This is a genomic window from Agromyces indicus, from assembly GCF_031432295.1.
Taxonomy (GTDB): Bacteria; Actinomycetota; Actinomycetes; order Actinomycetales; family Microbacteriaceae; genus Agromyces; species Agromyces indicus.
Map to the genome: position 1 here is coordinate 1 of NZ_JAVKGS010000006.1, position 88,396 is coordinate 88,396.

General features: G+C 70.9%; 80 protein-coding genes, 3 tRNA genes, 1 other RNA gene and 1 pseudogene. 41 read left to right on the top strand and 44 right to left on the bottom strand.

Annotated features, from left to right (window positions below):
• On the top strand, nt 1–902 hold a 902-nt coding region (locus RH861_RS15770), incomplete at its 5' end, for an FGGY family carbohydrate kinase (protein WP_310521797.1).
• A 62-nt stretch (nt 903–964) separates the two neighbouring features.
• Here the strand turns inward: RH861_RS15770 and trpD are convergent.
• The gene (trpD, locus tag RH861_RS15775) at nt 965–2,017 is read right to left on the bottom strand and encodes an anthranilate phosphoribosyltransferase (RefSeq protein ID WP_067946946.1); all 1,053 of its coding nucleotides are present in this window, start codon (nt 2,015–2,017) and stop codon (nt 965–967) included.
• A gap of 138 nt (nt 2,018–2,155) precedes the next feature.
• Here trpD and ctaE point away from each other — a divergent pair, with 138 nt between their 5' ends.
• From ctaE to RH861_RS15805, 7 genes and pseudogenes are all read left to right on the top strand, one after another.
• Complete coding sequence (gene ctaE / locus RH861_RS15780; RefSeq protein WP_067946948.1) at nt 2,156–2,785, top strand: aa3-type cytochrome oxidase subunit III; 630 nt, start codon at nt 2,156–2,158, stop codon at nt 2,783–2,785.
• 51 nt (nt 2,786–2,836) lie between these two features.
• Entirely contained in the window at nt 2,837–3,628 is a 792-nt protein-coding gene (gene qcrC / locus RH861_RS15785) for a cytochrome bc1 complex diheme cytochrome c subunit (protein WP_067946950.1), read from the top strand.
• Between the two features lie 30 nt (nt 3,629–3,658).
• The gene (qcrA, locus tag RH861_RS15790; protein WP_067946952.1) at nt 3,659–4,735 is read left to right on the top strand and encodes a cytochrome bc1 complex Rieske iron-sulfur subunit; all 1,077 of its coding nucleotides are present in this window, start codon (nt 3,659–3,661) and stop codon (nt 4,733–4,735) included.
• Nucleotides 4,732–6,339, top strand: a complete 1,608-nt coding sequence (gene qcrB / locus RH861_RS15795; RefSeq protein ID WP_310521798.1) for a cytochrome bc1 complex cytochrome b subunit — start codon at nt 4,732–4,734, stop codon at nt 6,337–6,339. Before qcrA ends, qcrB begins: the two co-directional genes overlap by 4 nt.
• Before the next feature lie 32 nt (nt 6,340–6,371).
• Nucleotides 6,372–6,494 (top strand): annotated as a pseudogene (locus RH861_RS16365) (putative RNA methyltransferase); the annotation flags it as partial.
• Between the two features lie 84 nt (nt 6,495–6,578).
• Nucleotides 6,579–7,232 carry a methyltransferase domain-containing protein gene (locus RH861_RS15800; protein WP_310521799.1) on the top strand — a complete coding sequence of 218 codons (654 nt, stop codon included), beginning with the start codon at nt 6,579–6,581 and terminating at the stop codon, nt 7,230–7,232.
• Between the two features lie 20 nt (nt 7,233–7,252).
• Entirely contained in the window at nt 7,253–7,912 is a 660-nt protein-coding gene (locus RH861_RS15805) for a methyltransferase domain-containing protein (protein WP_310521800.1), read from the top strand.
• Between the two features lie 60 nt (nt 7,913–7,972).
• Here the strand turns inward: RH861_RS15805 and RH861_RS15810 are convergent, their stop codons facing one another.
• From RH861_RS15810 to RH861_RS15830, 5 genes are all read right to left on the bottom strand, one after another.
• A complete protein-coding gene (locus tag RH861_RS15810; protein ID WP_067946961.1) occupies nt 7,973–8,416 on the bottom strand; it encodes a cytochrome c oxidase subunit 4 in 444 nt (147 codons plus the stop codon).
• Nucleotides 8,417–10,153: an aa3-type cytochrome oxidase subunit I gene (gene ctaD, locus RH861_RS15815; RefSeq protein WP_067946963.1), complete on the bottom strand. Its 1,737-nt coding sequence runs from the start codon at nt 10,151–10,153 to the stop codon at nt 8,417–8,419.
• A gap of 6 nt (nt 10,154–10,159) precedes the next feature.
• Nucleotides 10,160–11,053, bottom strand: a complete 894-nt coding sequence (ctaC, locus tag RH861_RS15820) for an aa3-type cytochrome oxidase subunit II (protein WP_067946965.1) — start codon at nt 11,051–11,053, stop codon at nt 10,160–10,162.
• Nucleotides 11,054–11,251: 198 nt separating this feature from the next.
• Nucleotides 11,252–11,602, bottom strand: a complete 351-nt coding sequence (gene erpA, locus RH861_RS15825) for an iron-sulfur cluster insertion protein ErpA (RefSeq protein ID WP_067946967.1) — start codon at nt 11,600–11,602, stop codon at nt 11,252–11,254.
• Nucleotides 11,603–11,710: 108 nt separating this feature from the next.
• Nucleotides 11,711–13,147 (bottom strand): dipeptidase, encoded by a 1,437-nt coding sequence (locus tag RH861_RS15830; RefSeq protein ID WP_310521801.1) that lies wholly within the window; start codon nt 13,145–13,147, stop codon nt 11,711–11,713.
• 40 nt (nt 13,148–13,187) lie between these two features.
• Here RH861_RS15830 and RH861_RS15835 point away from each other — a divergent pair, with 40 nt between their 5' ends.
• Complete coding sequence (locus RH861_RS15835) at nt 13,188–13,769, top strand: DUF3043 domain-containing protein (protein WP_067946970.1); 582 nt, start codon at nt 13,188–13,190, stop codon at nt 13,767–13,769.
• A 25-nt stretch (nt 13,770–13,794) separates the two neighbouring features.
• On the opposite strand, the gene RH861_RS15840 is transcribed toward RH861_RS15835, so the two are convergent.
• Nucleotides 13,795–14,940, bottom strand: a complete 1,146-nt coding sequence (locus RH861_RS15840; RefSeq protein WP_310521802.1) for an alkaline phosphatase family protein — start codon at nt 14,938–14,940, stop codon at nt 13,795–13,797.
• Nucleotides 14,941–15,016: 76 nt separating this feature from the next.
• Between RH861_RS15840 and RH861_RS15845 the strand changes: the two genes are divergently transcribed.
• A complete protein-coding gene (locus RH861_RS15845) occupies nt 15,017–17,485 on the top strand; it encodes a DNA gyrase/topoisomerase IV subunit A (RefSeq protein WP_310521803.1) in 2,469 nt (822 codons plus the stop codon).
• A gap of 93 nt (nt 17,486–17,578) precedes the next feature.
• On the opposite strand, the gene RH861_RS15850 is transcribed toward RH861_RS15845, so the two are convergent.
• Nucleotides 17,579–19,657: a DNA gyrase/topoisomerase IV subunit B gene (locus tag RH861_RS15850; protein WP_310521804.1), complete on the bottom strand. Its 2,079-nt coding sequence runs from the start codon at nt 19,655–19,657 to the stop codon at nt 17,579–17,581.
• A 148-nt stretch (nt 19,658–19,805) separates the two neighbouring features.
• Between RH861_RS15850 and RH861_RS15855 the strand changes: the two genes are divergently transcribed.
• The gene (locus RH861_RS15855) at nt 19,806–20,042 is read left to right on the top strand and encodes a DUF7455 domain-containing protein (protein WP_067946979.1); all 237 of its coding nucleotides are present in this window, start codon (nt 19,806–19,808) and stop codon (nt 20,040–20,042) included.
• A gap of 88 nt (nt 20,043–20,130) precedes the next feature.
• On the opposite strand, the gene RH861_RS15860 is transcribed toward RH861_RS15855, so the two are convergent.
• The 4 genes from RH861_RS15860 to RH861_RS15875 all read right to left on the bottom strand — a co-directional run bounded on the left by RH861_RS15860 (nt 20,131) and on the right by RH861_RS15875 (nt 24,677).
• Nucleotides 20,131–20,865, bottom strand: a complete 735-nt coding sequence (locus RH861_RS15860) for a type 1 glutamine amidotransferase (protein ID WP_248598838.1) — start codon at nt 20,863–20,865, stop codon at nt 20,131–20,133.
• Nucleotides 20,862–22,118 (bottom strand): Mur ligase family protein, encoded by a 1,257-nt coding sequence (locus RH861_RS15865; RefSeq protein ID WP_310521805.1) that lies wholly within the window; start codon nt 22,116–22,118, stop codon nt 20,862–20,864. The genes RH861_RS15860 and RH861_RS15865 overlap by 4 nt, the downstream gene beginning before the upstream one ends.
• 7 nt (nt 22,119–22,125) lie before the next feature.
• Nucleotides 22,126–23,487 carry an RNA polymerase sigma factor gene (locus tag RH861_RS15870; RefSeq protein WP_310521806.1) on the bottom strand — a complete coding sequence of 454 codons (1,362 nt, stop codon included), beginning with the start codon at nt 23,485–23,487 and terminating at the stop codon, nt 22,126–22,128.
• Nucleotides 23,488–23,759: 272 nt separating this feature from the next.
• Nucleotides 23,760–24,677, bottom strand: coding sequence for a proteasome assembly chaperone family protein (locus RH861_RS15875; protein WP_067946987.1), 918 nt, complete (start codon nt 24,675–24,677; stop codon nt 23,760–23,762).
• Between the two features lie 88 nt (nt 24,678–24,765).
• Here RH861_RS15875 and RH861_RS15880 point away from each other — a divergent pair, with 88 nt between their 5' ends.
• The 3 genes from RH861_RS15880 (at nt 24,766) to sucB (ending at nt 29,366) form a co-directional block, all read left to right on the top strand.
• Complete coding sequence (locus tag RH861_RS15880) at nt 24,766–26,241, top strand: leucyl aminopeptidase (RefSeq protein WP_310521807.1); 1,476 nt, start codon at nt 24,766–24,768, stop codon at nt 26,239–26,241.
• Nucleotides 26,242–26,335: 94 nt separating this feature from the next.
• A complete protein-coding gene (gene lpdA, locus RH861_RS15885; RefSeq protein ID WP_067946991.1) occupies nt 26,336–27,709 on the top strand; it encodes a dihydrolipoyl dehydrogenase in 1,374 nt (457 codons plus the stop codon).
• Nucleotides 27,710–27,776: 67 nt separating this feature from the next.
• Nucleotides 27,777–29,366, top strand: a complete 1,590-nt coding sequence (sucB, locus tag RH861_RS15890; RefSeq protein ID WP_310521808.1) for a 2-oxoglutarate dehydrogenase, E2 component, dihydrolipoamide succinyltransferase — start codon at nt 27,777–27,779, stop codon at nt 29,364–29,366.
• On the opposite strand, the gene RH861_RS15895 is transcribed toward sucB, so the two are convergent.
• Nucleotides 29,363–30,985: a hypothetical protein gene (locus RH861_RS15895; RefSeq protein ID WP_310521809.1), complete on the bottom strand. Its 1,623-nt coding sequence runs from the start codon at nt 30,983–30,985 to the stop codon at nt 29,363–29,365. The two genes, sucB and RH861_RS15895, sit on opposite strands and share 4 nt — an antisense overlap.
• 114 nt (nt 30,986–31,099) lie before the next feature.
• Between RH861_RS15895 and lipB the strand changes: the two genes are divergently transcribed.
• The 3 genes from lipB (at nt 31,100) to RH861_RS15910 (ending at nt 33,517) form a co-directional block, all read left to right on the top strand.
• Nucleotides 31,100–31,747: a lipoyl(octanoyl) transferase LipB gene (gene lipB, locus RH861_RS15900; protein ID WP_310521810.1), complete on the top strand. Its 648-nt coding sequence runs from the start codon at nt 31,100–31,102 to the stop codon at nt 31,745–31,747.
• Nucleotides 31,744–32,733, top strand: coding sequence for a lipoyl synthase (gene lipA, locus RH861_RS15905; RefSeq protein ID WP_067950189.1), 990 nt, complete (start codon nt 31,744–31,746; stop codon nt 32,731–32,733). The genes lipB and lipA overlap by 4 nt, the downstream gene beginning before the upstream one ends.
• 61 nt (nt 32,734–32,794) lie before the next feature.
• Entirely contained in the window at nt 32,795–33,517 is a 723-nt protein-coding gene (locus tag RH861_RS15910; RefSeq protein ID WP_067950191.1) for a DUF4191 domain-containing protein, read from the top strand.
• Nucleotides 33,518–33,570: 53 nt separating this feature from the next.
• On the opposite strand, the gene RH861_RS15915 is transcribed toward RH861_RS15910, so the two are convergent.
• The gene (locus RH861_RS15915; RefSeq protein WP_310521811.1) at nt 33,571–34,005 is read right to left on the bottom strand and encodes an RDD family protein; all 435 of its coding nucleotides are present in this window, start codon (nt 34,003–34,005) and stop codon (nt 33,571–33,573) included.
• 138 nt (nt 34,006–34,143) lie between these two features.
• Between RH861_RS15915 and glnA the strand changes: the two genes are divergently transcribed.
• Nucleotides 34,144–35,568: a type I glutamate--ammonia ligase gene (gene glnA / locus RH861_RS15920; RefSeq protein ID WP_067950194.1), complete on the top strand. Its 1,425-nt coding sequence runs from the start codon at nt 34,144–34,146 to the stop codon at nt 35,566–35,568.
• A gap of 105 nt (nt 35,569–35,673) precedes the next feature.
• Here glnA and RH861_RS15925 read toward each other — a convergent pair whose 3' ends face one another.
• Entirely contained in the window at nt 35,674–38,688 is a 3,015-nt protein-coding gene (locus tag RH861_RS15925; RefSeq protein ID WP_310521812.1) for a bifunctional [glutamine synthetase] adenylyltransferase/[glutamine synthetase]-adenylyl-L-tyrosine phosphorylase, read from the bottom strand.
• Nucleotides 38,689–38,701: 13 nt separating this feature from the next.
• Nucleotides 38,702–40,039: a glutamine synthetase family protein gene (locus RH861_RS15930; protein ID WP_067950198.1), complete on the bottom strand. Its 1,338-nt coding sequence runs from the start codon at nt 40,037–40,039 to the stop codon at nt 38,702–38,704.
• Between the two features lie 86 nt (nt 40,040–40,125).
• Between RH861_RS15930 and panB the strand changes: the two genes are divergently transcribed.
• A complete protein-coding gene (gene panB, locus RH861_RS15935; protein ID WP_067950200.1) occupies nt 40,126–41,013 on the top strand; it encodes a 3-methyl-2-oxobutanoate hydroxymethyltransferase in 888 nt (295 codons plus the stop codon).
• A 34-nt stretch (nt 41,014–41,047) separates the two neighbouring features.
• On the opposite strand, the gene RH861_RS15940 is transcribed toward panB, so the two are convergent.
• Nucleotides 41,048–41,233 carry an SPOR domain-containing protein gene (locus RH861_RS15940; protein WP_067950202.1) on the bottom strand — a complete coding sequence of 62 codons (186 nt, stop codon included), beginning with the start codon at nt 41,231–41,233 and terminating at the stop codon, nt 41,048–41,050.
• Between the two features lie 11 nt (nt 41,234–41,244).
• Here RH861_RS15940 and map point away from each other — a divergent pair, with 11 nt between their 5' ends.
• Together map and ppgK are read left to right on the top strand one after the other, a co-directional pair.
• Complete coding sequence (gene map, locus RH861_RS15945) at nt 41,245–42,108, top strand: type I methionyl aminopeptidase (protein ID WP_310521813.1); 864 nt, start codon at nt 41,245–41,247, stop codon at nt 42,106–42,108.
• A 34-nt stretch (nt 42,109–42,142) separates the two neighbouring features.
• Nucleotides 42,143–42,898 (top strand): polyphosphate--glucose phosphotransferase, encoded by a 756-nt coding sequence (ppgK, locus tag RH861_RS15950; protein ID WP_310521814.1) that lies wholly within the window; start codon nt 42,143–42,145, stop codon nt 42,896–42,898.
• Nucleotides 42,899–42,923: 25 nt separating this feature from the next.
• Here ppgK and rnpB read toward each other — a convergent pair.
• The 5 genes from rnpB to RH861_RS15975 form a co-directional block, all read right to left on the bottom strand.
• Nucleotides 42,924–43,299: RNase P RNA component class A (rnpB, locus tag RH861_RS15955), an RNA gene on the bottom strand.
• Nucleotides 43,300–43,353: 54 nt separating this feature from the next.
• Nucleotides 43,354–44,091 (bottom strand): zinc ribbon domain-containing protein, encoded by a 738-nt coding sequence (locus tag RH861_RS15960; RefSeq protein ID WP_067950209.1) that lies wholly within the window; start codon nt 44,089–44,091, stop codon nt 43,354–43,356.
• Between the two features lie 37 nt (nt 44,092–44,128).
• Complete coding sequence (locus RH861_RS15965) at nt 44,129–44,950, bottom strand: Nif3-like dinuclear metal center hexameric protein (RefSeq protein WP_310521815.1); 822 nt, start codon at nt 44,948–44,950, stop codon at nt 44,129–44,131.
• 39 nt (nt 44,951–44,989) lie between these two features.
• Nucleotides 44,990–45,062: transfer RNA gene (locus RH861_RS15970), tRNA-Val, on the bottom strand.
• A gap of 50 nt (nt 45,063–45,112) precedes the next feature.
• Nucleotides 45,113–45,580 (bottom strand): redoxin domain-containing protein, encoded by a 468-nt coding sequence (locus RH861_RS15975; RefSeq protein WP_310521816.1) that lies wholly within the window; start codon nt 45,578–45,580, stop codon nt 45,113–45,115.
• A 161-nt stretch (nt 45,581–45,741) separates the two neighbouring features.
• On the opposite strand from RH861_RS15975, the gene aceE reads away from it, so the two are divergent.
• The 6 genes from aceE to RH861_RS16005 all read left to right on the top strand — a co-directional run bounded on the left by aceE (nt 45,742) and on the right by RH861_RS16005 (nt 53,344).
• Nucleotides 45,742–48,468, top strand: coding sequence for a pyruvate dehydrogenase (acetyl-transferring), homodimeric type (gene aceE / locus RH861_RS15980; protein WP_310521817.1), 2,727 nt, complete (start codon nt 45,742–45,744; stop codon nt 48,466–48,468).
• A 13-nt stretch (nt 48,469–48,481) separates the two neighbouring features.
• Nucleotides 48,482–49,696 (top strand): PucR family transcriptional regulator, encoded by a 1,215-nt coding sequence (locus RH861_RS15985; protein ID WP_067950217.1) that lies wholly within the window; start codon nt 48,482–48,484, stop codon nt 49,694–49,696.
• 91 nt (nt 49,697–49,787) lie between these two features.
• On the top strand, nt 49,788–50,708 hold the full coding sequence (locus RH861_RS15990) for an ACP S-malonyltransferase (RefSeq protein WP_310521818.1): 921 nt from the start codon (nt 49,788–49,790) through the stop codon (nt 50,706–50,708).
• A 23-nt stretch (nt 50,709–50,731) separates the two neighbouring features.
• Nucleotides 50,732–51,736, top strand: a complete 1,005-nt coding sequence (locus RH861_RS15995) for a beta-ketoacyl-ACP synthase III (RefSeq protein WP_310521819.1) — start codon at nt 50,732–50,734, stop codon at nt 51,734–51,736.
• Nucleotides 51,737–51,801: 65 nt separating this feature from the next.
• Nucleotides 51,802–52,050: an acyl carrier protein gene (locus tag RH861_RS16000; RefSeq protein WP_067950223.1), complete on the top strand. Its 249-nt coding sequence runs from the start codon at nt 51,802–51,804 to the stop codon at nt 52,048–52,050.
• 58 nt (nt 52,051–52,108) lie between these two features.
• A complete protein-coding gene (locus RH861_RS16005; protein WP_310521820.1) occupies nt 52,109–53,344 on the top strand; it encodes a beta-ketoacyl-[acyl-carrier-protein] synthase family protein in 1,236 nt (411 codons plus the stop codon).
• 151 nt (nt 53,345–53,495) lie between these two features.
• On the opposite strand, the gene RH861_RS16010 is transcribed toward RH861_RS16005, so the two are convergent.
• Nucleotides 53,496–54,017 carry a DUF3145 domain-containing protein gene (locus RH861_RS16010; protein WP_067950225.1) on the bottom strand — a complete coding sequence of 174 codons (522 nt, stop codon included), beginning with the start codon at nt 54,015–54,017 and terminating at the stop codon, nt 53,496–53,498.
• Between the two features lie 193 nt (nt 54,018–54,210).
• Here RH861_RS16010 and RH861_RS16015 point away from each other — a divergent pair, with 193 nt between their 5' ends.
• Nucleotides 54,211–54,837, top strand: coding sequence for a PadR family transcriptional regulator (locus tag RH861_RS16015; protein WP_310521821.1), 627 nt, complete (start codon nt 54,211–54,213; stop codon nt 54,835–54,837).
• Between the two features lie 6 nt (nt 54,838–54,843).
• Here RH861_RS16015 and RH861_RS16020 read toward each other — a convergent pair whose 3' ends face one another.
• Nucleotides 54,844–56,595, bottom strand: coding sequence for a bifunctional 3'-5' exonuclease/DNA polymerase (locus tag RH861_RS16020; protein ID WP_310521822.1), 1,752 nt, complete (start codon nt 56,593–56,595; stop codon nt 54,844–54,846).
• Nucleotides 56,596–56,785: 190 nt separating this feature from the next.
• On the opposite strand from RH861_RS16020, the gene RH861_RS16025 reads away from it, so the two are divergent.
• The 3 genes from RH861_RS16025 to RH861_RS16035 all read left to right on the top strand — a co-directional run bounded on the left by RH861_RS16025 (nt 56,786) and on the right by RH861_RS16035 (nt 59,637).
• Nucleotides 56,786–57,460 carry a putative endonuclease domain-containing protein gene (locus RH861_RS16025; RefSeq protein ID WP_248598856.1) on the top strand — a complete coding sequence of 225 codons (675 nt, stop codon included), beginning with the start codon at nt 56,786–56,788 and terminating at the stop codon, nt 57,458–57,460.
• A 134-nt stretch (nt 57,461–57,594) separates the two neighbouring features.
• Nucleotides 57,595–58,071 (top strand): NfeD family protein, encoded by a 477-nt coding sequence (locus RH861_RS16030; protein ID WP_310521823.1) that lies wholly within the window; start codon nt 57,595–57,597, stop codon nt 58,069–58,071.
• Between the two features lie 102 nt (nt 58,072–58,173).
• Nucleotides 58,174–59,637 (top strand): flotillin family protein, encoded by a 1,464-nt coding sequence (locus RH861_RS16035; protein ID WP_310521847.1) that lies wholly within the window; start codon nt 58,174–58,176, stop codon nt 59,635–59,637.
• Between the two features lie 51 nt (nt 59,638–59,688).
• On the opposite strand, the gene RH861_RS16040 is transcribed toward RH861_RS16035, so the two are convergent.
• From RH861_RS16040 to RH861_RS16065, 6 genes are all read right to left on the bottom strand, one after another.
• The gene (locus RH861_RS16040) at nt 59,689–60,663 is read right to left on the bottom strand and encodes an NAD-dependent epimerase/dehydratase family protein (RefSeq protein WP_310521824.1); all 975 of its coding nucleotides are present in this window, start codon (nt 60,661–60,663) and stop codon (nt 59,689–59,691) included.
• A complete protein-coding gene (locus RH861_RS16045) occupies nt 60,660–63,296 on the bottom strand; it encodes an alpha/beta fold hydrolase (RefSeq protein ID WP_310521825.1) in 2,637 nt (878 codons plus the stop codon). Before RH861_RS16045 ends, RH861_RS16040 begins: the two co-directional genes overlap by 4 nt.
• 4 nt (nt 63,297–63,300) lie before the next feature.
• On the bottom strand, nt 63,301–64,335 hold the full coding sequence (locus RH861_RS16050) for a 3-oxoacyl-ACP synthase III (RefSeq protein ID WP_310521826.1): 1,035 nt from the start codon (nt 64,333–64,335) through the stop codon (nt 63,301–63,303).
• A 135-nt stretch (nt 64,336–64,470) separates the two neighbouring features.
• Nucleotides 64,471–64,544, bottom strand: a tRNA-Ile gene (locus tag RH861_RS16055).
• A gap of 10 nt (nt 64,545–64,554) precedes the next feature.
• Nucleotides 64,555–65,796: a glycosyltransferase gene (locus RH861_RS16060; protein ID WP_310521827.1), complete on the bottom strand. Its 1,242-nt coding sequence runs from the start codon at nt 65,794–65,796 to the stop codon at nt 64,555–64,557.
• Between the two features lie 157 nt (nt 65,797–65,953).
• Entirely contained in the window at nt 65,954–66,871 is a 918-nt protein-coding gene (locus tag RH861_RS16065; protein WP_310521828.1) for a DMT family transporter, read from the bottom strand.
• A 40-nt stretch (nt 66,872–66,911) separates the two neighbouring features.
• On the opposite strand from RH861_RS16065, the gene def reads away from it, so the two are divergent.
• Nucleotides 66,912–67,478 carry a peptide deformylase gene (gene def, locus RH861_RS16070; protein WP_310521829.1) on the top strand — a complete coding sequence of 189 codons (567 nt, stop codon included), beginning with the start codon at nt 66,912–66,914 and terminating at the stop codon, nt 67,476–67,478.
• Nucleotides 67,479–67,519: 41 nt separating this feature from the next.
• Here the strand turns inward: def and RH861_RS16075 are convergent, their stop codons facing one another.
• The 12 genes from RH861_RS16075 to dusB form a co-directional block, all read right to left on the bottom strand.
• Entirely contained in the window at nt 67,520–67,825 is a 306-nt protein-coding gene (locus RH861_RS16075) for an AzlD domain-containing protein (protein ID WP_310521830.1), read from the bottom strand.
• Nucleotides 67,822–68,550, bottom strand: a complete 729-nt coding sequence (locus RH861_RS16080; protein WP_374760995.1) for an AzlC family ABC transporter permease — start codon at nt 68,548–68,550, stop codon at nt 67,822–67,824. The genes RH861_RS16075 and RH861_RS16080 overlap by 4 nt, the downstream gene beginning before the upstream one ends.
• Before the next feature lie 54 nt (nt 68,551–68,604).
• Nucleotides 68,605–68,677: transfer RNA gene (locus RH861_RS16085), tRNA-Asn, on the bottom strand.
• Between the two features lie 71 nt (nt 68,678–68,748).
• On the bottom strand, nt 68,749–69,690 hold the full coding sequence (locus RH861_RS16090) for a D-isomer specific 2-hydroxyacid dehydrogenase family protein (protein ID WP_310521831.1): 942 nt from the start codon (nt 69,688–69,690) through the stop codon (nt 68,749–68,751).
• On the bottom strand, nt 69,687–70,553 hold the full coding sequence (locus RH861_RS16095; protein ID WP_310521832.1) for an ATP-binding cassette domain-containing protein: 867 nt from the start codon (nt 70,551–70,553) through the stop codon (nt 69,687–69,689). The genes RH861_RS16090 and RH861_RS16095 overlap by 4 nt, the downstream gene beginning before the upstream one ends.
• On the bottom strand, nt 70,550–72,241 hold the full coding sequence (locus RH861_RS16100; protein WP_310521833.1) for an ABC transporter ATP-binding protein: 1,692 nt from the start codon (nt 72,239–72,241) through the stop codon (nt 70,550–70,552). The genes RH861_RS16095 and RH861_RS16100 overlap by 4 nt, the downstream gene beginning before the upstream one ends.
• Complete coding sequence (locus tag RH861_RS16105; RefSeq protein WP_310521834.1) at nt 72,238–73,317, bottom strand: ABC transporter permease; 1,080 nt, start codon at nt 73,315–73,317, stop codon at nt 72,238–72,240. Before RH861_RS16105 ends, RH861_RS16100 begins: the two co-directional genes overlap by 4 nt.
• 1 nt (nt 73,318) lies before the next feature.
• Nucleotides 73,319–74,416, bottom strand: coding sequence for an ABC transporter permease (locus RH861_RS16110; RefSeq protein WP_067950262.1), 1,098 nt, complete (start codon nt 74,414–74,416; stop codon nt 73,319–73,321).
• 86 nt (nt 74,417–74,502) lie between these two features.
• Nucleotides 74,503–76,137 carry an ABC transporter substrate-binding protein gene (locus tag RH861_RS16115; RefSeq protein WP_310521835.1) on the bottom strand — a complete coding sequence of 545 codons (1,635 nt, stop codon included), beginning with the start codon at nt 76,135–76,137 and terminating at the stop codon, nt 74,503–74,505.
• 232 nt (nt 76,138–76,369) lie between these two features.
• A complete protein-coding gene (dnaG, locus tag RH861_RS16120; protein WP_310521836.1) occupies nt 76,370–78,346 on the bottom strand; it encodes a DNA primase in 1,977 nt (658 codons plus the stop codon).
• Between the two features lie 49 nt (nt 78,347–78,395).
• Complete coding sequence (locus RH861_RS16125; RefSeq protein WP_310521837.1) at nt 78,396–79,655, bottom strand: deoxyguanosinetriphosphate triphosphohydrolase; 1,260 nt, start codon at nt 79,653–79,655, stop codon at nt 78,396–78,398.
• Nucleotides 79,656–79,659: 4 nt separating this feature from the next.
• Nucleotides 79,660–80,814, bottom strand: a complete 1,155-nt coding sequence (dusB, locus tag RH861_RS16130; RefSeq protein ID WP_374760996.1) for a tRNA dihydrouridine synthase DusB — start codon at nt 80,812–80,814, stop codon at nt 79,660–79,662.
• Nucleotides 80,815–80,907: 93 nt separating this feature from the next.
• Between dusB and RH861_RS16135 the strand changes: the two genes are divergently transcribed.
• Entirely contained in the window at nt 80,908–81,393 is a 486-nt protein-coding gene (locus RH861_RS16135; protein ID WP_067950270.1) for an aminoacyl-tRNA deacylase, read from the top strand.
• A gap of 226 nt (nt 81,394–81,619) precedes the next feature.
• On the opposite strand, the gene RH861_RS16140 is transcribed toward RH861_RS16135, so the two are convergent.
• Nucleotides 81,620–82,285, bottom strand: coding sequence for a DsbA family oxidoreductase (locus RH861_RS16140; RefSeq protein WP_310521839.1), 666 nt, complete (start codon nt 82,283–82,285; stop codon nt 81,620–81,622).
• Between the two features lie 135 nt (nt 82,286–82,420).
• Nucleotides 82,421–82,642 (bottom strand): amphi-Trp domain-containing protein, encoded by a 222-nt coding sequence (locus RH861_RS16145; RefSeq protein WP_310521840.1) that lies wholly within the window; start codon nt 82,640–82,642, stop codon nt 82,421–82,423.
• A 108-nt stretch (nt 82,643–82,750) separates the two neighbouring features.
• Between RH861_RS16145 and RH861_RS16150 the strand changes: the two genes are divergently transcribed.
• From RH861_RS16150 to RH861_RS16185, 8 genes are all read left to right on the top strand, one after another.
• Nucleotides 82,751–83,032, top strand: a complete 282-nt coding sequence (locus tag RH861_RS16150) for a hypothetical protein (protein WP_310521841.1) — start codon at nt 82,751–82,753, stop codon at nt 83,030–83,032.
• A 73-nt stretch (nt 83,033–83,105) separates the two neighbouring features.
• On the top strand, nt 83,106–83,576 hold the full coding sequence (locus RH861_RS16155; protein WP_310521842.1) for a DUF4304 domain-containing protein: 471 nt from the start codon (nt 83,106–83,108) through the stop codon (nt 83,574–83,576).
• A gap of 238 nt (nt 83,577–83,814) precedes the next feature.
• Nucleotides 83,815–84,054 (top strand): hypothetical protein, encoded by a 240-nt coding sequence (locus RH861_RS16160; protein ID WP_157356860.1) that lies wholly within the window; start codon nt 83,815–83,817, stop codon nt 84,052–84,054.
• Nucleotides 84,055–84,187: 133 nt separating this feature from the next.
• Nucleotides 84,188–84,757, top strand: a complete 570-nt coding sequence (locus RH861_RS16165; protein ID WP_310521843.1) for a GNAT family N-acetyltransferase — start codon at nt 84,188–84,190, stop codon at nt 84,755–84,757.
• Nucleotides 84,758–84,937: 180 nt separating this feature from the next.
• On the top strand, nt 84,938–85,384 hold the full coding sequence (locus tag RH861_RS16170) for a hypothetical protein (protein ID WP_067945462.1): 447 nt from the start codon (nt 84,938–84,940) through the stop codon (nt 85,382–85,384).
• A gap of 73 nt (nt 85,385–85,457) precedes the next feature.
• Complete coding sequence (locus RH861_RS16175; protein WP_310521844.1) at nt 85,458–86,162, top strand: leucine-rich repeat domain-containing protein; 705 nt, start codon at nt 85,458–85,460, stop codon at nt 86,160–86,162.
• An 84-nt stretch (nt 86,163–86,246) separates the two neighbouring features.
• Nucleotides 86,247–87,467: a hypothetical protein gene (locus RH861_RS16180; protein WP_310521845.1), complete on the top strand. Its 1,221-nt coding sequence runs from the start codon at nt 86,247–86,249 to the stop codon at nt 87,465–87,467.
• A 156-nt stretch (nt 87,468–87,623) separates the two neighbouring features.
• On the top strand, nt 87,624–88,274 hold the full coding sequence (locus tag RH861_RS16185) for a hypothetical protein (protein WP_310521846.1): 651 nt from the start codon (nt 87,624–87,626) through the stop codon (nt 88,272–88,274).
• Nucleotides 88,275–88,396 lie beyond the last annotated feature (122 nt).

Consider the following 88,396-nt stretch of genomic DNA (forward strand, 5'->3'; position numbering starts at 1 on the left):
TCCTCGGCATCTTCGGCGTGCCGCGCTCGATGATGCCGGAGATCCGCTCCTCCTCCGAGGTGTACGGGACCGTCGAGTCGTCGAGCCTGCTCCGGGAGGTTCCGGTGGCCGGCATCCTCGGCGACCAGCAGGCGGCGACGTTCGGCCAGGCCGCGTTCGACAAGGGCGAGTCGAAGAACACCTACGGCACGGGCAACTTCCTGATCTTCAACACCGACACCGAGATCGTCCACTCGAAGAACGGGCTCCTCACCACGCTCGGGTACAAGCTGGGCGACCAGCCGGCGCACTACGCGCTGGAAGGCGCGATCGCCGTGACGGGTTCGCTCGTGCAGTGGCTGCGCGACAACCTCGGCATCATCTCGAGCGCTCCGGAGGTCGAGGAGCTCGCGAAGTCCGTGGAGGACAACGGCGGGGCGTATTTCGTGCCCGCGTTCTCGGGTCTGTTCGCACCGTACTGGCGTCCGGACGCGCGCGGCGCACTCGTGGGCCTCACCCGATACGTCAACAAGGGCCACATCGCCCGGGCGGCACTCGAGGCGACGGCGTTCCAGACCCGCGAGGTCATCGACGCGATCAACGCCGACTCGGGGGTCGACCTCACGGATCTCAAGGTCGACGGCGGCATGATCGCCAACGACACGTTGATGCAGTTCCAGGCGGACATCCTGGGCGTGCCGGTCGTGCGACCGGTCGTCGCGGAGACCACGGCGCTGGGTGCCGCCTACGCGGCAGGGCTCGCGGTCGGGTTCTGGTCGGACCTCGACGAGCTCCGCGCCAACTGGCAGGAGGACCGGCGCTGGGAGCCGAAGATGGACTCCGAGGAACGCGAACGCCAGCTCCGGCTGTGGAAGAAGGCCGTCACGAAGACCTTCGACTGGGTCGACGACGACGTGAACTGATCGTCCGGGGTCGACGACGGGGTCCCGCTTCGGCGGGTCCCCGTCGCACGTCTTCGCGCGACTCAGGCCCGGGTCGCGGCGATCCAGTCCTCGAGCTTCCGCGCGGCCGCACCGCTGTCGATGGCGCCCTCGGCGACGGCCATCTTCTCGTGGAAGCGCTCCAGGATGGTCCGCTGCACCTGCGTGGGATCGTTCGCCAGCTCGTACGAGACGAGGCCGGCGGCCGCGTTGAGCACCACGATGTCGCGCACCGGCCCGCGCGCTCCGCCGAACACCTCGTGGACCACCGCCGCGTTGTGCTGCGCGTCGCCGCCCTTCAGCTGCTCGATCTCGGTCCGGGGGATGCCGAGGTCGCGCGGATCGAGGTCGTGCTCCTTGACCGTTCCGCGGGAGACCTCCCAGATGTGGCTGTGCCCGGTCGTGGTCAGTTCGTCCAGCCCGTCGTCGCCGCGGAACACCAGCGCGGTCGCCCCGCGCGTCTGGAACACGCCGACGATGAGCGGAACCCGGTCGAGCTGGGCCACGCCCACGGCAGATGCCTCGGGCCGGGCGGGGTTGCAGAGCGGGCCGAGGAAGTTGAAGACCGTCGGGATGCCGAGCTGCGATCGGACGGGGCCGGCGTGACGGAAGCCCGGGTGGAAGGCCGCGGCGAACGCGAACGTGATGCCGGCCCGATCGAGCACCTCGGCGACGCGCTGTGCGGACAGCGACAGGTCGATGCCGAGGGCGCCGAGGACGTCGGAGGATCCCGACGCGGAGCTCGCGGCCTTGTTGCCGTGCTTGATGACCGGCACGCCGGCGGCGGCGCACACGATCGAGGCCATGGTCGAGACGTTGACGGTGCCGAACCGGTCGCCGCCCGTGCCGACGATGTCGAGGGCCATGGAGTCGGCCGGCAGCTGGACCGCGTGCTCGAGGATCGCGTCGCGGAAGCCGACGATCTCGTCGACCGTCTCGCCCTTGAGGCGGAGCGCGACGAGGAACGCGGCCAGCTGCGCCTCGGTCGCGGCGCCGGTCATGACCTGCTCCATGCACCACGCCGCATCCGACACGCTGAGGTCTTCGCCCTGGAGGAGGGCGTTCAGGACGGCCGGCCAATTCTGCATCGCGGACATGGACCGATCCTATCGACGGGGATTCAAGGCGGATTCACGGGCCCGAGTCGGGCTCGTCACAGGCCCGGTGGCGCTCCCCCAACCTGAGATTCGACGCCACGTCGAAAATTGCCCCGCCGAATCAGCCATAATGGGAGGGTGACGAGCACCTCATTGACGTATCAGGCGAGCGCGCCCGTGATCAAGCGTCCGAACACCGTTGCGGTCGGCACGATCGTGTGGCTCGGAAGCGAGGTGATGTTCTTCGCGGGGCTGTTCGCGATCTACTTCACCCTTCGTTCGACCTCCCCGGAGCTGTGGGAGTTCGAGGCCGGTCGCCTGAACTTCCCGTTCGCCCTGACGAACACGATCATCCTCGTGGCGTCGTCGTTCACCTGCCAGTTCGGCGTGTTCGCGGCGGAGCGCAGCCAGCCCTATCGCACGGGCTGGAAGCCGACGCAGTGGGGCATGGTCGAGTGGTTCTTCCTCACGTATGCCATGGGCGCGATCTTCGTCGCCGGCCAGGTGTGGGAGTACGCGCAGCTCGTCTCCGAGGGCATCGCCCTCGATTCCAACGCCTACGGCTCGGCGTTCTACCTGACGACCGGCTTCCACGGCCTCCACGTCACGGGTGGCCTGATCGCCTTCCTCTTCGTGATCGGCCGCACCTTCGCCGTGAAGAACTTCGGCCACCGCGAGGCCACCAGCGCGATCGTCGTGTCGTACTACTGGCACTTCGTCGACGTGGTCTGGATCGGCCTGTTCCTCGTCATCTACGTCCTCAGATAGCGCCAGACCCGGAAGCGCCACCCCGCAATGCCCGCGAACAGGAAGAGATCAATGACCCGCTCGAAGCGACGCACAGGTCGCCGGCATCCGCTCGCCACGGCCGCGCTGCTCGCGCTCGGCCTCGTGTTCACCGGTGGCGCCTACGCCGCCTTCAGCACGACGACGGCGCAGGCCGAGCCCTCCCCCACGTCGCAGGAGACGATCGAGGAGGGCAAGAAGCTCTTCCAGGCCAACTGCGCCACCTGCCACGGCCTCGACGCCCAGGGCACCTCCGAGGGTCCGAGCCTCATCGGCGTCGGCGCGGCCTCGGTCGACTTCCAGGTCGGCACCGGCCGCATGCCCATGCAGATGCAGGGCCCCCAGGCGCAGGTGAAGCCGCCGCAGTTCACCGATGAGCAGGTCAAGCAGCTGGCGTACTACGTCGGCTCGCTCGGACCCGGCCCCGACATCCCCGCCGACAGCCTCGTCAACGGCGGCGGCGACGCCGCCAACGGCGCCGAGCTCTTCCGCATCAACTGCGCGATGTGCCACAACGTCGCGGGTGCCGGCGGTGCGCTGACCGAGGGCAAGTACGCTCCCCCGCTCACGGACGTCTCGGGCGTCCACATCTACGAGGCCATGGTCACGGGCCCGCAGAACATGCCGGTCTTCAACGACCTCAACATCACGCCCGAAGACAAGCGCGACATCATCACCTACCTGCAGTACGTGCAGGACAACCGTTCGCCCGGCGGGTTCGAGCTCGGCTCGCTCGGTCCGGTCGCGGAGGGCCTGTTCATCTGGATCTTCGGTCTCGGCGCCATCGTCGCGATCACCGTGTGGATCACGGCGAAGTCCAACTAGGGCCGACCGAAGAAGCGAAGAAGGAGAACCATGGCACAGGACGACCACAGCGGTTCTGAGATCGCCGCTGCCGACTCGTCGCACGCCGCGAACGTCCCCGCCGTGAAGACGGGCACCGCACTCATCCCCACGGACGCGTTCGAGAACCCCGGCTTCCCGCCGCACCGCCCGCGCGTTACCGACGAGGACCCGGCGAAGGAGAAGCGCGCGCAGCGCACCGTCTACACGCTCTTCTACCTGTCGATCCTCGGCAGCGTCTGGGCGATCGCCGCGTACATGCTCTTCCCGATGGAGGGCAACAACGTCGGCGACGTCCGCCTGAACAACATGTTCGTCGGCCTCGGCGCGACCCTCGCGCTCCTCGGCATCGGCTTCGGCGCCGTCCACTGGGCCAAGTCGCTCATGGCCGACGTCGAGCTCGCCGACGAGCGCCACCCGATCGGCGGCAACCCCGTCGCACGGGAGGGCGCCATCCAGGTGTTCCAGGATGCCGACCGCGAGTCCGGCTTCTCGCGCCGCTCCGTCATCCGCAACAGCCTCATCGGCGCGCTGCTCGTCTTCCCGCTGCCGGCCGTCGTCCTCTTCCGCGGACTCGCGCCGCAGGATGAGAACCCGGTCGAGCTGCTCAGCCACACCATGTGGAAGCAGGGCACCCGCCTCACGCTCGACCCGTCCGGTGTGCCGATCAAGGCGTCCGACGTCACCATCGGCAGCGCGTTCCACGTCATCCCCGAGGGTCTCGCCGAGATGCACCACGGTCGTCTCGAGGAGAAGGCCAAGGCGGCCGTCCTCCTCATGCGCCTGAACCCCGAGGAGCTCAACGAGACCGAGGAGCGCGCCTCGTGGTCCTATGACGGGATCGTCGCGTACTCCAAGATCTGCACCCACGTCGGCTGCCCTGTCGCACTGTACGAGCAGCACACGCACCACCTGCTCTGCCCGTGCCACCAGTCGCAGTTCGACGTGGCGAACCACTGCGAGGTCATCTTCGGACCGGCGGCGCGGCCCCTGCCGCAGCTGCCGATCGCGGTCGACGACGAGGGCTACCTCGTGGCGCAGAGCGACTTCACCGAACCCGTCGGCCCGAGTTTCTGGGAGCGCAATTGAGCACCGCAACCACCCAAGCGCCGCAGCGCCGCTCCGTCACCGGCGCCGCGTCGAACTACATCGACCAGCGCACCAGCCTCTCGACGTTCGTCCACGCGCTCGGCCGCAAGGCGTTCCCCGACCACTGGTCCTTCCTGCTCGGTGAGATCGCACTCTTCAGCTTCGTGGTCATCCTGATCACGGGCACGTTCCTGACGTTCTTCTTCCAGGCCTCCATGGCCGAGGTCGAGTACGAGGGCTCGTACGTGCCGCTGAAGGGCGTCGAGATGTCGGTCGCCATGGCCTCGACGCTCGACATCTCGTTCGACATCCGCGGCGGTCTCTTCGTCCGCCAGATGCACCACTGGGCGGCGCTCCTGTTCGTCGCCGCGATCGGCCTGCACATGTTGCGCGTGTTCTTCACGGGGGCGTTCCGCAAGCCGCGCGAGCTCAACTGGGTGATCGGCTTCGTGATGTTCATCCTCGCCATGGGCGAGGGCTTCACGGGGTACTCGCTTCCGGACGACCTCCTCTCGGGCAACGGCCTCCGGATCATCGACGGCATGATCAAGGGCTTCCCGCTGATCGGCACCTGGACCTCGTTCCTCCTCTTCGGCGGCGAGTTCCCGGGCACGGCGATCGTCGGCCGCCTGTACACGCTCCACATCCTGATCCTGCCGGTGATCCTGCTCGCGCTCATCGCGATCCACCTGCTGTTCGTGGTCGTGCACAAGCACACGCACTACGCCGCGCCGGGTCGCACCCAGCAGAACGCCGTGGGCCCGCCCATCCTCCCCGTGTACGCCGCGAAGGCCGGTGGCTTCTTCTTCATCGTCTTCGGCGTCCTCGCGCTGATCGCATCGCTGTTCACGATCAACCCGATCTGGAACTACGGTCCGTACGACCCGTCGCCGGTCTCCGCCGGCACGCAGCCCGACTGGTACATCGGATTCGCCGACGGCGCGCTCCGCCTCGTGCCGCCCGGGTGGGAGTTCGTGCTGTTCGAGCGCACCTGGTCGCTCAACATCCTCGTGCCGGTGGTCGTGCTCGGGCTGTTCATCGTCACCGTGCTGATCTACCCGTTCATCGAGGCGTGGGTGACCGGCGACAAGCGCGAGCACCACATCGCGGACCGCCCCCGCAACGCGCCCACTCGCACCGCCATCGGCGCGGCCGGCGTGACGTTCTACGCGGTCCTGTGGGCGGCGGCCTCGTCCGACCTCATCGCGACGCATTTCATGCTGACGATGGAGGGCGTGATCCACACGCTGCAGGCCCTGCTCATCCTCGGCCCGATCGTCGCCTACTTCGTCACCAAGCGCGTCTGCATCGCGCTGCAGAAGAAGGACCGCGAGATCGTCCTGCACGGGTACGAGTCCGGCCGCATCGTGAAGCTGCCCGGCGGCGAGTTCATCGAGGTGCACCAGCCGCTCGACGAGTACGAGCGTTGGAGGCTCGTGAGCTACGAGTCGTACCAGCCGCTCATGCTGCGTCCGAACGACCGCGGCAAGATCACCGTCGGTCAGCGCCTTCGCGCGGGCATGTCGCGGTGGTTCTTCGAGGACCGCATCACGCCGGTCACGAAGGGCGAGCTCGAGGCGTCGCACCACACCTCGCACCACTGATCCGCTCCCCCATCGCAATCGGGCACCGGGCCATGTCGATCGATTCGACCTGGCTTCGGTGCCCGAACTGCTTCCAGCCACTGGAGTCCGTTGACGAACGCGTCCTCGGATGCGACACGGGTCACCGATTCGACCTGACGAAGCACGGGACGGTCACGCTGCTCCCGCCCCGCGCGCCGAACCTCACCGGGGATTCGCGCGAGATGCTGGAGGCTCGTGCGGCGCTTCTCGAATCCGGCGTGTACGAACCGATCGCCCGCGCGATCGAGGACGACGCAGCGGCGAACCTGCACCTCGAGGGCTCGGCGCCGCGGATCGTGGATCTCGCCTGCGGCACCGGCTACTACTCGGGACGGCTGTCGGCGCGCTTCGACGGGGCGAACCTGCTGCTCGTCGACCGCTCCCCCGCTGCGGTTCGGATGGCGCGACGCGGGAACCCGCACGCGACCGGTGTGGTCCTCGACCTCTGGCGCCCACTTCCCATCCGGGACGCCGTCGCCGATCTGTCGATCAACGTCTTCGCTCCTCGAAACCCCGACGAGTTCGCGCGGATCACGCGTGAGGGCGGGTTGCTCGCGGTGGTGGTTCCGACCGACCGGCACCTGGCGGAGCTCCGCTCCGCCGGCGCCATGCTGGACATCCCGAGCGGCAAGGCCGAGCAGGTGACAATCCAGTTGTCGAGCGCAGGATTCGACCCGGTGACCAGCACGACGCTCGACTACGTCGCGGAGCTGGATGAAGCCCAGTGCGCCGCGCTCGTCGGAATGGGACCGGCGGCACACCACGTCCGACCGAGCGATCAGACGGCCGCGCCCAGCCCGGGAGTCGGTTCCGGCGCGGGGATCACCGCAGTCACGGTGTCGGTGGACGTGCTCCTCTTCCGTCGCCGCTGAGCCTGGCCCATACTGTCCGCATGGACGGGTGCTGCGGACCCTCGCATCCGGACGGCTACGACGAGGTGTTCGACGGCCGATTCGCCCAGCGCGTCGCGCGGCGCTACGGCGCGAGGGGGCTGTCGCGCATCGAACGCCGTCTCGTCGAATTCCTCGAGGAAGCCGGCGTCCGCGGGGCCACCGTGCTCGAGATCGGCGGCGGCGTCGGCGAGATGCAACTCGAGTTGCTGGCGCGTGGCGCGACGCGGGCGGTGAACGTCGAGCTCTCGAACGGCTACGAGCGCGACGCCGAACGGTTGCTCAGGGAGGCGGGCGTCGCCGATCGGGTGACCCGTCTGGTGGGCCTGGATGTCGCCGTCGACCCCGAGGCGATCGAGCCGGCCGATCTCGTGGTGCTCAACCGGGTCGTGTGCTGCTATCCGGAAGCGGAACGGCTCCTCACGGCGGCCGCGAGCCGGGCGAGACGCGCGCTCGTGTTCAGTCACCCCAGGCGGAACTGGGTGATCCGCTCGCGCGTCGCGATCGAGAACCGGATGCATCGCCGCGCCCAGGTGGACTTCCGATCGTACGTCCACCGGCCGCAGGCCATGCGCGACGCGGTGCGTCGTGCGGGCTTCGAGATCCGGGACGAGCGGTCCGGGTTGGCATGGTGCACGGTCGGGGCCGTGAGATCCCTCTGAACGCCGGCTGCAACGCACGACGCCCCGGCCGTATGGGACCGGGGCGTCGTGACAGTGCGATCAGCGGGCGAAGTTGCCTCGGTAGTACTCGAAGACCCAACCCACCAGGCCGATCAGCGCCAGGGGCACCGCGATGAAGGTGATCCAGAAGCCGACCGCGAGGCCGAGGAACGCGAGCGCCGCGCCACCGGCGAGGACGATGGGCCACCAGCTCCACGGGCTGAAGAAGCCCAGCTCGGCGTCGCCGTCGTCGATGTTCGCGTCGAGCCGGTCCTCGGGGAGCTCACCGCCCTGCTCCTTGTGCACGCGCCCCAGGTAGAACGCGATGAAGGCGCTCAGGATGGACGTGAGGGCGAGGGCGATGGTGCCGGCCCACTCCGGACCCGCGCTGAACGAGTTCGCGATCCGGGAGGCGCCGTCGATCGAGCTCCAGAACGCGTAGACCGCGGTCGCGAGGGCGAAGAAGCCGGTGAGGACCCAGAAGAGGATGACGTTGGTGCGCATCTACTTGACTTCCTTGGTGTCGGCGTCGTACACGGGTGCCTCGGGCGCGTCCTTGGCCGGACCGATGCCCACGGGGATGCCCGCCTCCGGGTGGTTGAGGTCGAACGCGGGGCGCTCGGAGCGGATCCGCGGGATCGACGTGAAGTTGTGCCGGGGCGGGGGGCAGCTCGTCGCCCACTCCAGCGATCCGCCGTAGCCCCACGGGTCGTTGACCGTCACCTTGGGCGCGCGACGGGCCGTCACGTAGACGTTCAGGAAGAACGGGATCATCGAGACCGCGAGGATGAACGCACCGATCGTGGAGAGCTGGTTCATCCAAGTGATGTTGTCCTCGGGCAGGTACGAGTAGTACCGGCGCGGCATGGCGACGACGCCCAGCCAGTGCTGGATGAGGAACGTCGTGTGGAAGCCGATGAACAGCAGCCAGAAGTGCCACTTGCCGAGCGTCTCGTTCAGCATCTTGCCGGTCCACTTGGGCCACCAGAAGTAGAACCCGGCGAACATGGCGAACACGACCGTGCCGAAGACCACGTAGTGGAAGTGCGCCACCACGAAGTAGGTGTCCGACACGTGGAAGTCGAGCGGCGGCGAGGCGAGGATGACGCCGGTGAGACCACCGAAGACGAACGTGATCAGGAAGCCGAGCGACCAGATCAGCGGCGTCTCGAAGGTGATCGACCCGCGCCACATGGTTCCGATCCAGTTGAAGATCTTCACACCCGTCGGAACGGCGATGAGCATCGTCATGAGGGCGAAGAACGGCAGCAGGACGGAGCCGGTCACGTACATGTGGTGGGCCCAGACGGACACCGACAGCGCTGCGATGGCGATCGTCGCGTAGATCAGCGTCTTGTATCCGAAGATCGGCTTCCGGCTGAACACCGGGAAGATCTCCGAGACGATGCCGAAGAACGGCAGCGCGATGATGTACACCTCGGGGTGTCCGAAGAACCAGAACAGGTGCTGCCACAGGATGACGCCGCCGTTCGCGGGGTCGTAGATGTGCGCACCGAAGATGCGGTCGGCCGACGCGGCCAGGATCGCCGCGGCGAGCACCGGGAACGCCATCAGGACCAGGATCGACGTGACGAGCGTGTTCCAGGTGAAGATCGGCATGCGGAACATCGTCATGCCGGGCGCGCGCATCGTGATGATCGTCGTGATGAAGTTCACGGCACCGAGGATCGTGCCGAAACCGGACATGCCGAGGCCGAGCATCCAGAGGTTGCCGCCGATACCTGGTGAGAAGGTCGTCGATGCGAGCGGTTGATAGGCGAACCAGCCGAAGGATGCCGCGCCCTGCGGCGTGAAGAAGCCCGCGACGGCGATCAGCGAACCGAAGTTGAACAGCCAGTACGCGAAGGCGTTCAGGCGCGGGAACGCGACGTCCGGGGCTCCGATCTGGAGCGGCATCAGCACGTTGGCGAACCCGGCGAACAGCGGCGTCGCGAACATGAGCAGCATGATCGTGCCGTGCATCGTGAACAGCTGGTTGTACTGCTCACGCGTCTGGACGATCTCGAGGCCGGGCTCGAACAGCTGAGCGCGGATGATCAGCGCCATCACGCCGCCGATGAGGAAGTAGATGAACGAGGTGATCAGGTAGAGGTACCCGATGACCTTGTGGTCGGTGGAGGTGATCCACTTGACCATGATGTTGCCCTTGCGCTCGACCTTCGAGGCGCCGAACGGCTGCGACGTCGCCGTGGGGCGAGCCGGTGCTGTGGTGGTGCTCATCGCGGCTTACTCTTCCTCTTTCAGTTCGGGCGCGCCCGTGCCGGGCAGGTTCTGGTTGCGGTCGTACTCGCTCGACAGCTGGCCCTCCTGGCCGGCGTCGCGCAGCGACTCGATGTAGTCCTCGTACTCGGCCTCGGAGACGACCTCGACGTTGAAGAGCATGAGCGAGTGGTACTCACCGCAGAGTTCCGCGCACTTGCCGGCGTACGTGCCCTCGCGCTCCGGGACGAACGACATGTAGTTGGTCTTGCCCGGGAACATGTCCTTCTTGTAGAGGAAGTCCACGACCCAGAACGAGTGGATGACGTCGCGGGCCTCGAGGGCGATCTCGACGTTCGCGCCGACCGGCAGCACCAGCGTCGGCAGCTCCTCCTGCTTGACGGAGCCGGCGGGGCCCTCCTCGTCGAGCTGCGCCTGGATGCCGGCCGAGTAGACGTCCTCGTTCACGTAGTTGAAGTCCCACGCCCACTGCTTCGCGATCGCCTCGATCTTGACGTCGACGTCGTCCTCGGCGAACCGCTCCTCGATCGCCGCCTGGTCACGCGCGGTGAATGCGAAGAAGCCGAGCACCAGGATGAGCGGCACGACGGTGTAGAACACCTCGATCGGCATGTTGTAGCGCAGCTGCACCGGCAGGCCCGTCTGGCCCTTGCGACGCCGATAGGCGATCACCGCCCAGATCGTCAGGCCCCAGGTGACGACGCCCACGATGAGCAGCACGATCCACGAGGTGACCCACAGGCCCGAGATGCGCTCGGCGTGGTTGGTCGTGGGCGGCTCGCCCTCGACGAACCCGGGGAGGAATCCGTTCAGCTGTGCCTGCGTGCATCCGGCGAGGACGAGGCTGAGCGTCGCTGCGATCGGAACAGCAGCCCATCGGAGACGGCGATTGTGGCGCACCGGTGACCTTTCGGGAGACTCGAAGGCGCTTCTCAGCGAAGCGCATTGATCGGTCCTAGCCTACTCCGTACCGGCACCCCGGTCGTGCACGCTCGGCGCCCATTCGGCGAGATGTGCGGCGAAAAGGCGGACCACCTGCGGAAAATGCGGAAGGGAGACCCGCCGTGGCGGATCTCCCTTGCGGAAGCGACGTGGGTCTCAGTGGAACGAGTCGCCGCACGCGCAGCTGCCCTGCGCGTTCGGGTTGTCGATCGTGAAGCCCTGCTTCTGGATCGAGTCCTCGAAGTCGATGGTCGAACCGTCGAGGTACGGCACGCTCATCTTGTCGACCACGACCTCGACGCCGGAGAAGTCGACGACGGCATCGCCGTCGAGCATCCGCTCGTCGAAGTAGAGCTGGTAGATGAGGCCGGAGCAGCCGCCGGGCTGGACGGCGACGCGGAGACGGAGGTCGTCGCGCCCCTCCTGCTCGAGGAGGCTGCGCACCTTGGCGGCGGCGGGCTCGCTCAGCTTCACGCCGTGGGCGGCGTCGGTGATCGTGTCGCTCATGTCACTCCTCGGAAGTCTTCGGTGCCTCGATTGTACCTGCGCAGGCTGGGCAGCTCCCCCGCCGGCGCCGCTCGGGTGCGGCATCCGTCGTCGTGCGGGCGACGTGCCTCAGGCGGAGGACCGCGCCTGGAGCCGGGCGAGCAGCGCCGCCTCGGTCAGCACCGCCCGCCGGAACACCCCGAGGTGGAGGGACTCGTTCGGGCTGTGCGCGCGCGAGTCGGGATCCTCGACGCCCGTCACGAGGATCTGCGCGGCGGGGAACTCCTCGACGAGCTCGGAGATGAACGGGATGGAACCGCCCACGCCGATGTCCACGGGCTCCCTCCCCCATGCCTCGGCCATGGCCGCGCGCGCCTCGGCGACCGCCCAGCCGCTCGTGTCGACGAGGAACGGCTGGCCCGTGTCGACGTCGTCGATCGCCAGGTGGGCGCCGAAGGGGGCGCGCTCGCGCAGGTGCGCCTGCAACGCCGCCAGCGCCTCGCCGGCGTCCTGGCCGGGCGCGATGCGCGCGCTCAGCCGGACGGACACGCTCGGGAGGAGGGTGTTCGACGCGTTCGCGACGGAGGGGGCGTCGATCCCCGTCACCGTGATCGAGGGCTGTGCCCAGATGCGCGAGAGGATGCTGCCGCGGCCGACGGGCTCCACGCCGTCGAGCAGCCCCGTCTCGGCCCGCAGCTGCGCCTCCGGGTAGTCCGGCGTCGCGAGGTCCGCGGACCGCAGCCCTTCGACGGCGACGGCTCCGTCGGCGTCCCACAGGGAGTCCAGCAGGCGCACCGCCGCGAGCATCGCATCCGGTACCGCGCCGCCGAACATGCCCGAGTGCGAGGCGTGGTCGAGCGTCGAGACCGTGAGGCGGAAGGTCACGTTCCCGCGGAGCGCCACGGTGAGCGCCGGGGTGTCGACGTCCCAGTTGTTGGAGTCGGCCACCACGATCGCGTCGGCCTCGAGCAGGTCGCGGTTCTCCCGCAGGAAGGCCGCGAACGAGCGGGAACCGAACTCCTCCTCGCCCTCGATGAAGAGCGCGATGCCGAGGTCGAGGTCCTCGCCGACGACGTCGATGAGCGCACGGATGGCGGCCACGTGCGCCATGACGCCGGCCTTGTCGTCGGCCGCGCCCCGGCCGTACAGCCGGTCGCCGCGGAGCGTCGGCTCGAACGGGGCGGAGTCCCAGTCCTCGTCTCGCCCGGGCGGCTGCACGTCGTGGTGCGCGTACAGCAGGACGGTCGGCCGTCCGTTGCGGGCGGCCCGCCGTGCGACCACGGCAGGCTGGCCGAGTGCGGCCCCGTCGCCCTCGCCGATCGGCGCGCGACGGACGTCGACCAGGTCGAAGACGCCGAGGTCGCGCACGAGCTCGGCGACCGCGTCCGCGCTCGCGGCGACGTGCGCAGGATCGAAGGCGGCCCACGAGACCGACGGGATGCGGACGAGCCGAGTGAGATCGGCGACGGTGCGCGGGAAGCCGGCCTCGACCGCCTCACGCAGCCGTTCGACGGTCGGATCGGCGGAGTCGCGGGCAGGCTGGACGTCGGGTCGCAGGTCGGTCATGCGGGTAATCTTAAGGCGAACCGAATCGACGAGGACTCCCGTGGCAAAGCACCCCAGTACCGACCTCCCCGCTCCGCAGACCGGCGACGGCGACCACGCCGCACCCAAGGTCGGCAAGGGCGCCCCCACTCCGACCCGCGCCGAGCGCGAGGCCGCTCGGAAGCGTCCGCTCGTGCCGAACGACCGCAAGGAAGCGGCGCGCCAGGCCCGCGCGAAGGCCGCTGAGGCCCGGGAGCGGGCCCGGCTCGGCCTCGCGGCCGGCGACGAGAAGTACCTTCCGGCTCGCGATCGGGGTCCGCAGAAGAAGTACGTGCGCGACTACGTCGACGCGCGATTCAGCATCGGCGAGATCCTCATCCCCGTCATGTTCGTCGTGATCGTGCTCACGTTCGTGCCGAGCTACGAGGTGCAGACGATCGGCATCTTCGCCCTCTGGGCGTTCTTCCTCGTCTCGGTGGTCGACGTCATCATCCTCGGCTTCGTGCTGCAGCGGAAGCTCGCGGCCCGGTTCGGCGCCGACAAGGTCGAGCGGGTCCGCTGGTACGCCGCGATGCGCGCGCTGCAGCTCCGGCCGCTGCGCCTGCCCAAGCCCCAGGTCAAGCGGGGCCAGTACCCGGCCTGAGGCTGCCCGGTGCTCCGACGGAGCCTCAGGAGCGCGTGAAGACGCCCGCACGGATCAATGGGATCCGCGTCTCGTCGTCGGTCATCGAGCCGTGCTGGCCGACCATCGACTCGCCCCGTCGATCCGCTTCCCGCCGGTCGTAGTACGCGACGCCCGCGCGGGCCGAGATGAGGATGTCGGCGATGCGGTCCCGGTTGGCGGGGTCGACGTCGCCGTAGAGCCCGGCGGCCACCGCCTCGTCGCCGGACAGCACCCACGCCCGTGCGCCCTCGGCCTCGCGCCATCCGTCGAGGAGTGCGGCCCGGTCGGTCGCCGGGAGGTCGGGCTCGAAGACGAGCCCGAGGCATCGCGGCTCCCCCGCCACGTGCCGGATCCCTTCGAGCAGGTCGGGCCTCGCATCGACGAACACGTGGCGGTGCGCCGGCACGTCGACCATGCCGTGGTCGGCCGTGACGAGCAGCCCGACGCCACGCGGCATCCGCCGTTCGAATGCGGCGACCTCGGCATCGAGCGATTCGAGCGCGGAGATCCACCGGTCGGACTCCCAGCCGTGCGCATGCGCGATCTGGTCGAGCTCCGAGACGTAGACGTACACGAGCGCCGGCCCCTCCTGCACGACGCGCGCGGCCTCGGCGAAGCGGTCGGCGATCGTCGCGCCGGCTCGGTACTCGGCGCCCCGCAGGACCGCGCGGGTGAACCCCGAGGTCGCGTAGCGCGTGCCGCCGACGGCGACGGCGCGGATGCCGCGCTCGAGCGCCTGGTCGAACACGGTCTCATGCCGCTGCCACTCCTCCGGCACCATGCGGTCGTCCCAGCCGCTCAGCTGGTTCACGACGCGGTCGTGGCGACGGTCAGGCACGCGGTAGCCCATCAGGCCGTGGACGCCGGGCATGAGCCCGGTGGCGAAGCTCGCGATCGCCGCCGCCGTCGTCGACGGGAACACCGTGCGGATCACGTCCCGCTTGGACATCCGGCCGGCCAGCGCGCGGGCGTGGCCGGAACGGGCCGCGAGATTGGCCGCGCCGAGGCCGTCGACGAGCACCACGACGGCCGAGGTCGCGGACGGCAGGCCGAGCGGGTTCGGGCCAGCGGCCACGGATGCGAGGGCGGCGCCCAGGACTGCGGTGAGCCGCGGGGCTCCGTCGGCGGGCACCGGTAGCATGGCAGGCATCGCGCCCAGTCTGGCACAGGCCGGGCGCGGTCCCCGTTCCCCCGCGCGCGCATCGCGCCCTGCCCAGAGACGACGAATGACCCCAGGCAAGAACGAGTCCCCCGCATCCCAGATCACCGAGCGGATCGACGATGTCGACGTCGCCGAGGAGATGCAGGGCTCGTTCCTCGAGTACGCCTACTCGGTCATCTACTCGCGCGCGCTGCCCGATGCGCGCGACGGCCTGAAGCCGGTTCAGCGCCGCATCCTCTACATGATGAGCGACATGGGCCTCCGACCCGACCGCGGCCACGTGAAGTCGGCCCGCGTCGTGGGCGAGGTCATGGGAAAGCTGCACCCGCACGGCGACTCGGCGATCTACGACGCGCTCGTCCGGCTCGCGCAGCCCTTCACGCTCCGCGTGCCGCTCGTCGACGGTCACGGCAACTTCGGCTCGCTCGACGACGGCCCGGCCGCCGCTCGGTACACCGAGGCGCGGATGGCGCCGCCCGCCATGTCGATGACGGAGGACCTCGACGAGGACGTCGTCGACTTCGTCCCCAACTACGACAACTCGCACCAGCAGCCGGAGGTGCTGCCGGCCGCCATCCCGAACCTGCTCGTGAACGGGGCGAGCGGCATCGCGGTGGGCATGGCCACGAACATGGCGCCGCACAACCTCATCGAGGTCGTCGCGGCCGCGCGCCACCTGCTCGAACACCCGCAGTCGACGCTCGACGAGCTCATGGAGTACGTGCCGGGCCCGGACTTCCCCTCCGGTGGCACGATCGTCGGCCTCGCCGGCATCCGCGACGCCTACGCGACCGGGCGCGGCTCGTTCAAGACCCGCGCGAAGGTGAGCATCGAGCAGCTCACCGCCCGCAAGACCGGCCTCGTCGTCACCGAGCTGCCCTACCTCGTCGGCCCCGAGAAGGTCATCGAGAAGATCAAGGACGGCGTCAACGCCAAGAAGATCACGGGCATCGCGGATGTCACCGACCTGACCGACCGCAACCGCGGCCTGCGCCTCGTGATCGGCGTCAAGACCGGCTTCAACCCGCAGGCGGTGCTCGAGCAGCTCTACCGGCTCACACCGCTCGAGGACGGCTTCAACATCAACAACGTCGCCCTCGTCGACGGCCAGCCGCAGACGCTCGGCCTTCGCGAACTGCTCGAGGTGTACCTGGCGCACCGCATCCGGGTCGTGACCCGGCGCTCGGAGTTCCGCCTCGCGCGGCGACGCGAGCGCCTGCACCTCGTCGAGGGCCTGCTCATCGCGATCCTCGACATCGACGAGGTCATCCAAGTCATCCGCACGAGCGACGACGCGGATGCCGCGCGCTCGCGCCTCATCGACGTGTTCGACCTCAGCCGGCTGCAGGCCGAGTACATCCTCGAGCTCCGCCTCCGCAGGCTCACGAAGTTCTCCCGCATCGAGCTCGAGGCCGAGCGGGACCAGCTCCTCGCGGAGATCGCCGACCTCGAGGAACTCCTCGGCAGCGACGCGCGCATCCGCGCCCAGGTCGGGGAGGAACTCAGTCGAGCGGCCGATCTCTACGGCACCCCACGGCGGACCATGCTGACCGAGGCGAAGGTCCAGCCGAAGACGCGCAAGGCGGTCGACCCGGCCGACCTGCAGCACGCCGATGTGCCCTGCCGGGTCATCCTGAGCGCCACCGGGCGGATCGCCCGCATCGACGCGGCCGAGGGCACCGACGCCGTGCAGCTCGCACCCCCGGCGCGACGGGCGAAGCACGACGCCGTCCGCTCCGAGCTCGACACCACGAGCCGCACCGAGATCGGGGCGGTGACCTCCAAGGGCCGCCTCATCCGGTTCTCGCCGCTCGAACTGCCCGTCCTTCCGGCCAACTCGGTGCACCTGGCGGCCGGCGTCAAGGCCGGCGAGTACCTGGCACTCTCCGACCGCGACGAGCGCGTCGTCGCCGTGGTCTCGCTCGAGTCGCCGAAGCCCATCGTGCTCGGCACCGAGCAGGGTGTCGTCAAGCGCATCGCGCCCGGCACCTACCCGGCTCGGCCGGACTTCGAGATCATCGCCCTGAAGCCGGGCGATCGCGTGGTCGGGGCGTCCCAGGGCGGCGACGACGACGAGCTCGTCTTCGTCACGAGCGACGCCCAGCTGCTGCACTTCCCCGCCTCCGCGGTGCGCCCCCAGGGCTGCCCGGCGGGCGGCATGGCCGGCATCAAGCTCGCCTCCGGCGCGCGGGTCATCGACTTCGAGGCGCTCGCTCGCGACGACATCGATGGGGCGGTCGTCGTCACCGTCGCGGCAGCCAGCGACACGCTGCTCGGCGCCGATCCCGGCGCGGCGAAGGTCTCCGACTTCGCCGAGTACCCGGGCAAGGGCCGGGCGACCGGCGGAGTCCGCGCGCACCGGTTCCTCAAGGGCCAGGACGCCCTGTCGGTCGCCTGGGTCGGTCCCGGCCCGGCGCACGCCCTCGCCGCGGACGGCACGGTGCGTGCCCTGCCCGAGGGCGGCGCCAAGCGCGACGGCTCGGGCCAGCCGCTCGAGGCGGTCGTGCAGGTCGTCGGGCGCGCCATCCGCTGACCTGGCCGGGCCGACGGCGTGATCGGCTCCGAAGCGCGCACGGCCTCGACGCGGCCGAACGCCACGCGGCCGTCTGCGGCCCGCAACGCCGCGTCAGGCGTCGATGCGGTCCCGCGTCAGCGCGGCGGCGCTGTCGACGATGAACTCCTTGCGCGGCGCCACCTCGTTGCCCATGAGCAGCTCGAAGACTCGACCCGCGTTCTCGGCGTCGGCCACGCCGACCCGGCGGAGCGTGCGGTGCTGCCGGTCCATGGTCGTGGTCGCGAGCTGGTCGGCATCCATCTCGCCGAGCCCCTTGTAGCGCTGGATCGGGTCCTGGTACTTCCGGCCCTGCTTGCGCAGCGTGGCGAGCACGCCGTTCAGCTCCGCTTCGGAGTACGTGTAGATCACGTCGTTCGGCTTCGAGCCGGGATTCATCACGACGACCCGGTGCAGCGGCGGCACCGCCGCGAACACGCGACCGTCCTCGATCATCGGCCGCATGTAGCGGAAGAAGAGCGTGAGGAGCAGGGTGCGGATGTGCGCGCCGTCGACGTCGGCGTCGCTCATGATGATGACCTTGCCGTACCGCGCCGCCGACAGGTCGAACGTGCGACCGGAGCCGGCGCCGATGACCTGGATGATCGAGGCGCACTCGGCGTTGCTCAGCATGTCGGCGATGCTGGCCTTCTGCACGTTGAGGATCTTGCCGCGGATCGGCAGGAGCGCCTGGTGCTCGCTGTCGCGGGCGAGCTTGGCGGTGCCGAGGGCCGAGTCGCCCTCGACGATGAACAGCTCGCTCTGCGCGACATCCGACGAACGGCAGTCGACCAGCTTCGCGGGCAGCGAGGAGGTCTCGAGGGCGTTCTTCCGGCGCTGGGTCTCCTTGTGGGTGCGTGCCGAGATGCGCGCCTTCATCTCGGAGACGATCTTCTCGAGCACCATCGCCGTCTGCGCCTTGTCGTCGCGCTTGGTCGAGGCGAACCGCTCCCCCAGCGCCTTCTGCACGACGGATGCCACGATCGAGCGGACGGCGGGCGTGCCGAGCACCTCCTTGGTCTGCCCCTCGAACTGCGGCTCGGGCAGTCGTACGGTGAGCACCATGGTGAGGCCGGCGAGCACGTCGTCCTTCTCGATCTTGTCGTTGCCGACCTTGAGGCGGCGCGCGTTCTGCTCGACCTGCTGCCGGAGGAACTTCAGGAGCCCCTGCTCGAACCCCGCCTGGTGCGTTCCGCCCTTCGGCGTGGCGATGATGTTGACGAAGCTGCGGGTCACCGTGTCGTAGCCGGTGCCCCAGCGGAGCGCGACGTCGACGTGGCAGTGCCGTTCGACGTCGGTGGGGATCATCGCGCCGTGCTCGTTCAGCACCGGCACGGTCTCGGTGAAGCGGCCGTCGCCCGTGAGGCGCCAGACATCGGTCACCGGACCGTCGACGGCGAGGTGCTCCACGAACTCGGAGATGCCGCCCTCGAAGCGGAACCGGTGCGTCTCCGGCTCGTCGCCCCGCTCGTCGATGACCGAGATGGCGAGACCAGGGACGAGGAACGCGGTCTGCCGCGCTCGGTTCAGCAGCTCGTCGAGCTGGAAGGCGGCGCCCTTGGTGAAGATCTGCGGATCGGCCCAGTAGCGCACCCTCGTGCCCGTCACGGCCTTCGCGACACGCCCGACCTTGCGCAGTTCGCTCGATTGCTCGAACGGCGTGAACGGCGACTGCGGCGAGGGCGCGCCGCGATCGGCGAAGACGCCGGGCTCGCCGCGGTGGAACGACATCGCCCACGTCGCGCCGCCCCGATCGACCTCGACGTCGAGTCGCTCGGACAGCGCGTTGACGACCGAGGCGCCGACGCCGTGCAGGCCGCCCGACGCGGAGTAGGAGCCCGAGCCGAACTTGCCGCCCGCGTGCAGCTTGGTGAAGACCACCTCGACGCCCGAGAGCCCGGTCTTCGGCTCGACGTCGACCGGGATGCCGCGCGCGCGATCGCGCACCTCGACGCTGCCGTCGGCGTGCAGCACCACGTCGATCTCGCTGCCGTGGCCGCCGAGCGCCTCGTCGACCGAGTTGTCGATGATCTCCCACAGGCAGTGCATGAGGCCCCGGGAGTCGGTCGAGCCGATGTACATGCCCGGTCGCTTGCGGACGGCCTCGAGGCCCTCGAGCACGGAGAGATGGCGGGCGGAATAGTCGGAGCTCACGTCGCACAAGCCTACTGAGGGCCACCCCCGATGCAGGCGAGGCGCTTCGCGGTCAGCGAAATGCGGGTCCGCACGGAAGGTTCGCAGCACCGCGCGTGTTTTCATTGGTGAACGGAATGATCGGATCGTGAGCTATGGAGGAGGCGCCATGACCCAGTACACCGACACCGCCGGTGCGGTCGACGAACTCGATACCCCCCACGAGCTCACGGCGCTCGACCGGTGCGACGCCTGCGGCGCGCAGGCCTACATCCGCGTGGTCGTCTCCAGCGGCGAGCTGCTCTTCTGCGCCCACCACGGCCGCAAGCACGAAGAGAAGCTGTCGCAGATCGCCCACAGCTGGCACGACGAGTCGAGCCGACTCCTCACCGACACGCGCGACTGAGCGCATCCCAGACGACACGAACGCCCCGGAGCGATCCGGGGCGTTCGTCGTGTTGCGAGCCGAACGGATGCCGCGGCCGGAACCCCGGTCAGACGGCGGCGTTCACCCCGGCCGCGCGCAGCTGCGCCTGCCGAGCCGTCTCGGCGTAGCCGTCGACCTCCGCGGTGCGCGCTCCGGGAGCGTACTCGAGCCCGGCACGCTCGCACATCCTCCGCAGGATCGCGTCGGCCAGCACGGGGTTCTTCGCCAGGACGGGGCCGTGCAGGTGGGTTCCGATGACGTCGCCCATGCGGACGCCCTCCTGACCCGACCTCCGGCCGTTGCCGGTGCCGGCGCGCACCCGCCCGAGCGGCGACGCCTCGGCGCCCACGTAGTCGCGCGCGTGGTTCTCGAAGCCCACGAGCAGCCCGATGCGCGGCACCTGCACGACGAGGTCGCCGGCGATGCGGTGCTCACGCGGCACGCCGCGACCGGCGACGATGCCGAGGCCCTCGACGGTCGATCCGTCGGCCCGCTCGATCCCCCAGCTCAGCAGCTCCCAGCCGGTCCCGACCGCGAGGATGGGCACGCCTTCGGTACCCCACCGCCGCAGTTCGTCGACGAGCGCGAGCAGCCGCTCGCGCGCGACGTCGAGGGAGGCGTCGCTTCCTGAGCCGAGCACGACCGCGTCGACCCGCTCCGGAAGGTCGGCCGCCTGCTCGACGGCGACGACGCGCGCGTCGAGGCCCGCCCAGCGCGCCCGGGCGGCGAGCACCGCCGCGTTCTCGGCGTCGCCGTTCGTGTTCTGCAGCGAGGGCAGCAGCGAGACGATCGTGAGGGTCATTCCGCTCCCGTGAGTCCGAGGTGGGCGCGGGTGCGGCGCATCGAATCGGCCGAGAAGACGATCGTCTTGATGCCGGATGCGGGCGCCGGTGCCGCGAGGAAGTCGTCGAGCGCGCGACCGAGGTCGGGCTCGACCCGGTCGATCTCGACGCCGTCGTAGGCGAGCATCAGCGCCGCCTCCGCGGCCTTCGAGCCGCTCACGATGGACACGCGGCCGAGCGAGGAGGCGTCTGCGGGCCAGAAGTACGAGGGGTCGCGGACGTCGGAGCCGATGGCGAAGAGGACCTGCTCGGTGCCCGGTGCGATGCTGTCGACGTTGAGCTGGTAGCTTGCGGGGTTCTGGACGAGGACGAAGTCGACCTCCTGGCCCCGCACCGTCACGCGCTCGCCCCGGCCGAACACGGCGGGAATCGCGCTCAGCGCGGCCGCCGCGGTCTCGGACGAGAACCGCTCCCCCAGCACCTGCTTCGCCGTGGCGTAGGCGGCCGCGGCATCGACCGCGTAGTGCGTGCCGCGGGCCGGCAGGCCGACGGGCACGGATGCCGCGCCGTCGGCGAGCACGGTCGAGGCGCCGTCGACGGATGCCACGACGACCCCGTCGGCGGGGTCGAGCCGCGTCGGGCTGGTCTCCGTGTGGCCGAGCCCGCGGGGCGCCGCCGCGAGGACGTCGGCGGAGACGCCGAAGCGGCGCACCGCCACCTCGGGTCGCAGGGCCGCGGCCAGTCGCATCAGGTACGCGTCGTCGGCGTTCGCCACGACGGCCTCGTGGGCGCGGTCGGCGATGCGCGCGAGCATGCCGGCGACCATCTCGGAGTCGTGGAATCGATCGATCTGGTCGACCATGACGTTGGTCAGCGTCACGATCCGAGCGTCGACGCCCTGCATGACGAGCGCGCCGTGGCCCTCGTCCATCTCGAGGACCGCGACATCCCCGGGCACGCGGCCGCGCCAGTCGGCCTGCTCGAGGAGCGCCGAGGTGAGGCCCTGGCTGATGTTCGCCGTCGAGGGGTTCGTGAACACGCGCTCGCCGTGGGCGCGCAGGATCGCCACGAGCATCTTCGTGGTCGTGGACTTGCCGCTCGACCCCGAGACCACGACGAGCCCCTGCGGGAACCCGGACAGCGTGGACTTCAGGTAGCCCGGCGCGATGCGGTTGACGATCAGGCCGGGAACCGCCGATCCGCCGCCCGGCTTGCGCAGCCGAGCGGCGAACCTGACGAGCCGGCCGACGAGGATCGCCGGCGCGTACTTCACCGCGGGCCTACTCGAGGTAGTCGCGGAGCGACTGCGAACGCGACGGGTGACGGAGCTTCGCCATCGTCTTCGACTCGATCTGGCGGATGCGCTCACGCGTCACGCCGAACGTGTCGCCGATCTGGTCGAGGGTCTTCGGCATGCCGTCCCCGAGCCCGAACCGCATGCGGATGACGCCGGCCTCGCGCTCGCTCAGGGAGTCGAGGAGCGACTCGAGCTGCTTCTGCAGCATCGTGAAGCCCACCGCGTCGGCCGGGACGACCGCCTCGGTGTCCTCGATCAGGTCGCCGAACTCGCTGTCGCCGTCCTCGCCGAGCGGGGTGTGCAGCGAGATGGGCTCGCGCCCGTACTTCTGCACCTCGATGACCTTCTCGGGGGTCATGTCGAGTTCCTTCGACAGCTCCTCGGGCGTGGGCTCGCGGCCCAGGTCCTGCAGCATCTGCCGCTGGACGCGGGCGAGCTTGTTGATGACCTCGACCATGTGCACCGGGATGCGGATGGTGCGGGCCTGGTCGGCCATCGCACGCGTGATGGCCTGGCGGATCCACCAGGTCGCGTACGTGGAGAACTTGAAGCCCTTGGTGTAGTCGAACTTCTCGACCGCGCGGATGAGACCCAGGTTGCCCTCCTGGATCAGGTCGAGGAACTGCATGCCGCGACCGGTGTAGCGCTTGGCGAGCGACACCACGAGGCGCAGGTTCGCACCGAGCAGGTGGCTCTTGGCGCGCTGGCCGTCGCGGGCGACCCACTGGAGCTCGCGGCCGAGCTGGGACTTCTTCTCGGCGTCGGACATGTGCGACAGCTTCTCTTCGGCGAAGAGGCCCGCCTCGATGCGCATCGCCAGCTCGACCTCTTCGGCCGCGTTCAGGAGCGCGACCTTGCCGATCTGCTTGAGGTAGTCCTTCACGGGGTCGGCGGTCGCGCCGGTGATCGTCGTGGAGTAGACCGGGATCTCGTCCTCGTCGTCGGAGGCCCGCAGGACGAGCGCGCCCGTGGGGTGCGGCTCAGCCGGGATGGGCTTGGCCTCCTCTTCCTCCTCCGCCGGAGCGGGGGCGGCCTCGTCGGCCGGTGCCTCCTCGGTCGCGTCGGCGCTGTCGACGACCTCGGTCGCGTCGACCTCGGTGTCGTCGAGCTCCTCGGGCTCGACCTCCACCTCCTCGTCGTCGACGTCGGCGCCGGCCGCCTTCGCGGACTTGGCCTTGGCGCCCTTCGCGGTGGAGGTGCGCGGGGTCTTCGACGCGGTCGTGGCGCGCTTGCCGCCCTTGGCGGCGGTGGTCTTCTTCGTCGCGGTGGAGCGCTTCGACGTGGAGCCGGCGGCGGTCGTCGCCTCGGCCTCGTCGGTCGCCGCCGTGGTGGCCTTGGTTGCCATGCGTTTGAACCTCTTCCTCACCGTCGCGCGCGGTGCCCGAGCTCGGACACGCGGGAGAACGTCGCGATCCGGCGATTTCGGACACGATGAGGACCCATGTCAAGTCCGCGTCGTCGGCGGCGCGAGCCGCACGGCGGACCAGAACGGGTCCTTCCCCCCATTATACAGGGCGACGTGCGTCGTCCGTCCCGCGACACCGCCGGGATCGGGCGCACTTCACCCATCGTTCTGGTGCAACGCGTGGCGCCTGCGCGGCATTCCCCTCCCGCCGGTCAATTCCGCTCATCGTCGCGATTGCGCCGGAACGCGAGGAACTTCTCCAGCTCGGCCGCGATCTCGTCGGCCGACGGCGGCTCGCCGTCCTCATCGGTCAGCGGCGACCGGAGCGTGGTGCCCTCCATGTAGGCGTCGTGCCGTTCCTCGAGCGCGTGCACGAGCTTGGCGAGCTCGCCGTTCTCTGCGACCTGCTCGTCGATCCGCGCGGTGAACTCGCGACCCTGCTCGCGGAGCGCGTCGGTCGGGAAGATCCGCCCGGTCGATGCGGTGATCGCCTCGAGGGCCGCGACGGCCGAGGTCGGGTACTCGGCATCGGCGAGGTAGTGCGGCACGAGCAGCACGAAGCCGCTGGTGGGGTGGCCGCGCTCCTGGAGACGGAACTCGACCAGGTGCAGTGCATTCGAGGGCACCTGCGTGGTCGGTCGCCACACCGACATCGATTCGACGAGGTCCGCCCGGTTCCCGCTGACGGTCACGCCGATCGGGCGGGTGTGCGGCACGGGCATGGGGATCGAGTTGATCCAGGTGGTCGAACCGACCTCGAGTCGATCGATGAGGTCGAGCACGGCGCGGCTGAAGCGCTCCCACTGGAAGTCGGGCTCGAAGCCGGTCATGAGGAGGAACGGCTGGCCGAGCTCGTCGCGGGCGAGGTCGAGCGCGAGGCGCGGCGGCCGGTAGTCGGTGAGGTGGTCCTCCTGGAACAGGATGATCGGCCGCCGCGCGCGGTAGTCGAGCAGCTCGTCGGCGTCGAAGGTGGCGACGGTCCTCGTCTCGAGGGTCGAGCGCAGGTACTCGGTCGTCTGCGCGACCGCGCCGCCCGCATCGGCGAATCCGGTCAGGCCCGCCACGAGCGGCAGGCCGGGCGGCACCTCGACGGTCGGGTCGAACTCGTAGAGGGAGCGGGGATCGCGCATGCTCCAAGGCTACTGACGCCGCGCCCGCCCCCGTCCGGATGCGGGACGCGGGCGATGATGCCCACAGCGAACACCTACGATCGGTTCCATGCCCGTTCCCAGCCTCGAGCTCAGCACCGCCCTCCCCTCCGACTCCGACGCCGATGCCCTCCTCGTCTTCGCCCGTCGCGGCACCGACGGACCGGAGGTGCTCGCTCCGGTCGGATTCGAGTGGGTGCCGGGCGCACTCGCGGCCCTGGGTGCGAAGACCGGGGCCGACGAGGTCACCCGGCTCGTCGCACCGGGCGAGCAGATCCGCGTGGTGGCGGTGTGCGGTCTCGGCGAGGCGACGGATGCCGCGGCGTTCCGCCTCGCAGCCGGCGCGGGTTCGCGTGCGCTGAGCACGGCGACGACCGTTGCGGTCGTGCTGCCGGAGGGCACCGCGGCGGACGTCGCGGAAGCGGCCCTCGAGGGCGCCGCACTCGGCGCCTACGGCTACTCGCGCTACCGCGAAGCGCCGGCCGGCATCGAGCGCGTGGTGCTCCTCACGGAGCACGACGGCGACGCCGTCCGGCTCGACCGCATCCGGGCGACCGCGGCGGCCGTCGCCCGGGCCAAGGACCTCGTGAACGCGGCGCCCAACGACCTCCCGCCCGCCGTCCTCGCCGACCTCGCCGCCGAGGCGGCATCCGCCGTGGGCATCGACGTCCGCGTGCTCGACGAGGAGGCGCTCGTCGCGGAGGGCTTCGCCGGCATCGCCGCCGTCGGCGCCGGGTCGTCGCGCCCGCCGCGGCTCGTGCGCCTCGAGTACGCGCCGGACGCGGCATCCGTTCACCTCGCCCTGGTCGGCAAGGGCATCACGTTCGATTCCGGCGGGCTCTCGCTGAAGCCCGGAGCGTCGATGGTCGGCATGAAGTCGGACATGGCGGGAGCCGCCGCGGTGCTCGCGGCGATGGTCGCGATCGCCGAGCTCGGCGTCCCCGTCCGCGTCACCGGATGGCTCTGCCTCGCCGAGAACATGCCGTCGGGCCACGCCGCGCGCCCCAACGACGTGATCCGGATGAAGGGCGGCACCACGGTCGAGGTCCTGAACACCGACGCCGAGGGCCGGCTCGTCATGGCCGACGCGCTCGCCGCGGCCAGCGAGGAACGCCCGGACGCGATCGTCGACGTGGCGACCCTCACCGGCGCGCAGGTCGTCGCGCTCGGCAACCGCATCGCCGGCCTCATGGGCGACGACGACCTCGTGGCCGAGGTGCGACGGGCAGCGGATGCCGCGGGCGAGGCCGTGTGGCCCATGCCGCTGCCGTCCGACCTGCGGTCACTGCTGAAGTCGGACGTGGCCGACCTCGCAAACACGAAGCTCGGCACGGTGGTGCCGGGGATGCTGCTCGCGGGCGTGTTCCTCCAGGAGTTCGTGGGTCGCCGCGACGGCGACGACGGACCGCGCATCCCGTGGGCGCACCTCGACATCGCGGGCCCCTCGTTCAACACCGGATCCGCCTGGGGGCACACCGGCCCGGGCGCCACCGGCGCCGCCGTCCGCACCCTCGTCGCGCTGGGCGAGCAGCTCGCCGCCAGGTAGTAAGGTCGTAGGGGCGATCACCGCCCTGCAGCCTGCCCGGCCATGAGCCGGGGCAGTTCTCGCCGCAGATCCGACGCGCAAGGGAGATTCCGGTTTGTCCGAGCAGAACTTTGACCTCGTCATCCTCGGAGGCGGCAGCGGCGGCTACGCGGCCGCGCTGCGCGCCGTGCAGCTGGGCCTCACGGTGGCCCTCGTCGAGAAGGACAAGCTCGGCGGCACGTGCCTCCACCGCGGGTGCATCCCGACCAAGGCGCTGCTCCACGCCGCCGAGGTCGCCGACAACTCCCGCGAGTCGTCGAAGTTCGGCGTCCGCTCGACGTTCGAGGGCATCGACGTGCCCGCCGTGACGAAGTACCGCGAGGGCATCGTCGCCAGCAAGTTCAAGGGCCTCCAGGGCCTCATCAAGGCGCGCGGCATCACCGTCGTCGAGGGCGAGGGCCGCCTCGTCGCCCCGAACGCGGTGCAGGTCGGCGACCAGCGCCTCGTCGGCAAGAACGTGGTGCTCGCCACCGGCTCCTACTCCCGCTCGCTCCCCGGCCTCGAGATCGGCGGCCGCGTGATCACCAGCGAGCAGGCGCTCGAGCTCGACTTCGTCCCGCAGAAGGTCGCGATCCTCGGCGGCGGTGTGATCGGCGTCGAGTTCGCGAGCGTGTGGAAGTCCTTCGGCTCCGACGTGACGATCATCGAGGCGCTCCCCCACCTCGTCCCCAACGAGGAGGAGTCGATCTCCAAGCAGCTCGAGCGCGCGTTCCGCAAGCGCGGCATCGACTACAAGCTGGGCGTCCGCTTCCAGGGCGTCACGCAGCACGACGACGGCGTCGTCATCACGCTCGAGAACGGCGACACGATCGAGGCCGAGCTCCTGCTCGTCGCGGTCGGGCGCGGTCCCGTCACCGCCAACCTCGGCTACGAGGAGGCCGGCGTCACGATCGACCGCGGTTTCGTCATCACCGACGAGCGCCTCCGCACGAGCGCGCCCGGCGTGTACGCCGTCGGCGACATCGTCCCCGGCCTGCAGCTGGCCCACCGCGGCTTCCAGCAGGGCATCTTCGTCGCCGAGGAGATCGCGGGCCTGAACCCGATCGTCGTCGAGGACGTCAACATCCCCAAGGTGACCTACTGCGAGCCCGAGGTCGCCTCGATCGGCTACACCGAGGCGAAGGCCGCCGAGAAGTTCGGCGCCGACCAGGTCTCCTCCTACGAGTACAACCTCGCGGGCAACGGCAAGAGCCACATCCTCGAGACGAGCGGGTCGATCAAGGTCGTGCGCGTGAACGACGGCCCCGTCGTCGGCGTCCACATGATCGGCGCCCGCGTGGGCGAGCTCATCGGCGAGGCCCAGCTCGCCGTCAACTGGGAGGCGTATCCCGAGGACATCGCCCCGCTGGTGCACGCGCACCCGACGCAGAACGAGGCGCTCGGCGAGGCGTTCCTGAAGCTCGCGGGCAAGCCGCTCCACGCGCTCTGATCCCGGGCCGCCGAAACACGACTGCAATAAGCTAGAACGCGTCACACGCTGTGAAGGAGACAAGCGCATGAGCGAATCCGTCAGCCTCCCGGCACTCGGTGAGAGTGTCACGGAGGGCACGGTCACCCGCTGGCTGAAGAACGTGGGAGACCGTGTCGAGGTCGACGAGCCGCTGCTCGAGGTCTCGACCGACAAGGTCGACACCGAGATCCCGTCGCCCGTCGCGGGCGTCATCGAGGCGATCCTCGTCCAGGAGGACGAGACCGTCGAGGTGGGCACCGCCCTCGTCACGATCGGTGACGGCTCCGGCGCGGAGTCCGGTGAGGCGCAGCCCGCCGAGACCCCCCAGGCGGAGGCGCCGGCCGCCGAGGCGCAGCCCGCCGAGGCGCCCACCGCGTCGCCCGTCGAGCAGCCGTCCGCTCCCGCCACGCCGCCGGCAGACCAGGGCCCCTCCGCCCCGGCTCAGGCCGAACCGCAGCAGGCCCCCGCGCCGCAGGCGCCCGCTGCTCCGTCGGAGCTCGGTGGGTACGAGTCGCCGGCCCCGGCCGAAGAGAGTGCGGCGCCCGCCGAGGCCGCACCCCAGGCCGCACCGGCCCCGCAGCAGGCCCCGGCGCAGGCCGAGCCTCAGCAGGCTCCGGCGCCGCAGGCCCAGCCTGAGCCGCAGCAGGCGCCCGCGCAGCCGGCCGCCCCCGCGCAGGAGGCTCCGGCCGCGCAGCCGGCACCGGCTCCGCAGTCCGGTGGCGCCCACGCCGGCCCGTCCGGCTACGTCACGCCGATCGTGCGCAAGCTCGCCAACGAGCAGGGCGTCGACCTCGCGTCGGTGCAGGGCACCGGCGTCGGCGGGCGCATCCGCAAGCAGGACGTGCTCTCCGCCGGTTCCGCGCCGGCGGCCGCTCCGGCCGCCGAGGCCGCGCCGGCTCGCCAGCAGCTCGAGACCTCGCCGCTGCGCGGCACGACTCAGCCGATGACCCGGCTGCGCAAGGTCGTCGCCGAGCGCGCCGTGGTCTCGATGCAGTCGACGGCCCAGCTCACCTCGGTCGTCGAGGTCGACGTCACGCGGGTCGCCCGTCTCCGCGACCGTGTGAAGGGCGAGTTCCTCGAGAAGACCGGCACGAAGCTGTCCTTCCTGCCGTTCTTCGCCCTGGCCGCCGTCGAAGCGCTGCGCGCCTACCCGATCATCAACTCGACCGTCGACGGCGAGTCGATCGTCTACCCCGAGCGCGAGAACCTCAGCATCGCGGTCGACACGGAGCGCGGTCTGCTCACCCCGGTCGTCCGCGACGCGGGCGAGCTCGACCTCGCGGGCCTGTCGAAGCAGATCGCCGACCTGGCCGAGCGCACGCGCAACAACCAGCTCAAGCCCGACGAGCTGGCCGGCGGCACGTTCACGCTGACCAACACCGGCTCGCGCGGCGCGCTGTTCGACACGCCGGTGGTCTTCCTCCCCCAGACGGCCATCCTCGGCACGGGCATCGTGGTGAAGCGGCCGGTCGTCATCTCGGAGGACGGATCGGACGCGATCGCCATCCGCTCGATGGTGTACCTCGCCCTGTCGTACGACCACCGGATCATCGACGGCGCCGACGCCGCCCGGTTCCTCACCGCCGTCAAGGCACGCCTCGAGGAGGGCGACTTCGAGGGCGACCTCGGCATCTAGTCGAACCACTCCCGCAGACGCCAACCGGCCTCGCTCCGCATCATCAGGAGCGAGGCCGGTTCGCGTTCGACCTCGCTCCAGGGCACGGTGAGCACGACCGCATCCCCCAGGTCGGCAGCCACCGTGATCGCGTCGAGATCGACCTCGTCCGGTGCCGGGCCGTCGGCGTCGATCTCACCCCGATCACGGACCGCGATCGGCGAGCCCGGCTGGTCGACCGCGAGCACGCACTCGACATCGCGCGCGGCAAGGCACGTCTGCCGGATCTCCAGCAGGGCGGCCGCCGCAGCCACCGGGTCCTCGGGCAGGTCCGCGAGCGATGCTCGGGCAGGGATCGCGCCCGCGTCGGGCTCGGGAAGACCGAGCCGGTCGTCGAGGTCACCGCTCTCCGGCGCATCCGCGCCCGCGGTCGCGGTGGTCGTCCCGCTGTCGGCCGCCGACTCGGTCGAGGACGCCGGAGGGACCGCGGTGAGCAGCGCGACGAGGGCGGCGGCGCCGACCAGGCCACCGGCGAGCAGCGCCGGTCGGCGCTGACGGGTCCAGTCCGACATCCGGCGCACTGCCTGCGCCCGGGGATCGGCGTCCAGCGCCGTGGCCAGTCCATCGACGGCGTCCGGCGAGAGCTGCAGCAGGGCGGCGAGCCGCCCTCGTCGTGCCGGTGCTCCGGGATCGCGTTCGGCGGACTCGTCGGCCGGCGAGGCCGGCTCCGCCGGCGCGTCCGCGATCCCGAGCGCCCTCGAACGGAGCGCGGGCACCTCCGGCGGTCGACGGAGCACCGAGGCGACGATCGGCTCCGCGGGCGCGACCGCGAAGAGCGCTCGCTCGAGTTGCGCTTCGACGCGTTCGAACGGCCGCGCCTCCAGCGCCGCGCGGAGGAGCTCGGTCGGTCCGGAGAAGGCGGACGGGTCGGAACACCGGGCGGCGACGTCATCGATGAGGCGGAGCATGGCGGCGTGCCCCTCGCGAACGACCGCGACGCGGTCCGCTGCGGTGGCGAACCGGTCGGTGCGCCGAAGGGCCCCCAGTCCGAGCAGCCGGGGCCGACCGGAGTCGTCGATCACGAGGTCGAACCGGGCGAGACGGGTGTGGACGAAGCCCCGATCCGCGAGACCGCGAAGCGCGACGACGACCGGCGCGAGTGCGGTCACGGCCTGTCCCGGAACGAGTCCGTCGGCGAGCAGCTCCGAGAGCGGACGGCCCGCCACCCTCTCGACCACCAGGCAGCCCCGGCCGTCGCGAACGTTCGCGACATCCAGCAGGCGCGGCAGGGTACCGGTGGCATCGGCCTCCATCGCCTCGATCTCGGTGGTGATCGCCTCGTCGTCGGATCCCGGCCCGTAGACCCGCATGACGACGAGCGGCGCACTCGAGGTCACGGCCTCGGCGTCCTCCGGCGCGAATGGGGAGCGCCCGGAAGCGACATCCGCGACCGCCAGGTAGATATCGGCCCGATCACCGGCGGCGAGCCGGCGCAGGAGCCGGTAGCCCGCGAGCGCGGCGTCGGTCGACGTCGTCTCTTCTGACGCGTCGGACGCGCACCGGGCGGACTCGTCGGCACCGCGCGGGTCGGCACGTCGTGCGGCTCGCGATCGGGGAAGTCGGATGGACGGCTTCGGCATGGGCCGATCGTCCCGTCTCCGGACGCGCCGACGGCCACGCCGCCAGCTGGTATGGGTACGGCGAAGGACCTCACGGCGCTGGGGAGGACGGGTCGCCCACTTAGACTGGGCCCCATGCTCGACTACGTCGTCACGGGGCTAAGCGCCAACTCCGTGCCGTACAGCGAGGGCCTCTCCCTCCAGCGCGCCGTCCATCAGGCGGTGGTCTCCGGTCAGCGACCGGACACCGTCATCCTCCTCGAACACGAGCCGGTGTACACCGCCGGCAAGCGGACCGCCCCCGACGAACGGCCGACCGACGGCACGCCCGTGGTCGACGTCGACCGGGGCGGCAAGATCACCTGGCACGGACCGGGCCAGCTCGTCGGCTATCCGATCCTCCGCCTGGCCGAACCCATCGACGTCGTCGGCTACGTCCGACGCCTCGAAGGCGTGCTCATCCGGGTGCTCGACGACTTCGGCATCCGAGGCGAACGCGTCGAGGGTCGTTCCGGGGTCTGGATCCTCCGAGACGGCATCGAGGAGAAGATCGCCGCCATCGGCATCCGCGTCGCCGACGGGGTCACGATGCACGGCTTCGCGCTCAACTGCTCGAACTCCCTCGACCCCTACGAGAAGATCGTCGCCTGCGGGATCCGGGATGCCGGCGTCACGACCATGACGCGCGTGCTCGGGCGGCCCGTGGCTCCGGCGGAGATCGTGCCGTCCGTACGCGCGCGACTCGCTGCCGAGTTCGCGCCGGCCGAGGGGGTGGCCGCATGAGCGCCGATCCCGCCGGCCGCCGCATGCTCCGCCTCGAGGTCCGCAACGCGCAGACGCCCATCGAGCGGAAGCCGGAGTGGATCAAGACCCGCGCGAAGATGGGGCCCGAGTACCGCCAACTCCAGCAGTTGGTGAAGGGCGAGGAACTGCACACGGTCTGCCAGGAGGCCGGCTGCCCGAACATCTACGAGTGCTGGGAGGATCGCGAGGCGACGTTCCTCATCGGGGGCTCCCAGTGCACCCGGCGGTGCGACTTCTGCCAGATCGACACCGGCAAGCCCGCGGACTACGACGTCGACGAGCCGCGCCGGGTCGCCGAGTCGGTCGTCCGGATGCAGCTGCGGTACTCCACCGTCACGGGGGTGGCCCGCGACGACCTGCCCGACGAGGGCGCCTGGCTGTACGCCGAGACCATCCGCGAGATCCACCGCCAGTCCCCCGGCACGGGCGTGGAGATCCTCGTGCCCGACTTCTCCGGCCGTCCCGAACTGCTCGGCGAGGTCTTCTCGGCGAAGCCCGAGGTGTTCGCGCACAACGTCGAGACGGTGCCGCGCATCTTCAAGCGCATCCGTCCGGCGTTCCGGTACGAGCGATCCCTCGACGTGATCACGCAGGGCCGCGACGCCGGGCTCATCACGAAGTCCAACCTGATCCTCGGCATGGGCGAGGACCGGTCCGAGATCTCGCAGGCGCTCCGCGACCTGCACGACGCCGGAACGGACATCATCACGATCACGCAATACCTGCGGCCGAGTCCCCGGCACCTGCCGGTCGCACGATGGGTCCGACCCGAGGAGTTCGTCGAACTCAAGGCGGAGGCCGAGGAGATCGGATTCCTCGGTGTGCTCGCGGGGCCCCTCGTCCGCTCGTCGTACCGGGCCGGCCGGCTCTGGGCGCAGTCGATGCGCGCCAAGGGCCGCACGCTGCCGCCGGAACTGTCGCATCTCGCGGATGAGTCGCTCGGGTTCGCGCAGGCCGTCGGCTGAGCCGTACGGGCGGGCCCCTCGGACGTCCGAGGGGGGCGCCCGCCGCCGGTATCCTTGACGCATGGCACGCACCAAGGACGCCGGGTCCTCCCCCAAGCCCCGCAAGGAGCCCGGCCGCATGAAGCAGATGTGGCAGGTCTTCCAGATGACCCGCCGCTACGACTCGAGCGCCCAGTGGCTCATGCTCCTCGGCTTCCTGCTTCCGATCCTCGTCAGCCTCGGCCTCGCGCTCTGGCTCGCGGGCGGCAACGGCTTCACGATCGCGCTCTGGATCGTCGCGGGCGTGCTCGCCGGCATCCTCATCGCGCTCGTGATCCTCGGACGACGAGCCGAGCGCGCCGCGTACTCGCAGATCGACGGTCAGCCCGGTGCCGTCGGCGCGGTCCTCCGCAGCGGCCTGCGCGGTGGCTGGGTGGGCAACGAGATGCCCGTCGCGGTCAACGGCAAGACGCAGGACGCGGTCTACCGTGCGGTGGGCCGCGGCGGCGTGGTGCTGATCAGCGAGGGTCCCAGGTCGCGCACGACGCGGATGCTCGAGGACGAGAAGCGCAAGATCAACCGCGTGCTCCCGAACGTCCCCGTGACGCTCCTCTCGGTGGGTCACGAGGAGGGTTCGGTCGAGCTGCACCGCCTCCCCGCCACGCTGCGCAAGAAGAAGCGGACCCTCACCAAGCCCGAGGTCCTCGCGGTGACGAACCGGCTGAACTCGCTTCAGGCGTCGCTGCCGATCCCGAAGGGCATCGACCCGATGAAGGTGCGCCCGCAGCGCGGCAAGATGCGCTGACCGACGACTCCCACCTGCGGCATCCGTTCACCCGAGCGGATGCCGCCGTCGTCTCAGGCGCGGATCAGGACCGTGCCCGCCGCCTTGTCGTGCAGGCCGCGCTGGTCGGAGTCCCAGATCAGGGCGGGGATGACGAAGACGAGGAGCAGGGTGCGGACGACCGGTCGCCAGGGGCCGACCCAACCCCCGCCGAGCGGGACGACGCGCAGTCCGAGCGCGCGGTGGCCGATGCTGCCGCCGATGGTGGGGATGAAGAGCACCTGCATGAGCGCGAACAGGCCCAGCGTGGCCCACGATTGCGCGTTCGAGGCGTAGGGGCCGACGAGCAGCGCGATGACGTTCGCGATCGCCCAGTCGATCAGCAGCGCCGCGAATCGCCGGCCGAGCCTGCCGACGGAGCCGATGCCCTCTTCCGGCAGGCCGAGCCGCTCCCCCGGGTACCGGCTCGGCTCGAGGTCTCCGGACGGGGCGGGGGCAGGCTGGCTCACCGGACGATTCTACCCAGGCCCGGTCCGCGTAACACGGCGGAAACATTCGCGTCATGGTCGGGAAACGGCACCCGGCTACGGTCGTGAGCGGTCGAACGACTGCGTCTCGCCCCCCAACCCGCCTTGGAGCACCGTCACATGTTCAGTGATTCTTCCGAAGTCCTCAAGTTCATCAAGGAGACGGACGTCAAGTTCCTCGACATCCGTTTCACCGACCTCCCGGGTGTGCAGCAGCACTTCAACATCCCGGCCGCCACCGTCGACGAGGACTTCTTCACCGTCGGCCAGCTGTTCGACGGCTCCTCGATCCGCGGTTTCGCGTCGATCCACGAGTCCGACATGCAGCTCATCCCCGACGTCTCGACGGCCTACGTCGACCCGTTCCGCGCCGAGCGCACGCTGGTCATGGTCTTCGACATCTACAACCCGCGCAACGGCGAGATCTACGCGAAGGACCCGCGCCAGGTGGCCAAGAAGGCCGAGAAGTACCTCGCGTCGACCGGCATCGCCGACACCGCGTTCTTCGCGCCCGAGGCCGAGTTCTACATCTTCGACGACGTCCGCTACGAGGTGAACCAGCACTCGAGCTCGTACTCGGTCGACTCGAGCGAGGGCGCCTGGAACTCCGGCCGCGTGGAAGAGGGCGGCAACCTCGCCAACAAGACCCCGTACAAGGGCGGCTACTTCCCCGTCTCGCCGGTCGACCAGCACGCCGACCTGCGCGACGACATCGTCCTCAAGCTCATCGAGGTCGGCCTCGAGGTCGAGCGCTCGCACCACGAGGTCGGCACCGCCGGCCAGGGCGAGATCAACTACAAGTTCGACACGATGGTCCACGCGGCCGACGACATCCTGAAGTTCAAGTACATCGTCAAGAACACGGCGAACGAGTGGGGCAAGACGGCCACCTTCATGCCGAAGCCCCTCTTCGGCGACAACGGCTCCGGCATGCACACCCACCAGTCGCTGTGGAACGACGGCAAGCCGCTGTTCTACGACGAGGCCGGCTACGGCGGTCTCTCCGACATCGCCCGGTGGTACATCGGCGGCATCCTCAAGCACGCTCCCGCGGTGCTCGCCTTCACGAACCCGACGGTGAACTCGTACCACCGCCTGGTCCCGGGCTTCGAGGCCCCCGTCAACCTGGTCTACTCGGCCGGCAACCGCTCCGCCTCGATCCGCATCCCGATCACCGGGACGAACCCCAAGGCCAAGCGCATCGAGTTCCGCGCGCCGGATGCCTCGGGCAACCCGTACCTCGCGTTCGCCGCGCAGCTCATGGCGGGCATCGACGGCATCAAGAACCGCATCGAGCCGCACGAGCCGGTCGACAAGGACCTGTACGAGCTCCCGCCGGAGGAGGCCAAGTCGATCCCGCAGGTTCCCGCCTCGCTGGGCGAGGCGCTCGACGCGCTCGAGGCCGACCACGACTTCCTCCTCGAGGGCGGCGTGTTCACCAAGGAGCTCATCGAGACCTGGATCGACTACAAGCGCGAGAAGGAGCTGAAGCCCCTGGCCCAGCGTCCCCACCCGTTCGAGTTCGAGCTCTACTACGGCGTCTAGACTCTCGCCCCACCCCCCAGAGAGAGCCGAGGGCCCGCGTCGCATGACGCGGGCCCTCGTGGCGTTGCAGCGGATGGCGCAGCGCGGTGTCGCCGGGCGGGGAGCTCAGCTCCGGGTCGGTTCCCGCTTCGGTTCGACGCCGTAGAACCCCCGCTCGAAGACGGCCCGGGCTCGTCGGGTGACCTGCAGGTAGTCGTCCTCCAGCCGAGCTGCGGATCCGGGCGGGTACCCCATGATCCGCGCCACGCCCTCGAGCTGCGTGCGCTCCACGGGGAGCACGTCGGTGGTCTTGTCGAGCCAGAGCGTGAGCGCGGAACGCGCACGCGAGGCGAACACCCACGCCGCACGGAGGGTTTCCGCGTCGGCGCGCTCGATCAGGTCGGCATCCACCGCTGCGGCGAGGGCGTCGAGGGTCGACGTGGTCCGCAGCGACGGCACGCGAGCGCCGTGCTCGAGCTGGAGCAGCTGGACGTACCACTCGACGTCGCTCAGCGAGCCACGGCCGAGCTTCAGGTGCCGTTTCGGATCGGCCCCCTGCGGCAGCCGTTCGTTCTCGACTCGCGCCTTGATGCGCTTGACCTCGCGCACCTCGCGCTCGGCGATCTGCTCGGGATAGCGGACGGTGTCGGCCAGCGCGGTGAAGTCGTCGAGGAGGGCGGCGTCGCCGGCGACGCCGCGGGCGCGCAGGAGCGCTTGCGCCTCCCAGGTGAGCGACCAGCGCGCGTAGTAGGCGCGATACGCGTCGAGCGACCGAGCCACCACGCCGTTGCGCCCCTCGGGCCGGAGGTTCGCGTCGAGTTCGAACGGGAGGCGGGCGTCCTCGCTCACGCGGACGAGCTCCGAGACGATCTTCAGCGCGCGGGTGTGCGCCGCGTCGGGTTCGGCGCCAGCCGGGCGGTAGACGTAGAGGATGTCGGCGTCCGACCCGATGCCCAGTTCGCGTCCGCCGAATCGGCCCATGCCGATCACCGCGAACTCGATGCCGTCGTCGCCGCGCCGGATCGCGCGGACGAGCCCGTCGATGTGGGCCTGGACCACGTCGCTCAGCCCGTGTCCGAGCTCCTCGACGGTGCAGACGTCGAGCATGCCGGCGAGGGACAGTCGGAGCACTTCGCGGCGCCGCATCGCGCGCAGCACCTTGGCCGCCGGGTCCAGCTCGCCGTGGCGCGCGAGGACGGCCGCCACCTCGTCCTGCAGCGAGGCCAGCGGTCGGGGTCGCAGCTCGGCCACGTCCTCCAACCACGCCACCGCCTCGGGGATCCGCTCGAGCAGCTCGCCGGCGAACCGCGACCCGGAGAGGATGCGGGTCAGGCGGAGCGCGGCGTCGGAGGAGTCGCGGAGCAGGCGGAGGTACCAGTGGGTGGTGCCGAGCGTGTCGCTGATCCGGCGGAACGCCAGCAGGCCGTAGTCGGGATCGGTGCCCTCGGCGAACCACGAGATGAGGACCGGCATGAGGTGCCGCTGGATGGTCGCGCGGCGCGAGACCCCGGCCGTCAACGCGCCGATGTGCGCGAGCGCGCCCTTGGGGTCGCGGAAGCCGATCGCGGCGAGCCGCGCGGCCGCCTGCTCGCTCGTGAGGCCGAGCCCGTCGGCCGGCAGCGCGGCGACCGCCGAGAGCAGCGGACGGTAGAAGAGCCGTTCGTGCAGCCCGCGCACGCGGCGGCGCGTGGACTGCCACAGGGCCGTCAGCTCGTCGGCGGTGCGCCCGAGCCCGGACGAGCGGGCGAGCACGCGGAGCCCCCCGGCGTCGGTGGGCATGAGGTGGGTCCGCCGCAGCCGGGCGAGCTGCAGCCGGTGTTCGAGGACCCGCAGGATCCGGTAGTCGCGCGAGAACTCCGCGGCCTCCTCGCGACCGACGTAGCCGTGCTCGGCCAGGGCCGCCAGGGCGGGCAGCGTGCCCGCCTGGCGGATCGCGTCATCAGTTGCGCCGTGGACGAGCTGGAGCAGCTGCACGGTGAACTCGATGTCGCGCAGGCCGCCCGGCCCGAGCTTCAGCTGCACGTCGACCTCGTCGGCCGGGATGTGCTCGGTGACCCGCTCGCGCATGCGCTGCACGGACTCCACGAATCCCTCGCGCGACGAACTCGCCCAGACCTTGGGTGCGACGCCCGCGGCGTAGCGGGCGCCGAGTCCTGCGTCGCCCGCGAGCGGACGCGCCTTGAGCAGCGCCTGGAACTCCCAGCTCTTCGCCCATCGGTCGTAGTACTGCAGGTGCGACTCGAGCGTGCGCACGAGCGCGCCGTCCTTGCCCTCGGGCCTGAGGTTCGGGTCGACCTCCCACAGCGGCGGCTCGATCCCGGGCTCGCCGATCAGGCGCATCACGAGCATCGCCAGGCGCGTCGCGATGTCGAGGGCGCGCGCGGTCGGCGCGGCCTCCTCGTCGGCGCTCTCGGCGACGAAGATGACATCGACGTCGCTGACGTAGTTGAGCTCGCGCGCCCCCGCCTTGCCCATGCCGATGATCGCGAGGCGGGTCGCGTCGACCTCGGTCGCCGGGAACCGGCCGGGCGCGGCGGGCGCACCGGGCTCGCGGGCGACCGCGCGACGCGCCAGGTGCAGGGCGGCGTCGAGCGCAGCGCCCGCGAGGTCGGCGAGGCCGGCAGCCACGGTGTCGACCGCGTCGACCGCGTCGGGACGCATGAGGTCCCAGATGGCGATGCGCGCGAGCAGCCGGCGATAGCGCACGCGGAGCACGCGTGCGCCGGCATCGATGAGGTCGGCTCCGGTCGCGTCGACGGAGGCCACCGCATCGACGAGTTCCGCCGCGGCCGCACTCGCGGTCGGCGGTGCGGATGCCGCGGTGCGGAGGACGTCGAGCTCGTCGAGGTTGCGCAGCAGGAAGTCGCCGAATCCGCGCGACGCGCCGAGGAGCCGCACCGCTCGGTCGCGCGTGGCGTCGTCGGCGAGCAGCTCGCGCACCGCGTCGGGCGCGCGATCGGTCAGTCGCCGGAGCTCCTCGAGGGCCTGGTCGGGGTCGCCCGCCGCGGCCAACGCGTCGACGAGCTCGGCCTGCCGGATCCCCGTCGCCTCGGCGAGGGCGCTCGACTCCCGGGCCGCCCGGTCGAGGTCGGCGAACCCGGCACGCGCGAGTGCACCGAGCATCGGGGCCTGGCGCGTCATCCGTCGCCGCTCGTCAGAGGATCTCGAGGTTGCGCTGCAACTCGAACGGCGTGACCTGCGACCGGTACTCGCGCCACTCGGCCCGCTTGTTCGCGAGGACGTAGTTGTACACGTGCTCGCCGAGGGTGTCGGCGACGAGCTCGGACTCCTCCATGTACTCGATGGCGTGGTCGAGGCTCGCCGGCAGCGGACGGTACCCGAGCGCCCGACGCTCGCTGTCGGTGAGCGCCCACACGTCGTCCTCCGCCTCGGCGGGGAGCTCGTAGCCCTCCTCGATGCCCTTCATGCCGGCCGCGAGCAGCAGGGAGAAGGCGAGGTACGGGTTGGCGGCCGAGTCGATGGCGCGGTACTCGACGCGCGCGCTCTGGCCCTTGCCGGGCTTGTAGAGCGGGACCCGCACGAGCGCGGACCGGTTGTTGTGCCCCCAGCAGACGAAGCTCGGCGCCTCGTCGCCGCCCCAGAGCCGCTTGTACGAGTTGACGAACTGGTTGGTGACCGCGGAGATCTCGTTCGCATGCCGGAGCAGGCCGGCGATGAACTGCCGCCCGATCTTGGACAGCTGGTACTGGGCACCCGCCTCGTAGAACGCGTTCGCGTCGCCCTCGAAGAGCGAGAGGTGCGTGTGCATACCCGAGCCCGGCTTGTCGGAGAACGGCTTCGGCATGAAGGTGGCGTACACGCCCTGCTCGATCGCGACCTCCTTCACGACCGTGCGGAAGGTCATGATGTTGTCGGCGGTCGTGAGCGCGTCGGCGTAGCGCAGGTCGATCTCGTTCTGGCCCGGCCCCGCCTCGTGGTGGCTGAACTCGACCGAGATGCCGAGGTCTTCGAGCATGCGGACGGAACGACGGCGGAAGTCGTGCGCGGTGCCGCCCGGGACGTTGTCGAAGTACCCGGCCGAGTCGACCGGCTGCGGCCCCTCGGGCCCGTACTTGCTCGACTTCAGGAGGTAGAACTCGATCTCGGGGTGCGTGTAGAAGGTGAAGCCCCGGTCGGCCGCGCGGGCGAGCGTGCGCTTCAGCACGTTGCGCGGATCGGCGACGGCGGGCTCGCCGTCGGGCGTGGTGATGTCGCAGAACATGCGCGCCGTGGGATCGATGTCGCCCCGCCACGGCAACGTCTGGAAGGTGGTCGGGTCGGGGAAGGCGAGCAGGTCGGACTCGAACGTGCGGCTCAGGCCCTCGATGGCCGAGCCGTCGAAGCCGATGCCCTCGGTGAACGCGCCCTCGACCTCGGCCGGGGCGATCGCGACCGATTTCAGCGTGCCGACGACGTCGGTGAACCACAGCCTGACGAACTTGACCCCGCGTTCTTCGATGGTCCGGAGAACGAAGTCGCGCTGCTTGTCCATGCACACCCTTCCTCGATGCCCTCTCAGCGTACTGGGTCGCACCGGCCGCCGGATCTGGCGGATGGCACGTGTGCCAGACTTGCGGCATGTCCGAGCACGCATCGAACGACGCCGCATCCGACAGCGCGAACGCCCCGGCCGAGAACCCCTACGGCGGTGCCGCGAAGACGGCCCCGGGCCCCAAGCGCGTGCGCACCCGGCACTTCCAGAACGCCAAGCGCGAGGGCATCAAGATCACCGGCCTCACGAGCTACGACGCGCTCACCGCCCGGATCTTCGACGAGGCCGGCATCGACTTCCTCCTCGTCGGCGACTCCGCGGCCAACAACGTCCTCGGGTACGAGACGACGCTGCCGGTCACGCTCGACGAGCTGATCCCGCTCACGCGCGCGGTGGCCGGCGCCGTCCAGCGCGCGTTCGTGGTGGCCGACATGCCGTTCGGGTCGTACGAGAACGGTCCCGACGAGGCGCTGCGCACCGCCATCCGCTTCATGAAGGAGACCGGCGCGCATGCCGTCAAGCTCGAGGGCGGCGAACGCAGCCACAAGCAGATCCGCCGCGTGGTCGGCGCCGGCATCCCGGTCATGGCGCACATCGGCTACACGCCCCAGAGCGAGCACGGCCTGGGCGGCCACATCATCCAGGGACGCGGCGAGGGCATCAAGCAGCTGCTCGCCGACGCCGAGGCGGTGCAGGACGCTGGGGCGTTCGCCGTCGTGCTCGAGATGGTCCCGGCCGACGCCGCCCGCCAGGTGACCGAGCTGCTCGAGATCCCGACCATCTCGGTCGGCGGCGGGCCGCACTGCGACGGGCAGCTGCTCGTGTGGACGGACTGGGCGGGCCTGACCACGGGCCGGATCCCGAAGTTCGTCAAGCAGTACGCGAACCTCGCCGGCGTCCTGCGCGAGGCGGCGACCGAATGGCGAGCGGATGTCGCCTCGGGGGCGTACCCGACCGAGGAGCACTCCTACTGAGCCGAGCCCGCCCCGCGGGCCCGACGCGGAGGGCTCAGTCCTCGGCGGCCTCCTCCTCGGCCCACTTGGCGCTGTTCGCGCGGAGGATCTCGAGCGCGCGCTCGGCCTCGGCCCGCGTCTCGAACGGCCCCACGCGCTCGACGGCCGGGGAGACCATGCCCTCCTCGACCTCGCCGGTGTTGAGGTTGTACCAGAACTGATGCTCGGTGTCTCGCGACATAGGCTGATCCTATGCCCAAGGACCCCGACGGCCACCTGATCCCCGGCCGCCTGTCGCCCGCGCGCGCCGTGCCCGCCTCGATCCCCCGCCCCGAGTACGTGGGACGCCCCGCGCCCACCCCGAACACGGCGGGCGACCGTTACTCCCCCGACGAGATCGAGCGCATCCGGGCGGCCGGGCGCGTCGCCGCGGGCGCCATCGAGGCGGCCGCGGCCGCGATCCGCCCCGGCGTGACGACCGACGAACTCGACCGGGTCGCGCACGAGTACGTGGTGGCCCACGGCGCCTACCCGTCGACGCTCGGCTACCGCGGGTACCCGAAGTCCTCGTGCACGTCGGTGAACGAGGTGATCTGCCACGGCATCCCCGACGACACCGTGCTCCAGGACGGCGACCTCGTGAACATCGACGTCACCGCGTACCTCGACGGCTACCACGGCGACCTCAACCACACGTTCGTGGTCGGCGAGGCCGGCGACGAGACGCGGCTGCTCGTGGAGCGCACGCGCGAAGCGCTCGCCCGCGGCATCCGCGCCGTCGCCCCCGGGCGGCAGGTCAACGTCATCGGACGCGCGATCGAGTCGTACGCGAGGCGTTTCGGGTACGGCGTCGTCCGCGACTACACCGGACACGGCGTCGGCCGCGCCTTCCACACGGGCCTCGTGATCCCCCACTTCGACGACCCGAACGCGACGACGGTGATCGAGCCGGGCATGGTGTTCACGATCGAGCCCATGCTCACCCTCGGCACGATCGAGTGGGACCTCTGGGACGACGACTGGACCGTGGTGACCCGCGACCGATCGCGCACCGCCCAGTTCGAGCACACCCTCGTCGTCACCGAGCGCGGCGCGGAGATCCTGACGCTGCCCTGAACGCCCGCCGGGAGCCCCGCGATAGGGTGGCGCCATGGCGACTGAACGTGCGATCGGGATCGACATCGGCGGCACGGGCATCAAGGGCGCGGTCGTCGACCTCGGCACCGGCGAGCTCGTGACCGAGCGCATCAAGGTCAAGACCCCGAAGGGCGGCCGTCCGGCCGACATCCTCGAGGCCACGCGGCGACTGCTGGAGACGATCGGCGAGCAGGGCCACGCCGGTCTCCCCCTCGGCGTGTGCTTCCCGGCCATCGTCCGCCACGGGCGCACGCTGTCGGCCGCGAACATCTCCGAGGAGTGGATCGGGCTCCAGGCCGAGCAGCTCTTCGAGCGCGAGCTCGGCAGCGACATCCACTTCATCAACGACGCGGATGCCGCCGGCTACGCCGAGGCGCGCTTCGGCGCGGCGAGGGGCGAGCGGGGCCTGGCGATCCTGACGACGCTCGGCACCGGCATCGGCTCGGCCTTCCTCTACGACGGCGTGCTCGTGCCGAACACCGAGCTGGGTCACCTCGAGCTCGACGGCCACGACGCCGAGGAGCGCGCCGCGTACTCGGCCATGGAACGCGAGGACCTGTCGTGGGCCGAGTGGGCCGCGAGGCTGCAGCGGTACTACTCGCACGTCGAGTTCCTCTTCAGCCCCGACCTGTTCGTGGTCGGCGGCGGGGTGTCGAAGCACCACCGCGAGTTCCTGCCGCTGCTCTCCCTCGACACGCCGATCGTGCCGGCGGCCTTCCGGAACAACGCCGGGCTCCTCGGCGCGGCCGCACTCGCCGCCAACGCCTGACGGCGGGCGGCGGAGGTCCGGGGCGCGAGCGGGCCGGCTGATACGCCGGGTTCTGTTCACCGGGCGCTTGCGCGACACCGGCTGGACGACCATCTCTCTCGGAGTCGCGTTGCCGCGACCCTCCAGCGGCCTACCCGGGAACGGGACGGGCAGCCCCATCGTTCCCTGTCTGGCCTTGCTCCGGACGAGGTTTACCGAGCCGACCGCGTCACCGCGGCCGCTGGTGGGCTCTTACCCCACCGTTTCACCCTTACCGCGGGCCGAAGCCCGAGGCGGTCTGCTTTCTGTGGCACTGTCTCGCGGGTCACCCCGGGTGGGCGTTACCCACCGTCCTGCCCTGCGGAGCCCGGACGTTCCTCGGCGCCCGATAACTCGGGCGACGCGGCCGTCTTGCCGACCCGCTCGCCCTTCAAGGGTATCGGACGCAGCTCCCGAGCTCCCCTCGGCATCGGCCGTCAGAGGCCGGATTCGTCGGTGCGGACCAGGATCCGGTCGCACTCGGGGCACTGCACGACCTCGTCGGGCGCCGCGCGCCGCACGGCGTCGAGGTCGGATCCGGTGAGCGTGATGGTGCAGCCGCTGCACGTGCGCTGGCGCAGGAGGGCGGCGCCCACGCCCGCGCCCCGAGTGCGGCGCTGCTCATAGAAGGCGAGCAGGTCGTCCGGGATCGTGGCGGCGATCGCCGCGCGATCGCGCTCGGCGCCGTCGCGCTCGACGCCCAGGCCGCCCGCCGCCTCGTCGCGCTCGCCCTCGAGGCGCGCGGTGTCGGCGGCGATGGCCGCGCGCTCTTCGTCGATCGCGGCGACGCGCGCCTCGGCGTCCTCGACCTTCTGCATGACCACCAGCTCGAGGTCCTCGAGGTCGGCGAGGCGCTTGCGCAGCGACACGAGCTCGGATTCGAGCGCGGCGACGTCCTTCATCGACGACGTGTGCGTGAGCCGCTCGCCGTCGCGGGCGATGCGCTTCTCCACGACCTCGACGTCGGACTCGATCCGACCGAGCTCGGCACGCGCGTCCTCGAGCGCGCCGACGGCCTCGGCCCGGCGGCCGCGCACGCCGGCGTCGCGCTCGGCCAGGGCCTGCAGGTCGGCGGTCTGCGGCAGCGAGCGGAGTCGGTGCGCGAGCTGCTGCAGGCGCGTGTCGATGGACTGGAGTCGCAGCAGCTGCTGCTGGTCGGCGGGGCTGGCCTTCACGTGGTGCTCCTCGGAGGGGTGGTCGGGGCGGGACGGGTCACTGGACGACCAGGAAGTCCCACGGGTCGGTGTTCAGGTCGCTCACGACGACCTCGAGGTCGGGGTGGGCCTCGCGGAGCTCCGCCGCGGCCGCCTCGAGCCACAGCCACTCGCTCGCCCAGTGGGACACGTCCACGAGCGCCGGGCCTCCGCCGAGCAGGGCCTGCTCCCGCGCCTCGGAGGCGGGATGGTGCCGCAGGTCGGCCGTGACGTAGACGTCCGCGGCACGCACGGCCGGATCGGCGAGCAGGGAGTCGCCCGCCCCGCCGCACACCGCCACGGTCTCGACGGGCGCCTCGTACCCGCCCGCGACGCGGACGCCGCCGGCGGTGGCGGGCAGCAGGTCGGCCAGGTGTCGAGCGAGGCGGCCGAGGGTCGTCGGCTCGGCGAGTCGGCCGACGCGTCCGAGCCCGCGCGCGGCATCCGTCGCGTTCGGGACGATCGGGCGGGCGTCGAGCAGCCCGAGGCGCTCGGCGAGCACCGCCGAGGTGCCGGACTCGACCACGTCGGCGTTGGTGTGGGCTGCCACGAGCGCGCAGTCGGCGCGGATCAGCCGAGCGAGCAGGGCGCCCTTGTAGCGGTCCTCGGCCACGGAGGTCACCCCGCGCAGGAGCAGCGGGTGGTGGGCGATCACGAGGTCGTCGCCGGCGGCGACCGCCTCGTCGACCGTCGCCGCGACCGCGTCGACGACGAGTCGCACGCGGGACACCTCGCGTGCCGGATCGCCGGTCACGAGTCCGGGAGCGTCCCACGCCTCAGCGCCCGAGACGGGCCACAGGCGCTCCACGGTCGAGAGGACGTCGGCGAGGAGGACTGGCACGCGCCCCAGCCTAGCGCCGCAGCCGAGACGTGCTCCGCGTGGGCCCTGCCGGGCTCGAACCGACGACATCCACGGTGTAAGCGTGGCGCTCTACCAACTGAGCTAAAGGCCCCTGCGCGCGCGGCGCTCCCCCATCGTACGCCGAGGGCCCCGTGGCATCCGTCACCGTCGGTCGAGCGCCGCCAGGGCATAGCGGTACGCCGAGAGCGGCCGGGGCTCGCCCGGAGCCGTGGCGAACGACGAGCGGATGACGCCGTCGTCGCCGATCACGAACGTGGCCCGGCGCGCGAACCCGGCCGCCTCGTCGAACGCGCCGTAGCTCGCGGCGACCGCGCCGTGCGGCCAGAAGTCCGACAGGAGCGTGAGCCGCACGTCCTCCGCCTCGGCCCAGGCGCGCAGCGCGTACTTGGCGTCGACGGATGCCACGAGCACCTCGGCACCGGCCTCGTCGAACATCGCGGCGTTCGCCGCGAGCTCGCGCAGCTCGCCCGTGCACGTGCGCGAGAACGCGAACGGCAGGAACACGAGGACGACCGCGCGCACGCCGCGCCGATCGGCGAGCCGCTGCGGCGCGCCGAACTGGTCCGGCAGCTCGAACTCCGGCGCGATCGCGCCCGCGTCGAGGATCAACGGCGCCTCCCTCACGGCCGGTGGAACCGGCGCCAGCCTAGCTGCCCGCACCCGGACATAGAATCACTAGGATGGCGTGGTGCCCCCGACCGCAACCCGGTCGCTTCGTCGTGCGCACGCACCGAACGCAAGGCATGATCTGCTGAAGAGAGAGGTCGAGTGTGACTGTCAACGACCAGGACCCGTACTCGGTCGAGGCGATGGACTCCGATCCGGAGGAGACCACCGAGTGGGCGGAGTCCCTCGACGCCCTCGTCGCCGAGAAGGGCCACCAGCGCGGGCGTGAGATCATGCTCAGCCTGCTCAAGCGCTCCAAGGAGCTGCACCTGGGCGTGCCGATGGTGCCCACCACCGACTACCTGAACACGATCGCGCCCGAGAACGAGCCCGAGTTCCCCGGCGACGAGGAGATCGAGCGCCGCTACCGCGCGTGGATCCGCTGGAACGCCGCGATGCTCGTGCACCGCGCGCAGCGGCCGGGCATCGCCGTGGGCGGCCACATCTCGACGTACGCGTCATCCGCTGCGCTCTATGAGGTCGGCTTCAACCACTTCTTCCGCGGCCAGGACCACCCCGGCGGCGGCGACCAGATCTTCATCCAGGGCCACGCCTCCCCCGGCACCTACGCCCGCGCCTACCTCGAGGGGCGGCTGTCGGCCGACCAGCTCGACGGCTTCCGCCAGGAGAAGTCGCACGCGCCGAACGGCCTCTCGTCGTACCCGCACCCGCGGCTCATGCCCGAGTTCTGGCAGTTCCCGACCGTGTCGATGGGTCTCGGCCCGATCAACGCCATCTATCAGGCGCAGGCCAACAAGTACCTCACCAACCGCGGCATCAAGGACGCCTCCGACCAGCACGTCTGGGCCTTCCTCGGCGACGGCGAGATGGACGAGGTCGAGAGCCGCGGCCAGCTCCAGGTGGCGGCGAACGAGGGACTCGACAACCTCACGTTCGTCATCAACTGCAACCTGCAGCGCCTCGACGGCCCGGTCCGCGGCAACGGCAAGATCATTCAGGAGCTGGAGAGCTTCTTCCGCGGGGCCGGCTGGAACGTCATCAAGGTCGTCTGGGGCCGCGAGTGGGACGACCTGCTCGCCCGCGACCACGACGGCGCGCTCCGCAACCTCATGAACGTGACGCCCGACGGCGACTACCAGACCTACAAGGCCGAGTCGGGCGCCTACGTGCGCGAGAACTTCTTCGGTCGCGACCCGCGGGCGCTCGAGCTCGTGAAGGACCTCACCGACGACCAGGTCTGGGGCCTCAAGCGCGGCGGCCACGACTACCGCAAGGTGTACGCGGCGTTCAAGGCCGCCACCGAGCACAAGGGCCAGCCCACCGTCATCCTCGCGAAGACCATCAAGGGCTACGGTCTCGGCCCGTCCTTCGAGGGCCGCAACGCCACGCACCAGATGAAGAAGATGACCCTCGACAACCTGAAGACCTTCAGGGACACGATGCGCATCCCGATCTCCGATGCGCAGCTCGAGGAGAACCCCTACCTCCCGCCGTACTACCACCCCGGCAACGACGACGAGGCGATCCAGTACCTCCACGAGCGCCGTCGCGAGCTCGGCGGGTACCTGCCCGAGCGCCGCACGAAGCACACCGCCATCTCCCTGCCGGACGACTCCGCCTACGCGATCGCGAAGAAGGGCTCCGGCACGCAGGAGGTCGCCACGACGATGGCGTTCGTCCGCCTGCTCAAGGACCTCATGCGCTCGAAGGACTTCGGCAACCGCATCGTGCCGATCATCCCCGATGAGGCGCGCACCTTCGGCATGGACGCGTTCTTCCCGAACGCGAAGATCTACAACCCGATGGGCCAGCACTACACGTCGGTGGACCGTGAGCTGCTCCTGGCCTACAAGGAGAGCCCGCAGGGCCAGATCGTCCACGTCGGCATCAACGAGGCCGGCGCGCTCGCCGCGTTCACCGCGCTGGGCACGTCGTACTCCACGCAGGGCGAGCCGCTCATCCCGATCTACGTCTTCTACTCGATGTTCGGGTTCCAGCGCACCGGCGACGCCATCTGGGCCGCCGGCGACCAGATGACGCGCGGCTTCATGATCGGCGCGACCGCTGGTCGCACCACGCTCACGGGCGAGGGCCTGCAGCACGCCGACGGCCACTCGCCGCTGCTCGCCGCGACGAACCCCGCGGTGGTGTCCTACGACCCGGCCTACGGGTACGAGATCGGCCACATCGTCCGCTCCGGACTCGACCGGATGTACGGCGGCAACCACCCCGATCCGAACGTCATGTACTACCTCACGGTGTACAACGAGCCGCTCGTGCAGCCCGCCGAGCCGGAGGGCGTCGACGTCGAGGGCATCGTCCGCGGCATCCACCGGGTCGCCGAGTCGCACGCCGAGGGCCCGAAGGCCCAGCTGCTCGCTTCGGGCGTCGCGGTGCCGTGGATCCTCGAGGCCCAGGAGCTGCTGGCCCAGGACTGGGGCGTGTCGGCCGACGTCTGGTCGGTCACGAGCTGGTCGGAGCTGAACCGCGACGGCCTGGCGGTCGACGAGCACAACTTCCTCCACCCGGATGCCGAGCGGCGCGTGCCCTACGTGACGCAGAAGCTCTCGGGGGCCCGCGGCCCGTTCGTCGCGGTCTCCGACTTCATGCGCGCGGTGCAGGAGCAGATCCGGCCGTACGTTCCCGGCGAGTACGCGACGCTGGGCGCCGACGGGTTCGGCTTCTCGGACACCCGTCCGGCGGCGCGTCGCTACTTCAAGATCGACGGCCCCTCGGTGGTGGTGCGCACGCTCCAGCTCCTCGCGGATCGCGGCGAGGTGGATCGCTCCCTGCCGGCGCAGGCGATTGAGAAGTACCGCCTCCACGACGTGAACGCGGGCACGACCGGCACGGCCGGCGGCGAGAGCTAGCAGGCTCCCGGCTGTGGCGACGAAGCCCCGGACGAAGGCGGAGACGCTCGCGTGGTTGCGAACCATCGCGGGCGAACTGTCGACCCAGACCCTCAAGCGCCTGGAAGACACCCTGCCCTGGTACGGGGACATGCCGCCGAGCCGCCGCTCCGCGGTCGGCCTCGTCGCCCAAGCCGGGATCTCCTCCTTCATCGCGTGGTTCGACGACCCGAAGTCGACGCCGTGGATCGCGGCCGACGTCTTCGGCGCCGCCCCGCGTGAGCTGCTGCGCTCGGTGAGCCTCCAGCAGACGCTGCAGCTCATCCGGGTGACCGTCGAGGTCGTCGAAGAGCGCGTCAAGGACGGCGGCGAGCCGCTCCGGGAGGCGATCCTGCTCTACTCGCGCGAGATCGCGTTCGCGGCCGCCGACGTCTACGCGCGCGCCGCCGAGGCTCGCGGCCTGTGGGACGCGAGGCTCGAGGCGCTCGTCGTCGATTCGATCCTGTCGGGCGAGTACGACGACGAGCTGCCGAGCCGGATCGCCGCCCTCGGGTGGCACGGGCACGGCGAGGTGGCGGTGCTCGTCGGCACGGCCCCGAAGCTGTTCGACGTCGACCAGGTCCGCCGCGCGGCACGGCACATGCAGGCCGACGTGCTGGTCGGCGTGCAGGGCAATCGGCTCGTCGTGGTCATCGGGCGCGCGGAGCCGCGTGGCAGCGAGCCCGACGACGCGGTCGGCACCGCCCCCGCACTGACGTTCCTCGAGATCGCGACGCAGCTCGAGCCGCACTTCGGCGCGGGTCACCTGGTGCTGGGCCACGAGGTGCCGAACCTGGTCGACGCCGGCAAGAGCGCGAAGGCGGCGCTCGCAGGGTTCGCGGTGGCCCGCTCGTGGCGGCACGCACCGCGCCCGGTGCACGCCGACGACCTGCTGCCCGAGCGCGCGCTCGCGGGCGACCCGCTCGCTCGCGCCACGCTCGTCCACCGCATCTACCGGCCGCTCCAGGCCCACTCCACCGAGCTGCTCACCACCCTGTGGAGCTACCTCGACAACGGCCGTTCGCTCGAGGCGACGGCACGCGAGCTCTTCGTGCATCCGAACACGGTGCGCTACCGCTTGAAGCGGGTCTCCGACGTGATCGGCTGGGATGCCACGGGCGCACGCGAAGCGCTCATCCTCCAGTCCGCGCTCATCATCGGCTCGATGAGCGATCATGAGGCGGTTCCGCGTCGACGCTCCGCGAGCTGACGCCCACTATGTGCTGCCGTCACAACGTCTTCGCCGATACCTTGTCGCGAGTGCACACTCACGGCGCTGAGGTCATTGGCAGACTGAGACGGTGATCGTCGTCGTCTGCCCTGGTCAGGGCTCCCAGACCCCCGGTTTCCTCGCACCCTGGCTCGCCGAGCCCTCGTTCGCCGACCGTCTCTCGGCGCTGTCCGAGGCCGCCGGCGCCGACCTGACGCGCCACGGCACCGAGAGCGACGCCGACACCATCCGCGACACGGCGATCGCGCAGCCGCTCATCGTGGCCGCGGGCATCCTCGCGTTCGACGCGCTGGCCGCCGAGGGCCGCCGCGCCGCGATCGGCGGCGTCGCGGGCCACTCCGTCGGCGAGATCACCGCCGCTGCGGCGACGGGCGTGCTCGACGCAGCCGACGCCATGCGCTTCGTCGCCGAGCGCGGTCGGGCGATGGCGGATGCCGCGGCGCTCGAGCCCACCGGCATGAGCGCCGTGATCGGCGCCGACGAGACCGAGCTCCTCGCCCGGCTCGAAACGCTCGGCCTCGAGCCCGCGAACTTCAACGGCGGCGGCCAGATCGTCGTCGCCGGAGCCGTGGACGCGCTCGAGCAGCTCAAGGCCGAGCCGCCCGCCGGTGCGCGGGTCATCCCGCTGCAGGTCGCGGGCGCGTTCCACACCCGGTACATGCAGCCCGCGCGCGAACGTCTGGCCGAGGTCGCGCTCTCCGTGTCCGCCTCCGACCCGGACCTCACGCTCTGGACGAACCGCGACGGCTCCCCCGTGGCATCCGGAGCCTCGTTCGTCGAGCTGCTCGTCGGCCAGGTCGCCTCGCCCGTCCGCTGGGATCGCTGCATGGCGTCCTTCGTCGAGGCCGGCGTCACGGGGATCATCGAGCTGGCGCCCGCGGGCGCCCTCGTCGGCCTCGCCAAGCGTGCGCTCAAGGGCGTGCCGACCGTCGCCGTCAAGACGCCCGACGACCTGCCGGCCGCCATCGAGCTGCTCGCGCAGGCCGCCTAGTCCCACCGAACACGAGAGAACGCATGACGCACCCCACGCTCACCCAGTCGCACGGTCCTGCGCACACGCGCCTCTACTCCGTGGGCGCCGCCCGCGGCGAGAACGCGGTGCCCAACGACGACTTGGTCGGACCCATCGACTCGTCGGACGAGTGGATCCGCCAGCGGACCGGCATCGTCACACGCGTGCGCGCCGGTGAGGACGTGCTCGCGGTCGACCTCGCGACGGAGGCCGGACGCGAGGCGATCGAGCGCTCGGGCGTTCCGGCCGACCAGGTCGACCTCGTGATCGTGGCCACCATCTCGAACGTGCAGCAGACGCCGTCGATCGCCGCCGTCGTCGCCGACCGCGTCGGGGCGAACCCCGCGGCGGCCTACGACATGAACGCCGCGTGCGCGGGCTACGCCTACGCCGTCGCGCAGGCGGACGCGCTGATCCGCACCGGCGCGGCCCGGTACGCGCTCGTCATCGGCGCCGAGAAGCTCTCCGACGTCGTCGACCCCACCGACCGGACCATCTCGTTCCTCCTCGGCGACGGCGCCGGCGCGGTCGTCATCGGGCCGAGCGAGACGCCGGGCATCGGCGCGACCGTGTGGGGCTCGGACGGGTCCAAGGCGGGCGCCGTGGGCATGAACCACACGCTCATCGACTTCCGCGAGGGTCGGTCGGAGTGGCCGACCCTGCGGCAGGAGGGCCAGACGGTGTTCCGCTGGGCGGTGTGGGACATGGCGAAGGTCGCCAAGCAGGCCCTGGATGCCGCGGGCATCACGGGCGACGACCTCGCCGCCTTCATCCCCCACCAGGCGAACATGCGGATCATCGACGAGTTCGCCAAGCAGCTGAAGCTGCCCGAGTCCGTCGCGATCGGCCGCGACATCGCCACCACGGGCAACACCTCGGCCGCGTCCATCCCCCTCGCGATGCACCGCCTGCTCGAGGAGCGTCCGGAACTCTCCGGCGGCCTCGCGCTCCAGATCGGCTTCGGCGCCGGCCTCGTGTTCGGCGCCCAAGTGGTGGTTCTCCCCTGAGCCGCCGTCCCCCGTCCATCTAGACTGTGTCTCGGTCAACGAGACACCCCTCAAGGAGAAGAACCATGGCATTGTCCAACGAAGAAGTGCTTGCCGGCCTGGCCGAGCTCATCAACGACGAGACCGGCATCGCGACCGACACGGTTGAGCTGGACAAGTCGTTCACCGATGACCTCGACATCGACTCCATCTCGATGATGACGATCGTCGTCAACGCCGAGGAGAAGTTCGACGTGAAGATCCCCGACGAGGAGGTCAAGAACCTCAAGACCGTCGGCGACGCCGTCGACTTCATCGTCAAGGCCCAGGCCTAGTGCACGGGCGGGCCGGTGAAGCCGGCCCGCCCGTCTTTTCCCCACGGAGTTTCCTCGTATGACCAAGAAGATCGTGATCACGGGTATCGGTGCGACCTCGCCGATCGGCGGCACCGCCCGTGACAGCTGGAACGCCCTGCTCGCCGGTGAGTCCGGTGCGCGCACCCTCGAGGCCGAGTGGGTGGAGCAGTACGACCTGCCCGTGACCTTCGCCGCGACGGCCAAGGTGCCGGCGTCCGAATCGCTCGAGCGCCACGAGCTCAAGCGGCTCGACCCGTCGAGCCAGTTCGCGCTCATCGCCGGACGTGAGGCCTGGGCCGACGCGGGTTCTCCCGAGGTCGAGCCCGAGCGGCTCGCCGTGGCCTGGGCGACCGGCATCGGCGGCGTGTGGACGCTGCTCGACGCGTGGGACACCCTGCGCGAGCGCGGCACGCGCCGCGTGCTGCCCATGACGGTCCCGATGCTGATGCCGAACGGCCCGGGCGCGGCGGTCGGGATGGACCTGCACGCACGTGCCGGCATCCGCACGGTCGTGTCCGCGTGCGCGTCGAGCACCGAGTCGCTCGTGAACGCGTGGGAGCAGCTCCAGGACGGCATCGCCGACGTGGTCATCGCGGGCGGATCCGAATCGGCGATCCACCCGATCACCATCGCTTCCTTCAACTCGATGCAGGCGCTGTCGCGCCGCAACGACGACCCGGCCGTCGCGTCGCGCCCCTACGACGTCGGCCGCGACGGATTCGTGATGGGCGAGGGCGGCGCGGCGCTCGTGCTCGAGACCGAGGAGCACGCCAAGGCCCGTGGCGCCCGGATCTACGCCGAGCTCCTGGGCGGTGCGATCACCAGCGACGCGTACCACATCACCGCGCCCGACCCCGAGGGGTCGGCCGCGGCGCGCGCGATGAAGTCCGCCATCGAGGGCGCCGGCGCATCGCTGTCCGACGTCCGGCACGTCAACGCGCACGCGACGAGCACCCCGGTCGGCGACATCGCCGAGTACAACGCCCTCCGCCGCATCTTCGGCGACGGCCTCGAGGGGATCGCGGTCACCGCGACCAAGGCGTCGACCGGTCACCTCCTCGGCGGTGCCGGTGCGATCGAGGCGATCTTCACCGTCCTCGCGCTCCACGAGCGCACGGCCCCGCCGACGATCAACCTGTCGGACCAGGACCCGGAGATCCCGCTCGACGTGGTCACCACGCCGCGCTCCCTGGGCGACGGCGAGCTCATCGCGATCAGCAACTCGTTCGGGTTCGGCGGGCACAACGCGGTCGCCGCGTTCCGCACGGCCTGAGCCGCGGCATCCGGCGACACCCGTCGTTCGACGCGAAGGCCCCGGCACCTCACGGTGCCGGGGCCTTCTGCGTCGCCGCTGCGGTTTCGGTCGTGCGCTACCGGGACCAGGTCGACCGGCGGGCGCGTCGCGCCACCGCGTGCGGCGTGCATCACCCCACGCGGTGCAACCAGACGACCGGGGCGAAATCGCTGGCGTGACGGAACGGCTCGAGCTCGTCGTCCCACGCCTGTCCGAGGGCGAGTCGCAGCTCTCGATGGAGCTCGCCCGCGTCGAAGGCCGCGATCTCCATCGCGTAGCGGATGCGGTCCTCGGGCACGACCACGTTGCCGGCGGAGTCGGTCTGCGCGAAGAACACCCCGAGCTCGGGCGTGTGCATCCAACGCGATCCGTCGTTCCCGGGGGCGGGATCCTCGCTCACCTCGAACCGGAGCTGCTCCCATCCGCGGAGCGCCGACGCGATGCGGGCGCCCGCACCGGGATCCCCGGTCCACGAGTACTCGGTGCGCATGGTCCCGGGCAGCACGGGCTGGTCGGCCCAGTCGAAGTTGACCGGTGTGCCGAGCGCGCGGCCCACCGCCCATTCGACATGGGGGCTCAGCGCCCGCGGCGACGAGTGCACGAACAGCATGCCTCGCGCGGCGCGCGCGGCCCGCGTGAACTGCTCCGCCATCTCCTGCTCCGTTTCTCGTGAGGTGCGTCTTCCCCTACGACCTCGGAAACGGGCGGCTCGGCGTGAGCGACGTGTTCGATTGGACGACGATGCGACTCGTCAGTTCGAGTATGGCGCGACCGCCGCACGATCACAAGCCTCTGGCCTAAACTGCATACCGGGTGAGTTCGATCGCCCGGGCGAAGGAGACCACGTGGCCGTACGGGATGCGCTGCTCGTCCTCCTGCTGAACGGACCGGCGTACGGCTTCCAGTTGCGCGGCGGCCTGGCCGAGCGCACGGGTGGTCGGCGCACGGTGAACGTCGGGCAGATCTACTCCACGCTCGACCGTCTCACGGCCCGCGGGCTGGTCGAGCCGGCCGGCGCGACCGATGACGGCCTGCCCCTCCACCGCATCACTCCTTCCGGCCGCACTGCCGCCGAAGCCTGGCTGGCCGGCGAGGACGCCGCCGGCGCGGACCCGTGGCATGAGACGGTCGACCGCGTGCTGATCGCCCTGTCCATGCCGGGCGTCGATGCCGCTGCGGTGCTGGCGGCGGAGCGCGCGAGATGGGACGATCGCCGCGCCGCCGCGGCCACCGTCGACCCGGCGGATGCCGCGGATGCCGCAGACGCCGCACCCGGGCGAGCACGCCTCGCGCGCCTCTCCTCGTCCGCCGACGTGCTCACGGCCGAGGCGGCGCTGCGGTGGCTCGAGGCCGTCGGGCGAACGGATGTCGCCGACGCCGCCTTCGCACCCAGTGCCGAGCGCCCGCGCCGCGGGCGACGGCCCGCCAGTCCGGCGGCCACGACGGTCGGCGATCCCGCCGGAGCGCCCTGACGGCGATCAGGACACGGCCGCGTAGCTCCGCACGATGTCGAGGTCGAGCGGGAACTCGACGGGGGCCTCGCCGAACAGGAGGCGCCCAGCCTCGGCCGCAGATTCGCGGACGGCATCCGCGACGGCCCCGGTGAGCCCTTCCGGCGCGTGCACGATGAGCTCATCGTGGAGGAAGTACACCAGGTGCGGCATCCGTTCGAATGCCGGACCCGACGCTGACGCTGGCGGAGCACCCGGCGGCAGGGACATCGCCGCCAACCGGGGACGCAGCGACGCCATCCAGCACAGGGCCCACTCGGCCGCGGTGCCCTGCACCACGAAGTTCCGGGTGAATCGACCCCAGTCGCGCGCAGCGGACCGGGCGCGACGCTCGTCGGCGGCCGTCGCGTCGACGCCGTTCGCCCGAGCCTGGGTCTCATGCCAACTCGTCGGCGGCAGGGGTGACGAGCGCCCGAGCAGGGTGGTCACCCGGCGTCCGGCCTCGCCGGTCCGCGCGGCGTCGTCGACGAGCGCCATGGCGCGCGGGTAGGCCCGGCCGAGCCTCGGGACGAGCCGGCCGCTGTCGCCCGAGGTGGCCCCGTACATCGCGCCGAGCAGCGCGACCTTCGCCTCGTCGCGGCTCTCGACGACGCCCGCGTCGACGATCGCGCGGTACAGGTCGCGACCGCGTCCGGCCGCCGCCATCGCCGGGTCGCGCGCGAGCGCCGCGAGGACGCGCGGTTCGAGTTGCGACGCGTCGGCGACGACGAGCGACCATCCCTCGTCGGCGGTGACCGCGCCGCGGACGACCTTCGGCAACTGCAGCGCTCCCCCGCCCGAGGTGGCCCAGCGCCCCGTGGCCGTGCCGCCGGCCACGTACTCGGCGCGGAGGCGCCGGTCGACGATCCACTCGTCGAGCCACGCCCACCCGTTCGCCGACCAGAGGCGGGCGAGGCGCTTGTAGGCCAGGAGCGGCTCGATCGCGGGGTGGTCGTGCTCGCGCAGCTCCCACCGGGCGGTCGATCCGACGCCGATCCCCGCCGCGCGCAGGGCTCGGAGGAGGTCGGCGTGCGAGTCGACGTTCAGCGACGGCGCGTCGAGGGCCTCGCGAACGGCCCGCGCGAGTTCCTCCATGCGGTCGGGCTTGCGGCCCGGCGCCGGGCGCGGTCCCAGTGCCGCCTCGAGCACCCGCTCGTGCTCACCGCGGTCCCACGGCAGTCCGGCGGTCCGCAGTTCCGCCGCCACGAGCGCGCCCGCCGATTCGGCGGCGAGCAGGAGCCGCATCGCGCCCGGCGAGTCCGCGGCATCCGCCAGCGCGAGCTGCCGGTCGTGCTCGGCGTCGAGATCGGCGAGCGACGGAGGCCGCGACCCGTCGCCGCTGCGGATCTCGCTGGGTGCGTCGAGCTCGAAGAGCGCGGCGTGGGCGGCCACGGATGCCACGGGGGCGACCGGTTCGTCGACCGGGGCCTCGGCCGGACCCGGTGGCAGCCACTCGGGGCGGGCGGGCGCCTCGTCTCGCGCGGTCGCCACTGCGGTGGACCAAGCCAGGATCGCGCCGCACAACCGCAGGTCGTGACAGCGGGCGACCCTCACCCCGTGCGCGAGCAGCAACGGCGCCCACTCCCGGGTGTCGCGCCAGACCCAACGAGGCGCGTGCTCGGCCTCGAGCCGGGCGACGAGGGCGGGGAGGTGCTCCCGGTCGACCTCGTGGCGCTCCGGGCCGTCGGGGTCGCCGATCGCCACGCGCCCAGCGCCCGTCGCCGTGATCGCGATCCGCACGTCACGATTCTCGCGCGACCCACGGACACGCGGGGCGCGGCACTCGGACCGGGCATGTCGGCGGCATCGGCGACGATGTCGCCATGACGAACGGGGTATCCAGATGGTCGCGGTGAGCTTCGCGTGCGGTCACGGAGCCGCGGCGGGAGCGCCGGGCAGCGTCGCACTGCGCCGAACCTGCCCGGTCTGCATGCTCCTGCACGAGACGCAGCGCACGCGCGGCGAGCTCCTCGGTCGCGTCGCGCCGCCCCAGCGGTCGGCGCTCGCCGCGGAGACGCGGGTCGGCGCGGAGTTCGACTGGCGTTGCCGACGCGGCCACGACCGGTTCCGAGCCAGCGTCGTCGACGTGCTGACCGGGCCGGGCTGTCCGAAGTGCGGGCGCAACGCGGCCTCCCCGGGGTCGCTTCGCGAGGCCGGGATGCCGTTCATGAAGCCGGGGCTGCGCGTGGGCACCTCGATGACCGAGCAGCGACTGCGCGTGCTGCTCGGGGAACGACTGAAGCTGCACCACCGCGCCAATGCGGTGCGGACCGCCCGCATGTTCTACGGGCGGCAGGAGGTCTGGCCCGACATCCTCGTCGCGGAACTGCGGATCGCGATCGAGTACGACGATCCCGGTCGCTCCGGCCGGGCGCACCGCGGTCTGAAGGAGGGCTCGGACCAGGAGAAGGATGCGGCGTTGCGCGAGGTCGGCTGGGAGGTGATCCGGATCCGCGGCGGCGGGCTGCCCCCGCTCGGACCGTACCACGTCGCCTGCCGTTCGGTCACCGCCGAGGTCGCCGACGAGGTGGTGCGGCTCATGCGCGTCATCCGCGGCGATGCGGCCGTCGACGCCATCGCCCTGCCGCTCGGCGCCACCGGCTGATCCGTCGTCTGCGCTCTGGTGCCGGAGGCCGCGACGCCGATATGGTGATCGCGACCCACCGACCCCGCTCCCCGCTCGCGCCGCGCTCCCCCTGCGTGCACGCCCCTGCCGGGATGCCCGCAGAGAGGCCGCACGTGCTCCTTCCGTTCCTGATCGTGGGAGGCATCGGCCTCGCCCTCCTCGTCGTGTCGCTCGTCATCGGCGACGTGCTGGACCACTTCGAGCTCGGTGACGGGATGATCTCGGGCACCGCGCTCTCGGTGGCCCTGACCGTCTTCGGCGCGGCCGGCGCCATCACGGCGAGCAGCGGCCTCGACCTCGTCTGGGCGTACGTGCTCGCGATCGGACTCGCGATCGCGGCCTACGTCGTCTCCGCGCTCACCGTGCGATCGCTCGCCGCGAGTTCCGACGGCGTCCCCGCATCAGCGGTCGGCCTGACCGGCGTGGCGACCTCCGAGATCGGCGCCGCGGGCGGCGAGGTCAGCCTCGACGGGCCCGGTGAACTGGAGCGCCGCCTCGCCTTCGCCGACGGATCGATCCCCGACGGCGCCCGCGTGCGCGTCGTCGCGCACGCCGGCAGCCGCGTCAAGGTCGTCGCCGACCGCGACTGACGCATCCGGGAGCCGCGTCGGCGCGGCCCTCCCCGTCTGCTCGCGCCGTGCGCGCGACGTTCGACCTCTGCACCACCCGCCCGAACCGGAAGGACCCCCGTGATCCCCCTCTCGTCCGAACTCGTCCAGATCGGCGCGATCATCGCGATCGTCGTCGCGATCGGCGGCCTGCTGACGTTCATCGCACGTCGCATCCGACGCGTCCCGCCCAACGAGGCGCTCATCATCGTCGGCCGCGGTGCCGGCCGGTCCGCGGACAGCGGCACCGGTCAGCGGGTGGTCATCGGCGGCCGCACGTTCGTGTGGCCGATCCTGCAGCAGGGCTTCGCCATCTCCCTCGAGCAGCGCCAGATCGGGATCACGGTGGAGGGCGTCGACAAGCACCGCATCAAGATCGCCATCAAGGCATCGATCAACTTCAAGGTGAGCGGAACCGAGGACGGGGTCCGCCGCGCGGCCCAGCGGTTCCTCTCGCAGCAGGACCTCCTGACCGAGATCATCAAGGAGTCGCTCGAGGGCTCGCTGCGCTCGATCGTCGGCGACATGACGATCGAGCAGATCATCTCCGATCGCAAGTCGCTCTCCGACCGCGTCGTCGCCGAGACGAAGACCGACCTCGCGGAGCAGGGGCTGCAGGTCGACCTGCTGAACATCAGCGACATCTCCACGCCTGGCAGCGACTACCTCGCGAACCTCGGTCGCGCCGAGGCCGCCCGCGCCCGCCAGGTCGCCGAGGTGAGCGAGGCCGAGGCGGCCCGCGTCAGCGAGTTCGCCCGGATCGAGGCCGCCGAGCAGGTCGCGGAACGCCAGAAGGCGCTGAGCCTCAAGCAGGCCTCGATCAAGGCCGAGACCGATCGCGCGAACGCCGAGGCGGAGGCCTCGGGCCTGCTGGCCCGCGCCGAGCAGGACAAGCTCGTCGCGGTGCAGGAGCGCGACGCGCTCTCCGAGCAGGCGCTCGTGACTCAGGAGCGCCTCGACATCGAGATCCGCAAGCCGGCCGAGGCCGAGGCGTACGCCGAGGTCCAGCGCGCGAACGCGCAGCGCGACGCGGCCAACGCCGCGACCGAAGCCGACGCGTACAAGCGCACCAGGATCGCCGAGGCCAACAAGGTGGCGGCGGTGCAGGACGCCGAGGCGGCGGCGACGAGCGTCCGATTCGCCGGTGAGGCCGAGCGCGATCGCCAGGTCGCCCTGGCCGCGGGTGTGCGCGCCGAGGGTGAGGCGCGCGCGGCCGCCATCCAGGCGGAGGGCGTGGCAGAGGCCGCCGCGACGGACGCGAAGGCCGAAGCCCTCAAGAAGTACGGCGAGGCCGCCCTCGCGCAGGAGATCATCTCGCGCCTCCCGGAGATCGTGCGCGCCGCCGCCGAGCCCATCTCGAACATCGACACGCTGACCGTGGTCTCGACCGACGGGGCCAGCGCGATGACCAAGACCGTCGGGCAGGTGCTCGGCGAGGGCACGGAGGTCGTGAAGTCGTTGACCGGGCTCGACGTCGGTGCGATCCTCGCCGGGCTCGCGGGCGGCTCCATCGCCGCCGGCACCGCGGTGGGTGCCACGCGCGACTGATGCGCACGGGTCGGGGTGCGGCAGCAGCAGCATCCCGACCCGGGCCGCCGGTCAGTTCCGCGCCGCCGTCCAGGCCGCCAGCCGTGCGAGACCCTCGTCGATCGTGATCGTCGGCGCCCAGTCGAGGTCCTCGCGGACGCGGCGCTGGTCGAACCAGTGCGCCGTCGACAGCTGCTCGGCGAGGAACCGGGTCATCGGCGGTTCGTCTCGGCCCGGGCGGAGTCGCCACAGGGCCTCCACGGCGGCACCGGCGCCGCGCGCCGCGCTGGCCGGGACCCGCCACGCGGGCGCCGGGACGCCGCAGGCGCGGCAGATGCCGGCGAGCAGCTCCCCCACCGGCCGCGGTTCGCCGTTCGTCACCACGTAGGCGCGCCCGTGCACCCGCTTCGCGCGGTCGAGCGCGGCGACGATCGCGGCCACCGCATTGTCGATGTACGTCGTGTCGATGAGGGCGGCACCGTTGCCGATCACCGGGAGTCGCCGCGTCCGGGCGCGCTCGACGATCCGGCCGACGAGCTGCGGGTCGCCCGGTCCCCACACGAGGTGCGGACGGATGGCGACGACCGCGAAACCCGGTGCGTCGGATTCCAGCGCGAGCAGTTCACCGAGCGCCTTCGTGCGCGCATAGTCGCCGCGGGCCCGATCGGGATCCGCCCGCCCGGTGCCGTCCCCCACGAGCGACGTGCCGGCATGGGCGACCGAGGGCGAGGAGACGTGAACGACGCGCGTGACACCCGCACGTCGCGCTTCGTCGAGCAGCGTTCGCGTCCCCTCGACGTTGACCGCATCGAACTCCGCGGGCGCGCCGGCCAGCGACACCTTCGCGGCGAGGTGCACGACTGCATCCATACCGGCGACCGCGGTCCGCACGCGAGCGGCATCCGTCACGTCGCCCATCACGTCGAGCGCGCCGTCGACCCGGGAGGGCCGCCGCTGCAGGGTGCGCACGTCGTGGCCGCGGCGGATGAGCTCGCCCGCGACGGCGCCTCCCAGGTAGCCGCTCGCCCCCGTGACGAGCACCCTCATGGTCGACCCGCCCGCTCGCCGCGGAGCAGCGCATCGGCCCAGTGCGCGAGCGCCGTCCGGTCGATCTTCGAGTTGTGCCGGATGTCGGTCGGCAGTGACGGCGTCGTGAGGACCGCCGCGAGCGGCCGGGAGGCGGCTGCCCGAACCGATGCGGCGAGGTCCGAATCGGCGAGTCCGGGCGTCCGGCCGCCCTCGACGATCGCGACGAGCGCCTGCGTGCCGCGCGGGCCGACGCCCACGAGCGCGGCGCGGCGCCCGCCCGTGGCGGTCTCGATGCGCTGCTCGATGCCGACCGGAGTGACCACGCCGTCCGCCGTCACCAGGACATGCTGCAGGCGACCCTCGACCCAGAGCCGCCCCTCGGCGTCCAGGTGGCCGACATCGCCCGTGCTGTGCCGCCGCACCTCGAGCGTCGCGTGCGCCTTCGCGAGGCGGTCCACCGCCCAGAGCCGGTCGTAGCCGTCCCGCAGGTGCGGGGCGGAGACGACGATCTCCCCCGTGACACCCGGGGCGGTCGTGAGGCTTCCGGTCGGCCGGCCGTCGTCGTCGAGCGGACTGATCCGCACGTCGACGCCGTCGATCGGCGACCCCACGCACACCCCTCCGGTGCCGTCGGCATCGGTCGTCGCGGCGTCGCGGATGCCCTCGAGGGTGATGTCGGTCATGAGGAGCCCTTCGGTCATGCCGTAGGGCGTGTGCAGGGTGGCGTTCGGGACGAGTTCGCCGACCTGTTCGAGCAGGTGCACCGGGACCGGAGCGCCCGCCGAGAGCACCGTGCGGATCCGCGTCAGTGCGGCGCGCTGCGACGGGCGGAGCGCGTCCGCGGTCGCGACGACGTTGGCGAGCGCGGCGGGTGAGAGGAACAGCACCGTGGCATCCGCCGCCTCGGCCGCATCGGCGACCGCGCTCGCGGTGAGCGTGCGCGGCGCCGTGACGTCGCCGAGCGGGATGACCGATCTCGCACCGAGCGCCGGCCCGAGCAGCGCGAACGGCGCGAATCCGGCGACGATGCCCGTATCCGGCCCGAGGTCGTAGTGCCGAGCGAGCGCGTCCCGCAGCGCACTCAGCTGCCCGTGGGTGTACCGCACGCCCTTGGCGGGTCCCGTCGAACCCGAGGTGAACAGGATCGCCGCGGCATCCGTCGGCTCGGGTTCGGGGAGTCCGGAGCCGCCGGCGATCCGCGCCCGCCCGAGTCGTCGCAGGTCGCCGAGCGAATGCTCCACGGCGAGCGAGCGCGCGAGGGTCCGCGAGAGGGTGGCCACCGAGATCCGACGACCCGGCCAGCCCAGCGCGCGAGCGGCGACCAGGCCGGGCAGCGCGCCGACGATGACGTCGGGCTGGGCACCACGGATGGCGCGCCCGAGCCCGCGCACGCCGAGCCCCGCGTCAGCGACGACCACCATGGCACCCACGCGCACGGCGGCGTAGAGCACCGCGGTGAGGTCGGCCGACGGCGGCACGAGCAGGCTCACGCGGTCGCCGGGTCGGACTCCCGCGGCCACCAGGCCGTGCGCCAACTCGTCGACGCGCTGCGCGAGCGTGGCCCAGCGGATGACGCGCGGGGCTCCGTCCGCGCCGGCGCCCATGTCGATGAGCGCCGGCGCGTCGCGGCGAGCGTTGCGCTCCATCGGAGCCCAGATCGGTTCGCTCGGCGCCTCCCGTCCGTCCGATGGGCGCATGTCGGAATCGGACGCCGGTGCGAGGGTCTCGGCGACCCAGTCGAGCACGATGGCGGCGTAGTCCGTCTCCTCGGCGATGAGGTGGCCGGCGCCCTCCGCGCGATGCACGTCCGCGTGCGGCATCCGCTCGAGGAGGTCGCGCAGGTGCGCCTCTCCGAACACCGGATCACGCGGACCCCACAGGACGAGCGCGGGCACGGCGAGGTCGGCGACGCCGGCCGCGATCCGGTCCAGCTCGGGCGTGCTGGCGTGCTCGGATGAGGCGGGGATGTCGGCCACGAAGTCGTGGATGCCGCGCCGGCGATCCGGGTTCGCGTAGGGCGCACGGAACGCCTCGCGGACCTCCGGCGCCAGGGCGGGGCGGGCGAGCGACAGGGTCGTCTCGAGGAACGCCGGCGTGGACTGCGTCGCCAGGTCGAGGACTCCCGGCGCGAGCGCCGCCCGGAGCGGCATCGGGACGGGACGACCCTCGGGCTGGTGCACCGCGGTGTTCAGCAGGACGACCCCGGCGAGGAGGTCGGGGTGGTCGACGGCCCAGCCCAGGCTGACCGGACCACCCCAGTCGTGGCCGGCCGTGACGACCGGTCCCGCGAGGCCGAGATCGTCGGTCAGGGCGCCGAGCTCGGCGACGCGGTCCCCCAGCCGTCGCATCCGGCCGGTCCTCGCCGAGTACCCCATCTCGAGCTGGTCGACGGCGACGACGCGCCACGCCGGTCGCGGGTCCTCCCCCAGCGCCGCCTCGGTGGCGCCGGTGATCAAGCGCCGCCAGAGGTACGACCAGGTCGGGTTGCCGTGCACGCACAGGAGCGTGCCGATCGGCGTGACGCCCGCGGCATCCAGCGCGGTGCCGTTGTCGAGCAGGTGCCACTCGGCACCGGCCGCACGGACGATGCGGGAATGGCCGTCCGGCAGGCCGGGCAGCCCGGACGGCGGCACGGATGCAGCGACCTGCATGGCCCTACCAGGCCATCTCGAGCATCGACGTGTTGAGCCCCGACCCGACGCCCATGAGGAGCACCCGGTCGCCGCGACGCAGCGACGGCGCCTCGTGCGCGAGGGTGATCGGGATGGAGGCCGGCCCGATGTTGCCCAGCGTGGGGTAGGTGAGCGGGATGCGCGTCCGGTCGAGCTTCGCGGCCTTCACGATGGCGTCGGTGTGCACGTCGGACACCTGGTGCATGATGTACCGGTCCATCTGGGCCCAGTTCCAGTGCTTCCTCGCCTCCCGCCACGCCGCGGTCACGAGTTCCATGCCGCCCTTGAGGAGCGCTCGCGCGTCGGTGAACATGCCGTCGACGCTGCCCACGCAGAGGGAATTGAACTGCGTCGCGGCCCGCGTGATGCCGCCGAGGATGCGGTGCCCCTCCGGATGCCGGTCGGTGCGCCCGATCACGGCAGCGGCGGCCCCCGACCCCAGCGTGAGGCTCGCGAACTCGCTCATGAACTGCGCCCGGCCGATGCCCTCACGCTGCAACCGCTCGATCGTGTTCCGCTGCACCTGATCGGCATCCTCGCCGTCGACGACGACCGCGTAGTCGACCTGACCGGAGTCGATCATCCCGGCCGCGAGGCTCATCCCGTTCACGAACCCCAGGCACGCGTTCGTGACGTCGAAGTTGATGGCCGACGAGGGCAGACCGAGCCCGTGGTGGATGCGCACGGCGACGGACGGCTCGAGATGCGGCCGCGTGATCGAGGTGTTGATGAGCAGTCCCACCTGATCGGGCCGGATCCCCGCGCTCTCGAGCGCGCGCCGCCCCGCGTCGATCGCGGCCGAGTCGAAGGTCATGCCGTCTTCCCAGTTGCGGCGCTCGCGCACCCCGGCGACCCGTTGCAGCAGGCCGCTCGGCAGCGAGAGCCGCTCGAGCACCGGGAGCAGCCGCCGCTCGATCTCCTCGGACGTCGTGACGCGCTTGGCGATGGTGGTCGCGACGGACAGCATCGAGACGTTGCGGTGCCGGGTGGTCGCGTTCCCCGGAACGTGAGCGGCCATGCTCAAACAGTAGTTCCGATGTCGCTGCGGCGCGCGGACATTGCCCTCAGCCGCATTCCGATGTAGGGCGGCTCCCGCCGGGTCCGGTGCCGCTCAGTCCGAGCAGGAGGACCGACCATCAAGACGGACGATGCGTAGGGCGGACGGGACTTGAACCCGTGACCGATGGATTATGAGTCCACTGCTCTGACCGGCTGAGCTACCGCCCCGCGCGCCGGATCACTCGGAGAGCGCGGCCGGCGCGTTGTCGGTGACCGGGTCGGTCACCGGCTTCCCACGATACAGATTCTCGAAGGTGGTGATCGTGCGCTGGATGTCGTGCGCGGCGATGAGCCGCAGCGACTCCTCCTTCATCCGGCGGTACTCCTCGGGGGCCGCCTCGAGCACGAGTCGCAGCTTCGCCGCGAGGTCCTCGGCACTGCCCGGCTCGAACAGGTAGCCGTTCTCGCCGTCGTGGACCAGGTGCGGCAGGGCCATCGCGTCGGCCGCGACGACGGGCAGCGCCGACGCCATGGCCTCCATCGTCACGATGCTCTGGAGCTCGGCGATCGAGGGCATGGCGAGCACGGAGGCGCGGTGGTAGGCCTCGCGGAGCTCCTCATCGGTCACGTAGCCGGTGAACGTCACGCGATCGGCGATGCCGAGCTCGGCCGCCAGGTTCTCGAGGTTCCGCTTCTGGTCGCCGCCGCCGACGATCTCGACCTTCACGTCGAGCTCGTCGGGCAGCAGCGTGATCGCATGGAGCAGGACGTCGATGTGCTTCTCGTGCGTGACGCGTCCGACGAAGATGATCCGGTTCTCGGTGCGCGGCTCCCAGTTCGGGGCGTACTTGTGCGCGTCGATGCCGCAGGAGATCGCGTGGACGCCGCGGAGGCCCGTGGCGCGCTCGAGGAAGTCGGCGGCGCGGCGGGTCGGCGTGGTGACCGACTCGGCGCGGCTGAAGCTGCGGCGTGCGGCCTTCCAGGCGAGGCCCACGGCCCACTCCTGCCAGGCCTTCGGGATGAGGGAGAACTCGAGCATGTTCTCGGGCATCATGTGGTTGGTGCCGACGATGCGGATGCCGCGCTTCTGCGCCTCGACGGAGAGCCCCCGCCCGACGATGATGTGCGACTGGAAGTGCACCACGTCGGGCTGCACGCGGTCGAGGATCTTGGCGCTGTTCTGCTTGATCCGCCAGGGCAGCGCGAACCGCAGCCAGTCGTGGGGGTACCAGCGCCAGCTGTAGAGGCGGTGCGCGGTCATCTCCTGACCCTCGTGCACCTCCTTCCACGTGCCGTGCTTCCGACTCGCGGCCGGCGCCATGACGTGCACCTCATGGCCTCGCTCGACGAGTCCCGCGGCGAGCCGCTCGGCGAAGCGCGCGGCGCCGTTGACGTCGGGCGCGAAGGTGTCGGCGCCGATCAGGATGCGGAGGGGACGCTCCGCGTCGGTATCGGCGGACGTGCTCGGGGTGTCGGACACGTGGTGCTGTACCTCGCAGTTCGTGGGCGGTGGAGTGCCCCGGGCGGGCTCACGCAGGCGGTCGCCGGGGGCCGTGCCGGCTCGATGGCCGGAGGCTTCATCCGAAGATAGTCTACGAGACGTCGCCGCACGGGCCCGGTGCCGCGCGGACGGACGGTCAGAGCCTCGTCTGCGGATGGTTCTTCGCCAGGCGGAACACGCCCCACACGGCGATGGCGCCGGTCACGATGAACACGAAGATCGCCCACAGCGGCGCCTGCGACGCCTCGCCCAGCACGATCACGCCGATGAGCACGGCGACCATGGGATCGACGACGGTGAGGCCCGCGATGACGAGGTCGGGCGGACCGCTCGCGTAGGCGTTCTGGACGAAGTACGCCCCGAGGCCGGTGCCGGCCAGCAGCGCGAGCACGCAGAGGAAGGTGAGCCACTCGAACTCCCCCTGCTGGACCCGGTTCAGCACGACCTTCGCGAGCGTCGCGACGAAACCGTAGATGACCCCGGCCATGATCACGTAGAACAGGGCCCGGATCCGATGGCGGAGCAGCCCGAAGGTGATCGCCGCAGCGGTGAGCACCACCCCGAGGATGACCAGGATCGTCACGATCTGCCCGTCCGTCACCGGTTTGCTCACCGCCGTGAACGCGGCCACGCCGACGAAGACGAAGACGCCGCCCACGCACATGATGATCGCCACGATCGACTTCCGGCTGAGCTTCACGTGGTTGACGCGCGAGTTGAGGATCGACGTGATGACCAGCGCCAGCGCCCCGAGCGGCTGCACGACGATGAGCGGTGCGAAGTACAGGCTCGAGAGCTGGAAGACGATGGCGAGCCCCAGCATGAGCGTGCCGAGCACCCACGAGGGCCGCGCGAGCAGCAGCGCGAGCTGACGCCCGTTCAGGCCCTTGCCGAGCGTGTCGGCGGTGAGCGCCTCGACCTTCACGACGCCGCGATGCTGGAACTGCGCTCCCAGGGAGAGGAACACGGCGCCGATCAGAGCGAGTGGGATGCCGATGAACTGCCGCGGATCGAGCGGGATGAGCTCGGTCAACTCGGTGAGGTCGGGATCCACGCAACGACCCTACCCGCTCCCCCGCCGATATCCTTGCCGAATGGCCGTGCTCCCCATTCGAATCACGGGCGACCCCGTGCTCCATGCGCCCGCCTCCCCCGTCGAGCGGATAGACGACGAGATCCGGACCCTCGTGCGCGACCTCTACGAGACGATGGATGCCGCGCCCGGCGTGGGCCTGGCCGCGCCCCAGGTCGGGGTGCCGCTGCGCGTGTTCACCTATGGCTGGACCGACGAGGAGGGCACGGCGTGGCGCGGCGTCGCGATCAACCCGGAGCTGTGGATCTCACCGCCCGTCCCGGGCATGCCCGACGACGATGACGAGTCGGAGGGATGCCTCTCGTTCCCGGGCGAGCGGTTCGCGCTCCGCCGCGCCGACCGGGCGATCCTGCGGGCCACCGACCTCGAGGGCGAGCCGTTCGAGATCGTGGCCGACGGATGGCTCGCGCGCATCTTCCAACACGAGTACGACCACCTCGACGGCGTCCTCTACATGGACCGCCTCGACGACCACGACCAGCGCATCGTGCAGAAGATCACGCGCAAGCGCGGTTGGGGCCGCCCGGGCGCGAGCTGGATGCCCGGCGTCGACGACCTTGAGGCCTGACCGGTCGACGGCGCCCGCGGCGCGGCATCCGTCGCCGCCGGTCAGCCGACCAGGCGGATGCCGGCGGCCACGGCGGCCGCGACCGCCACGACGACGATGAACGGGGTGCGCACCGCGTAGAGGGCCGCCGCGACGATCAGTGCCGGCACGCGGGCATCGACCGTGAGCCCCTGCCCCGCGCCGAGCGTCTGCACGGCGATGAGCGCCGCGAGCAGCGCCACGGTCAACAGGTCGGCGATGCGGGCCGGGCGTTCACGTTCGAGGAGGCTCGCCGGGACGAGGTGTCCGGCGAGCTTCAGGGCGAGCGTGGCCGCGGTCGCGACCAGGATCACGTGCCAGACCGTCATGCCTCCCGCCTCCTCCCGAGCAGGTCGAACCATCCGATGACCACGGCGACGAGCGCCGCGACGAGCACCGGCAGTCCGGGCGTGAGAACCGGGGTGGCGATGGTCGCGACGACCGCCGCGACGACCGCGGTCGCGCCGGCCTGCAGCCGTTTGAGCCGCGGCCAGAGCAGGCCGAGGAACGCCGCGGCCGCCGCGGCGTCGAGCCCGTACGCCCGCGTGTCGCCGAGCGCGTCGCCGATCAGGGCGCCGGCGAGCGTCGTGAGGTTCCAGCCGATGAAGATCGCGATGCCCGTCACCCAGAATCCGACGCGGGCCGCGCGGTCGGTGCGCTGCGCGAGAGCGACCGCCGTCGACTCGTCGATGGTGAGCCACGCCGCCGCCACGCGGTGCGCCACGCCGCGACTGCCGACGACCGGCCGCATGCGCATGCCGTAGACGACGTTCCGCACCCCGAGCAGGGCGGCCGCCGCGATCGCCGACCCGCCCGCGGCGACACCGCCGGATGCCACGACCCCGACGAGCGCGAACTGCGATCCGCCGGTGAACATCACGAGGCTCAGGAAGCACGCCTGCCAGACGTCGAGCCCCGAGGCGACCGCGAGGGCGCCGAACGAGACGCCGTACGCGGCGGTCGCGAGGCCGACGGCGATGCCGTCGCGACGCGCCGTCCGGACGGCGGCGGCATCGGTGGCCGCGCCGGCGCCCGCGGCCGCATCGTCGGACACCAGTCGACCTCCCGGATCGCGAAAGGCCGCCCGGGAACCGGACGGCCTTCGAAGCTCCCCCACTTGGACTCGAACCAAGAACCTATCGGTTAACAGCCGATTGCTCTGCCAATTGAGCTATGGAGGATCGCGCAGCGCGCAACGATCACTTTAGCAAAACGACCGCCGGACTCCCAATCCGAGGCGGACTCAGGTCCGTCAGTACCCGGCCTCGAGATCGACGACGCCGACGAACGCCCCGTCGCCGAGGAACGCGCGGGTGTTCGCCGCGATCCGCTCGGCGAACAGGGGCACGGTCATGTCGTCCGTGTCGGCGACGTGCGGCGTCACGATGCAGTTCGGAGCGGTCCACAGCGCGTGCCCGGCCGGGAGCGGTTCCGGGTCGGTGACGTCCAGGCCCGCTCCGCCGAGGCGGCCCGATCCGAGGGCGGCGACGAGTTCGCCCGTGTCCACGATCGCGCCCCGTGCGACGTTGACCAGCACCGCACCCCGGGGCATCGCCGCGAACGCCTCGCGGCCGAACAGCCCGCGCGTCTCCTCGGTCAGGGCGGCCGTCACGACGACCACGTCGGCCTCGGCGAGGACGTCGAGGAGCCGGGCGGTCGTCACGGTCCGGGCGGCGCCGGGCACCGCGGCATCCGTTCGCCGCACCACCGTGGCGTGCACCCCGAACGGCTCGAGCAGCCGCAGCAGTTCGGCGGTGATGCCGCCACCGCCGACCATCACCACCCGCGCACCGTGCAGGGTGCGGCCGAGTTCGTCGTGCGCCCACTCCCCGGCGCGGATGCGGCGCGGCAGCTCGCGCAGGACGGCGAGGGCGAGCATGAGCGCGTGCTCGGCGACCGGCTGCGCGTACGATCCCTTGGCGCTCGTCCACGTCCGGCCGTCGCCGGAGTGGCGGCGGAGCAGGCCCGCGAACGCGTCGACGCCTGCCCACGGCAGCTGCACCCAGGAGATCGCCGGATGCCGCTGCAGCAGCTGCTCGAGCTCGGCCTCGCCGGCCGGGTGGGTCCAGACCAGGCCGCGCGTGGCCTCGGAGACGGGCGCGACCTCGCCGCCGGCCGACCGGACCGCGGCGGCGAACCGCGGCTCGGTGTCGGCCACGATCGCGATGGGGCCGCCGGCCGGCGCGGAGGTCACGCGCGCGGCTCGGGCCGGAGGTCGTCGCTCACGGCGTGCCCGCCGTCGATCGCCGCGCCGAGCGCCCGGACGTAGGGGTGCACCGGGTCGCGGAAGACCTCGTCCATCGTCCCCGCCGCCACGAGCCGACCCTGGTCGAGCACCGCGATGCGGTCGGCGACGCGCCGGAGCACCGGCAGGTCGTGCGTGATGATGATCGACGAGAACGTGTGGCCGTCGCGGAGCTCGCCGATCAGCTCGGCGACCGCGTCGCGCACGGTGAGGTCGATGCCGGCCGTGGGCTGGTCGGCGACGAGGAGCGACGGGCCGAGCACGAGCGCGCGGGCGAGGGCGACGCGCTGCCGCTGCCCACCGCTGAGCTCGTAGGGATACCGCTCGAGCATCCCGAGCGGCAGCCGCACCGCGTCGACCATCGTCGCGACGCGCGTGGTGAGCGCCTTCCGCGGGTAGCGGTGGTCGCGCTCGAGGATCGGCTCGGCGATGATCTCGGCGACCGTGCGGTCGGACGGCAGCGTCTGGGCGGCATCCTGCGCCAGGTAGCCGACCCGGAACCGGAGCTCGGGCACCTTCCGGCGCGGGATGCCGCGCAGCGGCGTGCCGAGCACGATCGCCTCGCCGCCCGTGATCACCGGGCGGACCTCGCCGCCGGCGCCGCTCGGCTCGAACGCCGCGCCCGAGAGCACGCGCGCGAGCGTGGACTTGCCGCTGCCCGCGGAGCCGAGCAGGCCCAGGACCTCGCCCGGGGCGAGCCGCAGGTCGACGCCGCGGAGCGCGACGTGCGCGGCACTCGCCCCGTGGGCCGGGTACTCGATCGAGAGGTCGCTCGTGACCACCGGGTAGCCGTGCGTGACGCTGCGGCTCATCGCGCGACCTCGTCGAGGCGGTGCAGCTCGGCACGGCGCTCCGCCTGCGCGACCGGGTCGGGCACGGGCAGCGATGCGAGCAGGCGCTGCGTGTACGGATCCTTCGGCGCCCCGAGCACCTCGGCCCCGGTCCCCTCCTCGACGAGGCGTCCGCGGTACAGCACCGCGATCCGGTCGGCGAGGAGGTCGACGACGGCGAGGTCGTGGCTGATGAACAGCGAGGCGAACCCGAACTCGCGCTGCAGCTCGGCGAAGAGCTCGAGGACGCGCGCCTGGACCGAGACGTCGAGCGCGGAGGTCGGCTCGTCGGCGATGAGCAGCTCGGGCTCGAGCGCGATGGCCCGGGCCAGGCTCGCACGCTGCCGCTGGCCGCCGGAGAGCTCGTGCGGGTACCGGTCGCCGTAGGCGGCGGGCAGTTGCACGGCCTCGAGCAGTTCGTTCACGCGCGGTCGCGCGTCGCGCGCATCGACGGCCCGCTCGTGGATCACCAGTGGTTCCGCGACGCACTCGGCGATCGTGAGCAGCGGGTTGAAGCTCGACGCCGGGTCCTGAAACACGAACCCGATGCGACTGCGCGACGGCCGGAACTGCCGCTCGCGGATGCCGTTCATCTCGTGACCGAGGACCTTCAGCGAGCCGCCCGTGACCTTCGTGAGTCCGGCGATCGCGCGACCGATGGTGGTCTTGCCCGACCCGCTCTCGCCGACGAGCCCGAGCACCTCCCCCGGCCGGATCGCGAGGTCGACGCCGTCGACGGCACGGAAGCCGGCACGGCCGAGGCGGCCCGGGTACTCGATCTCGAGCCCGCGGGCCTCGACGACCGGCGTGCCGGTCGCCCAGCCCTCCGGCCGCGCGGCGGCCCGCTCGGCCGCCTCGGCGACGCCGTGACCGACGTAGGGCACCGCGGCGAGCAGTCGCTTGGTGTAGTCGTCCTGCGGTGCGGCGAACAGCTCCCGGGCCGACGCCTCCTCGACGACGCGTCCCTGGTACATGACGACCACGCGGTCGGCGAGGTCGGCCACCACGCCCATGTTGTGCGTGATGAGCACGATCGCCGTGCCGAACTCGTCGCGCACCCGACGGAGCAGGTCGAGGATCTCGGCCTGCACCGTGACGTCGAGCGCCGTGGTCGGCTCGTCGGCGACGATGAGTCCGGGCTCGAGCACGAGCGCCATCGCGATGACGATGCGCTGCTTCTGTCCGCCCGAGAACTGGTGCGGGAAGTGGTCGACCCGCTCCTCGGGGTCGGGGATGCCGACCTTGCCGAGGATCTCGATCGCCTTCGCCCGCGCTTCGGCCTTGGAGACCTTGCCGTGGGCGCGGAGGCCCTCCATGATCTGCCAGCCGACCGTGTAGACCGGGTTCAGCGCCGTGGACGGCTCCTGGAACACCATGGCCACATCGGTGCCGCGGATGGCGCGCAGTTGCGCTCCGCTCAGCGTGACGACGTCGTGCTCGGCCGTTCCGGCGCGGTTGGACAGCACGACGGCGCCGTTCGTCGTCGCGGTCTCGGGAAGCAGGCCGAGGATGGTCTTGGCGGTGACGGTCTTGCCGCTGCCGGACTCGCCGACGATCGCGACGACCTCGCCGCGCTCGACCGACAGGCTGACGTCGTCGACCGCCTTGACGGCGCCGGCGTCGGTCGAGAAGGAGACGCCCAGGTTGCGGATGTCGACCACCGTGCTCATCGCTTGACCTCGATCCCGTGTTCGTCGAACGTCTCCCCGTCTTCCAGACCGCCCAGTCCGCCGGGACCGGCGGCGAGGGTGCCGCCGGGAACGACCGACGTCTCGGCCACCTCGCCCGCGGCCTGCGCCACGCGGCGGCGGCCGCGCAGGCGCGGGTCGGCGAGGTCGTTGAGGCTCTCGCCGACGAGCGTGATGCCGAGCACCGTGAACACGATGGCGAGACCCGGGAAGAGCGCGGTCCACCAGATACCGCTCGTGACATCCGACTGCGCCTTGAAGAGGTCGTAGCCCCACTCGGCGGCGGCCGTGGGCTCGATGCCGAACCCGAGGAAGCCGAGCGCCGCGAGGGTGAGGATCGCCTCGGAGGAGTTCAGCGTGATGATGAGCGGCAGCGTGCGCGTGGCGTTGCGCAGCACGTGCTTGAACACGATGCGGCGGTTCGACGCCCCGAGCACCTTGGCCGACTCGACGTAGGCCTCCGACTTGATGCGCACGGTCTCGGCGCGGATGACGCGGAAGTACTGCGGGATGAACACGACCATGATCGAGATCGCGGCGGCGAGCACGCCGCCGAGGAGGCTCGACTGCCCGCCGGAGATCACGATCGACATGACGATCGCGAGCAGCAGCGACGGGAACGCGTAGATCGCGTCGGCCACGACGACGAGCACCCGGTCGAGCCATCCGCCGAAGTAACCGGCGTACAGGCCCAGAGCCACGCCGATGAAGATCGACAGCAGCACCGCGAGCACGATCACGAGGACCGCCGTCTGCGTGCCCCAGATGACGCGGGAGAGCACGTCGTACCCGCCGACGGTCGTGCCGAGCAGGTGCTCGGGCGACGGCGGCTGCTGGGTGCCGAACGAGCCCGCGTCATCGCGGCGCTGTGCGTAGCCGTACGGTGCGAGCAGCGGCGCGAGGGCCGCGGTGAGCAGGAACACGCCGACCATGACCAGGCCGGCGACGAGCATGCCCCGCTGGAGGCCGACGCTCTGGCGGACCTGCCGCACCACGGGCAGGCGGTCGGCGAGGCGGCGACGCGGGGCGGGGGCGGTGGCGACGGATGCCGTCGACATGTCAGTACCTCACCCTCGGGTCGATGAACGCCGCGATGATGTCGACGACGAAGTTCGTGAGCGCGACGATCACCGCGAGCAGCGCGACGATGCCCTGGACGGCGACGAAGTCCCGCGATTCGAGGAACTCGGCGAGGATGAAGCCGAGGCCCTTCCACTCGAACGTCGTCTCGGTGAGGACCGCGCCGGCGAGCAGGAGCGCGATCTGCATGCCGATGACGGTGATGATCGGGATGAGCGCCGGGCGGTACGCGTGCCGCTTGAGCAGCCGCCGCTCGCTGACGCCCCGCGAGCGGGCCGCGTCGACGTAGTCCGTCGCGAGGGTGCCGATCACGTTCGTGCGCACCAGGCGGAGGAAGATGCCAGCGGTGAGCAGGCCGAGCGCGATCGCGGGCAGCACGGCGTGGGAGAGCACGTCGGCGACGACGCGGGGGTCGCCGGTGAGGATCGCGTCGACCGTATAGAGCCCGGTGCGTGTGTCGAGCAGTTGCATCTGGATCTCGGAGCTCACGGTCGCCCGCCCGGCGACGGGCAGCCACTTCAGCCACACCGCGAAGACGAGCTTGAGCAGGAGGCCGGCGAAGAAGATCGGGATGGCGTACCAGAGGATCGCGAGCACGCGGTACACCGCGTCCTGCGGACGGTCGCGGTGGTAGGCGGCGCGCAGGCCGAGCGGGATGCCCACGGCGAAAGCGACGATGAGCGAGTAGAAGACGAGTTCGAGCGTCGCGGGGCCGTAGGTGAGCAGCACCTCGATCACCGGACGGTTCGTGGTGATGGTCTCGCCGAAGTTGCCCGTGAAGATCTGGCCGAGGTACTCGACGTACTGGACGAGGATCGGCCGGTCGTAGCCCGCCTCGGCCCGCAGTGCGGCGAGCTGGTCGGCGCTGAGCCGTCCGCCCTGCGCGGCGGTGATCGGGTCGCCCGTGGTCCGCATCAGGAAGAAGACGACGGTGACGAGGATGAAGATCGTGGGGAAGATCAGCAGGAAGCGGATGAGCAGGTACCTGGCGAATCCGCCGCCCTGCGCCTTCGCCTTCGGCCGATCCGGTTGGGGTATGCCCTCCGACGGGGACACGGTGTCAGCAGTGGTGCTCATGGATTCCTCAGGGGTACAGGGGAACGGGGGCGACCCGCGGTAGCAGATCGCCCCCGTCGTCGAGCTTCAACGACTCTAGCCCGTGGCTAGCCCTTCGACAGCGCCGCGTAGCGGAACTTGAACGACGCGTCGAGCGTGTCCTCGGCACCCTCGACGTCGGCGCCCACCACGGCGATCTGCGCGCCCTGCATGTACGGCAGGGTCGACAGGTCGGCCGCGACCTTCTCCTGGATCTCGCCGATGAGCGCCTCGCGCTCGGCGGGGTCGGCCGTGACGGCCTGCTGCAGGATGAGGTCGTTCACCTCGGGGTTGTCGTAGTGGTTCGCGAGGAAGTTCTCCGTGAGGAAGAACGGCGTGAGGTAGTTGTCGGCGTCCGAGTAGTCCGGGAACCAGCCGAGCTGGTACACCGGGTACAGGTCGGCGACGCGGTCGTCGGAGTACTGCACCCACTCGGTCGACTGCAGGTTCACCGAGAACAGGCCGTCGGCCTCGAGGCTGTCCTTGATGACCGCGTACTCGTCCGACGACGACGGGCCGTAGCGCTCCGCGACGTACTGGATGCTGATGTCCAGCGGCGTCTCGATGCCGGCCTCCTCGAGGACCGCGGCGGCCTTCTCGGCGTCGGGCGCGCCGTTGCCATCGCCGTACAGCTCCTTGAGCGACTCGTTCGCGCCGGTCAGCCCCTCGGGGACGTAGGAGTACAGCGGGGTGAAGGTGCCCTTGTACACGTCCTCCGAGATCGCGTCGCGGTCGATGAGGTGCGCGATGGCCTGGCGGACGGCCAGCGCCTTCGCCTCGTCGGCCTCGGGCGTGGTCGCCCCGAACGGCATCGTGTTGAAGTTGAAGACCATGTAGCGGATCTCGCCGCCGGGGCCGTCGACGACCTTCACGTTGTCGTTGCCGCGGAGGTCCTCGATGTCGGTCGCGCTGAGCGTGCGGTGCGCGACGTCGATGTTGCCCTCCTGGACGTCGAGCTTCAGGTTCGACGCGTCGGTGTAGTAGCGGACGTTCACCGTCTCGGTCTTCGCCTCGCCGAGCAGGCCCTGGTAGTCGGGGTTCGCCGTGTAGGAGACGAGCTCGTTGAAGTTGTAGTTCGAGATGGTGTACTGACCGGCGAACGCCTCGCCCTCGACGATCTCGTCGTCGGAGGTGAGCGAGTCGGCCGAGAAGACGTCCTCGTCGACGATCGGGCCGACCGGGCTCGAGAGGATCTGCGGGAAGATCTGGTCGTTCGGCGACTTGAGCGTGAAGACGACGGTGAGGTCGTCGGGCGCCTCGACGCTGTCGAGGTTGTACAGCAGCGACGACGGGCCGTTGGGGTCGGCGATCGCGAGCTGGCGGTCGAAGGAGAACTTCACGTCGGACGAGGTGAGCTCGTTGCCGTTGGCGAAGGTGAGGCCGTCCTTCAGGGTCACCGTGTACTCGGTGTCCGAGGTGAACTCGGCCGACTCGGCGATGTCCGGCTCGACGTCCGGGCTGCCGTAGGGCGTGTTCATCAGGAACGGGTACACCTGGTTCATGACCGCGAACGAGCCGTTGTCGTACGAGCCGGCGGGGTCGAGCGCGGTGATCTGCTCGGTGGTGCCGATCGTCAGCGTGCCGGCGGCGTCGCCGCCGTCGTCGCTCCCGCCGGCCGTGCAGCCGGTGAGGGCGAGGGCCGTGGCGGAGAAGCCCGCGGCGAACGCGAGCGCGCGCCTGCGGTTCGTGGATGCGGATGCCATATCCGTCTACCTCTTCCTGTCGGGTGACCGCGCGCGGGGTCGCCGCGGCGCGATCTGGTATCTCTCAGGCCTAGCACAACCAGCGTCCCCCGTTCGGGGTGCGGCGTCCCCCGAGGCCTGAATGTGACCGTTCTGCAACGTTGCGCTCAGATGAGCACCGCGCCGGCTGAGCGCTCCTCAGTTCGGGCGACGAGCGGGGCGACGGATGCCGCGGCGGCGAGGCTCGTCACCGTCAGTCGCCGCGCAGCCGGCGACGCTCCTGCTCGAGCGCGACGAGACCGCGCTGGATCGCGGCGTAGGTCGCGGTGTCGCCGCGGTCGGTGCGCTGGAGCCGGCCGAGGAGCTCCTGCTTCTGACGGAGCAGCTCGCGGTCGACGAGCGCGCCGACGACGCCGCGGACGTAGGCGGTGAGCTCGACGGCGTTGCGCTGCGGCACCGGGAGCACCGCGAGCTGCTGCACGATCGACGCGAACGGCGCGGGCACCTCGGTGACGACGCGGTCGACGGTCACCGTCGCGGTCGCGGTCGAACCGGGTGCGGGCGCACCCGTGGCCGTGGTGGCGAGCGCCGAGGCGATGCCGTCGCGGACCACGGCGAGCGTGGCGTTGCCGAACCGGCAGTCGATGCCCTGACGCAGCAGGTCGATCCCGACCGCCTCCGGGTACTGGAGCATGGCCTGCAGGGCGTCCCGCTCCAGGCGCGTGGCCGGGTCGTTCGGCAGGTGGCGGATCGAGTAGGCGCGTTCGGGTTCGCCGTCCTGGGTGGGAGCGTTCCGGGCCGCGCCGCCGCCCTCGGGCGGGCGGCGATCCCCAGGTGCGCCGTCCGGCCCCGGCCGCCCTCGGCGCTCTTGCCCGCGCTCGTCGCGTTCGCCCCGACCCTGTCCTCCGCGCTCGCGGCCCTCCGCCGCGCGGACCGCACGGCCGACCTCGCCGAGTTCGACGCCGAGCATGCGCGCGAGCTCGCGCGTGTATCCGGGCCGCAGCGCCGGGTCGCGGATGTCGGCGACGATGGGCGCCGCGGCCCGCAGCGCGTTGACGCGACCCTCGACCGTCTCGAGGTCGAACCGCGAGAGCGTGTGCCGGATGACGAACTCGAACATCGGCGTCTTCGCCTCGACGAGCGAGCGCACCGCGGCGTCGCCCCGCGCGAGACGCAGGTCGCACGGGTCGAGGCCGTCGGGCGCGACCGCGACGAACGTCTGCGCCGCGAACCTCCGCTCCTCGCCGAACGCGCGCATCGCCGCCTTCTGCCCAGCTTCGTCGCCGTCGAACGTGAACACGACCTCGCCCACGCCGGAGTCGTCGCCCAGCACGCGGCGGAGCACCTTGATGTGGTCGACGCCGAACGAGGTGCCGCAGGTCGCGATCGCGGTGGTCACGCCCGCGAGGTGGCAGGCCATGACATCCGTGTACCCCTCGACCACGACGACGCGGTGCGACTTGGCGATGTCGCGCTTGGCGAGGTCGAGCCCGTAGAGCACCTGCGCCTTGTGGTAGATCGCGGTCTCGGGGGTGTTCAGGTACTTGGGGCCGTTGTCGTCCTCGAGCAGGCGGCGCGCGCCGAATCCGACGGTCTGGCCGGTGACGTCGCGGATCGGCCAGACGAGCCGCCCGCGGAATCGGTCGTACACGCCGCGGTCGCCCTGGGAGACGAGGCCGGCCGCCGCGAGTTCTTCGCTCGTGAAGCCGCGCCCGCGCAGGTGGTTCGTGAGCGCATCCCAGCTCTTCGGCGCGAAGCCGACGCCGAACCGGCGCGCCGCCTCGGCGTCGAAGCCGCGCTCGCCGAGGAAGCGGCGCCCCACCTCGGCCTCGGGCGAGCCGAGGCGTTCGACGAAGAACTCCGCCGCGGCCTGGTTCGCGGAGAGCAGCCGGGCGCGGTTGCCGTGCTCGGCTGCCGGACCGCCGTCCTCGTAGTGGAGCTCGAATCCGAGGCGGCCGGCGAGCCGCTCGACCGCCTCGGTGAACGTCACGTGGTCCATGCGCTGCAGGAACGTGTAGACGTCGCCCGACTCGCCGCATCCGAAGCAGTGGTAGAAGCCGCGCTGGGGAGTGACGTGGAAGCTCGGGCTGCGCTCGTCGTGGAAGGGGCAGAGGCCCTTCATGGAGCCGACACCGGCGGACTTCAGCGAGACGTGCTCGCCGATGATGTCGGCGATGTTCGTGCGAGCCTTCACCTCTTCGACATCGCTCTGTCGAATGCGGCCCGCCATGGTGATCATCCTATTCCGCGGATGCCGCCCCGCGGCCGGGACGGCGGAGTCAGCGCTGCACGAGCCGCTCGTACCAGGCCAGTGCGGACTGGTCGGTGAGGCTCGCGACCTGGTCGACGACGACCCGCTTGCGCGCGGCGTCGTCGGCGGCCTGGCGCCAGTCCTCGGCGAAGCCCGCGTCGAGGTTCGCGTCGCCCGTCTCCCAGAGCACGTCGGCGAGGGCGGTGAGCACCTGCCGCTGCTGCGAGTAGATGGGCTGCCGGGTGTTCCGCGACATCACGAACGCGGCGACGATGCCCTTCAGCACCGCGATCTCGGCCTGGATCTCGCGCGGCACGACGACGTCGGCGTCGAACCGGATGAGGCTCTCGACCGGGTGGTGCGCGCGCGTGGCCTCGGTCGCGGCGTGGGCGAACCGGCCGATGAGCTGGCTCGTGAGGTTCTTCAGCGCGGCCTGGTCACGCCGGCTGCCCTCCCACGAGGAGAGCCACGCGTCGAGCGAGTCGAGCCGGTCGAAGGCGGCGATCAGCTCGTCGTGGCCGATGGCGCCGCCGATCCAGTCGTGCATCGCCGTCACCAGGTCGTCGTGGTCGACGCGCCGGCCGAGCGCAGCGACGTCGATGTAGCCGCCGACGATCGCATCCTCGAGGTCGTGCACCGAATAGGCGATGTCGTCGGAGAGGTCCATGACCTGCGCCTCGACGCAGAGCCGGCGCTCGGGGGCACCCCGTCGCATCCACTGGAACACGTCGACGTCATCGGCGTAGAAGCCGAACTTGTTGCGGCCGCTCGGGTCGCCGACGCCGGCGATCTCGGGCCACGGGTACTTGCAGCTCGCGTCGAGGCTCGCCCGGGTGAGGTTGAGGCCGAGCGGACGGCCCTCGGGCGAGAACACCTTGGGCTCGAGCCTCGTGAGGATCCGCAGCGTCTGCGCGTTGCCCTCGAACCCGCCGATGTCGGCCGCCCACGTGTTCAGCGCCTTCTCGCCGTTGTGGCCGAAGGGCGGGTGCCCGAGGTCGTGCGCGAGGCACGCGGTGTCGACCACGTCGGGGTCGAGGCCCAGGCTGCCGGCGAGCTCGCGGCCGACCTGCGCGACCTCGAGCGAGTGCGTGAGGCGGTTGCGCGCGAAGTCGAGCCCCGAGGTCGGGCTCAGCACCTGGGTCTTCGCCGCGAGCCGTCGGAGGGCGCTCGAGTGCAGGAGCCGGGCCCGGTCGCGGGCGAAGTCGCTGCGTCGGCGGTTCTCGTGCTGTTCGGGCAGGAAGCGTTCGGCGTCGGACTCGTGGTAGCCGCCGAAGAGTCGGTCGCGCACGCGCTCAGCCGCCCGACGTGTCGAGCTCGGCGTCGACGAGGGTCGTGCGGTCGTGGCCGGCGAGTTCCTGCGACTCGAGCCAGCCGTCGGGCAGGGCGGGGTTCTTCGGCGTGCCGGCGCGGCCGCGCGGTCCCTCCGCGCCCTCGCCGGGGTACGGCGTCGACCAGTCGAGCGTGCCGAGCAGGTCGTCGAGCTGGGCGAGCGACTCGACGGTCGCGAGCTTCGCGCGCAGGTCGCCGCCGACCGGGTAGCCCTTGAAGTACCAGGCGACGTGCTTGCGGATGTCGCGGCATCCGCGCTCTTCGCTGTCGAAGAACTCGGTGAGCAGCTCGGCGTGGCGACGGAACGTGCGGGCCACGTCGCCGAGGGACGGCTCGGCCTTGACGTGCTCGCCCCGGAACGCGGCCGCGAGGTCGCCGAACAGCCACGGACGGCCGAGGCAGCCGCGACCCACGACGACCCCGTCGCATCCGGTCTCGTCGACCATGCGGAGCGCGTCGTCGGCCGACCAGATGTCGCCGTTGCCGAGCACCGGCACGCTCGTCACGGTCTGCTTGAGCTTCGCGATCGCCGACCAGTCGGCCTGGCCCGAGTAGAACTCGGCGGCCGTGCGGGCGTGCAACGCGATCGACGCGACGCCCGCGCCCTCGGCGATGCGCCCCGCCTCGAGGTAGGTGAGGTGGTCGGCGTCGATGCCCTTGCGCATCTTGATCGTGAGCGGGACCTCGCCGGCGGCCTTCACGGCGCCCTCGACGATGTCACGGAACAGCCCGGACTTCCACGGGAGGGCCGCTCCCCCTCCCTTGCGGGTCACCTTGGGCACGGGGCAGCCGAAGTTGAGGTCGATGTGGTCGGCGCGGTCTTCGGCGACGAGCATCGTGACCGCCTCGGACACCGTCTTCGGGTCGACGCCGTAGAGCTGGATGGAGCGCGGGGTCTCGGACTCGTGGTGGCGGATGAGGCGCATCGACTCGGGCGTGCGCTCGACGAGCGCGCGGCTCGTGATCATCTCGCTGACGTAGAGGCCGGCGCCGAACTCGCGGCACAGCCGCCGGAAGGCCGTGTTCGTGATGCCCGCCATGGGGGCGAGGACGACCGGCACCTCGAGGTCGAGGCCGCCGATCGTGAGCGGGCGTGAGGGGGTCGTGGTCGTTGGCATCGCCATCGATTCTCCCAGACGACCGGGCCTTCCCGCCCGGCGCCCCCGCGGGTCGGCCTAGGATGCCGACATGGCCGCACTGTGGAGGATCGCATGACCGCGTTCGAGGGGCTCACCGGCGTCGAGCGCGTGCGGGCGGATGCCGCGGCGCGGAGCCTCGACATCGACGTGATCGAGCGGCCGGCCGCACGCAGCCTCGAGGAGGCCGCCGAGCTGCTCGGCATCACGCCGGCCGACATCGTGAAGTCGCTCGTGGTCAAGAAGAGCGACGACACGTACGTCTTCGCGCTCGTGCCCGGCGGCCGCAAGATCAGCTGGCCGAAGCTGCGCGCCCTGCTGTCGGTGAACAAGCTGCAGCTGCCCGACGCGTCGCTCGCGCTCGCCGCGACCGGCTACGAGCGCGGCACCATCACCCCGCTCGGGTCGACGACCCCGTGGCCCGTCATCGTCGACGCGACGATCCCGGGCCGGCGGGTCTCGATGGGCGCGGGCGAGCACGGCCGCAGCCTCTTCGTCGACGCCGACGCGCTCGTGCGCGCGTTCGACGCGACCGTCGCCGACATCACCGACCCCGAGTAGCCGGGGCGCCTGCTGCGCAGGCTGCTCTGCGTCGCGAGAGGACGCAACACGCCGCGCGCGCGCGTGCGGACGGCGTGTTGCGTCCTCTCGCGCGGGCGTAGGCGGATTCGAGCCGAGACCTACTCCCCCGACGCCTCGGGGACGACGCACACGTCGCCCTCGCACATGACGCCTTGGCCACCGAGCATGGTGAACGACGCCGGCGCGGCATCCGTCTCGCGGCCGGTCACGCGGCGGCCCCCTCGCGCTCGCCGGCGATCTGGGTCAGGACCTGCGAGAACACCTCGGCGGGCTGTGCACCGGAGACGCCGTACTTGTCGTCGAAGACGAAGAACGGCACGCCCTGGATGCCGTAGGCGCCCGCCTGCGCGATGTCGGCCTGCACGGCCGGGCCGAAGCGACCGGACTCGAGGGCCTCCCGCGCGGCATCCGCGTCGAGTCCGACCTCGACGGCGAGCTCGACGAGCGCGTCGATGCGACCCACGTGACGCCCCTCGGTGAAGTAGGCGCGGAAAAGGCGCTCCGACAGCTCGAGCTGCAGGCCGTGCTCCTTGGCGAAGTGCAGCAGCTCGTGCGCCTTCAGCGTCTTCGTGTGCACGACCGCATCGAAGTCGTACGAGAGCCCCGCCTGCGCGGCGATGCCGGTGACGCGCTCGAGCATCTGCTCGACCTGCTCGACCGGCATCCCCTTCCGGTGAGCGAGGAAGTCCACCGTCGAGCCCGCGTAGTCCACGGGCGTGTCGGGCGACAGCTCGTACGAGTGGTACTCGATCTCCACGGCGGGTGCGGCGTCACCGAGCGCGGCGATCCCGCTCTCGAGGTGGCGCTTGCCGATGTAGCACCACGGGCACGCGATGTCGGACCAGATGTCGATCTTGATGGGGCTCGTCACGCTGTGGGCCAACGGATGCCGCATCCGGCGTATTCCCGCGGCGGCACCCGTCTGCGCGCCGGGCTGACTCGGAGGCGGTTCGGGCGAGCACCCTTCGACCCTGATCGTCGCGACTCGTCCGCGGACTGCCCGCGATCACCAGGTGAGCTCGATCTCCAGCTCGTTGTCGCCATCTTCGCCGAGCTCCACCTCGACCTTGAGGTCCACCTGGTCGGGGACGCGCACGGTGATCCGCCGCCCCGCGCGCTCGAACTGAACTGAGTTGTTCTTGGCGAGGGCGTCGGCGAGTGCACGGAGCCTGGCAGCTGCCTCTTCGCGGCTCATGCGTCGCGTGTCGTCGATCTCGAACAGGTCCATGGCGTCTCCCCGTAGTGATGTGTTCTCGACCGTAGCGACCTGCGGCCATCGAGCACCAGCGTCCCGGCGTGACGATGTCGACTTGCGGGGGCTCGCTAGTGTGGCGCCATGCAGCGGATGCGTCCAGCCCTACTGAGCACGCTCATCGCCTCGGCCCTTCTCGCAGGCGGCGGGATCGCACTCTTCGCGATCACCAGTCGCATCCCCGTGTCGTTCGGGTTCGTCGCGTACGGGCCGCTCACCGGCTCGCTCTTCGCGCCTGACGGGTTCATCGTCCTGACGACACCCGCGATCATCGCCGCCGTCATCGCGGTGGTCGGCGCCGTCGGGTTCGCCGGCGCAGCCGGTTTCGCCATCGGGCACGGCCGCAGCCACGGGCCAGCCGAATAGGCGATCCGTCAGCGAGCATCGGCCGCTCTCCACGCCGGCGGCGAGTCCTCCCCGCTGTATCGTGCGAGACACCATGGTGACGCGGAGAGATCCAGTACAGGCGACGTTCGACGAGTTCGGCGCGAAGCTCGGGCTGGAGAAGCGGGCTCGGACTTGGTATCGCCGTTCGCCCGGCATGGTGGGCATTCTCAACCTGCAGAAAAGCCAGTGGGGGGCGCAGTACTACCTCAACGTGGCGTTCTGGTTCACCGCTTTGGGAGCGGAGGAATTTCCGAATGAGCGTGAGGCGCACGTGAGGTCACGCTTGGACGCCGTACTTGGACAGGCGGATGCAGCGGAGCTGACAGCGCTCCTCGACCTCGATGCACCGATTCGCGAGGCGGACCGGGTGACGGAACTCCTCCGAGTGCTCGGCGGCGAGCTTGCACCGCTGTTCGAGAAGTTCACCTCGGTCGCCGCGTTCAGGTCTCCCGCCGGACGCGAACTCTTGATGCGCGCCCTGGTTCGCCGCGAGGCGCAGCCGCTCGTCCTGGCGGACGCCTGAGGTTCGAGCCCGCGGCGATCCCCCATTGGCGCATCCGCGGTACGGTGGGCAAGTGCGCAATCGGAGGGACGCGCGTGGTACCCGACATGGCCTAGCCCTCGACACTGGACTCGACCGCTATCGATACGGCCTCGCGCGCGTACTGCGTGATGGTGTCCCTATCGGCTACCTCTCGACCACCGTGACGGTGACCCGAGAGCTTCGCCTCCTCGGGTGGTCTCGACCGGAGGAGATGATCGTGTGGTGGCTTGAGGCACCGCATGCGCCCCATCTCTTCGGCGAAGGCTCAGAGGATTGCGAGGATGGGTGGGATCTCGACGGCAGCCTCCTTCTCGAGCTGTCACGAGACGAGTTCCGTTGGAACGATCGTGAGACCTTCACGCTGAGCTGGGTCGATCGCACCGACGAAGCCGAGGAATGGCGCAGGCACTACGAACACGAGTGGGCTTCGAACCATCGCGCGACCGGCCGACGCTAACCGGGGCGGCTGAAGGCGCAGGCGACCCCTCCTCACCAGCGCTGCGCGGCGCGACCGCACATCAGACCGAGCGGCTCTGGCTCGGTCAGAACGGGCGCCGGGCGACCCCCAAGTGATGCTGGAGAATCGGGTAATGCCGCAGATTGAACCACCTGTCCTGCGAACGCCACGGACGCGGCTGAGGCCACTCGAACGATCCGACATCGCGGACCGGGCGCGCTGCGGCGATGATCCAGAAATCATGCGCATGTTCGGCGCTCCCCCCACGGCCGATACAGCAGGACCGATCACGCTACGAGCAGCGGAAGCGTGGTTCCTGGAGGTGACGGCAGAGAGCGACGCCACCCACTGGGCGATCGAGTTCGCGGGGCGCTTCATCGGTACCGCCCGACTCCACAGCATCATCCCGGCGGACCGTCGTGCGCGTTACGCCGTAGGCATCTTGGACCGCGACGCGATCGGACTCGGGCTCGGAACTGAGGTCACTCTGGCCATCCTTCGGCACGGTTTCCAGACGCTGAATCTCCACCGGATCGACCTGCGAGTGCTCGCGTACAACGATCGCGCGATTCGGTGCTACCTCCGATGCGGCTTCGTCGAGGAAGGTCGCGAACGCGACGCCGCACTGGTCGGCGGTCATTGGTACGACGATGTGATGATGAGCATTCTCGAGCACGAATGGAGCCCTCGAACTCCCCGGTAGCTCGGCACGGCAGGTTCGTTCATGGAACTCCGACCACAACGCACGAACGATCCCTTCGCGCGAAACGCTCGGGGATTCCAAATCCCACCAGCGAGTCGGACAGTCAAGGTCTGAGGCGCTGAGCTGGCCGTTTAGTCCACAATCGAGACACCGGCGATAGGCGCGGTGAGAGGAACGTTCGTGGAAAAGAGGCTCCTGTTCGACCGAGCGCCGGTGAGCGTCATGGCCGGCGCCATGGCGCTGACCACGTCAGCGGGTCTCTTCTCCATCAACGCGATACCCGTCTTCTCCCTATCTCAGTACTCGGGTTATCCCCTGACAGCGGTGATCCTGACGGTCATCGTCTTCTCGGTGTTCTCCGTCGTGGCGATATCGGTCCCGCTACTGTGCGCCTTCTTCATCTTTCGAGGGCATCGGTGGCCCTTGTTCGTCGCAACGGGCTTCGCAATCTTGACGATGATTGGCGTCGTCGATGCGGCCTTGACCTTCATCGCCGGCGCGATCGCCGGGGCGGTCGGCGCGGTGCTGCTGTGGCTCCCGTCGGCACGGGAGTACGGCCGGGCGGCGCAGCGCGAACGCCGGAGCCGACGAGGACTCATCGAGCCGAGGCAGAGCGCGCGCTCATAAGGCCGCGGCGACCAAGTTCGCACCGCCTCGCGGCCGCCGCGGATCGCTGCAGGATGTGCTGCAAGATGTTCCGGTGGCCAACTTCTTCGGACGTCGACGCGAGGCTCTCTGGCGCGTCGAGCAGTATCGAGGCCAGCGCTCGGTTGAAGTCCAGGCGACGCAACTGGAGGGCAACGGAGTCACGAAACGCAGCGAGCAGAAGCGGATCCTCGCCGAGTGGGTCGAGTTCTTGAGCGGCTCGACCACAGGCATCACGGACCTGAATCTCGTTTCTCAAGTACCGCAGGAGCTGCTCGATGCAGTTGGCGGACAGCATCAACTGAAGTCGCTTGCGGTGAAGTGGGGGCCGTACTCGGACCTGAATCCCTTGCGTTCGCTGAAGGAGCTGCGCACGCTTTCGCTCGGCGGTGCCCGCGCAGTCAAGGATTTACAACCGCTGGCGTCCCTCCACAAGCTGCACACGCTCGTGCTCGATCAGCCCTTCTCGGCTCGCAACCCGGAGGTTATCGGTCAGTTTCAGTCGCTCGAGAGGCTGGCGTTCGGCAACGGTCCAGGGACGCGCCTACCAGTCGAACAGCTGACGACGCTTGCGAAGCTTCCCAACCTCGTCGAACTCGGCATCCCGCTTCGACGCGTATACAGGAAGATGGTGTTCGACCTCGCACCCGGCAATAAGGCATTCGCCTACCTCACGCGGGAGTACGAAGGACTTGACGCGGCTTGGCAGTCGCGAGCGAGAACGTCGAGGAGAGGGCCCGGTTCCTCGGTGCAGGCTTGAGGATACGGCTGGTGGTGTCGCGCTCGGCCCCGCGTGACCGGACGAGATCGGCCGTGCCGAGGAGCGCCGAATAGGCTGAGCGGCGTGATGTCCGCGTTCGAGCCGGAGCCGGCTTATTGGGCACGACTCGATCTGCCGGCGTCCGAAGCCGATCGCGCCGAAGACCTCGCGGGACTCCTCCGCCAACTTCGCGTGCCTGCGGCCGTGCGGCACAGCCAGTCCGAAGGCGGCACGTTCGCGCTTGTTCCGTTGGACGATGACGGGTCGCCCCTTGAAGTCGTCGACACATATGGCCCGGAACTGCAATGGTCCCGGTTGGACCAGGATCGGCTTATCAGCGGCCTGAACAGGCTGGCTGGGCGAGGAAGCACTCTTGCCGGTGAGCGCATCGAGCAGCTCGACGATGAACCCGGTGTTGAGGCGGTCCTCGAGACGGCGCCCGTTGGGTCGGGGCACGTTGACGCGATCGTGTGGACGACGCACGAGAAGCCCGGCGTGCTGGAGGCTCTCGCGGCGCGATTCGACATGTCGTTCGCCGCCGTCGACGCCGGGGAGATGGGCCTTGCGCTCACAGTCCACGATCCGGCGGACCGTGACAGGGCGTTGACGGGCGGTGTTTGGGCGATGACCGACGGCATCGCCATGTGGCGAGTTGGCGAGGAAACGTCCGCGGCCTTCATACATCGCCGTCATGCGGTCATCATGACCTGGCGGAGGCCGTGGCTCCGGGTCGACCCGAGCAAGCCCGGGCAAGTCGACCACAATGGCGCAACGGTGAGCGCGATGCTCAGCGATCTCGTGCTCGACGAGGCTGACCCTGCTGCGTGGGTCGAACGGTTCCGCCTCGACCAGGAGCGCAGCGCTCATCTGCGTGCGCTGTTCCGTCGAGGACCGCACGCTGCAGCACTTCACGATCTCTGTGCGATCCTTCGGATTCACCCATCAGCGCTCCTGCTCCTGTCCAACGATGAGGAGTCGTACGCCGACCGAATCGTGATCACTGCGCGCAGCCTTCGTCAGCAGTTTCGCGACGAGATGCGCGCCGAGGTCGAGGCCGCGGCACCCGAACCGTCAAGCTTCCGCCGCAGACACCCTCGGCTATGGCTCGCGCTATCTGCCGTCGTAATCCTCGGTCTCGTGGTCTTCGCCGCGACCGGGTGGTCCGACGGCCGCCTGACGGCTTGGATCCCGGGCCTCGTAGCCCTCATCTGGTCGGCGAGCCTCGTGATCGACGGATCAGTCCGACGAGCTCGCCGCGGCAACTCACCCCAACCCGCACCCGCCCGAGATGGGCACGACCGCTGAGGCGCCAGCCGCGGTAGATGACACGTCGTCGACATCGATGTGCCGCTCCCCGAGCCGACCGCAACCCGGTCCACCGACGATCCCTCACCAAGCTCGAGCGCTCGACTGCTGCAAGATGGGCATGGACGTGCCAGCGAGAAGTGCGAGGAACAGCAATTGAGCGATGTTGCGGCCGGCGCGGTCCCTTTTGCCCGCACGAGGTGGTTCTGGGGCACGATCGGCCTGGCGGTCCCATATGGGCTTGTGACGGCGCTGACCCTCGTCGACGCGTTTCTTGTTGATCCCTCCCGAGGCTGGGCGTTGGTCGGGGGCTCGCTCGTTCTCATCGCCGGCCTCTACGGCGCCGGCGTACTGGCGTTCCGGGTCCCTGTCCTGCGTCGCGCGCGCGCATTCAGCAGGCAGGACCGTGGGGCGCTCATTCTTGTTGGTCGTCGTGGACTGAGCACCTCCGCCGCGCTCTCAGCGGCCGTGGGCCACCCGGTTCTGGAGAAGGTCGGCGACGATTGCTTCGTCTTCTTCGCGAACAGTTCGCACCTTGGATTCATGAGTCAGGCTCGGGGCGCCGGAACCGTGCTCATCCCGATCGAGGAGGTCGAGCGCGTGGACACCGCGCGAGCGCGCATGTTCACCGGCCGCTCGGACATGCTGGTGCTGACGCTCCGAGCGCAGTCCGAGCCGATCACATTCGCTGTCCTCGACGAGCGGACACTGTGTGCGTTGACAGCGCGTCGGCCGCGGCTGCGTCGGCTCGCCGCCCAGATCGAGCACCTCTCGCGCGAGCGGGCAACGGCCGATGGCCTCCGATAGCAGGTCGCCGGCGACGCACGGACGATCCCTTAGCGGGCGTCGTGCTAGATGCTTGCCTCCCACCCGTCGTACTCGGCTTGAGGATGAACTGCAACGATTCCCTCGAAGAACATGCGAGCCTC

Coding starts and splice junctions, on each gene's coding strand:
- trpD (WP_067946946.1), bottom strand. CDS start 2,017: ATGTCCGCGATGCAGAATTGGCCGGCCGTCCTGAACGCCCTCCTCCAG.
- qcrC (WP_067946950.1), top strand. CDS start 2,837: ATGACCCGCTCGAAGCGACGCACAGGTCGCCGGCATCCGCTCGCCACG.
- qcrA (WP_067946952.1), top strand. CDS start 3,659: ATGGCACAGGACGACCACAGCGGTTCTGAGATCGCCGCTGCCGACTCG.
- RH861_RS15805 (WP_310521800.1), top strand. CDS start 7,253: ATGGACGGGTGCTGCGGACCCTCGCATCCGGACGGCTACGACGAGGTG.
- RH861_RS15810 (WP_067946961.1), bottom strand. CDS start 8,416: ATGCGCACCAACGTCATCCTCTTCTGGGTCCTCACCGGCTTCTTCGCC.
- ctaD (WP_067946963.1), bottom strand. CDS start 10,153: ATGAGCACCACCACAGCACCGGCTCGCCCCACGGCGACGTCGCAGCCG.
- erpA (WP_067946967.1), bottom strand. CDS start 11,602: ATGAGCGACACGATCACCGACGCCGCCCACGGCGTGAAGCTGAGCGAG.
- RH861_RS15830 (WP_310521801.1), bottom strand. CDS start 13,147: ATGACCGACCTGCGACCCGACGTCCAGCCTGCCCGCGACTCCGCCGAT.
- RH861_RS15840 (WP_310521802.1), bottom strand. CDS start 14,940: ATGCCTGCCATGCTACCGGTGCCCGCCGACGGAGCCCCGCGGCTCACC.
- RH861_RS15845 (WP_310521803.1), top strand. CDS start 15,017: ATGACCCCAGGCAAGAACGAGTCCCCCGCATCCCAGATCACCGAGCGG.
- RH861_RS15855 (WP_067946979.1), top strand. CDS start 19,806: ATGACCCAGTACACCGACACCGCCGGTGCGGTCGACGAACTCGATACC.
- RH861_RS15860 (WP_248598838.1), bottom strand. CDS start 20,865: ATGACCCTCACGATCGTCTCGCTGCTGCCCTCGCTGCAGAACACGAAC.
- RH861_RS15870 (WP_310521806.1), bottom strand. CDS start 23,487: ATGGCAACCAAGGCCACCACGGCGGCGACCGACGAGGCCGAGGCGACG.
- RH861_RS15875 (WP_067946987.1), bottom strand. CDS start 24,677: ATGCGCGATCCCCGCTCCCTCTACGAGTTCGACCCGACCGTCGAGGTG.
- RH861_RS15880 (WP_310521807.1), top strand. CDS start 24,766: ATGCCCGTTCCCAGCCTCGAGCTCAGCACCGCCCTCCCCTCCGACTCC.
- sucB (WP_310521808.1), top strand. CDS start 27,777: ATGAGCGAATCCGTCAGCCTCCCGGCACTCGGTGAGAGTGTCACGGAG.
- RH861_RS15895 (WP_310521809.1), bottom strand. CDS start 30,985: ATGCCGAAGCCGTCCATCCGACTTCCCCGATCGCGAGCCGCACGACGT.
- lipB (WP_310521810.1), top strand. CDS start 31,100: ATGCTCGACTACGTCGTCACGGGGCTAAGCGCCAACTCCGTGCCGTAC.
- lipA (WP_067950189.1), top strand. CDS start 31,744: ATGAGCGCCGATCCCGCCGGCCGCCGCATGCTCCGCCTCGAGGTCCGC.
- RH861_RS15910 (WP_067950191.1), top strand. CDS start 32,795: ATGGCACGCACCAAGGACGCCGGGTCCTCCCCCAAGCCCCGCAAGGAG.
- glnA (WP_067950194.1), top strand. CDS start 34,144: ATGTTCAGTGATTCTTCCGAAGTCCTCAAGTTCATCAAGGAGACGGAC.
- RH861_RS15925 (WP_310521812.1), bottom strand. CDS start 38,688: ATGACGCGCCAGGCCCCGATGCTCGGTGCACTCGCGCGTGCCGGGTTC.
- RH861_RS15930 (WP_067950198.1), bottom strand. CDS start 40,039: ATGGACAAGCAGCGCGACTTCGTTCTCCGGACCATCGAAGAACGCGGG.
- panB (WP_067950200.1), top strand. CDS start 40,126: ATGTCCGAGCACGCATCGAACGACGCCGCATCCGACAGCGCGAACGCC.
- RH861_RS15940 (WP_067950202.1), bottom strand. CDS start 41,233: ATGTCGCGAGACACCGAGCATCAGTTCTGGTACAACCTCAACACCGGC.
- map (WP_310521813.1), top strand. CDS start 41,245: ATGCCCAAGGACCCCGACGGCCACCTGATCCCCGGCCGCCTGTCGCCC.
- ppgK (WP_310521814.1), top strand. CDS start 42,143: ATGGCGACTGAACGTGCGATCGGGATCGACATCGGCGGCACGGGCATC.
- RH861_RS15995 (WP_310521819.1), top strand. CDS start 50,732: ATGACGCACCCCACGCTCACCCAGTCGCACGGTCCTGCGCACACGCGC.
- RH861_RS16000 (WP_067950223.1), top strand. CDS start 51,802: ATGGCATTGTCCAACGAAGAAGTGCTTGCCGGCCTGGCCGAGCTCATC.
- RH861_RS16005 (WP_310521820.1), top strand. CDS start 52,109: ATGACCAAGAAGATCGTGATCACGGGTATCGGTGCGACCTCGCCGATC.
- RH861_RS16010 (WP_067950225.1), bottom strand. CDS start 54,017: ATGGCGGAGCAGTTCACGCGGGCCGCGCGCGCCGCGCGAGGCATGCTG.
- RH861_RS16025 (WP_248598856.1), top strand. CDS start 56,786: ATGCTCCTGCACGAGACGCAGCGCACGCGCGGCGAGCTCCTCGGTCGC.
- RH861_RS16040 (WP_310521824.1), bottom strand. CDS start 60,663: ATGAGGGTGCTCGTCACGGGGGCGAGCGGCTACCTGGGAGGCGCCGTC.
- RH861_RS16045 (WP_310521825.1), bottom strand. CDS start 63,296: ATGCAGGTCGCTGCATCCGTGCCGCCGTCCGGGCTGCCCGGCCTGCCG.
- RH861_RS16050 (WP_310521826.1), bottom strand. CDS start 64,335: ATGGCCGCTCACGTTCCGGGGAACGCGACCACCCGGCACCGCAACGTC.
- def (WP_310521829.1), top strand. CDS start 66,912: ATGGCCGTGCTCCCCATTCGAATCACGGGCGACCCCGTGCTCCATGCG.
- RH861_RS16075 (WP_310521830.1), bottom strand. CDS start 67,825: ATGACGGTCTGGCACGTGATCCTGGTCGCGACCGCGGCCACGCTCGCC.
- RH861_RS16095 (WP_310521832.1), bottom strand. CDS start 70,553: ATGAGCCGCAGCGTCACGCACGGCTACCCGGTGGTCACGAGCGACCTC.
- RH861_RS16100 (WP_310521833.1), bottom strand. CDS start 72,241: ATGAGCACGGTGGTCGACATCCGCAACCTGGGCGTCTCCTTCTCGACC.
- RH861_RS16105 (WP_310521834.1), bottom strand. CDS start 73,317: ATGTCGACGGCATCCGTCGCCACCGCCCCCGCCCCGCGTCGCCGCCTC.
- RH861_RS16110 (WP_067950262.1), bottom strand. CDS start 74,416: ATGAGCACCACTGCTGACACCGTGTCCCCGTCGGAGGGCATACCCCAA.
- RH861_RS16115 (WP_310521835.1), bottom strand. CDS start 76,137: ATGGCATCCGCATCCACGAACCGCAGGCGCGCGCTCGCGTTCGCCGCG.
- dnaG (WP_310521836.1), bottom strand. CDS start 78,346: ATGGCGGGCCGCATTCGACAGAGCGATGTCGAAGAGGTGAAGGCTCGC.
- dusB (WP_374760996.1), bottom strand. CDS start 80,814: ATGCCAACGACCACGACCCCCTCACGCCCGCTCACGATCGGCGGCCTC.
- RH861_RS16135 (WP_067950270.1), top strand. CDS start 80,908: ATGACCGCGTTCGAGGGGCTCACCGGCGTCGAGCGCGTGCGGGCGGAT.
- RH861_RS16145 (WP_310521840.1), bottom strand. CDS start 82,642: ATGGACCTGTTCGAGATCGACGACACGCGACGCATGAGCCGCGAAGAG.
- RH861_RS16150 (WP_310521841.1), top strand. CDS start 82,751: ATGCAGCGGATGCGTCCAGCCCTACTGAGCACGCTCATCGCCTCGGCC.
- RH861_RS16155 (WP_310521842.1), top strand. CDS start 83,106: ATGGTGACGCGGAGAGATCCAGTACAGGCGACGTTCGACGAGTTCGGC.
- RH861_RS16165 (WP_310521843.1), top strand. CDS start 84,188: ATGCCGCAGATTGAACCACCTGTCCTGCGAACGCCACGGACGCGGCTG.